This is a genomic window from Streptomyces sp. NPDC111628, assembly GCF_055635195.1.
Genome location: NZ_JBVKBZ010000003.1, coordinates 762,811 through 876,009 on the forward strand (window position 1 = coordinate 762,811; position 113,199 = coordinate 876,009).

Annotated in this window: 95 protein-coding genes, 3 pseudogenes and 1 riboswitch (2 of these 99 cut by a window edge); of the genes and pseudogenes, 43 read left to right on the top strand and 55 right to left on the bottom strand. The window is 72.2% G+C overall.

All coding sequences use genetic code 11. The features are described 5' to 3' along the window. Positions 1-433: the 5' portion of a DUF2470 domain-containing protein gene (locus tag ACZ7MF_RS18430; protein ID WP_471477827.1), read on the bottom strand. Its footprint begins 293 nt before the window's first position; only the first 433 of its 726 coding nucleotides appear in the window; the start codon lies at positions 431-433; its stop codon lies beyond the left edge, outside the window. Positions 434-540: 107 nt separating this feature from the next. Further along, complete coding sequence (locus tag ACZ7MF_RS18435; RefSeq protein WP_471477828.1) at positions 541-1,149, bottom strand: TetR/AcrR family transcriptional regulator; 609 nt, start codon at positions 1,147-1,149, stop codon at positions 541-543. Positions 1,150-1,272: 123 nt separating this feature from the next. On the opposite strand from ACZ7MF_RS18435, the gene ACZ7MF_RS18440 reads away from it, so the two are divergent. Then, entirely contained in the window at positions 1,273-2,880 is a 1,608-nt protein-coding gene (locus ACZ7MF_RS18440; RefSeq protein ID WP_471477829.1) for a cytochrome P450, read from the top strand. On the opposite strand, the gene ACZ7MF_RS18445 is transcribed toward ACZ7MF_RS18440, so the two are convergent. The 10 genes from ACZ7MF_RS18445 to ACZ7MF_RS18490 all read right to left on the bottom strand — a co-directional run bounded on the left by ACZ7MF_RS18445 (position 2,842) and on the right by ACZ7MF_RS18490 (position 13,095). Continuing rightward, the gene (locus ACZ7MF_RS18445; protein WP_471477830.1) at positions 2,842-3,690 is read right to left on the bottom strand and encodes a pentapeptide repeat-containing protein; all 849 of its coding nucleotides are present in this window, start codon (positions 3,688-3,690) and stop codon (positions 2,842-2,844) included. The two genes, ACZ7MF_RS18440 and ACZ7MF_RS18445, sit on opposite strands and share 39 nt — an antisense overlap. Positions 3,691-3,711: 21 nt before the next feature. Then, entirely contained in the window at positions 3,712-4,650 is a 939-nt protein-coding gene (locus tag ACZ7MF_RS18450; protein ID WP_471477831.1) for a sigma-70 family RNA polymerase sigma factor, read from the bottom strand. 22 nt (positions 4,651-4,672) lie between these two features. Then, positions 4,673-5,416 carry a PIG-L deacetylase family protein gene (locus ACZ7MF_RS18455; RefSeq protein ID WP_471477832.1) on the bottom strand — a complete coding sequence of 248 codons (744 nt, stop codon included), beginning with the start codon at positions 5,414-5,416 and terminating at the stop codon, positions 4,673-4,675. Positions 5,417-5,512: 96 nt separating this feature from the next. Continuing rightward, a complete protein-coding gene (locus ACZ7MF_RS18460) occupies positions 5,513-6,814 on the bottom strand; it encodes an alpha/beta fold hydrolase (RefSeq protein ID WP_471477833.1) in 1,302 nt (433 codons plus the stop codon). A 127-nt stretch (positions 6,815-6,941) separates the two neighbouring features. Beyond that, positions 6,942-7,967: a LacI family DNA-binding transcriptional regulator gene (locus ACZ7MF_RS18465; protein ID WP_471477834.1), complete on the bottom strand. Its 1,026-nt coding sequence runs from the start codon at positions 7,965-7,967 to the stop codon at positions 6,942-6,944. 86 nt (positions 7,968-8,053) lie between these two features. Further along, positions 8,054-8,374 (bottom strand): L-rhamnose mutarotase, encoded by a 321-nt coding sequence (locus ACZ7MF_RS18470; protein ID WP_356856219.1) that lies wholly within the window; start codon positions 8,372-8,374, stop codon positions 8,054-8,056. Between the two features lie 37 nt (positions 8,375-8,411). Further along, entirely contained in the window at positions 8,412-9,494 is a 1,083-nt protein-coding gene (gene rhaS / locus ACZ7MF_RS18475; RefSeq protein WP_471477835.1) for a rhamnose ABC transporter substrate-binding protein, read from the bottom strand. 40 nt (positions 9,495-9,534) lie between these two features. Beyond that, positions 9,535-10,548: an ABC transporter permease gene (locus ACZ7MF_RS18480; RefSeq protein WP_471477836.1), complete on the bottom strand. Its 1,014-nt coding sequence runs from the start codon at positions 10,546-10,548 to the stop codon at positions 9,535-9,537. After that, complete coding sequence (locus ACZ7MF_RS18485; RefSeq protein ID WP_471477837.1) at positions 10,541-11,581, bottom strand: ABC transporter permease; 1,041 nt, start codon at positions 11,579-11,581, stop codon at positions 10,541-10,543. Before ACZ7MF_RS18485 ends, ACZ7MF_RS18480 begins: the two co-directional genes overlap by 8 nt. Next, positions 11,578-13,095, bottom strand: coding sequence for a sugar ABC transporter ATP-binding protein (locus ACZ7MF_RS18490; protein ID WP_471477838.1), 1,518 nt, complete (start codon positions 13,093-13,095; stop codon positions 11,578-11,580). Before ACZ7MF_RS18490 ends, ACZ7MF_RS18485 begins: the two co-directional genes overlap by 4 nt. Positions 13,096-13,372: 277 nt before the next feature. Here ACZ7MF_RS18490 and rhaI point away from each other — a divergent pair, with 277 nt between their 5' ends. The 8 genes from rhaI (at position 13,373) to ACZ7MF_RS18530 (ending at position 23,335) form a co-directional block, all read left to right on the top strand. Further along, entirely contained in the window at positions 13,373-14,533 is a 1,161-nt protein-coding gene (rhaI, locus tag ACZ7MF_RS18495) for an L-rhamnose isomerase (protein ID WP_471477839.1), read from the top strand. Positions 14,534-14,653: 120 nt separating this feature from the next. Further along, positions 14,654-16,693: a bifunctional aldolase/short-chain dehydrogenase gene (locus ACZ7MF_RS18500; protein WP_471477840.1), complete on the top strand. Its 2,040-nt coding sequence runs from the start codon at positions 14,654-14,656 to the stop codon at positions 16,691-16,693. Continuing rightward, a complete protein-coding gene (locus tag ACZ7MF_RS18505) occupies positions 16,690-18,144 on the top strand; it encodes a rhamnulokinase (protein WP_471477841.1) in 1,455 nt (484 codons plus the stop codon). The genes ACZ7MF_RS18500 and ACZ7MF_RS18505 overlap by 4 nt, the downstream gene beginning before the upstream one ends. Positions 18,145-18,222: 78 nt before the next feature. Further along, complete coding sequence (locus tag ACZ7MF_RS18510) at positions 18,223-18,975, top strand: (Fe-S)-binding protein (RefSeq protein ID WP_471477842.1); 753 nt, start codon at positions 18,223-18,225, stop codon at positions 18,973-18,975. Beyond that, complete coding sequence (locus ACZ7MF_RS18515; protein WP_471477843.1) at positions 18,972-20,465, top strand: lactate utilization protein B; 1,494 nt, start codon at positions 18,972-18,974, stop codon at positions 20,463-20,465. The genes ACZ7MF_RS18510 and ACZ7MF_RS18515 overlap by 4 nt, the downstream gene beginning before the upstream one ends. Continuing rightward, positions 20,462-21,109 carry a LutC/YkgG family protein gene (locus tag ACZ7MF_RS18520; RefSeq protein WP_471477844.1) on the top strand — a complete coding sequence of 216 codons (648 nt, stop codon included), beginning with the start codon at positions 20,462-20,464 and terminating at the stop codon, positions 21,107-21,109. The genes ACZ7MF_RS18515 and ACZ7MF_RS18520 overlap by 4 nt, the downstream gene beginning before the upstream one ends. A 124-nt stretch (positions 21,110-21,233) precedes the next feature. Beyond that, the gene (locus tag ACZ7MF_RS18525) at positions 21,234-22,019 is read left to right on the top strand and encodes an ABC transporter ATP-binding protein (RefSeq protein ID WP_356856241.1); all 786 of its coding nucleotides are present in this window, start codon (positions 21,234-21,236) and stop codon (positions 22,017-22,019) included. 5 nt (positions 22,020-22,024) lie between these two features. After that, positions 22,025-23,335 (top strand): FtsX-like permease family protein, encoded by a 1,311-nt coding sequence (locus ACZ7MF_RS18530; RefSeq protein WP_471478878.1) that lies wholly within the window; start codon positions 22,025-22,027, stop codon positions 23,333-23,335. Positions 23,336-23,409: 74 nt separating this feature from the next. Here ACZ7MF_RS18530 and ACZ7MF_RS18535 read toward each other — a convergent pair whose 3' ends face one another. The 3 genes from ACZ7MF_RS18535 to ACZ7MF_RS18545 all read right to left on the bottom strand — a co-directional run bounded on the left by ACZ7MF_RS18535 (position 23,410) and on the right by ACZ7MF_RS18545 (position 25,516). Further along, positions 23,410-23,769: a cupin domain-containing protein gene (locus ACZ7MF_RS18535; RefSeq protein ID WP_007389344.1), complete on the bottom strand. Its 360-nt coding sequence runs from the start codon at positions 23,767-23,769 to the stop codon at positions 23,410-23,412. Positions 23,770-23,849: 80 nt separating this feature from the next. Then, positions 23,850-24,827, bottom strand: coding sequence for a threo-3-hydroxy-L-aspartate ammonia-lyase (locus tag ACZ7MF_RS18540; RefSeq protein WP_471477845.1), 978 nt, complete (start codon positions 24,825-24,827; stop codon positions 23,850-23,852). An 8-nt stretch (positions 24,828-24,835) separates the two neighbouring features. After that, positions 24,836-25,516, bottom strand: a complete 681-nt coding sequence (locus tag ACZ7MF_RS18545) for a helix-turn-helix transcriptional regulator (protein ID WP_356856247.1) — start codon at positions 25,514-25,516, stop codon at positions 24,836-24,838. Positions 25,517-25,622: 106 nt separating this feature from the next. Between ACZ7MF_RS18545 and ACZ7MF_RS18550 the strand changes: the two genes are divergently transcribed. From ACZ7MF_RS18550 to ACZ7MF_RS18565, 4 genes are all read left to right on the top strand, one after another. Further along, the gene (locus ACZ7MF_RS18550; protein ID WP_471477846.1) at positions 25,623-26,042 is read left to right on the top strand and encodes a GntR family transcriptional regulator; all 420 of its coding nucleotides are present in this window, start codon (positions 25,623-25,625) and stop codon (positions 26,040-26,042) included. Beyond that, positions 26,029-26,919, top strand: a complete 891-nt coding sequence (locus ACZ7MF_RS18555) for an ATP-binding cassette domain-containing protein (RefSeq protein WP_471477848.1) — start codon at positions 26,029-26,031, stop codon at positions 26,917-26,919. The genes ACZ7MF_RS18550 and ACZ7MF_RS18555 overlap by 14 nt, the downstream gene beginning before the upstream one ends. Then, on the top strand, positions 26,916-27,872 hold the full coding sequence (locus ACZ7MF_RS18560) for an ABC transporter permease (protein ID WP_471477849.1): 957 nt from the start codon (positions 26,916-26,918) through the stop codon (positions 27,870-27,872). The genes ACZ7MF_RS18555 and ACZ7MF_RS18560 overlap by 4 nt, the downstream gene beginning before the upstream one ends. Before the next feature lie 83 nt (positions 27,873-27,955). After that, entirely contained in the window at positions 27,956-28,756 is an 801-nt protein-coding gene (locus ACZ7MF_RS18565) for a class I SAM-dependent methyltransferase (protein ID WP_471477850.1), read from the top strand. Positions 28,757-28,800: 44 nt separating this feature from the next. Here ACZ7MF_RS18565 and ACZ7MF_RS18570 read toward each other — a convergent pair whose 3' ends face one another. Then, on the bottom strand, positions 28,801-29,049 hold the full coding sequence (locus ACZ7MF_RS18570) for a hypothetical protein (protein ID WP_471478880.1): 249 nt from the start codon (positions 29,047-29,049) through the stop codon (positions 28,801-28,803). A 41-nt stretch (positions 29,050-29,090) separates the two neighbouring features. Here ACZ7MF_RS18570 and ACZ7MF_RS18575 point away from each other — a divergent pair, with 41 nt between their 5' ends. Together ACZ7MF_RS18575 and ACZ7MF_RS18580 are read left to right on the top strand one after the other, a co-directional pair. Beyond that, positions 29,091-30,752: an alkaline phosphatase D family protein gene (locus ACZ7MF_RS18575; protein WP_471477852.1), complete on the top strand. Its 1,662-nt coding sequence runs from the start codon at positions 29,091-29,093 to the stop codon at positions 30,750-30,752. Between the two features lie 201 nt (positions 30,753-30,953). Then, entirely contained in the window at positions 30,954-32,330 is a 1,377-nt protein-coding gene (locus ACZ7MF_RS18580) for an alpha-lytic protease prodomain-containing protein (RefSeq protein WP_471477854.1), read from the top strand. A 66-nt stretch (positions 32,331-32,396) separates the two neighbouring features. Here the strand turns inward: ACZ7MF_RS18580 and ACZ7MF_RS18585 are convergent, their stop codons facing one another. The 7 genes from ACZ7MF_RS18585 to ACZ7MF_RS18615 form a co-directional block, all read right to left on the bottom strand. Next, entirely contained in the window at positions 32,397-33,476 is a 1,080-nt protein-coding gene (locus ACZ7MF_RS18585) for a serine hydrolase domain-containing protein (RefSeq protein ID WP_471477856.1), read from the bottom strand. Then, on the bottom strand, positions 33,473-34,393 hold the full coding sequence (locus ACZ7MF_RS18590; RefSeq protein ID WP_471477857.1) for a DUF6895 family protein: 921 nt from the start codon (positions 34,391-34,393) through the stop codon (positions 33,473-33,475). The genes ACZ7MF_RS18585 and ACZ7MF_RS18590 overlap by 4 nt, the downstream gene beginning before the upstream one ends. Next, complete coding sequence (locus tag ACZ7MF_RS18595; protein ID WP_471477858.1) at positions 34,390-35,322, bottom strand: DUF6895 family protein; 933 nt, start codon at positions 35,320-35,322, stop codon at positions 34,390-34,392. Before ACZ7MF_RS18595 ends, ACZ7MF_RS18590 begins: the two co-directional genes overlap by 4 nt. Continuing rightward, entirely contained in the window at positions 35,319-36,008 is a 690-nt protein-coding gene (locus ACZ7MF_RS18600) for a hypothetical protein (RefSeq protein WP_471477860.1), read from the bottom strand. The genes ACZ7MF_RS18595 and ACZ7MF_RS18600 overlap by 4 nt, the downstream gene beginning before the upstream one ends. A gap of 20 nt (positions 36,009-36,028) precedes the next feature. Then, entirely contained in the window at positions 36,029-36,217 is a 189-nt protein-coding gene (locus tag ACZ7MF_RS18605) for a hypothetical protein (protein ID WP_115740535.1), read from the bottom strand. Between the two features lie 125 nt (positions 36,218-36,342). After that, entirely contained in the window at positions 36,343-36,981 is a 639-nt protein-coding gene (locus ACZ7MF_RS18610; protein WP_471477861.1) for a class I SAM-dependent methyltransferase, read from the bottom strand. Between the two features lie 139 nt (positions 36,982-37,120). After that, a complete protein-coding gene (locus ACZ7MF_RS18615) occupies positions 37,121-38,140 on the bottom strand; it encodes a mechanosensitive ion channel family protein (RefSeq protein WP_471477862.1) in 1,020 nt (339 codons plus the stop codon). 142 nt (positions 38,141-38,282) lie between these two features. On the opposite strand from ACZ7MF_RS18615, the gene ACZ7MF_RS18620 reads away from it, so the two are divergent. Next, complete coding sequence (locus ACZ7MF_RS18620) at positions 38,283-38,501, top strand: hypothetical protein (protein WP_471477864.1); 219 nt, start codon at positions 38,283-38,285, stop codon at positions 38,499-38,501. 88 nt (positions 38,502-38,589) lie between these two features. After that, entirely contained in the window at positions 38,590-39,015 is a 426-nt protein-coding gene (locus ACZ7MF_RS18625; protein WP_356856277.1) for a PPOX class F420-dependent oxidoreductase, read from the top strand. Between the two features lie 32 nt (positions 39,016-39,047). Here ACZ7MF_RS18625 and ACZ7MF_RS18630 read toward each other — a convergent pair whose 3' ends face one another. Together ACZ7MF_RS18630 and ACZ7MF_RS18635 are read right to left on the bottom strand one after the other, a co-directional pair. Then, the gene (locus ACZ7MF_RS18630) at positions 39,048-41,165 is read right to left on the bottom strand and encodes an MMPL family transporter (RefSeq protein ID WP_471477865.1); all 2,118 of its coding nucleotides are present in this window, start codon (positions 41,163-41,165) and stop codon (positions 39,048-39,050) included. A 143-nt stretch (positions 41,166-41,308) separates the two neighbouring features. Beyond that, the gene (locus ACZ7MF_RS18635; RefSeq protein WP_393219624.1) at positions 41,309-41,815 is read right to left on the bottom strand and encodes a MarR family winged helix-turn-helix transcriptional regulator; all 507 of its coding nucleotides are present in this window, start codon (positions 41,813-41,815) and stop codon (positions 41,309-41,311) included. A gap of 104 nt (positions 41,816-41,919) precedes the next feature. Between ACZ7MF_RS18635 and ACZ7MF_RS18640 the strand changes: the two genes are divergently transcribed. Together ACZ7MF_RS18640 and ACZ7MF_RS18645 are read left to right on the top strand one after the other, a co-directional pair. After that, entirely contained in the window at positions 41,920-43,482 is a 1,563-nt protein-coding gene (locus tag ACZ7MF_RS18640) for an SDR family oxidoreductase (protein WP_471477867.1), read from the top strand. A gap of 354 nt (positions 43,483-43,836) precedes the next feature. Next, positions 43,837-45,213 (top strand): cryptochrome/photolyase family protein, encoded by a 1,377-nt coding sequence (locus tag ACZ7MF_RS18645; RefSeq protein WP_471477868.1) that lies wholly within the window; start codon positions 43,837-43,839, stop codon positions 45,211-45,213. A 19-nt stretch (positions 45,214-45,232) separates the two neighbouring features. On the opposite strand, the gene ACZ7MF_RS18650 is transcribed toward ACZ7MF_RS18645, so the two are convergent. From ACZ7MF_RS18650 to ACZ7MF_RS18660, 3 genes are read right to left on the bottom strand one after another with little or no spacing between them, the layout of a single operon-like run. Next, entirely contained in the window at positions 45,233-45,670 is a 438-nt protein-coding gene (locus ACZ7MF_RS18650) for a hypothetical protein (RefSeq protein WP_471477869.1), read from the bottom strand. Next, on the bottom strand, positions 45,663-46,004 hold the full coding sequence (locus ACZ7MF_RS18655; RefSeq protein WP_471477871.1) for a DUF3140 domain-containing protein: 342 nt from the start codon (positions 46,002-46,004) through the stop codon (positions 45,663-45,665). Before ACZ7MF_RS18655 ends, ACZ7MF_RS18650 begins: the two co-directional genes overlap by 8 nt. A 6-nt stretch (positions 46,005-46,010) precedes the next feature. Beyond that, the gene (locus ACZ7MF_RS18660) at positions 46,011-46,238 is read right to left on the bottom strand and encodes a hypervirulence associated TUDOR domain-containing protein (RefSeq protein ID WP_471477872.1); all 228 of its coding nucleotides are present in this window, start codon (positions 46,236-46,238) and stop codon (positions 46,011-46,013) included. Between the two features lie 145 nt (positions 46,239-46,383). On the opposite strand from ACZ7MF_RS18660, the gene ACZ7MF_RS18665 reads away from it, so the two are divergent. Then, positions 46,384-47,184, top strand: coding sequence for a thioesterase family protein (locus ACZ7MF_RS18665; protein WP_471477874.1), 801 nt, complete (start codon positions 46,384-46,386; stop codon positions 47,182-47,184). Between the two features lie 28 nt (positions 47,185-47,212). On the opposite strand, the gene ACZ7MF_RS18670 is transcribed toward ACZ7MF_RS18665, so the two are convergent. From ACZ7MF_RS18670 to ACZ7MF_RS18695, 6 genes and pseudogenes are all read right to left on the bottom strand, one after another. Continuing rightward, the gene (locus ACZ7MF_RS18670) at positions 47,213-47,665 is read right to left on the bottom strand and encodes a VOC family protein (RefSeq protein ID WP_016325268.1); all 453 of its coding nucleotides are present in this window, start codon (positions 47,663-47,665) and stop codon (positions 47,213-47,215) included. A gap of 86 nt (positions 47,666-47,751) precedes the next feature. Continuing rightward, positions 47,752-48,753, bottom strand: a complete 1,002-nt coding sequence (locus ACZ7MF_RS18675) for a zinc-binding dehydrogenase (RefSeq protein WP_471477875.1) — start codon at positions 48,751-48,753, stop codon at positions 47,752-47,754. Between the two features lie 53 nt (positions 48,754-48,806). Next, positions 48,807-50,495 (bottom strand): hypothetical protein, encoded by a 1,689-nt coding sequence (locus ACZ7MF_RS18680; protein WP_471477876.1) that lies wholly within the window; start codon positions 50,493-50,495, stop codon positions 48,807-48,809. Between the two features lie 34 nt (positions 50,496-50,529). Next, a pseudogene (locus ACZ7MF_RS18685) lies at positions 50,530-51,658 on the bottom strand (DUF4185 domain-containing protein). A gap of 73 nt (positions 51,659-51,731) precedes the next feature. Further along, entirely contained in the window at positions 51,732-53,366 is a 1,635-nt protein-coding gene (locus ACZ7MF_RS18690; RefSeq protein ID WP_471477877.1) for a fucose isomerase, read from the bottom strand. 62 nt (positions 53,367-53,428) lie between these two features. Further along, positions 53,429-54,907: an FGGY-family carbohydrate kinase gene (locus tag ACZ7MF_RS18695; RefSeq protein WP_471477878.1), complete on the bottom strand. Its 1,479-nt coding sequence runs from the start codon at positions 54,905-54,907 to the stop codon at positions 53,429-53,431. A gap of 282 nt (positions 54,908-55,189) precedes the next feature. Here ACZ7MF_RS18695 and ACZ7MF_RS18700 point away from each other — a divergent pair, with 282 nt between their 5' ends. From ACZ7MF_RS18700 to ACZ7MF_RS18715, 4 genes are read left to right on the top strand one after another with little or no spacing between them, the layout of a single operon-like run. Then, positions 55,190-56,281 carry a glycoside hydrolase family 172 protein gene (locus ACZ7MF_RS18700; RefSeq protein ID WP_471477879.1) on the top strand — a complete coding sequence of 364 codons (1,092 nt, stop codon included), beginning with the start codon at positions 55,190-55,192 and terminating at the stop codon, positions 56,279-56,281. 50 nt (positions 56,282-56,331) lie between these two features. Continuing rightward, entirely contained in the window at positions 56,332-57,711 is a 1,380-nt protein-coding gene (locus ACZ7MF_RS18705) for an ABC transporter substrate-binding protein (RefSeq protein ID WP_471477880.1), read from the top strand. After that, positions 57,708-58,670 (top strand): carbohydrate ABC transporter permease, encoded by a 963-nt coding sequence (locus tag ACZ7MF_RS18710; protein WP_471477881.1) that lies wholly within the window; start codon positions 57,708-57,710, stop codon positions 58,668-58,670. Before ACZ7MF_RS18705 ends, ACZ7MF_RS18710 begins: the two co-directional genes overlap by 4 nt. Then, the gene (locus ACZ7MF_RS18715; RefSeq protein WP_471477882.1) at positions 58,660-59,556 is read left to right on the top strand and encodes a carbohydrate ABC transporter permease; all 897 of its coding nucleotides are present in this window, start codon (positions 58,660-58,662) and stop codon (positions 59,554-59,556) included. The genes ACZ7MF_RS18710 and ACZ7MF_RS18715 overlap by 11 nt, the downstream gene beginning before the upstream one ends. Before the next feature lie 85 nt (positions 59,557-59,641). Here the strand turns inward: ACZ7MF_RS18715 and ACZ7MF_RS18720 are convergent, their stop codons facing one another. Further along, entirely contained in the window at positions 59,642-60,685 is a 1,044-nt protein-coding gene (locus tag ACZ7MF_RS18720; protein WP_471477883.1) for a LacI family DNA-binding transcriptional regulator, read from the bottom strand. 31 nt (positions 60,686-60,716) lie between these two features. After that, the gene (locus ACZ7MF_RS18725; RefSeq protein ID WP_471477884.1) at positions 60,717-61,253 is read right to left on the bottom strand and encodes a DUF2269 family protein; all 537 of its coding nucleotides are present in this window, start codon (positions 61,251-61,253) and stop codon (positions 60,717-60,719) included. A gap of 194 nt (positions 61,254-61,447) precedes the next feature. Between ACZ7MF_RS18725 and ACZ7MF_RS18730 the strand changes: the two genes are divergently transcribed. Continuing rightward, positions 61,448-61,873, top strand: a complete 426-nt coding sequence (locus tag ACZ7MF_RS18730) for a hypothetical protein (RefSeq protein WP_471477886.1) — start codon at positions 61,448-61,450, stop codon at positions 61,871-61,873. Positions 61,874-61,909: 36 nt separating this feature from the next. On the opposite strand, the gene ACZ7MF_RS18735 is transcribed toward ACZ7MF_RS18730, so the two are convergent. Then, entirely contained in the window at positions 61,910-62,977 is a 1,068-nt protein-coding gene (locus tag ACZ7MF_RS18735) for a sugar kinase (RefSeq protein ID WP_471477887.1), read from the bottom strand. After that, a complete protein-coding gene (locus ACZ7MF_RS18740) occupies positions 62,974-63,606 on the bottom strand; it encodes a bifunctional 4-hydroxy-2-oxoglutarate aldolase/2-dehydro-3-deoxy-phosphogluconate aldolase (RefSeq protein WP_471477888.1) in 633 nt (210 codons plus the stop codon). The genes ACZ7MF_RS18735 and ACZ7MF_RS18740 overlap by 4 nt, the downstream gene beginning before the upstream one ends. A 207-nt stretch (positions 63,607-63,813) precedes the next feature. On the opposite strand from ACZ7MF_RS18740, the gene ACZ7MF_RS18745 reads away from it, so the two are divergent. Continuing rightward, a complete protein-coding gene (locus ACZ7MF_RS18745; protein WP_471477890.1) occupies positions 63,814-64,212 on the top strand; it encodes a hypothetical protein in 399 nt (132 codons plus the stop codon). Positions 64,213-64,455: 243 nt separating this feature from the next. Then, complete coding sequence (locus ACZ7MF_RS18750; RefSeq protein WP_471477892.1) at positions 64,456-67,047, top strand: MXAN_6230/SCO0854 family RING domain-containing protein; 2,592 nt, start codon at positions 64,456-64,458, stop codon at positions 67,045-67,047. A 118-nt stretch (positions 67,048-67,165) separates the two neighbouring features. Here ACZ7MF_RS18750 and ACZ7MF_RS18755 read toward each other — a convergent pair whose 3' ends face one another. The 3 genes from ACZ7MF_RS18755 to ACZ7MF_RS18765 all read right to left on the bottom strand — a co-directional run bounded on the left by ACZ7MF_RS18755 (position 67,166) and on the right by ACZ7MF_RS18765 (position 69,111). Further along, the gene (locus ACZ7MF_RS18755) at positions 67,166-67,654 is read right to left on the bottom strand and encodes a GNAT family N-acetyltransferase (RefSeq protein ID WP_471477893.1); all 489 of its coding nucleotides are present in this window, start codon (positions 67,652-67,654) and stop codon (positions 67,166-67,168) included. 61 nt (positions 67,655-67,715) lie between these two features. Next, a complete protein-coding gene (locus ACZ7MF_RS18760) occupies positions 67,716-68,357 on the bottom strand; it encodes an FMN-dependent NADH-azoreductase (RefSeq protein ID WP_471477895.1) in 642 nt (213 codons plus the stop codon). A 40-nt stretch (positions 68,358-68,397) separates the two neighbouring features. Further along, positions 68,398-69,111, bottom strand: coding sequence for a DsbA family oxidoreductase (locus ACZ7MF_RS18765; protein WP_471477896.1), 714 nt, complete (start codon positions 69,109-69,111; stop codon positions 68,398-68,400). A gap of 97 nt (positions 69,112-69,208) precedes the next feature. Here ACZ7MF_RS18765 and ACZ7MF_RS18770 point away from each other — a divergent pair, with 97 nt between their 5' ends. Beyond that, positions 69,209-69,622 (top strand): winged helix-turn-helix transcriptional regulator, encoded by a 414-nt coding sequence (locus ACZ7MF_RS18770; RefSeq protein ID WP_471477897.1) that lies wholly within the window; start codon positions 69,209-69,211, stop codon positions 69,620-69,622. A 64-nt stretch (positions 69,623-69,686) separates the two neighbouring features. Here the strand turns inward: ACZ7MF_RS18770 and ACZ7MF_RS18775 are convergent, their stop codons facing one another. The 7 genes from ACZ7MF_RS18775 to ACZ7MF_RS18805 form a co-directional block, all read right to left on the bottom strand. After that, entirely contained in the window at positions 69,687-70,196 is a 510-nt protein-coding gene (locus ACZ7MF_RS18775) for a copper chaperone PCu(A)C (RefSeq protein ID WP_471477898.1), read from the bottom strand. Continuing rightward, the gene (locus ACZ7MF_RS18780; RefSeq protein ID WP_471477899.1) at positions 70,193-72,481 is read right to left on the bottom strand and encodes a heavy metal translocating P-type ATPase; all 2,289 of its coding nucleotides are present in this window, start codon (positions 72,479-72,481) and stop codon (positions 70,193-70,195) included. The genes ACZ7MF_RS18775 and ACZ7MF_RS18780 overlap by 4 nt, the downstream gene beginning before the upstream one ends. Then, positions 72,481-72,735 (bottom strand): hypothetical protein, encoded by a 255-nt coding sequence (locus tag ACZ7MF_RS18785; protein ID WP_471477900.1) that lies wholly within the window; start codon positions 72,733-72,735, stop codon positions 72,481-72,483. Before ACZ7MF_RS18785 ends, ACZ7MF_RS18780 begins: the two co-directional genes overlap by 1 nt. 165 nt (positions 72,736-72,900) lie before the next feature. Further along, positions 72,901-73,560 (bottom strand): DUF5134 domain-containing protein, encoded by a 660-nt coding sequence (locus ACZ7MF_RS18790; protein ID WP_471477901.1) that lies wholly within the window; start codon positions 73,558-73,560, stop codon positions 72,901-72,903. Next, positions 73,557-75,014, bottom strand: coding sequence for a PepSY-associated TM helix domain-containing protein (locus tag ACZ7MF_RS18795; RefSeq protein WP_471477902.1), 1,458 nt, complete (start codon positions 75,012-75,014; stop codon positions 73,557-73,559). The genes ACZ7MF_RS18790 and ACZ7MF_RS18795 overlap by 4 nt, the downstream gene beginning before the upstream one ends. Before the next feature lie 192 nt (positions 75,015-75,206). Continuing rightward, positions 75,207-75,803, bottom strand: coding sequence for a sigma-70 family RNA polymerase sigma factor (locus ACZ7MF_RS18800; RefSeq protein ID WP_471477903.1), 597 nt, complete (start codon positions 75,801-75,803; stop codon positions 75,207-75,209). 152 nt (positions 75,804-75,955) lie between these two features. Beyond that, the gene (locus ACZ7MF_RS18805; RefSeq protein WP_471477904.1) at positions 75,956-76,636 is read right to left on the bottom strand and encodes a hypothetical protein; all 681 of its coding nucleotides are present in this window, start codon (positions 76,634-76,636) and stop codon (positions 75,956-75,958) included. Between the two features lie 338 nt (positions 76,637-76,974). Here ACZ7MF_RS18805 and tsaD point away from each other — a divergent pair, with 338 nt between their 5' ends. The 3 genes from tsaD (at position 76,975) to metE (ending at position 81,368) form a co-directional block, all read left to right on the top strand. Further along, a complete protein-coding gene (gene tsaD, locus ACZ7MF_RS18810; protein WP_471477906.1) occupies positions 76,975-78,027 on the top strand; it encodes a tRNA (adenosine(37)-N6)-threonylcarbamoyltransferase complex transferase subunit TsaD in 1,053 nt (350 codons plus the stop codon). Beyond that, the gene (locus ACZ7MF_RS18815) at positions 78,027-78,608 is read left to right on the top strand and encodes a GNAT family N-acetyltransferase (protein ID WP_471477907.1); all 582 of its coding nucleotides are present in this window, start codon (positions 78,027-78,029) and stop codon (positions 78,606-78,608) included. The genes tsaD and ACZ7MF_RS18815 overlap by 1 nt, the downstream gene beginning before the upstream one ends. 69 nt (positions 78,609-78,677) lie before the next feature. Next, positions 78,678-78,874: riboswitch (cobalamin riboswitch) on the top strand. A 178-nt stretch (positions 78,875-79,052) separates the two neighbouring features. Beyond that, the gene (metE, locus tag ACZ7MF_RS18820) at positions 79,053-81,368 is read left to right on the top strand and encodes a 5-methyltetrahydropteroyltriglutamate--homocysteine S-methyltransferase (RefSeq protein WP_471477909.1); all 2,316 of its coding nucleotides are present in this window, start codon (positions 79,053-79,055) and stop codon (positions 81,366-81,368) included. A gap of 37 nt (positions 81,369-81,405) precedes the next feature. Here metE and ACZ7MF_RS18825 read toward each other — a convergent pair whose 3' ends face one another. The 3 genes and pseudogenes from ACZ7MF_RS18825 to ACZ7MF_RS18835 all read right to left on the bottom strand — a co-directional run bounded on the left by ACZ7MF_RS18825 (position 81,406) and on the right by ACZ7MF_RS18835 (position 83,162). Beyond that, positions 81,406-81,825, bottom strand: a complete 420-nt coding sequence (locus tag ACZ7MF_RS18825) for a (2Fe-2S) ferredoxin domain-containing protein (RefSeq protein WP_471477910.1) — start codon at positions 81,823-81,825, stop codon at positions 81,406-81,408. A 148-nt stretch (positions 81,826-81,973) separates the two neighbouring features. Then, positions 81,974-82,117, bottom strand: a pseudogene (locus ACZ7MF_RS18830) (IS5/IS1182 family transposase); the annotation flags it as partial. 346 nt (positions 82,118-82,463) lie between these two features. Beyond that, positions 82,464-83,162, bottom strand: coding sequence for a hypothetical protein (locus ACZ7MF_RS18835; protein ID WP_471477911.1), 699 nt, complete (start codon positions 83,160-83,162; stop codon positions 82,464-82,466). A gap of 234 nt (positions 83,163-83,396) precedes the next feature. Between ACZ7MF_RS18835 and ACZ7MF_RS18840 the strand changes: the two genes are divergently transcribed. Then, a complete protein-coding gene (locus ACZ7MF_RS18840) occupies positions 83,397-83,690 on the top strand; it encodes a WXG100 family type VII secretion target (RefSeq protein ID WP_471477912.1) in 294 nt (97 codons plus the stop codon). 98 nt (positions 83,691-83,788) lie between these two features. On the opposite strand, the gene ACZ7MF_RS18845 is transcribed toward ACZ7MF_RS18840, so the two are convergent. Both ACZ7MF_RS18845 and ACZ7MF_RS18850 read right to left on the bottom strand, forming a co-directional pair. Then, positions 83,789-84,418, bottom strand: coding sequence for a hypothetical protein (locus ACZ7MF_RS18845; protein ID WP_471477913.1), 630 nt, complete (start codon positions 84,416-84,418; stop codon positions 83,789-83,791). Then, a complete protein-coding gene (locus ACZ7MF_RS18850) occupies positions 84,415-84,750 on the bottom strand; it encodes a hypothetical protein (RefSeq protein WP_471477914.1) in 336 nt (111 codons plus the stop codon). Before ACZ7MF_RS18850 ends, ACZ7MF_RS18845 begins: the two co-directional genes overlap by 4 nt. A 200-nt stretch (positions 84,751-84,950) precedes the next feature. On the opposite strand from ACZ7MF_RS18850, the gene ACZ7MF_RS18855 reads away from it, so the two are divergent. Together ACZ7MF_RS18855 and ACZ7MF_RS18860 are read left to right on the top strand one after the other, a co-directional pair. Beyond that, positions 84,951-86,816, top strand: coding sequence for an RNase A-like domain-containing protein (locus ACZ7MF_RS18855; protein WP_471477915.1), 1,866 nt, complete (start codon positions 84,951-84,953; stop codon positions 86,814-86,816). Between the two features lie 2 nt (positions 86,817-86,818). After that, positions 86,819-87,115 carry a contact-dependent growth inhibition system immunity protein gene (locus ACZ7MF_RS18860; RefSeq protein ID WP_471477917.1) on the top strand — a complete coding sequence of 99 codons (297 nt, stop codon included), beginning with the start codon at positions 86,819-86,821 and terminating at the stop codon, positions 87,113-87,115. Between the two features lie 122 nt (positions 87,116-87,237). Here ACZ7MF_RS18860 and ACZ7MF_RS18865 read toward each other — a convergent pair whose 3' ends face one another. Continuing rightward, positions 87,238-91,650 (bottom strand): FtsK/SpoIIIE domain-containing protein, encoded by a 4,413-nt coding sequence (locus tag ACZ7MF_RS18865; protein WP_471477919.1) that lies wholly within the window; start codon positions 91,648-91,650, stop codon positions 87,238-87,240. A 203-nt stretch (positions 91,651-91,853) separates the two neighbouring features. Here ACZ7MF_RS18865 and ACZ7MF_RS18870 point away from each other — a divergent pair, with 203 nt between their 5' ends. From ACZ7MF_RS18870 to ACZ7MF_RS18880, 3 genes and pseudogenes are all read left to right on the top strand, one after another. Continuing rightward, positions 91,854-93,254, top strand: a complete 1,401-nt coding sequence (locus ACZ7MF_RS18870) for a hypothetical protein (RefSeq protein ID WP_471477920.1) — start codon at positions 91,854-91,856, stop codon at positions 93,252-93,254. Positions 93,255-93,410: 156 nt separating this feature from the next. Then, positions 93,411-95,086 (top strand): annotated as a pseudogene (locus ACZ7MF_RS18875) (MFS transporter). A gap of 143 nt (positions 95,087-95,229) precedes the next feature. Then, complete coding sequence (locus ACZ7MF_RS18880; RefSeq protein ID WP_471477921.1) at positions 95,230-95,511, top strand: hypothetical protein; 282 nt, start codon at positions 95,230-95,232, stop codon at positions 95,509-95,511. 112 nt (positions 95,512-95,623) lie between these two features. Here the strand turns inward: ACZ7MF_RS18880 and ACZ7MF_RS18885 are convergent, their stop codons facing one another. Further along, complete coding sequence (locus ACZ7MF_RS18885; protein ID WP_471477923.1) at positions 95,624-96,673, bottom strand: YhgE/Pip domain-containing protein; 1,050 nt, start codon at positions 96,671-96,673, stop codon at positions 95,624-95,626. Positions 96,674-97,161: 488 nt separating this feature from the next. Here ACZ7MF_RS18885 and ACZ7MF_RS18890 point away from each other — a divergent pair, with 488 nt between their 5' ends. The 6 genes from ACZ7MF_RS18890 to ACZ7MF_RS18915 all read left to right on the top strand — a co-directional run. Next, entirely contained in the window at positions 97,162-97,383 is a 222-nt protein-coding gene (locus ACZ7MF_RS18890; RefSeq protein ID WP_471477925.1) for a DUF5133 domain-containing protein, read from the top strand. 1,054 nt (positions 97,384-98,437) lie between these two features. Continuing rightward, positions 98,438-104,344 (top strand): hypothetical protein, encoded by a 5,907-nt coding sequence (locus ACZ7MF_RS18895; protein WP_471477927.1) that lies wholly within the window; start codon positions 98,438-98,440, stop codon positions 104,342-104,344. A 593-nt stretch (positions 104,345-104,937) separates the two neighbouring features. Continuing rightward, positions 104,938-105,948: an alcohol dehydrogenase catalytic domain-containing protein gene (locus ACZ7MF_RS18900; protein WP_471477929.1), complete on the top strand. Its 1,011-nt coding sequence runs from the start codon at positions 104,938-104,940 to the stop codon at positions 105,946-105,948. A 55-nt stretch (positions 105,949-106,003) separates the two neighbouring features. Further along, entirely contained in the window at positions 106,004-107,122 is a 1,119-nt protein-coding gene (tal, locus tag ACZ7MF_RS18905; RefSeq protein WP_471477930.1) for a transaldolase, read from the top strand. A 259-nt stretch (positions 107,123-107,381) separates the two neighbouring features. Next, on the top strand, positions 107,382-110,147 hold the full coding sequence (locus ACZ7MF_RS18910) for an ATP-binding protein (RefSeq protein ID WP_471477931.1): 2,766 nt from the start codon (positions 107,382-107,384) through the stop codon (positions 110,145-110,147). 518 nt (positions 110,148-110,665) lie between these two features. After that, positions 110,666-113,199, top strand: the 5' portion of a protein-coding gene (locus tag ACZ7MF_RS18915) for an ATP-binding protein (RefSeq protein WP_471477932.1). It continues 268 nt past the right edge of the window; only the first 2,534 of its 2,802 coding nucleotides appear in the window; the start codon lies at positions 110,666-110,668; its stop codon lies off the right edge, out of view.

The following is a 113,199-nucleotide window of genomic DNA, read 5'->3' on the forward strand; positions in this document are numbered from 1 at the left end:
GCCGCGCCTCGGCCAGGGCCAGCGGATCGGGCTTCGCGGCGGTGAACTCGTCGACGTCGACCACCACGGCGCCGGACGGCCGCCGCAGCACCACCCGGGTGGGCCGGAAGGCCAGGTGCCCGTCCGCCACGGCGAACCAGCCGGCGAGCCAGAGCCTGGCCCTGATCCGGCCGCGCACCGGGACGGGCGCCACGTCGGCGAACTCCAGCACGGCGGACGGCTCTCCGCGGGGCGCGCACACCGCCGCGGCGAGCAGCGCGCTGTCCTCGGGCACGTGCAGGAGCACCCGGCCGTCCTCGGCCACGGTGTGCGCGCCGACGAACTCCTCGCGGCCGCCCTCCGCGGTCACCGCGCAGGACCAGGCGGCGGCGAGCACGGAACGGGCCTGTTCCGCCGCGCCGGGTGCGGCCGTCCAGGTGTGGCTGTCACCCATCCCAACCTCCGTTCACAGTTCATTAGGTAAGGCTCACCTAACCTAGCGGAGATCGGAGAGTGCGCCAACCACGACACCTCCTCGAACCAGCATCCGGACAGGCACCCTCAGGGCGCGATGGCCCCCAACAGCGCCCGTGCGCACAGGTCCCGCACCTGCTCGCGGGCGGGCTCCGGATCCCGCAGCCACTCCAGGCACACCGCGGTGGTGAAGGCCAGCCAGCCGCGCACCGCGAGCCGTACGTCGCCGCGCCCCTCGAAGGCCGGGCCGAACTCCGGGTCGACGGCCAGGGCGGCGAGGATCTGCCGCTCCTGCGCGGCGAGCGCCCTCTGGTAGACGCGGCGCACCGCCTGGTCGCCGGCCGCGTCGGCGCGATGGAAGGCGCGGTAGCCGTGCGCGTGGGCCCGGACGTACTCCAGGTACGCGTCGAGGCCCGCGGTGAGCTGCTCGCGGACCGGGACGCCGGGCACGGCCGCCGTCATCCGCAGCATGCGCTCGCTCTCGCGCTCGACGACCGCCGCGAAGAAGTCCCGCTTGTTCGGGAAGTAGTGGTACAGCAGCCCGCGGGAGACCCCGGCGATCTCGGCGACCTGCTCGATCCAGACCTCGTCGTAGGGGCTCTCCGAGAACAGCCGCGCCCCCACCGAGAGCAACTGCTCCCGGCGCTCGCCCGTGCTGAGCCGGCGGCGGATGCGCTCGCCCTGGTTCGCGGCCATGCCCCGCACCTTACTTGACGCGGGTTCAACAACGGGTCGAGACTGGGGCCCGCTATTGAATCCATGTACAACACGCTCGCCTCGGCTCGTGCAACACGCCGCTGCGTCAAGGGAGATCGCGTCATGGCCCAGACAGCGAGGGAACCGGCCCGGGACGGACTGCCGAAGGGCTTCCGCAGCGCCGAGCTGGGCTGGCCCGAACTGCACCGCATCCCGCACCCCCCGTACCGGCTGCCCCTGCTCGGTGACGTCGTCGGGGCGAGCAGGCGCACCCCGATGCAGGACTCGCTGCGGTACGCGCGGCGGCTGGGGCCGATATTCCGGCGGCGGGCCTTCGGCAAGGAGTTCGTGTTCGTGTGGGGCGGGGCCCTCGCCGCCGACCTGGCGGACGAGACGCGGTTCGCCAAGCATGTGGGCCTGGGGGTGGCCAACCTTCGCCCGGTGGCCGGGGACGGGCTGTTCACGGCGTACAACCACGAGCCCAACTGGCAGCTCGCGCACGACGTGCTGGCGCCGGGTTTCAGCCGCGAGGCCATGGCCGGGTACCACGTGATGATGCTGGACGTGGCCGCCCGGCTCACCGGCCACTGGGACCTGGCCGAGGCGTCGGGCCGGGCGGTGGACGTGCCCGGCGACATGACCAAGCTGACGCTGGAGACCATCGCACGCACCGGTTTCGGCCACGACTTCGGCTCCTTCGAACGCTCCCGCCTCCATCCCTTCGTCACCGCCATGGTGGGCACGCTCGGCTACGCGCAGCGCCTCAACACGGTGCCCGCGCCGCTCGCCCCCTGGCTGCTGCGCGACGCGAGCCGCCGCAACGCCGCCGACATCGCCTACCTCAACCGCACGGTCGACGAGCTCGTCCGCGAACGCCGGGCGAGCGGCGGCGGCGGTAGCGGTGGCGGTGGCGGTGGCGGCGGCGACCTGCTCGACCGGATGCTGGAGACGGCCCATCCGGAGACCGGTGAGCGGCTGTCGCCCGAGAACGTCCGCCGGCAGGTCATCACCTTCCTGGTCGCCGGTCACGAGACCACCTCGGGCGCGCTCTCCTTCGCCCTGCACTACCTCGCCCAGCACCCCGAGGTCGCGGCCCGGGCCCGCGCCGAGGTGGACCGCGTGTGGGGCGACACCGAGGCACCGGGCTACGAGCAGGTGGCGAGGCTGCGTCATGTACGCCGGGTCCTCGACGAGTCGCTGCGGCTGTGGCCGACCGCGCCGGGATTCGCGCGCGAGGCCCGGGAGGACACGGTGCTCGGCGGCGCGCACCCGATGCGGCGCGGGGCCTGGGCGCTGGTGCTCACGGGCATGCTGCACCGCGATCCCGAGGTGTGGGGTGCGGAGGCGGAGCGGTTCGACCCGGACCGCTTCGAGGCGAAGGCCGTACGGTCGCGCGCCCCGCACACGTTCAAGCCGTTCGGCACGGGGGCGCGGGCGTGCATCGGGCGGCAGTTCGCGCTGCACGAGGCCACGCTGGTCCTCGGGCTGCTGCTGCGCCGCTACGAGCTGCGGCCGGACCCCGGCTACCGGCTGCGGGTGACCGAGCGGCTGACGCTGATGCCGGAGGGGCTGCGCCTGCACCTGGTCCGGCGGACCGCGGCCGCGGCCGCGGCCGCGGCCGCGCCCGTGCCCGGTCGCCGCGCGGCCGACGCGGGCGGAGCAGGGGCGGCCGAGGATGCCGGGGACGCCGTCTCAGCGCCCGGCTGTCCAGTGCACCGGGCGGGTGACTGAGTCCGGCAGCCTGGTGCCGGGGCCGCCCCTGGCCGCGTTGACCTGCGGCTGGGTCAGGAAGAAGGCGCCCGTCAGGTCGGCGCCGGTGAGGTCCGCGTCGCGCAGGTCCGCGCCGATCAGGTCGGCGCCCCGCAGGTCGGCGCCGGTGAGGTCGGCGGCGATGAGGTAGGCCCCGCGCAGATCGGCGCCCGCGAGGTCGGCGCCCTTGAGACGGGCGCCCATCAGGTCGGCGTTGCGGCGGTTCTTCTTCCGGCCGCGGGTGCCGGCCCGCACCAGCTCGCTGGTGCGCAGCAGGAGCACGTTGACCCGCTGCCGGTGCGCGGCCACGTCGAGGGCGGCCAGCTCCTCGGGGGTCCCCCCGGCGAGGCGTTCGGTGTCGCCGAGGGCACCGCGCAGGTCGGCGTGGACCGGGCGGGCGGCGGGCAGGGTCAGCGCCTCGGTCAGGTACCAGAGCAGCTCGTGCAGTTGGCGGACGACCGGGAACACGTCGAACATGCGGCGGGCCTGCTCCGGCGGGCCCGCGCGCCAGTCCCGGCCGCCGAAGGTGAGCTGCGAGACCCGCTGCCCGGCGCCGAAGCAGTCGTAGACCGTGCAGCCGGTGAAGCCGCGCTCCCGCAGCGTCGCGTGGATGCCGCAGCGGTGGTCGGTGCGGAGGTTCGGGCAGGGCGTTCCGGCGTCCTTGTCGATCGCGAAGTCCGCGGAGCGGGCGAACGGCAGGGCCGCGCAGCACAGGCCGAAGCAGCTCGCGCAGTCGCCGCGCAGTTCCCCCCGGGCCGGGTCATCCGTCCGGTCCGCCGTGTTTTCTCGCATGCCGTCGAGGATACGGGCCGGTCAGGCCTCCAGCGCGGACAGGTCCAGCCGGGCCAGCCGCTCCGGGTCGGACAGGATGTACAGACCCGTGATGAGGCCGTCGGCGACGGTGACGTAGCTGACCGACACCGGCCGTCCCTCGGACACGGCGACGGTGCCCACCGCGTCGTTGACCAGGACGACGTGGGCGAGTCCGGCGAGGTGGCGGAAGTGGAACGCACCGGTGGCGACCGTCCGCGCTCCCCGCGCCACCTTGGACGCCGCGATGCCCCGGGCCAGCGCGCCCGCGTCGGCCCGCAGCACCACGTCCGGGTGGAGGACGGACACCAGTGCCTCGAAGTCACCGGCGCGGCTGGCGGCGAGGAACGCCTCCACCACCCGGCGCTGACGGCCGAGGTCCGGTTCGGCGGCGGGGGTGGCGTCGCGCACCCGGCGCCGGGCCCGGCTGGCGAGCTGCCTGGTGGCGGCCGGGGTGCGCTCGACGACCTGCGCGATGTCGTCGAAGGGCACGGCGAACATGTCGTGCAGGACGAACGCCAGCCGCTCGGCCGGTTCCAGCCTCTCCAGCACCACCAGCAGGGCGATGCCCACCGAGTCGGTGTGCAGCGCCTCCGCCTCCGGGTCGGCCTGGGGCAGGCTCCGCAGCACGGGGTCGGGCACGAAGGAGTCGAAGCCCTCGGTCATGGGCTCCTCGCGGCGCGCGGTGCGGGAGCGCAGCAGATCCAGGCAGATCCTGCCGGTCACGGTGGTCAGCCAGGCGCCGAGGTTGTCGATGCCGTCCCCGCCGGAGCGGTCGAGGCGCAGCCAGGCCTCCTGCACGGCGTCCTCCGCCTCGGCCAGGGAGCCGAGCATGCGGTAGGCCACCGCCCTGAGCTGCCCGCGGTGCTCCTCGAAGCGCTCCGCGAGACGCTGCTGTCCCCGCACGTCCCGTTCTCCGCCCATGTCCCCTGTTGCCCGCATGCCCTGCTCCCCCGTCATGCCGCTACCGCGCGAAGACTTCGAAGGTCACCGCCGGCTTTCCGCCGAACCGCTCGCCCGCAGCCTCGGCGAAGCCGGTGAGGAATCCGCGCACGTACGTCTCCGGGTCCTCCTCGGTCAGCACCTCGATGTACGTGCGGTGTTCGAGGAGCGAGCGCACCGCGCGCTCCAGGCCCGGGGTGGCGTCCACGGCGTGGGTGGGAGAGGAGGAACCGGCGACCGCGACCCAGCGCACGCCGTTCCAGGGTTCCAGGCCCTGGTCGATCAGCTCCGGGAAGATCCACCGGTTGCCGGCGTCGGCCGCCGCGTCGAGCGTGGCGCGGCCGACGGCGACGTGGTCCGGGGTGTTCCAGGCGACGCCGCCCCAGGTGTCCCGGTGGTTGAGCGTGATGACCAGCTCGGGCCGGTGCCGGCGGATCGCGGCGGCGATGTCGCGGCGCAGCGCGGTGCCGTACTCGACGACACCGTCCCGGTGGTCGAGGAACTCCACCTCGCTCACCCCGACGACGGCGGCGCTCGCCCGCTGCTCCCGCTCACGCAGCGGGGCGCACTCGGCGGGCGGCAGCGTGTCGATGCCCGCCTCGCCCCTGGTCGCGAGCACGTAGGCGACCTCGCGGCCCTCGTCGGTCCAGGCCGCGATCGCCGCCGAGCAGCCGTACTCCAGGTCGTCCGGGTGGGCCACGACGGCGAGGGCGCGGCGCCAGTCGCCGGGCATGGGCTCCAGTTGCGTGATCGTCGGCTCCGTCATGCCCGCACACTAACCCGCGCCACCGACATCGCACCCGGAGATCCCGCCCGGACATCCCACCCGGACATCCCGTCCGGACGTCGCGCCCGGCGTCGTTCAGGCCTCGTCGCGGGCGAGCGCGAGCAGCCGGTCCAGGACGCGGGGGCCGCCGGCCCGCACGCCGTCGTGCTCGAACTCGTCGGTGACCCAGGTGCGCAGGCCCCGGATCGCGCGGGCGGTGGTCAGGGCGTGGGCGGTGTCGACGTACATGTCGTCGTGGTAGACGGCCGCGGCGGCCGGCACCTCGTTGGCGGCGAGGCGGGCGGGGTCGTACAGCGGGGTCCAGTCGGTGCGGGCGGCGAGCAGTTCGGCCGTCTCGCGCAGCGGGCGCAGCGCCGGGTCGCTGTCGAACATCCAGGGGTGGATCGACTCGCCGGTGAACAGCAGCGGTTCGTCGCCCGCGAGGGCCTTCGCGGCGTCGAAGCGCGGGAACTCGGCGCGGACCCGCTCGGCGGACCAGTCGGTGGGCCGGGCGTCCTGACCGTAGATGACCTCGTGGATGAGGGCGTACAGCGGGTTGGCCGCGTAGGACAGCAGGCCCTGCGCCTGCTCCTGGAAGGCGTCGGAGAGTTCGTGCCCGTTCGGGGTGCGGACGAAGGCGTCCTCCAGCAGGAAGTGCAGCCGGTGGCTGCCCTCGCTGCCGCCCAGCATGATGCCGAGCGACTGGAAGGCCTCCACGGTGAGGCGGTAGCCGCCCGGGAGGACCACGTCGTGGGTGAGGAGGTGGTCGGCGATGCGGCGGGCGCGCTCGACGTCCTGCGGGTAGCGGGCGTAGTGCGCGGCGACCTTGCGCTCGATGCGGGGGTAGGCGGCCCGGTAGACGTCGTCCGCGTGGGCGTCCAGGGAGGGCAGGCCGCCGGTGATCAGGGCGGTGCTGAGGCCTTCGGGGGCCAGCGAGAGGTAGGCGACGGTGCAGAAGCCGCCGAAGCTCTGGCCGAGGACGGTCCAGGGCGCCCCGCCGGTGACCTGGGGGCGGATGGCCTCGCAGTCGCGGACGATGGCGTCGGCGCGGAAGTGGGCGAGGTAGTCGGCCTGCTCGGCGGGGCCGCCGCGCAGCGGGAGCGTCTGGCGGTTGGCCGGGGTGGAGGCGCCGGTGCCGCGCTGGTCCAGGAGCAGGACGCGGTACTCCTTCAGGGCGCGGCCGAACCAGGCGGGACGGCCGATGAAACGGTTCGCCCCGAAGCCGGGTCCGCCCTGGAGGTAGACCAGCCAGGGCAGGTCCTTGTCGGCCTTGTCGCTCGCGACGGCCTCGCGGGCGTACAGCTCGATCGTCTCCCCGGTGGGGTCGGCGTGGTCGAGGGGCACGGTGAAACGGCGGTCGGTGAGGACGACGCCTGGCTGGCGGTAGCTGACGCTCAAGGGGTCTCCCGGGGCGGACGGATCTGGCGGCCGATTCTTTCGGCCGTGTCCCAGTTCAGCACACCGTCCTGCGGCCGCCGACCCCCGGGATCATGAAATCGTACGGAGGGATCTACTGAACGGCCGGTCAGCGAGCGGCGAGGCTGGAGCGCCGCACCACCAACTCCGGCTGGAGGACGACCCGTCGGTGCGGGTGGGCCCGGTCCGTGCCCTCCAGCTCGGTCTCCTCCAGGAGCAGCTCGGCGGCCATGGCGCCCATGGTGACGGCGGGCTGGCGCACGGAGGTGAGCGGGACGGCCGCGGCGGCGGCGAACTCGATGTCGTCGTAGCCCACGATCGCGAGGTCGTCGGGGACGCCGACCCCGGCGGCGTACATGGCCTGCAGGACGCCGAGGGCGAGCAGGTCGTTGGCGCAGAAGACGGCGGTCGGCCGCTCGGCGAGGCCCAGCAGGCGGGCACCGGCGTCGCGGCCCGCGGCGACGTCGAGGCGCTCGGTGGGCAGTTCGCGCAGCGCGTCGGGACCGAGCCCGGCCTCGGCGAGCGCGGCGAGGGCGCCGGTGCGGCGGTCGCGCACCTGGTTGAGGCCGGGCGGGCCGCTGACGTAGGCGATGGAGCGGTGTCCGGCGTCCACGAGGTGGCGTACGGCCAGCGCGCCGCCCGCGACGTCGTCGACGGAGACCGAGCACTCGGTGGTGCCCTCGGCGACCCGGTCGACCAGGACGAAGGGGATGTTGTGGCGCCGGAAGCCCTCGATGTTGCGGCCGGTGGCGTCGGCGGGGGTGAGCAGGACGCCCCGGACCCGCTGCTCGGCGAAGAGCGAGAGGTACTCGGCCTCCTCGCCCGGGTTCTGCGCGCTGTTGCAGACCATCACGCCGAGCCCGGCCTCGCGGGCGGCCCGCTCGGCGCCGCGGGCGACGTCGACGAAGAACGGGTTGCCCATGTCCAGGACGAGCAGCCCCATGATGCGACTGCGGCCGGCGCGCAGCTGGCGCGCGGACTCGCTGCGGACGTAGCCCAGCCGGTCGATCGCGGACAGCACCCGCGCCCGGGTCTCGGTCGCGACGGTGTCGGGGCGGTTGATGACGTTGGAGACCGTGCCCACGGAAACTCCGGCGGCGCGGGCGACGTCCTTGATACCCACGGAATGGGCCATCGGGCAGGGACCTCCGAGGTCGGGGTGGGTGTGGGGGCGGCCGCGGGACCTTCACACAGTACCCGGGCCACCCCGATACGGGGCCGTCAGGCGAGGTGGAAGACCTCGGTGAGGGGCTTCATCGCCTCGTCGGGGCGGGCCCCGTCGAGGGACTCGAACAGCGGGCCCATCTCCGCCTGCCAGCGGGCGTTGACCTCGGTGGCCTCCATGCCGTCCCGGGCGGCGGCGAAGTCCTCGGTCTCCAGGTAGCCGACGAGCAGGCCGTCGTCGCGCAGGAAGAGCGAGTAGTTGTGCCAGCCGGTGGCGGAGAGCGCCTCGCACATCTCCGGCCACACGGCGGCGTGGCGTTCGCGGTACTCCGCGATGCGGTCCCGGCGGACCTTGAGCAGGAAACAGACGCGCTGCATGAAGTACCGCTCCCGTGACGAGTGCTGAGGGCCGCGACTAGAAGTCGAACTGGTCGACGTTGTCGGCGGTGAACACGGTCGGCTTGCCGAGGTTGATCACACCGTCCTTGCCGATGGTGTACTCGCCCATGGCGCCGGCCTTGAAGGTCTCGCCCTCCTTGCCGGTGATCTGCCCGGAGGACAGGGCGACGGCAGTGCGCGCGGCCAGCTCGCCGAGCTTGGCCGGGTCCCAGAGCTCGAACGCCTCGACGGTGCCGTTCTTGACGTACTTGCGCATGTCGTTGGGGGTGCCGAGGCCGGTCAGCTTGACCTTGCCCTTGTACTTGGAGCCGGACAGGTACTGCGCGGCTGCCTTGATGCCCACGGTGGTCGGGGAGATGATCCCCTTCAGGTTCGGGTGCTCCTGGAGCAGGCCCTGGGTCTGCTGGAAGGACTTCTGGGCGTCGTCGTCGCCGTAGGCGACCTTGACCAGCTTGATGTCCTTGTACTTCGGGTCCTTCAGCTCGTCCTTCATGATCTCGATCCAGGCGTTCTGGTTCGTCGCGGTCTGCGCGGCGGACAGGATCGCGATCTCGCCCTTGTTGCCGATCTGCTCGGCCATCTGCTGCACCTGGGTGCGGCCGATGTCGTCGGCGGACGCCTGGGAGATGAAGGCGTTGCGGCACTCGGGGTTGGTGTCCGAGTCGTAGGTGACGACCTTGATGTCGTTCTTCATGGCCTGCTTGAGCGCGGTGCACAGGGCGCCCGGGTCCTGCGCGGAGACGGCGATGGCGTCGACCTGCTGCTGGGTGAGCGTGTTGACGTAGGAGACCTGGCCGGCGGTGTCGGTGCCGCTGGAGGTGCCGACCTCCTTGTAGCTGGAGCCCAGCTCCTTGAGGGCCTTCTCGCCGCCCTTGTCGGCGACGGTGAAGTAGGGGTTGTTGACCTGCTTGGGCAGGAAGCCGACGGTCAGTCCCTTCTTCGTCGCGGCGTTCGGGTCGGCCTTGCCCGCCGTGGCGGCCTTGCCGCCCTCGTCCTTGACGTCCTCCTTCGTGGTGCCGCCGCAGGCCGTGGCGGCCAGGGCGAGCGAGGTGACGGCGGCGAGGGCCGCGCAGGTACGGCGAATGGACGACTTGCGCATGGTGGGTTCCTTACGAGGGTGGACGGAGCCGGGGACGGGGTTACGGCGTGGGGGCGGGCGCCTTGGGCGGGGGCGTCGGTGCCGCCCTGCGTCCGGCCCTCGCGAGGGAGAGCTGCCGTGCGACCCGGGGGCCGAGCACGGAGAGGACGAGCAGGACGCCGGTGACGACGATCTGCGACTGGGCGGAGACGTCCTGGAGGCTCATGACGTTCTGCAGCGCGCCGAGCAGGAAGACACCGGCGATGGCGCCGCCGAGCGTGCCCTTGCCGCCGTCGAAGTCGATGCCGCCCAGGAGCACGGCGGCGACGACGGACAGTTCGAGGCCGGTGGCGTTGTCGTAGCGGGCGCTGGCGTAGTGCAGGGCCCAGAAGACGCCGGTGAGGGAGGACATCAGGCCGGTCAGGGTGAACAGGATCAGCTTCTGCCGCTTGACCCGGATGCCGGCGAACCGCGCGGCCTCCTCACTGGCGCCGACGGCGAACAGCGACCGGCCGAACGGCATGGCGTGCAGGGCGACCACGGCGATGGCCAGCAGCACCAGGAACGGCAGGAAGGCGTACGGAAGGAAGGTGCCGTCGATGCGTCCGGCCGCGAAGTCCAGGTACTGCGAGGGGAAGTCGGTCACCGCGTCGGAGCCGAGCACGATCTGCGCGATGCCCCGGTAGGCGGCCATGGTGCCGATGGTGACGGCGAGCGAGGGCAGTCCGAGGCGGGTGACCAGGAGGCCGTTGACCAGGCCGCAGACCACGCCGAGCAGCAGGCAGATCGGGATGATCGTCTCGATGGTCATGCCCTGGTTCCACAGGGCACCCATGACCGCGCCGGACAGGCCCGCGGTGGAGGCGACCGACAGGTCGATCTCGCCGGAGACGACCAGCAGCGTCATCGGCAGGGCGATGAGCGCGATCGGCAGCGTGTTGCCGATCAGGAAGGACAGGTTGAGGGCGTTGCCGAAGCCGTCGACGAAGCCGAAGGAGAGCAGCAGGACGACCACGAGCAGGGCGCCCACCACGGTGTCCCATCGGACGGCGCGCGTCAGGGAGCTGTCAGCCATGGCGGGCGTTCCTCTTCTTCAGGGCGTTGGCCACGCGCAGCGCGACGATCCGGTCGACGGCGATGGCGAGGATGAGCAGGATGCCGTTGATGGCCAGCACCCACACCGAGCTGACGCCGAGGGCGGGCAGCACGCTGTTGATCGAGGTCAGCAGCAGCGCGCCGAGGGCCGCGCCGTAGACGCTGCCGGAGCCGCCGGTGAAGACGACGCCGCCGACCACCACGGCGCTGACGACGGTCAGTTCGTAGCCGTTGCCGGTGCCGGAGTCGACGTTGCCGAAGCGGGCCAGGTAGAGGGCGCCGGCGAGTCCGGCGAGGGCGCCGCAGAAGGTGTAGGCGGCCAGGATCCGCTTGCGGACCGGGATGCCGGCCAGCCGGGCGGCCTCGGGGTTGGAGCCGAGGGCGTACAGCTCGCGTCCGCTGCCGAAGTGCTTGAGGTAGTAGGCCGTGGCGACGAGCACCGCCAGGGCGATCATGGCCAGCCAGGGCACGGCGGAGATGCCGCCGGAGCCGAAGTCGACGAAGCCGCCGGGCAGGTCGGCCGCGGTGATCTGCCGGGAGCCGACCCAGATGGAGTCGATGCCGCGGATGATGTACAGGGTGCCGAGGGTGACGACCAGGGCGGGCACCTGGCCGAGGCTGACCAGCGCGCCGTTGAGCAGGCCGAAGCCGACGCCCGTCAGCACGGCGAGCAGCACGGCCACGACGGGGTTGCCGCCGCCCTGGAGGTAGGTGCCGGCGGCGAAGGCGCTGATGCCGAGGGTGGAGCCGACGGACAGGTCGACGTTGCGGGTGATGACGACCAGGGACTGTCCGGTGGCGACCAGGACCAGGATGGTCGCGTTGAGCAGCAGGTCCTTGATGCCCTGCTCGGACAGGAACTCGCTGTTGCCGGCCTGGGTGATGGCGATCATCACCAGGAAGACCAGCAGGATGGCCAGTTCGCGCATCTTGAAGACGCGGTCCACCAGCCGGGTGGCGCCCGCCTTCGGCACATCGGCCGCGGGGGCCTTCTCGGGTGTGGTGACCGTCATGCGGCGGCCCTCCCCGTGGCTGCGGCCATCACGGTCTCCTCGGTGGCGTCGGTGCGGGAAATCTCGGCGGTCAGCCGGCCCTCGTGCATCACCAGGACGCGGTCGGCCATGCCGAGCACCTCGGGCAGGTCGGAGGAGATCATCAGGACGGCCACGCCGTCGGCGGCGAGCTGCGAAAGGAGCCGGTGCACCTCCGCCTTGGTGCCGACGTCGATGCCGCGGGTGGGTTCGTCGACGATCAGCACCTTGGGGCCGGTGGCCAGCCACTTGGCGAGGACGACCTTCTGCTGGTTGCCGCCGGACAGGGTGGCGACGGTGTCGGCGATGCGGGCGTACTTGACCTGGAGCTTGACCGCCCAGTCCAGGGAGCGGCTGCGCTCGGCGCCGCGGTCCACGAGTCCGGCCCTCACGGTCGTGCGCAGGCCGGTGAGGCCGATGTTCCGCTCGATGGACATGTCCATCACCAGTCCCTGGGCGCGGCGGTCCTCCGGGACCAGCGCGAGACCGGCTGCCATCGCGGTGGACGGGGCGCCGTTGACGAGCGGCTTGCCGTCGACCTCGACCGCCCCCGCGTCCCAGCGGTCGACGCCGAAGACGGCGCGGGCGACCTCGGTGCGTCCGGCGCCGACCAGTCCGGCCAGCGCCACGATCTCACCGCGGCGCACCTCGAAGGAGACGTCGGTGAAGACGCCCTCGCGGGTCAGCCTGCGCACACTGAGGGCCGTCTCGCCGGGGGTGACCTCCTGCTTGGGGTACAGCTCTTCGAGGTCGCGGCCGACCATGCGGCGCACCAGGTCGTCCTCGGTCATGTCCTCCAGGGGCTCGCTGGCGATCCAGGCGCCGTCGCGCAGGGTGGTGACCCGCTTGCAGATGCGGAAGATCTCCTCCAGGCGGTGGGAGATGAACAGCACCGCGGCGCCCTGGTCGCGCAGGGTGCGCACCACGCCGAAGAGCCGGGCCACCTCGCTGCCGGTGAGGGCGGCGGTCGGCTCGTCCATGATCAGCACGCGGGCGTCGAAGGAGAGCGCCTTGGCGATCTCCACGATCTGCTGGTCCGCGATGGACAGGCCCCGTGCGGGCCTGTCGGGGTCGAGTTCGACCCCGAGGCGCAGCATGAGTGCCGCGGTGGCGTCGTGGGTCGCCTTGTGGTCGATGCGGCCGAGGGCGCGGCGCGGCTGGCGGCCCATGAAGATGTTCTCGGCGATCGACAGGTCGGGAAAGAGGGTGGGCTCCTGGTAGATCACGGCGATGCCGGCGTCGCGGGCGTCGCCGGGACCGTGGAAGACGACCGGCGCGCCGTCGAGCAGCACCTGGCCGGCGTCCGGCCGGTGCACTCCGGCCAGCGTCTTGATGAGGGTCGACTTTCCGGCGCCGTTCTCGCCGGCGAGGGCGTGCACCTCGCCGGGGAACAGCTCCAGGGAGACGTCCCGCAGCGCACGGACCGCGCCGAAGGACTTGGAGACGTCCCTGAGCGCCAGAACCGGGGCCGAACCCGTGTCGGACGGGTGGGTCATTGGGGGCTCCTCGACGACGCCGGGCGGGACGGCCCTCACGGCGTCGTGAAAGGTTTCAACTCGGTTGCCGGGGACGTTAGGCAGCGAGGGTATGTCACGTCAATGGTTCCGGGTCGAAAAAGTTTCGATACCCGAAGGTCACGACGGAGTCACGAACAGCCGGAGCGGCCGGAAGGGTTGACACCCCTTCGAGCGGCTCATAGCTTCGCGTTCTGAATCGTTTCACACATGGTCGTACTCACAGCAGGCCACGACCCGATGCCACAGGAGCGCCGAAGTGACCGAGCTCGCCGCGGTGAAAGCCGCGCTCAAGACCCAGGCCGTCGAGACGCCGTCGTGGGCGTACGGCAACTCGGGCACCCGCTTCAAGGTGTTCGCCCAGGCCGGTGTCCCGCGCGACCCCTTCGAGAAGCTGGACGACGCGGCGAAGGTGCACGAGTTCACCGGCGCGGCCCCGACCGTCGCCCTGCACATCCCGTGGGACAGGGTCGAGGACTACGCCGCACTGGCGGCGCACGCCGAGAAGCGGGGCGTACGGATCGGCGCGATCAACTCCAACACCTTCCAGGACGACGACTACAAGCTGGGCAGCATCTGCCACCCCGAGGCGGCGGTGCGCAGGAAGGCCGTCGACCACCTGCTGGAATGCGTCGACATCATGGACGCCACCGGGTCGCGCGACCTGAAGCTGTGGTTCGCCGACGGCACGAACTACCCGGGACAGGACGACATCCGGTCCCGGCAGGACCGGCTGGCCGAGGGCCTGGCCGAGGTGTACGAACGGCTCGGCGAGGGGCAGCGGATGCTCCTTGAGTACAAGCTCTTCGAGCCGGCGTTCTACACGACGGACGTGCCGGACTGGGGCACGGCGTACGCGCACTGCCTCAAGCTGGGCGAGAGGGCTCAGGTCGTGGTCGACACGGGGCACCACGCGCCGGGCACGAACATCGAGTTCATCGTGGCGACGCTGCTGCGGGAGGGGAAGCTCGGCGGATTCGACTTCAACTCGCGGTTCTACGCCGACGACGACCTGATGGTGGGTGCCGCCGACCCGTTCCAGCTGTTCCGGATCATGTACGAGGTGGTGCGCGGGGGCGGGTTCACCTCCGACGTCGCCTTCATGCTCGACCAGTGCCACAACATCGAGGCGAAGATCCCGGCCATCATCCGGTCGGTGATGAACGTGCAGGAGGCCACGGCGAAGGCGCTGCTGGTCGACGGTGCGGCGCTGGCCGCCGCGCAGGGCTCGGGGGATGTGCTGGAGGCCAACGCGGTGTTGATGGACGCGTATGACACGGACGTGCGTCCGATTCTTCGGGAGGTGCGGGAGGAGTCGGGGCTGGACCCCGAGCCCATGAAGGCGTATCGCTCCTGCGGGTGGGCGGAGAAGGTCGTCGCCGAGCGGGTTGGTGGCGAGCAGGCGGGGTGGGGGGCCTAGTCCGTAAGCGTCTGCCGGGTTTGTGTTGTTCGCGGGCTGCGGGCCGTATGTGGCTGGTCGCGCAGTTCCCCGCGCCCCTTGCGGGGCGCATCTCCGCCCCTCGATCGAAAAGGCACCGTCATGACATCTCACCCTGAAGCCGCCGCCCTCCTCGCCCGTTCCCATCGGCTCGGTGCCGATCCGCGCAACACCAACTACGCCGGTGGCAACGCGTCCGCCAAGGGCACCGGGACCGATCCCGTCACCGGGGGTGACGTGGAGCTGATGTGGGTCAAGGGGTCCGGCGGGGACCTCGGGACGCTCACCGGGGCCGGGCTCGCCGTGCTGCGGCTGGACCGGATGCGGGCGCTCAAGGGCGTCTACCCGGGCGTCGAGCGCGAGGACGAGATGGTCGCCGCCTTCGACTACTGCCTGCACGGCAAGGGCGGCGCCGCGCCCTCGATCGACACGGCGATGCACGGGCTCGTCGAGGCCGCACACGTCGACCACCTCCACCCCGACTCCGGGATCGCGCTGGCCTGCGCGGCGGACGGGGAGAAGCTGACCGCCGAGTGCTTCGGCGACACCGTGGTGTGGGTGCCGTGGCGGCGGCCCGGGTTCCAGCTGGGGCTGGACATCGCGGCCGTCAAGGAGGCCAACCCGCAGGCCGTCGGCTGTGTGCTCGGCGGGCACGGCATCACCGCCTGGGGCGACACCTCCGAGGAGTGCGAGCGCAACTCGCTGCACATCATCCGCACCGCCGAGGCCTTCCTGGCCGAGCGCGGCAAGGCCGAGCCGTTCGGCGCGGTGGTCGAGGGGTACGAGGCGCTGCCCGAGGCCGAGCGGCGGGAGCGGGCGGCGGCGCTGGCGCCGTACGTCCGGGGGCTGGCCTCGCAGGACCGGGCGCAGGTCGGGCACTTCACCGACACGGACGTGGTCCTGGACTTCCTCGCGCGCGCCGAGCACCCGCGGCTCGCCGCGCTCGGCACCTCCTGTCCGGACCACTTCCTGCGGACGAAGGTACGGCCGCTGCTCCTGGACGTGGCGCCGACCGCGCCGCTGGAGGAGGCGGTGGCCCGGCTCAAGGAGCTGCACGCGGCCTACCGGGAGGAGTACGCCGCCTACTACGAGCGGCACGCGGAGCCGGACTCCCCCGCCATGCGCGGCGCGGACCCGGCGATCGTGCTGGTGCCGGGTGTCGGCATGTTCAGCTTCGGCAAGGACAAGCAGACCGCCCGGGTGGCCGGCGAGTTCTACGTCAACGCGGTCAACGTGATGCGCGGCGCCGAGGCGGTGTCGTCGTACGCGCCGATCGAGGAGTCGGAGAAGTTCCGCATCGAGTACTGGGCGCTGGAGGAGGCCAAGCTCCGGCGGATGCCGCAGCCCAAGCCGCTGGCCACCCGTGTCGCGCTCGTGACCGGTGCGGGCAGCGGGATCGGGAAGGCGATCGCGCGGCGGCTGGCCGACGAGGGCGCCTGTGTGGTCGTCGCCGACCTGAACGCCGGGAACGCGGCGGCGGTCGCGGAGGAGCTGGGCGGGGACGACAAGGCCGTCGCCGTGACCGTCGACGTCACCTCCGAGGAGCAGATCGCCGAGGCGTTCAAGGCGGCCGTGCTCGCCTTCGGCGGGGTCGACCTGGTGGTCAACAACGCGGGGATCTCCATCTCCAAGCCGCTCCTCGAGACCACGGCCAAGGACTGGGACCTCCAGCACGACATCATGGCCCGCGGCTCCTTCCTCGTCTCGCGCGAGGCGGCCCGGGTGATGACCGCGCAGGAGCTGGGCGGCGACATCGTCTACATCGCGTCGAAGAACGCCGTGTTCGCCGGCCCCAACAACATCGCCTACTCCGCCACCAAGGCCGACCAGGCCCACCAGGTGCGCCTGCTCGCCGCCGAGCTGGGCGAGCACGGCATCCGGGTCAACGGCGTCAATCCCGACGGTGTGGTGCGCGGTTCCGGGATCTTCGCGGGCGGCTGGGGCGCCAAGCGCGCGGCCGTGTACGGCGTGCCGGAGGAGAAGCTGGGCGAGTTCTACGCCCAGCGCACGCTGCTCAAGCGCGAGGTGCTGCCCGAGCACGTCGCGAACGCCGTGTTCGCGCTGACCGGCGGCGAGCTGACCCACACGACCGGCCTGCACGTCCCGGTCGACGCCGGTGTCGCCGCCGCGTTCCTGCGATGAGCACCGCCGACGACGCCAAGGCGTGCGCCGCGGTCGACCTCGGCGCGTCCAGCGGGCGCGTCATGGTCGGCCGCGTCGGCGCCGACCGGCTGGAGCTGACCGAGGCGCACCGCTTCCCCAACCGGCCGGTCCGTACGCCCGACGGGCTGCGCTGGGACGTCCTCGCGCTGTACGCCGGGGTGCTGGACGGCCTGCGGGCGGCGGGTCCGGTGGACTCGGTCGGCGTGGACAGCTGGGCCGTCGACCACGGCCTGCTGGACGCGGACGGCGCGCTGCTCGGCAACCCCGTGCACTACCGGGACGCCCGCACGGAGGGTGTCGCGGAGCAGGTGTGGGCCTCGCTGCCCGCCGGGGAGCTGTACGCGGCGACGGGCTTGCAGTACGCGCCCTTCAACACCCTTTACCAGCTCGTCGCGGCGCGGGGCACCGCCCAGTTCGCGGCGGCGCGGCGGCTGCTGCTCGTCCCCGACCTGCTGACCTACTGGCTGACCGGCGAGCAGGGCACCGAGCTGACCAACGCCTCCACCACCCAGTTGATCGACCCCCGCACCCGGGACTGGTCGCGGGAGGTCGCGGACCGGCTGGGGATCGACCTCGGCCTGTTCGCGCCGCTGCGCCGGCCCGGGGACGCGGCGGGGCTGCTGCGACCGCAGGTGCTGGAGGAGACGGGGCTGACGGGGCCCGTGCCGGTGACGGCGGTCGGTTCGCACGACACCGCCTCCGCGGTCGCCGCCGTCCCGGCCACGGGCGAACGGTTCGCCTACATCTGCACCGGCACCTGGTCACTGGCCGGTCTCGAACTGACCGCGCCCGTGCTGACGGAGGAGAGCCGGGCCGCCAACTTCACCAACGAGTTGGGGTTGGACGGCACGGTCCGCTACCTGCGCAACATCATGGGGCTGTGGCTGCTCCAGGAGTGCGTGCGGGCCTGGGGCGACCCCGATCTGGGCGGGCTGCTGCTGGAGGCGGCGCGGGTGCCGGAGCTGCGCTCGGTGGTCGACGCCGGTGACGCGGCGTTCCTGGCGCCGGGGCGGATGCCGGAGCGGATCGCCGAGGCCTGCCGCGCCTCGGGACAGCCGGTGCCCGAGACGCCCGCCGAGGTGACCCGGTGCATCCTCGACTCGCTGGCGCTGGCCCACCGCGCGGCCGTCGAGGAGGCGCAGCGGCTCGCCGGGCATCCGGTCGACGTCGTGCACGTGGTCGGCGGCGGCACCCGCAACGCGCTGCTGTGCCGGCTGACCGCCGACGCCTGCGGGCTGCCGGTGGTGGCGGGGCCGACGGAGGCCGCCGCACTCGGCAACGTCCTGGTGCAGGCCCGCGCCCACGGACTGGTCGGCGACCTCGCCGGGATGCGCCGGCTGGTGGCGCGCACCCAGCCGCTGACCCGGTACGAACCGCGCGGCGACCCGGCGCGCTGGCGGGCGGCCGCGGCCCGACTCGCCGACCGGTGAGCCGAGGGTCCCCAGCACCGGCTCGGCCGACTAGTCTGCACTCATCATTCATCCGATGATCGAACACGAGGAGCCGCGATGCGTGTCGCTCTGTTCCTGACCTGCGTCAACGACACGCTCTATCCGGACACCGGCCGTGCCGTGGTGGCGCTGCTGACCAGACTCGGTGTCGAGGTCGACTTCCCGATGGCCCAGACGTGTTGCGGTCAGGCGCACTACAACACCGGCTACCGGCACGAGGCCGAGCCGCTGGCCCGGCACTTCGCCGACGTGTTCGCGGACTACGACGCGATCGTGACGCCCTCGGGCTCCTGCGGCGCGATGGTGCGGGAGCTGTATCCGCGGCTGGGCGAGCGGGCGCGGGCGGAGGGGCGCGGGGACACGCTCGCCACCGTGCTGGCGCCGGTGGTGCCGAAGACGTACGAGCTGACGGAGTTCCTGGTGGACGTGCTCGGGGTGACCGACGTGGGGGCGTACTACCCGCACACGGTGACGTACCACCCGACCTGTCACGGCCTGCGGAGCCTCGGTCTGGGCGACCGGCCGCGGCGGCTGCTGGAGGCGGTGAAGGGGCTGGAGCTGGTGGAGTTGCCGGGCGCCGAGGAGTGCTGCGGGTTCGGCGGCACCTTCGCCGTGAAGAACTCCGACGTGTCGGCGGCGATGGGCGCGGACAAGGTGCGCAACGCCGAGTCCACCGGCGCGGACGTGCTGTGCGCGGCCGACAACTCCTGTCTCATGCACATCGGCGGCACCATGACGCGGCTGCGCACCGGCATGCGGCCCGTGCACATCGCGGAGATCCTGGCGAGCACTGGGGAGGCTGCCGTATGAGCGGGACGTTCGTGGGGATGCCGGCCTTTCCCGTCGCGGCCCGGGAGGCCGTGGGCAACAAGACACTGCGCGGCAATCTGCGCCACGCCACCCACACCATCCGGGACAAGCGGGCCCGCGCGGTGGCGGAGCTGGACGACTGGGCGGCACTGCGCGAGGCCGGGAAGCAGATCAAGGACCACACGCTGCGCCACCTCGACCGGTACCTGGTGCAGGTGGAGGAGGCGGTCACGGCCGCCGGCGGCACGGTGCACTGGGCCGCCGACGCGGACGAGGCCAACGAGACCGTCGCCCGCCTCGTGAAGGAGACCGGCGAGTCGGAGGTCGTCAAGGTCAAGTCGATGGCGACGCAGGAGATCGCCCTCAACGAGGCGCTGGAGGCACAGGGCATCCACGCCTACGAGACCGATCTCGCCGAGCTGATCGTGCAGTTGGGCAAGGACCGGCCCTCGCACATCCTGGTGCCCGCCATCCACCGCAACCGCGGCGAGATCCGGGACATCTTCCGTTCCGAGATGAGCGAGTGGGGCCGCCCCGCGCCCGAGAACCTGACGGACACGCCCGCCGAACTCGCCGAGGCGGCCCGGCTGCACCTGCGGGAGAAGTTCCTGCGGGCCAAGGTCGGCATCTCCGGCGCCAACTTCGTGGTGGCCGAGACCGGGACGCTGGTGGTCGTGGAGTCGGAGGGCAACGGGCGGATGTGCCTGACCCTGCCCGAGACGCTGATCTCGGTCGTCGGCATCGAGAAGATCGTGCCGAGGTGGCAGGACCTGGAGGTCTTCCTGCAGACCCTCCCCCGCTCCTCGACGGCCGAGCGCATGAACCCGTACACGTCCATGTGGACCGGCACCAGCGACGGCCGGGCCGGGGAAGGGGACGGCCCGCGCACCTTCCACCTGGTCCTGCTGGACAACGGCCGCACCGACACCCTCGCCGACGAGGTCGGCCGCCAGGCGCTGCGCTGCATCCGCTGCTCGGCCTGCCTCAACGTGTGCCCGGTGTACGAGCGGGCCGGCGGGCACGCCTACGGCTCGGTGTACCCGGGCCCCATCGGCGCGATCCTCAGCCCGCAACTGCGGGGCACCGGCAGCGAGATCGACGCCTCCCTGCCGTACGCGTCCTCTCTGTGCGGTGCCTGCTACGAGGTGTGCCCGGTCGCCATCGACATCCCCGAGGTGCTGGTGCACCTGCGGGAACGGGTGGTGCAGGGCGGACCGGCCGTCCGGCAGGGCAACCGGGTGGTGCTGAAGCCCGCCAAGGGCCATGCCGCCGAGCGCGCGGCGATGCGGGCGGCGCAGTGGGCCCTCACGCGTCCGGGCGCGCTGCGGACCGGACAGCGGCTGGCCTCGCGCACCCGCCGTCTGCATCCGCGCACGCTGCCCGGTCCCGGCCGGGCGTGGAGCGGCAGCCGGGACCTGCCTGCGGTGCCCGCGGAGCCGTTCCGGGACTGGTGGCAGCGCACGCACGGCGGGAAGGACGGAGCGAAGTGAACAGCAGGGAACGCATTCTGGGCCGGGTACGGCGCGCCCTGGCGGACGTGCCGGACGACGCGAGGCCCTACGAGGAGGCCGTGGCCCGGGACTATCTGCGCGAGCACGGGCGCCGGTCGGTGCCGGAGACGGTGGACCTCCTCGCCGAGCACCTGGCGGACTACCGGGCGATCGTCCACCGGTGCGCGGACGGGGAGTTGCCCGAGCTGCTGAGGCGGCTCCTGGCGGCGCACGGCTCGCGCAGCGTCGTGGTCCCGCCGGAACTGCCCCCGGGATGGCTGGAGACGGTCGACGCGACCCGTGTCCAGGACCGGGCGGCAAGCACCCCGCACGAACTCGACCGGATCGACAGCGTGGTCACCGGTTGCGCCGTGGCCGTCGCCGAGACCGGCACGATCGTCCTGGACGGCTCCCCCGACCAGGGGCGGCGGCGCATCACCCTCGTCCCCGACCACCACATCTGCGTCGTACGGGTACCCGACCAGGTCGTGTCCTCGGTGCCCGAGGCGCTCGGACGCCTCGACCCGAAACGGCCGTTGACGTGGATCTCCGGGCCCTCCGCGACCAGTGACATCGAGTTGGACCGCGTCGAGGGGGTGCACGGCCCGCGCACCCTGGAAGTAGTGCTGGTGGGCGGCTCCTAGCGCGGGGGGTGTCGCTGAGTACACCCCCCGATACGGGTTCTGCACCCAGTGTGGCCCGGCCCCACTCTCCGTAGCGTCTTCCACGAGGCACCGCACAGGGCGTGCCACACGGAAGGTGATCACGATGTTTCGCTCCGGCGCACGAGGCAACCAGGACCCCGGCCCCGCCCCCGAGGCACTCCGGCTGGTCAAGGTGACCCGGACGTACGGCTCGGCGGAGAACGCCGTGACCGCTCTGGACGGTGTGACGCTGAGCCTGGGACGCGGCACCTTCACCGCGGTGATGGGGCCGTCCGGCTCGGGCAAGTCCACGCTGCTCCAGTGCGCGGCCGGCCTCGACCGGCCGGACAGCGGCATCGTGTGCGTGGACGGCAAGGAGCTGACGGGTGGCGGCGAGGCGGAGCTGACCAGGTTCCGACGTGGCCGGGTCGGGTTCGTCTTCCAGCAGTACAACCTGCTGGAGACGCTGACCGTCGCGCAGAACACGGTGCTGCCGCTCAAGCTGGCCGGCCGGCGCGTCGACCGCGGGCGCGCCCGCGAGGTGCTGACCTCGGTCGGCCTCGGCGACCGGCTCGGTCACCGTCCCGACCAGCTCTCCGGCGGTCAGCGGCAGCGGGTGGCGATCGCCCGGGCCCTGGTCACCGAACCGCGGGTGATCTTCGCGGACGAGCCGACGGGCGCGCTGGACACCCGCAGCGCCCGGCAGGTGCTGCTGCTCCTCCAGGAGGCGGTGCGGGTGCACGGGCGGACCGTGGTGATGGTGACGCACGACCCGCTGGCCGCCTCGTACGCCGACTCGGTGGTCTTCCTCGCCGACGGCCGGCTGGCGGGGCGGATGGACGCGCCCACCCCGGACGCGGTCGCGGAGCGGCTGGCGCACCTGGGCGACGACGTGCCGGCGGGGGTGTGAGCATGATGTTCGTACTGGCTCTTCGGTCGATCCGGCAACGCCCCGGGCGGTTCCTCGCGACGCTGCTGTCCGCCTTTCTCGGGGCGGTGATCATCATGACGTTCAACTCGATGCAGGACACGTCCGGGCAGGCCGGCATCGACACGGTCAGCGCGGAGACCCTGGGCAAGTCGGCGGGGGTCGTCGGTGGTTACGGGACCCTGCTGGTGTTCTTCGCGGTGGCCTCGACGCTGACGGTCAACGTGCGCCAGCGCACCGCCGAGCTGGAGCTGCTGCGCTGCTCGGGGGCGACCCCGGCGCAGATCAAGCGGATGGTCGTGGGTGAGGCGGTGGCCGTGGCGCTGGTGGGCGCGGCCCTCGCGATCGGCCCCGCGATGCTCGGTGGACGGGCGCTGCTGGGCATGTTCCACGACAGCGGTCAGGTGGCGCGGTCCGTGGACTACTCCTTCGGGACCTTCGCGCTGTCGAGCGGTGTGTCCATCACCCTGCTGGCGTCCGCGGGCGCCGCCTTCCTGGCGGTACGGCGCCTGACGCGCCGTGGCCGGGAGCGGACCGGCGCGAAGCGGTTCCTGGCCGGTGCGGCGCTGGTCACCGGCGCCTCGGCGGCCGGTGCCACATTCCTGTTCTCCGCGACGGACGAGATGCTGATGGCGGCTCCGGCCTACGGGGCGATCCTGCTGTCGGTCGGTTTCGCCCTGCTGTCGCCGCGACTGCTGAAGGGCGTGCTCGACCGGCTGCCGCTGACCGGGGCGAGCGGCTGGCTGGCCGTGCGCAACCTGCGTGAGCGGGCGAGTCACATGGCCGGGATCCTGGTCTCGCTGATCCTGTTCACCGCGGTGTCGACGGCGACGATCACGATGCAGTCGGTGGAGAGCGACGCGGTGAAGGCCTCGGGTCTGGTCAAGTCGGTCGACGCCAAGAACCTGGAGACGCTGAACCTCACGGTGGTCGGCATCATCGCGGTGTTCGTGTGCGTGATGCTGATCAACTCGCTGTACGCGGCGACGACGTACCGCTCGCGCGAGTTCGGTCAGCAGCGGCTGGCGGGGGCGACACCCGGGCAGGTGCTGGGAGTGGTCGGCGCCGAGGGCGTGATCCTCACGGTCACGGGGGTGTTCTTCGGCACGGTGGCCGCGCTGGCCGGTGTGGTGCCGTTCACGGTGGTCCGCACCGACGCGGTGCTGCCGGACCAGTTCCTCGGTGTGTGGCTCGCGATGGTGGCGCTGGCGGCGACGGTGACGCTGGGGACGAGCCTGGGCACGGCCCGGCGGGTGCTGCGGACACCGGCGGTGGGGGCGGTGACGCTGGCCGCGTGAGCGATAGGGCAAAGAGGGAGGGGGCGACCGCTGTGGCGGTCGCCCCCCCTCTCGTGTGCCGGCCGGTCGGCGCGTCAGTCGGCCTTGGCGTACTCCTTCGCCATGCTGCCCGCGAAGTCGTACACGACGCACTGTCCGTCGCCCACGACCCAGGCGTCGTGGCCCGGCGAGCAGACGAAGACGTCGCCGGGACCCACCTCGCTCTCGGTGCCGTCGTCCATGCGGACGTGCATGCGTCCCTCGACCACGTAGCAGTTGTGGTGGATCATGCAGCTGTCGGTGCCCGCGATCGGCGCCACGGACTCCGACCAGCGCCAGCCCGGTTCGAAGGTGGCGACGGCGAAGTCGAGCCCTTCCATGTGCACGGCCTCGATGTGCCCGCGGGGGAAATCGCGCCGCTCGTCCGGCTTGTCGAGCGTCTTTGCCTCCAGCATGACGCTCCTCCTTTCCCTGTCCCCACCACTCCATCGTCCGCCTGTCAACTCGGCGGCGCCATCCGGGGGACGCACGCGGCTCAGCGGGGTGTGCCGCAGAGTTCGGCGAACCGGGCGGCGTCCACGTTGCCGCCGGAGAGGATCACGCCGACGCGACGTGGCAGGGCGTCGATCCGGCCGTTCAGGAGGGCGGCCAGCGGGGTGGCGCCGCTGGGTTCGAGGACGGTCTTCAGCCGTTCGAAGGCGAACCGCATCGCGTCCCGGATCTCGTCGTCGGACACCAGCGCGATCCCGTCGAGCAGACGCCGGTTGAGGGAGAACGTCAGCTCGCCGGGGGTGGGCAGGGCCTGGCCGTCGGCGATGGTGCGCGGGACCGGCACGGTGACCCGCCGGCCCGCGGCCAGGGAGCGTCTGGTGTCGTCCCCGGCCTCCGGCTCGACACCGATCACCCGGGTGCCGGGGTGCAGGGCCTTGACCGCGGTGGCGCTCCCGGCGATCAGTCCGCCGCCGCCCACCGGGGCGACCAGCGCGTCCAGCTCCCCCGTCTCCTCGACCAGTTCGAGGGCGGCGGTGCCCTGGCCCGCGATGACGTGCGGGTGTTCGTAGGGCGGGATCAGGGTCAGTCCGCGGTCGGCGGCCAGCGCTTCGGCGACGGCCACGCGGTCGCCGGTGTAGCGGTCGTAGGTGACGATCTCGGCGCCGTAGCCCGCGGTGGCGTCCCGCTTGGAGGGCGGCGCGTCCTCGGGCATGACGATCACCGCGGTCGTGCCCAGTTCACGGGCGGCCAGGGCGACCGCCTGGGCGTGGTTGCCCGAGGAGTAGGCGGCGACACCTCTGGAGAGCTGCTCCGGGGTGAGGCGGGAGGCCGCGTTGTAGGCGCCGCGGAACTTGAAGGCGCCGACCCGCTGGAGGTTCTCGCACTTGAGGAAGACCTCGGCGCCGACGAGGGCGTCGAGGGTGCGCGAGCGCAGCACCGGGGTGCGGTGCGCGACGCCCTTGATGCGGGCCGCGGCGGAGCGGACGTCGTCGAGGGTGACCGGCGGTGTGGTGGTCGTCACGGATGTCCTCAGGGGGTGTCGGCGGCCGGGCCGGTGTCGGCGCGGGCCTGGGAGAGGTAGTGGTAGGCGGAGGCGCGGGAGATGCCGAGCCGGGTGGCGACGTGCTCGACCGAGCGGCGTACGGCGAACACTCCGCGCCCGTCGAGGTCGCGGAACAGCTGGAGCCGCCGCTCCCGGTCCAGCGCCGCCCAACTGGTGTCGCGGCGCAGCGGGTGGGCGTCCACGATGGCGTCGACCACGGCGTCGATGTCGTCGCCGAAGGTGGTCGCCGGTACCTGTGCGGGGGTGCGGGCGGTCCCGGCGAGGGCGCCGAGGAGGGCGTGGGCCCGGTCGACGGCGGTGACGTCCAGGTTGACGCACAGGGCTCCGAAGACGGCGCCCGTGGAGTCGCGCAGCACCATGGTGGAGGACTTGAGCAGGGTGCCGTCGGCCGTGCGGGTGACGTAGTTCAGCTCGTCGTGCGCCTCGTCGCCGCGGGCCAGTACGCGCATGCCGATCTCGCTCATCGCCCCGCCCACGGTCCGCCCGGTCACCGCCCCCGCGACGGCCACGACCGAGCGCTCGGGGCGCCGGTAGTCGTGCAGCACCGCCTCGCAGACCGGTCCGAACGTCGCGGCGATCCCGTCGACGACGGGGCGCAGCGCGGCGAGGACGGCGTCGCGTTCGGCGTCCAGTGCGGGTTCGTTCATCCAACTCAGACTACACGTCCAGGTGCTGGACCAGAAGTCCAGGGAGGGCGCCGTTTGACATCGAGGCGCGACCTGATCATGCTTCTACTAATGAATTAATGAAACCATGGAAGGTGACGTGGTCGAGTACCGGATCGATCGACAGAGCGGCATCCCGGCCTATGTGCAGATCGTGCGGCAGACCGAGCAGGCACTCCGGATGGGTGTGCTGCAGGTCGGGGACAGACTCCCGACGGCCAAGGAGGTCGTCGCCGCCACCGCCATCAACCCCAACACCGTGTTCCGGGCGTACCGCGACATGGAGCAGGCGGGCCTGGTCCGCTCGCGGCGCGGGCTCGGCACCTTCGTGACGCGGTCGCTGGCGCGGCCGGGCGCGGAGGACGACTCGCCGCTGCGGGCGGACGTCGCCGAATGGGTCGCACGGGCCCTGGCGGCCGGACTGGAGCGGGACGACGTACTCGCCCTGGTCACGGCGGCCCTCGAAGAGCACGACGAGCAACACAGGAGGACGCATGACCGGGCCTGACGAGCCCGCCGCGCTGCACGCCACGGACCTCGGGTTCCGCTACCGGGCCCGCGGCGAGTGGGCGTTGCGGGACTGCGGGTTCACGGTGCCGCGCGGCCGCATCACCGCCCTGGTCGGCCGCAACGGCGCCGGCAAGAGCACGCTGCTGCACCTGGCCGGCGGGCTGCTGAGCCCCACCCACGGGCGGATACGGGTGCTGGGCGCCGAGCCGGACGCGGTCGCGGCACGCACCCGGGTGGCCCTGCTGACCCAGGACAGGCCGCTCTACCCGCGCTTCACCGTGGCCGACACCCTCCGCATGGGCGGCAAGCTGAACCCCTCGTGGGACCGGTCGGTCGCCGAGCGGGTCGTGCGCGAGGGCGACATCGCCCCGACGGCCAGGGTGGGCGAGCTGTCGCCGGGCCGGCGCACCCGCGTGGCGCTCGCCCTGGCCCTCGGCAAGCGGCCCGAACTGCTCCTGCTGGACGAGCCGCTCGCCGACCTCGACCCGGTGGTGCGCGCCGAGATCATGGCGACGCTGATGGCCGAGGCGGCGGAGCGCGAGGTGAGCATCGTGATGTCCTCGCACGTCCTGCCCGATCTGGAGCAGACCTGCGACTGGGTGCTGCTGCTGCGGGCCGGCCGGGTGGAGCTGAACGAGGACGCCGACGCACTCCGCGAGGGCCACACCCTGCTCACCGGGCACGTCGACGAGGAGCCGGCGCTGCGGGAGCACACCGTGGTGCGGCGTCGTACGCACGGGCGGCAGCTGACCGCCCTGGTGCGCCCGCACGGCCCGGTCGGCGGCGACTGGCACGTCGAGCGGCCCGGCCTGGAGGAGATCCTGCTCGGGCACCTCCAGGAAGGTGCCGCGGCCGCGAACGGGGAGGCGGCGTGAAGGGCACGCTGTGGCTGGCCTGGCGCCAGCAACGGGCACTGATCGTCTGCGGCGCCGCGCTCCTGCTGGCCGCCGCCGCGCTCGCCGCGTACTCCCGCGCGGGCATGGTCGACGACCTGCGCAGCGGGCTGTTCGACGGCTGCGACCCCGGGCCGCTGTACTGCACGCGGGCGCCGGACGGACTGCCCCGGTTCCTGGACGTCGAGCCGCTCAGGCTGCTCGGCGCGCTCAACATCGCGCTGCCCGTCCTGATCGGCATGTTCTGGGGCGCGCCGCTGCTGGGCCGCGACCGGGAGCTGGGCACCCACCGGATGGTCCTGACCCAGGGCGTCGGCCGGGCCCAGTGGTTCGCGTCCCGGTTCGCCCTGGCCGCGCTCGGCACCGTGGCGCTGTCCGGCGCGCTGGCCCTGCTGTTCCGCTGGTGGTGGGAGCCCGCGGTCAACCGCAGCTACGGCCTGTTCTGGTACGAGGCCACCGCGCTGACCGGCTCCGGGCCCTCCCTGGTCGCCGCCGCGCTGTTCGGGCTGGCGGTGGGCACCCTCGCCGGTCTGCTGACGCGCCGGGTGCTGTCCGCGATGGCCTGGACGCTGCTGGTCACCGGCGTGGTGACGGTCGCGGTGCAGTGGACGCACCGGGCCCGCCTGCTGGTTCCGCCGCACCGGTACGTCAGCGACGGCTGGCGGCCCAAGGAACCGATGGGCGACAAGTGGTCCACCGGGCACTACGGACTGATCACCGGTTCCGGCCGCCGGGACTCCGTGCTGGAGTGCGCCTTCCCCTCCGGGCGTGAACTGCGGGAGTGCATGACCCGGCACGGGTATGTCTCCCGCTACTACGAGGCCAATCCGGCCGGCGACTACTGGAGCTTCCAGTGGACCGACACGGCGCTGCTCGGCGGCCTCGCCCTCCTCCTCGTCCTCGTCACGGTCCTTCTGCTGCGCCGCCGGGTCTGACACCCCGACCGGCACCCCTCACTGCCCGAGTCCCACTGCCCGAGTCCCACTGTCCGAGACCCTCGTACGGAGGTCGTTCCCCCATGCCCAAGGACGCCAAGTCCCCGAAGAAGCTGCGCAGCAACCGTGCCGCGCTCACGCACAAGGTCGGGTACGCGCTGCGCCACCCCGAGCGCGTCGGCCCCTACGTCCGCCGGGCCGGCCGGGACGCGTGGCTGCGGGTCAAGCACCCCGACCACGTCGGCTACTACCGGGCGGTGATGGCCTCCGACACCCGGCGCAACCCGGAGGCCGCGGTGGGCAGCCAGACCCACGACCGCTGGCTCGCGCTCGGGCAGATGCAGTTCGACTACCTGGTCGAGCACGGGCTGCGCCCCGAGCACCGCATGCTCGACATCGGCTGCGGCAACCTGCGCGGCGGCTGGCGGTTCATCGACCACCTGGACACCGGCCACTACTACGGCGTCGACATCTCGCCGGACATCCTCATCGCCGCCAAGAAGACCCTGACCGAGCGCGGACTCCAGGCCAAGCTGCCCCACCTGACCATCACCGGGGACCTCCGGCTGGAGTTCCTGCCCGACGACCACTTCGACGTCATTCACGCCCACAGCGTCTTCTCGCACTCGCCGCTGAACGTCATCGACGAGTGCCTGGCGCACGTCGGACGCGTCCTGACGGACACCGGGTTCTTCGACTTCACCTTCGACCGGACGGAGGGCACCGAGCACCAGGTGCTCCGCGAGGACTTCTACTACCGCACGGACACGCTGCTCACCCTGGCCGCCCAGCACCACCTGCACGCGCGGTTCATGGAGGACTGGGAGAAGCGGCCGCACGGCCAGTCCAAGATCCGCGTGAGCCGCTCACCGCTGCCGTCGTAGGCGGCCGATCGCGTGACCCAGGGGCCGGACGGTTCGTCCGGCCCCTACGGGCGCGGGTTGACGCGCCGCCAGGCGGGCCGGCAGTCCGCACCCCGGCGGACGGCGTCGGCGGCGCCCCCGGACTCGGGCAGCACGTCGGTCCAGGCGACGGCGGAGAACCGGGAGAGCCGCGAGCGGTGGAGGGACAGGCCGCACACGGTCTCGTTGCGGGGCCGCGCCCACACGCGCGTACCTCCTCCTGTGTGATCACTCCGCAAGCCCTGCCCGTTTAAGGCGTTTTGTCTGCTTAACATGCGGGGTCCGCGCATCGCCCCGTTGTACGAGAGGACACCAGATGGCGCCCACGGGCCGACCCAGCGCACTGGCCGAGCACGCCTTCTCCCCCCACGACGCCGTGCTGGGCGCCGCCGCCCGGCACCTCGGCCGAAGGCGCTTCCTCACCGTGACCGCGGCCGCCGCCGCGCTCGCCTTCTCCACCAACCTGCCGGCCCGCGGCGCGGTCGCCGCGCCCGAACGCACCGCCCGGATCAGCAAGGACCCCTTCACCCTCGGCGTCGCCTCCGGCGACCCGCTGCCGGACTCGGTGCTGCTGTGGACCAGGCTGGCCCCCGAGCCGTTCCTGGAGGACGGCGGGATGGGCACGGAGCGCGTCACCGTCGAGTGGGAGGTGGCACTGGACGAGTACTTCGCGGCCGTCCTGTCCCGGGGCACCGCCGACGCCCACGCCGAGTACAACCACAGCGTCCACGTCGACGTGAAGGGCCTGACACCGGGGACCGTCTACTACTACCGCTTCCGTGCCGGGGCGTGGCTCAGCCCCGCGGGCCGCACCCGCACCGCCCCCGCGGCGGGCAGCGCCACCCCGTCGCTGAAGCTCGCCGCGGTCGCCTGCCAGGCCTACCAGGACGGCTACTACACCGTGCTGCGCCACGTCTCCGAGGACGACGTCGACCTGGTGTTCCACCTCGGCGACTACCTGTACGAGTACGCGGTGAACTCCGAGGGCGGGGAGCGCCGCTACACCGGCATCACGCTGCCCGACGTGTTCAACCGCGAGACGATGACCCTCGCGGACTACCGGCTGCGCTACTCGCTCTACAAGAGCGACGAGGACCTGCGGGCCGCACACGCGGCGCACCCGTTCGTGGTCGCCTGGGACGACCACGAGACCGAGAACAACTACGCGGGCGGCATCCCCGAGAACGACATCCCGCCGTCCGAGTTCCTGCTGCGCCGGGCCGCGGCGTACCGCGCGTACTGGGAGAACCAGCCGCTGCGCGCCGCCCAGCTGCCGCAGGGTCCCGACGCCCGGCTGTACCGCCGGCTGCACTGGGGCACGCTCGCCCAGTTCGACATCCTGGACACCCGCCAGTACCGCTCCGACCAGGCCTACGACGACCGCCCGCACGCCCCCGGCGCCGAGTCGGACGATCCGGCGCGCACCATCACCGGCGCCGCGCAGGAGCAGTGGCTGCTCGACGGATGGAAGGGCTCGACCGCGCTGTGGAACGTGATGCCCCAGCAGGTGTGCTTCTCCCAGCGCAAGTTCGACGTGACCACCGACGCCGCGCTCTCCATGGACGCCTGGGACGGCTACCGGGCCTCGCGCAGCCGGGTGGTCGCCGGGGCGAAGGCCGCCGGGGTCGAGAACTGGCTGATCCTCACCGGCGACGTGCACGTGGGTTACGCCCTCGACGTCAAGGAGGACTTCGACGACCCGGCCTCCGCCACCGTCGGCACCGAGGTCACCTGCACCTCGGTGGCCAGCGGCCGGGACGGCGTGGAGCAGCCCGCCAACTGGGACCTGTATCTCAAGGCCAACCCGCACATGAAGTTCTACAACGGCAAGCGCGGCTACGTCCGGGCCGAACTCGGCCGTCGGGCCACCCACCTCGACTTCAAGACGGTCTCCGCCATCAGCACGCCCGGCGCCGCCGTGACCACGGCCGCGTCCTTCGTCACCGAGGCGGGCGAACCGGGGCTGAAGCCCGCCTGACCCGGGTCCGCCCGGCGGGAGGGCGTCCGCGTACTGCACATGGCACCCACGGCGTCCCCCATAGCGCGAAACAGTCCGGGGTCGGGCATCGCCCGGGAACTTTGCGGCAAGGCCTGTGACTTCGCCGCGGGCGCGCCGTGACCCACGGTCGCCCGCCAAAAACACCGCTGTCTCGCACAGCGCCCGAAGGAGGCACATCGCATGGTCGGCAGACATGCCGCGCGCAGCCGCCGCGCAGCCCTCACCGCGCTCGGCGCCCTGGTTCTGACCGCACTGCCCTCGGCCGCGTCGGCGGCGCCGCCGCCCGTTCCCGGACCGCGGCCCGCCGTGGCCCGCACGCCCGACACCGCCACCGCGCCGGCCCGCATGCTGAGCGCGATGGAGCGCGACCTGAAGCTGGCGCCCGGACAGGCGTCGGCCCGGCTGGTCAACGAGGCGGAGGCGGGCACCCGCGCGGGCATGCTGCGCAACACGCTGGGCGACCGCTTCGCCGGTGCCTGGGTGAGCGGGGCGACCTCCGCCGAGCTGACCGTCGCCACCACCGACGCGGCGGACACCGCGGCCATCGAGGCACAGGGCGCCAAGGCGGCCGTCGTGGGCCGGAACCTCTCCGAGCTGCGCGCGGTCAAGGAGAAGCTGGACGCCGCCGCCGTCCGCACCCGGACGCGGCAGACGCCGGTCTGGTACGTAGACGTGAAGACCAACCGGGTCACGGTCCAGGCGACCGCCGAGTCGGCCGCGGCCGCCTTCGTCGAGGCCGCCGGTGTGCCGGCCGCGGACGTGGGCGTCCGCGTCTCGCCGGACCAGCCGCGGGTGCTGGAGGACCTGGTGGGCGGCGACGCCTATTACATCAACGACCAGGCCCGCTGCTCCATCGGCTTCTCGGTCACCAAGGACGACCAGGAGGGCTTCGCCACCGCCGGGCACTGCGGCGACCCGGGCGCCACCACCACCGGGTACAACGAGGCCGACCAGGGCACCTTCCAGGCCTCCACCTTCCCCGGCAAGGACATGGCCTGGGTGGGCGTCAACTCCGACTGGACCGCCACGCCGGACGTGAAGGCCGAGGGCGGCGAGAAGATCCAGCTCGCCGGGTCGGTGGAGGCGCTCGTGGGTGCCTCGGTGTGCCGTTCCGGTTCGACCACGGGGTGGCACTGCGGCACGATCCAGCAGCACGACACGAGTGTCACCTACCCGGAGGGCACCGTCGACGGGCTGACCGAGACCACGGTGTGCGCCGAACCCGGCGACTCCGGCGGCCCCTTCGTGTCGGGCGTCCAGGCGCAGGGCACCACGTCCGGCGGCTCCGGCGACTGCACCAACGGCGGGACCACCTTCTACCAGCCGATCAATCCCCTGCTCAGCGACTTCGGCCTCACCCTGAAGACCACCTCGGCCGCCACCGGGACACCCGCGCCGCAGGACAACGCGGCGGCGGACGCGTGGACCGCGGGCCGGGTCTACGAGGCCGGCACCACCGTCTCCTACGACGGCGTGCGCTACCGGTGCCTGCAGAGCCACCAGGCGCAGGGCGCCGGGTCACCGGCGAGTGCCCCTGCCCTGTGGCAGCGGGTCTGACGGACAGCCGTCCGGCGCGGGGCCGCCCGAAGGGGCCCCGCGCCGGCCCGCGTCCCCGGCGACGGCCTACCCCTCCGCGAGGAGCGCGTAGGCGGTGGCGATGAACGGGTCCCGGGCGCGGAACCTCCGGCTGCACACCGCTGCCAGGGCCGTGTCCGTGTCGGGCCGGAAGCCCAGGAACGCCTGCTGGCCCAGGGTGGCGCCGCTGTGGAAGTACATCGGCCCGCCGTCCGTGGGGTGCCGGAACCACCCCACCGTGTGCACGTGCCGGTGTCCCGGTCCGCGCCGGAGCACCGGCACCCGCACCGCCCGCAGCGCACCGGCGGCCGGTGAGCGGTCCGGGTCCAGGTGCGCCTCGAGGAAGGTGAGCAGGTCGTTGGGGGTGGACCGGACGGCTCCGGCGGCCTGGAAGCCGCCCGCGTCGAACGGCGGGACGGGGGTGCGGCCGTCCTTGCGGTGGCCCACGGCATCGGTCTCGGGGCCCTCTCCCCGCAGGGCGGTGCCGCTGAGACCGAGGGCGCGCAGCACCTGTCCGGTGATCAGGTCCTCCCACGCGGTGCCGGTGGCCGCGGCGAGGGCGTGGCCGAGGACGGAGACGCCGTAGTTGGAGTAGTGCCAGCGGGTTCCGGGACGGTGCTTCGGCTCGTGGCGCAGGAAGGTGTCGGTCAGCCGCTCGGCCGGGTAGCGGGCGTAGGGGTTGGTGTGCCAGGCGGGCAGGCCCCGGCGCACGAAGCCGGCCGGCAGGCCGGGCAGTCCCGAGGTGTGGGTGATCAGGTGCGCGAGCGTCACGGGGTGCGGGCCGGGCGTCCTGCCGGGGTCCAGACAGCCGGCGGCCGGCTCTCCGCCGGTGAGCACGCCGCGCCGGATCAGGCGCGTCAGCAGCAGCGCGGCGAACGTCTTGGACGCCGAGCCGATCTCGTAGCGCAGGTCCTCGCGGGGGACGGCGGGCGGCGGGGCGGTGCCGCCGGCGCACAGGGTGCGGCGGCCGCGCCGGGAGACGGCGAAGACGACGTCGGGGGCGTCGCAGGCGTGCACGGCCTCCGTCAGCCGCTCGCGCAGCTCCGTGTCGTCGTTCGGTGCCCGCTCCGGCGGTGCGGACTCCTCCGTGGCGGGGACGCCCGGCCAGGGCGTTTGAGGGCCCGTCACGACGCGGAGTGCGCCAGCTCGGTGAGGGCGCGGGAGGTGGCCAGCTGGGATGCGAAGGCGGCGACGAGCGTCGGGTGGTAGACGATGTCGAACACCTCGTCGGGGTCGCCCTCGGGCATGTCGCGGATCGCGGGCATGGCGCCGTCGGGCTGCTGGGCGGCGGCGAACGCCTCCCAGGCCCGTTCGTCGAGGGCGGGTTCGGGCAGACAGGCGTCGACGACGAGGAGTTCGCCGAGCAGGTCCCAGCGTTCCAGGTCCGTCCAGTCGTCGATCCAGCTCGGCAGCCAGGCCGTGAGGTAGTCGGCGACGTGCGGCGGCAGGCCGGTGGGGTTCTCGCCCCAGTCGGTCAGGTGGAAGACGGCGTGGGTGATGTCGTAGGCGATGTGCCCCTCGACCGTCCAGGGTTCGGGGGTGCGGGCCAGCCAGGTGTCGCTCAGGGCCTCGGCCTCGGACGGGTGGGGGCTCAGGCCGAAGCGGCGCTGGAACGCGGCCAGGCCCAGTCTTCGGGTGGGGGTCCGCTCGAAGGCCGCCCAGCTGTCCAGCCGGTGGTTGAGGACGGCGGCCCGTTCCAGCTCGGGCTGGCTGTGGCCCAGTTCCCTGAAGGGCAGGTACACCTCGAAGGGGATGGACGAGATCGGTTCCGTGCGCTGGCCGCGCACCAGCAGGCGGCCGCCGTCCAGGCTCTCGCGCCAGGCGTGGTCGAGGAGCCGTCGTGCCAGTTCGGTCTGCCGGGAGCCGGCCACGCCCTCGCGGAAGAGCACCTTGCAGATCAGGGCCAGTTCGCCGATCGGCTTGAAGCGCTGGAGGAAGCCCACCTCGGGGTCCGCGTCGGGCTCCAGCCGGAAGCCGTCCCGGTGGGCCCACAGCCATTCCAGGGCGCGGGCCCCGACGGTGTGCATCAGGCGCGTGGCGGTCATCCGAGCGCTCCTTGTCCGCCGAGGTGTACGTGGGTGAGGGTCGCCGCGAACGCGGCCATCAGGGTGGAGTGGTAGCAGTGGGTGAAGTCGTCGGCGGGGGCCGCGGCCACCTCGGGCAGGGCGCCCGACGGGTGCCGGGCCGCCGCGAGGCGCTGCCACCCCTCCTGGAGTGCGGACGGGTCGAGGGAGCCGGGCACGCTCGCCGCCACGGCGAGCAGTTCGCAGCTCAGGTCCCACAGACCGGCGTCCAGGCAGGTGTCGAGCCAGGGCGGCAGCCAGTGCGTCAGATACTCCGCGAGACGGGCCGGGACGCCGGCCGGACCGGCCCGGCCCCAGTCGGTGAGGTGGAAGACGACATGGGTGAGGGCGTACCCGGCGGACCGTTCGAAGGTCCACGGTTCGGGCAGGCCGCCCAGCCAGGTGCCGTCCCGTACGGCGCCGGGGTCTCCGGGCCGGTTGATGCCGCTGTGCCGTTCGGCCGCCAGGACGCCGAGCCGACGGGTCGGGTCCTGCTCGGTGAGCCGCCAGCCCCGGGTACGGGCCACCGTGGCGGCGGCCCGCTCGTAGTCGCGGTGGCGCAGCCCGGCCGCGGCGAAGGCGGCGTAGACCTCCAGCGGGTACGTGGCGAAGGGCTCCTGGTGTTGCAGGGCGGGCAGGAGCGCGCCCCGGCCGGTCTGCTCCCAGGCGTGGGCCAGCAGGTCGCGGGCGCGGGTGTGCAGGGGGTCGGCGGGGCCGGTGAGCGCGGCGACGGTGGCGCAGACCTGGGCGAGTTCGCCGAGCGGTTTCCAGGTGCGGTCGACCTCGGCGTGCGCGGCGAGGGCGTCGTCGCCCAGGGTGAACGCGTCGCGGTGCGCGTCCGCCCAGGCCAGTGCCGTCTCCGCCACGTCCCGTACGCTCCGGACCGCCTCCTGGACGGTCACGGCGCTCACACGAGTGCTCCGGCCCGCAGCTGCCGGGCCGCCCGTACCTGGAGGCCCACCTGCGGGTCGCCGTCGGCCATGAGTTCCACGAAGTCCAGACCGGACTCGAGGCCAAGGGTCTGCGGGACGCCGTCCAGCAGGGTCAGCCAGCGGCCGGCGCCGGCCGCCTGGAGCCAGTCCCGGCGGCGGACCGCGCGGACGAAGCCGCGGGCCAGGTCGAGGGGGCGCTGCCGGGCCACGCGGGCCACGGCGCATTCCTCGCCGGGCAGGGCGAGCGGGGCCAGGACGGCGAGTTGGTGGCTCAGGGTCCGCCAGTCCGCGACGTCGAGCCACCCGGCGGCCGGTTCGGGGCCGGTCGGTCCGGGTCCCGCCAGGCGGTGCAGGGTCCGGGTCATCGCCCAATGGCTCCACACCACGGTGGGCGCGGCGTCGGCACGCGGCGGGTAGCTCTCCACGGCCTGGCGGAACAGGGCGAGTTCGGCCTCGCCCGGGCGGGTGCCGAAGAGAAGGTGCGGCAGCAGGAAGTCGGCTCCCAGGACCCGGACGGCCGCCGGTGCGAAGCCGTCGGCGCCGGTGGCCGGCGACAGGTCCCCGGACACCGGGCCGTGGCCCCCGCTGCTGAGAGCGGAGGCCACGCCGGTTGCCAACTCCCGCACCGCGTCCTTCAGGAAGGACGAAGTGCTTGGCTGGTGCATTCACTGCTCCTGTCGGTCGGTCAGCCCTTCTTCGGGCGCGGGGTCGGCGGCGACAGCAGCAGGCCGTAGTCACCGCCCGCCAGGGCCAGTGCCGCGCACTCGCGGCTGTCGCGGAAGACGCCTTCCGCCTCGGCCGGGTCGAGCGCCGCGTCGATGTCGATGTTCGGGGTGCGGGTGATCTCTTCGGTCACCGTCTCCTTGGAAGGCATGTCACCATCTCCCTCTGGTCGGCCAATAGCCTTCACACCACAGGTGTCCCGGTACTCACAAAACCATGCCTATCTCTCAGAAAACTCATGAGATAACTTTTTCAACAAATCGGTCGAAACGGACATCACCGGCTTCGCCGCAACCGCCACACGTGGTCCTCGCGGTGGCCTTCGACACCGTCGGGCGAGGTGCTGGCGCGGCGGACGGTCTCGCGGGTCTCGACGGTCCATCCGCCGTCCGGCAGACCGAGGTCGGCCGGCACGCCGTCCAGGGTGGGGAACTCGGCGTCGAACGGGGGTTCGGTCTGCCAGGACGGCCAGCCGGCGTGCAGGACGAGCAGGAGAGTGCCGCCGGGTGCGACGGCGGCCGCCGCGCGGCGCAGGACCGCCCGCTGGTCGAGGGCGACCGGCGACTGCAGGTAGTGCGCGCTCACCAGGTCGAAGGTGCCCTCGGGGAACGATTCGCCCAACTCGTGCCGCTGCCAGGCGACGCGGTCCCCGACGCCTGCCTCGGCGGCGTGCACGGCGGCGCGTTCGAGGGCCGTGACGGCGATGTCCACGCCGGTGACCCGCCAGCCCCGGGCGGCCAGCCACACGGCGTCGCCGCCCTCGCCGCAGCCGAGGTCCAGGGCGGTGCCGGGCGTCAGGGCGGCCGCCTCGCGCACCAGCAGTTCGTTGGGGCGTCCGCTCCACACGCGGCCGGAGTCGCGGTAGCGGGCCTCCCAGAATTCCGCGGCGGGAGCCGGCGCGGGGATGTCGGTCATGGTGCCTCCTGGGGCCGGGGTCGACTGCTCGGTGGGAGGCGCGAGAGCCGCGCGCTCCGTGTGCAGGCTGCCCCGGCCGGCCCGGCGGCGCCAAAGATCCTTGCCGGTCCGGCAAATCCGGCGCCGACGGAGCGGTCCGTCAGCGCGTGAGCGCCTCCGCGTCGCCGCCGGTGCTGTCGGTGCTGTCGGTGCTGTCGGTGCGCACCCACACCGCCCGGCGCGGGAAGGGGATCTCGACGCCCGCGTCGTCCAGCGCCTCCTTGACCCGGCGGCGCAGCTCACGGGTGACGCCCCACTGCTGGAGCGGCACGGTCTTGACGGCGAGGCGCACCAGCATCCCGTCGGCGTCCAGGGACTGCACGCCCCACACCGCGGGGTCCTCCAGCAGGACGTCCGCGAAGTCCGGCTCCTCGCGCAGCGCGCGACCGGTGTCCTCCAGTACGCGGTAGACGGTGTCGAGGTTCGCGTCGTGGGACACGGCGACGTCCAGGACGGCGCGGGCCCACTCCTGGCTGTCGTTGCGGACCCGCAGGATCTCGCCGTTGCGGATGTGCCACAGGCCGCCGTTGAGGTCGCGGACGTGGGTGAGGCGCAGGCCGACGTGCTCCACCTCGCCGACGGCCTCGCCGAGGTCGACCGAGTCGCCGACGCCGTACTGGTCCTCGACCATGATGAGCAGCCCGGACAGGTAGTCCGCGACCAGGCTCTGGGCGCCGAAACCGATGGCCAGGCCGACCACCCCGGCGCTGGCCAGCAGCGGGCCGAGGGCGATGCCCACCTGGTCGAGCACCATGGCGACGCCGATCATGAACAGCACGATGGTGACGGCGCTGCTGAGCACCGAGCCGATGGTGCGGGCCCGCTGTTCCCGGCGCTGCCGTGCCCGGGACCGGTCGCGGTGCAGGACGGCGGCACCGCGGGACGGCCTGCGGGGGCGGCTGCTCTCGGCCTCGCCCGCCGACGGCTCCAGGACCCGCTGGACGACCCGGGTGATGGCCCGCTTGGCCACCGCGCGCAGCACGAGCAGGATCACCACGATGAGCGCGATGCGCAGCGGTATCCCGATCAGTGCCGTGGTGTGGTCGCCGATCCAGTCCGACCAGGAACCCGCCAGTTGCGGGTGGGGGGCCGGTTCGGCGGACGGGGAGGTGTGCGACATCGGCTCGGCTGCTCCGTTCCTCGGGGGCGACTTGTCCGTCGTCGGAGCCGCCTACCCACCCGCCGCGCGAACATGACGGCTTTCAACGGCGCCCGCCCGGGCACCCGCGTGGCGTCGTCCCTCGGCGGAAGGGGTCCCCGGCGTGGTCACCGTTGCCGTCCTGCTGCTGCCCGCACTGGGTCTGCTGTTGTTCACCATGACGTATCTGGAGGACCGGCTGTTCGGTGATCCGGCGCCGCCCCGGCACGCCCGGCGCCGTCACCTGCGTCTCCTCCCGGGCGGCGGGCGCGGCGCGGACCGGAGGACCGGCGCGGACCGGAGGACCGGCGCGGGCCGGGTGTCCGACCGCGACGCCGCCTGACGCCGCACGCACCCCGCCGAGCGGCCGGACGGCCCGCCGGGCGATGCTGGTGCACACGGGACACACGTGGCACGGCCGAGGAGAGTGGATGGACGCCGGGGAACAGCACGACGCGGACGGCGAGTTCGTCCGGTTCTGGCAGGAGCGCCGGGTGTGCTTCCTGTCGACGCCGCGGGCCGACGGGACGCCGCACCTGGTTCCGGTCGGGGTGACGTACGACCACGCCACCCGCACGGCGCGGGTGATCACGAGCCGGGACACCGCCAAGGCGCGCAACGTCCGGCGGGCCGCCGGGGCGGTCGTCGCCGTGGGCCAGGTGGACGGCCGGCGCTGGTCCACGCTGGAGGGCGTGGCCTCCGTGCGCGACGACGCCGGGGCGGTCCGCGACGCGGAGACCCGCTACGCGGCCCGCTACCGGCAGCCCCGGGCGAACCCGGAGCGGGTCGTCATCGAGATCGACGTACGGCGCTTCCTCGGCACCGTGCGCCCGCCGGAGCGGCGTCCGGAGGCGTGACGGCCGGGACGTGACGGCCGGGGAGGGGCGGCTCAGTCCCGTCCCGCCCGGGTCCGGTGTCCGAGCCGCCCGGGCCACCAGGCGACGGCGCCGATGTCGCGGGCGAGCGCGGGGACCAGCAGGGAGCGCACCACCAGCGTGTCCAGCAGGACGCCGAAGGCCACGATGAAGGCGATCTGCAGCAGGAAGGCCAGCGGAATGACCCCGAGTGCCGCGAAGGTGGCGGCGAGGACGACGCCGGCCGAGGTGATCACTCCGCCGGTGGCGGTCAGCCCGCGCAGGATGCCCTCGCGCACGCCGTGGCGCAGCGCCTCCTCCCGGACCCGGGACATGAGGAAGATGTTGTAGTCCACGCCCAGGGCGACCAGGAAGACGAAGCCGTACAGCGGGACGGAGGCGTCGGTGCCGCTGAAGCCGAACACATGGGTGAAGACGAGCGCCGAGACGCCCAGGGTGGCCAGGAAGTTCAGCGCCACCGTCGCCACCAGCAGGACGGGCATCAGCAGGGAGCGCAGCAGCAGGACCAGGATGACCAGGATGATGGCGAGGACCACCGGCACGATGAGCGTGCGGTCCTCGCCCGCGGTCTCCTGGGTGTCGTACTGCTGGGCGGTGTAGCCGCCGACGAGGGCGTCCGCCCCGGAGACCTGGTGGACGGCGGCCCGCAGCCGGACCACCGTGCTCTTGGCGGCGTCGCTGTCGGCGGGCGCCTGGAGCGTCGCGTCGATGCGTACGCGCCCGTCGACCACCAGGGGCGTACCGGCGCCCGGGCGGCCCGAGTCGGTCACCGGGGCGGCCGAGGCGATGCCGCGGGTGTCGCGGGCGGCGCGGAGGACCGGGTCGAGGCGGTCGGCCTCGGCGATGACGACGGCGGGGTTGCCGGAACCGCCGGGGAAGTGCTCGGCGAGGGTCTGCTGGGCGGCGACCGAGGGCGTGTCGTTCACGAAGATCTCGTCGAGCGGGACGCCCTTGGAGCTCAGGGTCGGCGCGAAGGCGGCGCAGGCGAGCAGCGCGGCCAGCGAGACGGCCCAGATGCGGCGCGGAGCGCGGTCCACGAGCGCGGCGACACGGTGCCACAGCCGGTGTCCGGCCTCCGGGTCGCCGGTCCGCACCGGCTTGGCCGGCCAGTAGGCGACCCGGCCGAGCAGCACCAGGACGGCGGGCAGGAAGGTGAGCGTGCTCAGCACCGAGCAGACGATGCCGATGGCACCGACGGGCCCGAGCGCGCGGTTGTTGGTCAGGTCGCTGAGCAGCAGCGCCAGCAGGCCTAGCGCGACGGTGGCCGCGCTGGCGACGACGGCGCCCCAGGAGTCGCGCAGTGCCGCACGCACGGCGCCGAAGCGGTCCGGGTGGCGGGCGAGCTCCTCTCGGAACCGGGCGGTGAGCAGCAGCGCGTAGTCGGTGGCGGCGCCGATGACCAGGATGGAGAGGATGCCCTGGACCTGTCCGTCGACGCGTACGACGTCGTGGTCGGCCAGCGCGTAGACGATGGCGCACGACAGGGCCAGTGCGAAGACCGCGCTCAGGATGATGACCAGGGGCAGCAGGACGCTTCGGTAGACGAGCAGCAGGATCACCAGGACCGTGATCAGCGCGACGGCGAGCAGCAGTCCGTCGATGCCCGCGAAGGCGTCGGAGAGGTCGGCCTGGGAGGCCGCGGGGCCGGCCAGCTGAGCCCGGGTGCCGGGGACCTGTCCGGCGGCTTCGCCGATGTCCGCCAGCACCTCCGGGAGCCGTTCGCCGAGGTCCGGCTCGACCTGGACGACGGCCTGGAGTGCCCGGCCGTCGTCCGAGGGCAGCGCGGGGCTCGCGGATCCGACGATCCCCGGGTCGCCTTCGAGGCCAGCGACCGAGCGGGTGGCGGCCTGCTGGTGTGCGGTGACCGCGGCGTCGCCGTCGCCGTCGGCGGTCCAGACGACGATCACGGGGAGCGTCTCGTCCTGCTGGAAGGCCTGCTGCGCTTCGACGACCTGCGTGGACTCCGCGCTTCGGGGCAGGAAGGAGGCCTGGTCGTTGGTGGCGACCTCGCCGAGCTTGCCGGCGTACGGGCCGAGCGCTCCGCCGACGACGAGCCAGACCAGGAGGAGCAGGACCGGGACGAGCCATCGGGCGCGTCGGGGACTTCGGGGCGGTCGGGTGGGGGTGGACATCGGTGTCGGGTCTCCAAATCTCGGGGGGCGCTGGCACCAAATGCAGCTCGATCATAAACAATCTCAATCATCGAGTTACTTTCGGGTGTCACCGGAAGGCCGGACTGCGCGACCCGCCGCCGTCCGTCGGGGCGGCGGCCGGCTCAGCGGTCGTCCGACGCCACGTGGCTCAGCTCCTCGTTCAACGCCGCCAGGAAGCGGGCCACGACGGCCAGTTCGCCGTCGTCGAAGTGTGCCCGGGCGGCCACGGCGGCGTCGGCCAGCGGACGGAAGTACCGGCGGGCGGCCTCACGGGCCTCGGGCACGTAGTGCAGGTGGACGACCCGGCGGTCGGCGCTCTCCCGGACCCGGCGCACGTGTCCGGCGCGCTCGAGCCGGTCCACGCAGGCCGTCACCGCGCCCGAGGTCAGCCCCAGGTGCCGGCGCAGCCGTCCCGGCGTCATGGGTTCGGGCGCGTCCAGGATCGCCGCGAGGGCCTGGATGTCGGTGGCGTGCAGCGTGTGGGCACCGGCGAAACCGTGCACGACGCGGTTGATCTCGCCGTTCATCCGCCTCAGCTGGACGGCGAGGACGTGCAGGTCGCTCGCCTCGGGGCCGGGTCCGGTCCCCCGCTCGTGCGCGTGCTGTCCGCGCTGGTTCGCTGTCGCCACGTGATCAGCGTATAGAAGGGTCGACCTGGGCCCGGACGCGTCAACCCCGTCCGGTTCGGGGGAAGGGGTCACGGTGACGACTGTCCCGCGAGCGACGGAGCCACATGAGCCAGCCGGCCGAAGGACCCGGAAGGACGAGCGGCGGGGGTGCCGGGGCGGGCCTCAGCTGCCTGGTCACCGGCGCGACGGGATACGTCGGGGGCCGTCTCGTGCCCGAACTGCTCGACGCCGGACACCGGGTGCGGTGCCTGGCCCGCTCCCCGCACAAGCTGCGCGACCATCCGTGGGCCGGCAAGGCCGAGGTGGTGCGGGGCGACGTGACCGACCCCGACTCGGTGGCGCGGGCGATGGAGGGCGTCGACGTGGCCTACTACCTGGTGCACGCACTCGGTACCGGCGACGACTTCGAGGCGACCGACCGGCGGGCGGCGCGCACCTTCGCCGAGCGGGCCGCGGCGGCGGGCGTGCGGCGCATCGTCTACCTGGGCGGTCTGACCCCGTCCGGCGTGCCGGAGGGCGAGCTGTCGCCGCACCTGCGCTCGCGGGCCGAGGTCGGCCGCATCCTGCTGGCCTCCGGTGTGCCCACGACGGTGCTGCGCGCGGCGGTCGTCATCGGCTCCGGGTCGGCGTCCTTCGAGATGCTGCGCTACCTCACCGAGCGGCTGCCGGTCATGGTCACGCCCAGCTGGGTCCACACCCGCATCCAGCCGGTCGCCGTGCGGGACGTGCTGCGCGCCCTGGTGGGCGGCGCGACCATGCCGGAGGAGGTCTCCCGGACCTTCGACATCGGCGGCCCGGACATCCTGACCTACCGGGAGATGATGGAGCGCTACGCCCGGGTGGCCGGGCTGCCCAGACGGCTGATCCTGCCGGTGCCGATGCTGTCCCCCGGGCTGTCCAGCCACTGGGTCGGGCTGGTCACGCCGGTCCCGGCGGCCATCGCGCGGCCGCTCACCGAGTCGCTGCGGCACGAGGTGGTGTGCGGCGAGAACGACATCGTGCGGTACGTCCCGCCGCCGCCGGGATACCCCCTCGGCTTCGACGACGCGCTGCGGCTGGCCCTGCAACGGGTGCGGGAGGCGCGGGTCACCACCCGCTGGTCGTCCGCGTCCGTGCCGGGGGCGCCCAGCGACCCGCTGCCCACCGACCCCGACTGGGCCGGCGGCAGCCTCTACACCGACGACCGCGCGCTGACCGTCGACGCGCCGCCGGACGCGCTGTGGCGGGTCGTCGAGGGCATCGGCGGCGACAACGGCTGGTACTCCTTCCCCCTGGCCTGGGCGGTACGGGGCTGGCTCGACCGGCTGGTGGGCGGGGTGGGCCTGCGCCGGGGGCGCCGGGACGCCGCGCGGCTGCGGGTCGGCGACTCGCTCGACTTCTGGCGGGTGGAGGAGATCGTCCCCGGCAAGTTGCTGCGGCTGCGCGCCGAGATGCGGCTGCCGGGGCTCGCCTGGCTGGAGATGTACGCCGAGACCGACGACGCCGGGCGGACGCGCTACCGCCAGCGGGCGCTGTTCCATCCGCACGGGCTGGCGGGACAGGCCTACTGGTGGAGCGTGTGGCCCTTCCACGCCGTGGTCTTCGGCGGCATGGCCCGCAACATCGCCCGCGCCGCCACCCGCGCCGCCGGACCGCCGGGTCCGGCCCGGGACGGCGCCGGATCCTGAGCCAGACGTGGTCGCCCCGACCCGCACCGGGGCCGGGGGCCGACACCCACGGCCCCCGAACCGCCCGGTGATCCATGCCTCTCCGGCCTCCGGCCTCGCACATCACATGCCCCGCCGCCGGTCCCAGGTGGCAGAACACCCCCAGGCCCGAGACCGGGCCGCCGCATCGCCCGGGCGTGCGCCCGAGCCCCCGCCCTGTCCGCCGGAGACCGGGGGGCCGGCGCCTCGGGCCCGGCTCCCCCGGGCGTGCGCACGAGCGCACCGACCGGGCGCGGCGGTGGTCAGCGCGTCCGCGCGCCGGGGGCCCGCCGGTCCGGTACCGTCGCCCGCCCGACACCCCCTGCGAGGAGCGCCATGGCCACGTCGGTCGTCCTGTTCACCCGCGATCTGCGGCTGCACGACCATCCGCCGCTGCGTGCGGCCCTGGACCGCTCCGAGGCCGTGGTGCCGTTGTTCGTCCGCGACCGGGCCGTGGACGCCGCCGGATTCGCCGCGCCCAACCGGCTCGCCCTCCTCGCCGACTGTCTGCGGGACCTGGACGCCGGGCTGCGGGACCGGGGCGGGCGGCTGGTCGTCCGCTCCGGCGACCTGGTCGCGGAGGTGTGCGCGGTGGCCGGGGAGGCGGAGGCCGACGAGGTGCACCTGGCGGCCGACGTCAGCGCGCACGCGCACCGGCGCGAGGAACTCCTGCGGTCCGCCCTCGCGGCGCGGGGCTGCCGGCTGCACGTGCACGACGCCGTGACCACCGTGCTGGCCCCGGGGGCCGTCACCCCGGCCTCCTCCGACCACTTCGCGGTCTTCACGCCGTACTTCCGGCGCTGGAGCGAGCGATCCGTCCGCGAGCCGCTGGCCGCCCCGCGCAGGGTCCGGGTCCCGGACGGCGTCGGCTCTCAGCCGCTGCCCGCCCGCGGGGACCTGACGGGGCTGTCCCCGGGGCTGCCGACCGGTGGGGAACGGGACGCCAGGAAGCGTCTGTCGGCGTGGCTGCGCGGCGGCATCGCCGGTTACGCGGACCACCACGACGATCTGGTCGGCGACGCCACCTCCCGGCTCTCCCCCGACCTGCACCTCGGCGCCCTCTCCCCCGTCGAGCTGGTCCACCGGGCCCGGCGTGCGGGCGGCCCCGGAGCCGAGGCGTTCGTGCGGCAGCTGGCGTGGCGGGACTTCCACCACCAGGTGCTGGCGGCCCGCCCGCACACCTCGGCCGCCGACTACCGCACCCGGCACGACCGCTGGCGCACCGGCGCGGCCGCCGAGGCGGACGTCGCCGCGTGGCGGGACGGGCGCACGGGCTACCCGGTCGTGGACGCCGCGATGCGCCAGCTGCGGCACGAGGGATGGATGCACAACCGGGGCCGCCTGCTGGTCGCCAGTTTCCTCACCAAGACGCTGTACGTGGACTGGCGGGTCGGCGCCCGGCACTTCCTGGAACTGCTCGCGGACGGCGACGTGGCCAACAACCAGCTGAACTGGCAGTGGGCCGCGGGCACCGGTACCGACACCCGGCCGCACCGGGTCCTCAACCCGACCACGCAGGCACGGCGGTTCGACCCCGACGGGGCGTACGTCCGGCGCTGGGTGCCCGAGCTGGCCGGGCTCGCGGGCCGCTCCGTGCACGAGCCGTGGCGGCTGCCGGAGGCGGAGCGTGCCGCGTACGACGCCTATCCCAGCCCGATCGTCGACCTCTCCGAGGGCCTGGACCGCTTCAGGCGGGCCCGCGGACGCGACTGAGCCCCGGGCGCAGGGACCGTCAGGTGCGGGGGCCGTCCGGGCGGGACGTGTGGTCCGGGTGGTTCCGGGTCCGGCGGACCTCCTTCAGCTCCGCCTCGTACAGGTGGCGGCGGCCCTCGGCGAGACGCGCCACCGCATCCCGCTCCAGGTCCCGGAACGGCTGGTAGTACGTCCGGTCGTAGGCGTCGACGATCTGGAAGGTCCAGTGGCCGGGGATGACGTTGCGGCCGAGGATCTCGGTGCGCACCCGCTGCGCCAGCTCCGGGTGCCCCGCGGCGCGCAGCAGCTCGACGGCGCGGTCGAGTTCGAAGTCCGCCGAGCCGGTGTGCTGGTGGAAGGCGAACAGGTGCCCGCGGGCGCACTCGGTCGTCTCCAGGGCCTTGGACAGGGACCCGAGGGCCTCGACGGTCTCGTCGCTGACGCCCGCGGGGCGCCGGTGCGGGTCGTCGTCATCCACGGCGGGCCAGGGGGTCGTGGCCCCAGTTCATGAGCGAGTACCGCCACCGGGTGTCCTCGACGTCGCCCGACGGGCGCTGGGCCAGGTGGCGCCGGACGTAGCCGACGACCTTGCGCATGTGCTCGTAGTCGTCGTCCGAGAGGTCGCCCTTGTTCTTGTGCAGGATCTCGACGATCCGGCGGCCGGACGCGTGCCCGACCGACTCGCCGCCGTCCTGGTGGTGCCCGGCGTCGCGCGACTCGTCGGTGTCGAGCCACCGGTCCAGTCCGGCCGGTGTCATGTTCACCAGTTCGTGGAAGTCGTCCCGGGTCCGGTCCTGCTCGTCGCCGTCCATGGCTCCTCACTTCTTCTTCAGCGCGGACGGCTTGTGCACCGCCGACCGGCCCGACTTGTCACTGCGGACCTGGTACTGCGGGTCGTCGGCGGAAGCGTCCACGGTGCGGCCGGCCGCCTCGGTGCGCTTGGTGATCTTCTTCTCCACCTCCCCCTCGGTGCGGGAGCCGTGGCTGCTCCAGGTGACCTTGTCGCCCTTCTTCAGGTGCTCGCGGTCGTCGCGGTTCTTCGCCATGGTGGTACTCCTTCGCCTGCGCGCCCCCGCCTTCGGCATTCAGGCCGTCTGGGTTCCCAGCCGGGGGCGTCCCAGTCGGTCGGGGCGGTGATTCGCCGCCGAACTATCCTGGTCGCGGCCCCGCCGTCGTTTCAGGAGCAGCCCGTTGAACACCAGCACAGCGACCCCGGACAGCTACTACGAGCGGATCGACGAGCACCGCTACAAGCCCACCCCGCACGCGGGCGGCGCGTGGAGCTCGGACGAGCAGCACTTCAGTCCGCTCGGTGGTCTGATCGTCCACGCCGTGGACCGCCATCTGGCGGGTCGTGCCGGTGCGGGCATGTCACTGAGCCGGATCAGCTTCGACATCCTGGGCCGCCCGGCGCTCGACGAGTGCGAGATACGGGTGGAGACCGTCCGGCCGGGACGCACCATCGAGCTGGTAGAGGCGACCGTGCTGATAGCGGACCGGTCGGTGGCACGGGCCAGGGCGTGGCTGCTGGCCGACGGGGACACGAGCGCCGTCGCCGGTGGCGGTGCCGACCGGCTCGCCTCGCCGGACACGCTGGCCCGCTGGCCGATGGACACCGAGTGGCCCGGCGGATACATCGCCTCCCTGGACGTGCGCCCGCTCGCCCCGCCCCGGCCGGGTCGCACCACCGCCTGGATCTCCACCGGCCTCGACCTGGTCGCCGGGGAGAGCGCGAGTCCGCTGGCCTCCTACGTCACGCTGGTCGACACGGCCAACGGCATCGCGGTGCGGCAGTCGCCGCGGGAGTGGATGTTCCCGAACGTCGATCTGACCCTGCACCTGCACCGCGCGCCGCGGGGGCGCTGGACCGGCCTGGACACCACCGTCGTCTTCGGGCCCACCGGCCAGGGCATCACCAGCACCGTGCTGCACGACCTGGACGGCCCCGTGGGTCACGCCCAGCAGATGCTGACCGTCCGTCCCCAGCCCTGAGGAGCCCTGCCGGACCCGCTGGACGCCGTCAGCCCCGGCCCGCGGGCGGATCGGCGAGGATGCCCTCCAGCAGCCCGGTGGCCTGGCCGACCTCGATCAGGTACCCGTCGGGGTCGCGCAGGTAGCACCGCAGCTCGGCCTTCCGGTCGATCGGCGGGGTGAGGAACTCGGCGCCGAGCGCGCTCCACTCACGGTGGCAGCGCTCGATGTCGGCCACCCGGATGTTGAGGAAGCTCGTGGCCGTCCCGGGGTCGTCCGGCGGGCGCAGGGTGACGTCGGGTTTGTCCGGCGTCGGTCCCCCGCCCGGGTTCATGATGATCCAGCTGTTCGCGAGCTTGACGATGCACGGGTTCTCCGCGAGCACGACCTCGCCGCCGAGCACCTCGGAGTAGAAGGCACGCGAGCGCGGCACGTCGGCCACGGTGAGGAAGTGGGTGAGCAGCAGCCCCGACTCCGGTGCCGGCAGGTCTTCACGGCGCATTCCTTGACCCCCACGCTCTTGTGACGGGTTTCGGGTTTCCTTCGACATGCCCATCATGGACCGCGCCCGCCCGGCCGGAAAGACGATCAAGAGGGATGGAGGACCAGACGCCCCCGCACCTCGCCGGCCTCCAGCCTGCGGTGGGCCTCGGCCGTCATCGACAGCGGCAGCCGGTCGGCGATGCGCGGGCGCCACGGGGTGTCCGCGAGGACGCCCACGACGCCCCGCGACGCCTCGGCGAGGTCGGCGGTCGTGGCGTTGCTGATGGCGAAGCCGACGATGCTCGCGTCCTTCGTGTAGAGCCCGCCCACCGACAGTGCGGCCGGCCCGGTGCCCAGTCCCACCATCGCCACCAGCCGCCCGCCCCGCGCCAGCGAGTCCACGGCGTCGGCGAGCACCCCGTGCCCGGACGTGTCCAGGTGCACGTCGTAGCCGTCGGGGGCGGCCCTGCGCACGCGCGCTTCGAGGTCGGGCGCGTGGTGGTCCAGGACCTCGGCGGCACCCAGCTCACGCACCGCCGCGGCGTCCTCCGCACGCGCCGTGGCGACCACGCGGGCCCCGGCCCGGGCGGCCAGGGCGACGGCGGCGCCGCCCACGTTCCCCGCGCCGCCTCCGACGTACACGGTCTCCCCCGCCCGCAGCCGGCCGTGCCGGAACAGCGCGAGCCAGGCGGAGGCCGCCGGGTGGGCGGCCGCCACGAGGTGCTCCGCCTCGATGCCGGACGGCGCCGGGTAGAGGCGTTCGGCGGCGACCGTCGCGTACTGGGCGAAGGAACCCTGCCGGCCCGCGTGCCCGAGGCTGTTGCCCCACACCCGCTGCCCGACGGTGAGGCCCGCGGCGCCGGGCCCGGCCGCGGCGACCTCGCCCACCAGGTCGCGGCCGACGACGAAGGGCAGCGGCAGCGGTGTGGCGTACGCACCGGACCGTACGAAGGTGTCCACGGGGTTGGCGGCTACGGCCGCCACCCGTACCAGTACGTCCGTGGGCCCGGTCGGCGGTACGGGGAGTTCTCCGTACCGGATGGCGCCGGCGGGTCCGACGGCGTCGATGTACGCCGCCCGCATCGTGTCCGGAACTGTGCCGTTCATGGACTCATGCTATGAACCACCGGCTGGTGGCGCAGCGGAGGGCCGACCGCCCGTCAGCGGTGGAACACCTCCAGTTCGGCGATCGAGGTGAACGTCTGCGTGCCTCCGCTGCCGCCGAGGACGCGCACGCCGTCGCCGCTCGTGGCGGCGAAGTCGAAGACGTAGGTCCGGTTGGTGCCGGCGGCCGACGACACCGGGTAGGCGGGGGTGACGCGCTGGGCCTCGACATCGCTCCACACGCCGCCGCGGCGGACCTGGATCCGGGGTGCGCTGCTGAACCAGCCGCCGTCGCCGAACATCCTGCCGGTCGTGTAGGCCACCTGGTTGAGGCGGTACTCGCGCGGCCAGGTGTAGCCCCACCAGCTCGTCGGTTTGCGCTCGTCGTTCCAGTCGTCCTCGTTCTGCGCCCTGTTGCCGTCGTTGTAGACCGCGGTGCCGAAGTGCGTGGCGCGTTCGACCGGCACGGTGCCGGGTTCGCGCGCGAGGTTGCGCGCGCCGTCCGGGGCGTTGCCGGGCGTGCTGGGCTCGGACGGGGTGAGGGACATCCGGCGCAGCGAGTACGTGTACGCCCAGAAGTCCCCGGCCGGGTAACCGCCGCCGCAGGGGCAGACGTTGGACTGAAGCCACATGGACCTGCCGTCCGCGCCGATGTACTTGGACGGGATGGTGGTCGCGTAGCCGCCGTGCTTCGTGTGCGTCCAGGGATAGCCGCCGAAGTCCTTCGGGGTGAAGCGCTTCCACGGGCCCCAGGGGGTGGCCGCCTCGTAGAACTCGAAGGTGTACTCGGTCCACGAGGTGTAGAGGTAGCGGTTCAGCGGCTTGTTGTAGACGACGCCGCCCTGGCTGATCACGCTGAGGTCCCGGACGCGGCCCGGGGTGCCCACGTTCTGGTAGACGCGCCGGTCGTCGTGCAGGACCGCCACCCGCTGGTCGATGTCGGTCGTCCACCGCGGGGTGCCGCCGCCGTCACCGGCGTAGAACTGCCACGTGGACCTGTCCTGGACGGAGCCGGCGGGCACCCGGGCCAGGTAGAGGTCGGTGGGGTCCGGGTCGGGGTCGAAGGTGTCGCGCCAGTTGTGGTCGAGGCCGTAGGCGTAGACGTATCCGTCGGGGCTGTTCGCGTTGTCCTTGCCGTAGTCGAGGAACATGACGGTGGTGAACTTCTCGTCGGAGAACATCGGCGTGGTCTTGTCCGACGTCCATGTCGCGCCCTTGTCGGTGGACTTGACGACGGTGGCGCTGGGAGCGTGGTCGAGCGTGCCGCGCTTGAGGTCCTGGACGGCGAGGTACAGGTCGCCGGCTACGCAGGCCATGCCGGTGGGTTTGCGGTAGTACTGCTGCGGGTCGCCCCAGATCCGGCCCACCCGGTCGCCCGAGGCGCGCTGGGTGCCGGTCAGGTTGCCCGGCATGCCGCTGATCCGGGCCACGCCGATGTCCTGCCAGGTGTCGCCGAATCCGACGCCGTCGCCGTACGCGGCGTAGACGTTGTCGTCGCCCGACCAGCACGACGGCCACAGGTCGCCGTGCTCCTTGTTGTCGCCGGCGGCGGGGGCGCCGACGGTGGCTCCCGGATCTATGCCGACCGTGGAGAAATAGGTGCTCTCCGGGGCGTTGGCGGGCGTGGCGGTGCGGGCAGCGGGGGCCGGTGGGCTCCCGGTGTCGGCCTGGACGGCGGGGGTCGTGGACGCCGTGACGGCGGCCAGAGCGGCCACCAGGGTGATGAGCAGTCTCGGGGTGCGCACGGGTACTCCTCGATGCGTCGGACGGGGAACGTGCTCAGACCGCGAGGCCGTTGATCCGGTACTGCATGACCCGGTAGTTCCGGTCGTCGTACCACTGGCTCACGGCGATGTCGAAGTCGCCGAAGGTCGATCCGGGGACGATGAAGCCGCCGTAGGGGCTGGCGACGGCGTTGCCCGACTCGTGGCCCGGCGTGGTCGGCACGACGACGGTCTGCTCGGGGGTGGCGAACAGGTTGCTCGTGGGGAGCGCGAAGATCTGGGCGCGCATCGCCAGGGGCTCCATGTTCAGCCAGGTCAGGGCGTACCGGCCGCCCATCGCGCGGAAGCAGATCTCGCCCCACCGGCGGCGGGCGCTGACGGTCGTCGGGTAATTGCCCCATGCCCAGGTGCCGTTCGCGTACCCCCAGGGCTCGTAGGCCGCCGGGTCGCCCACCCGGTCCTGGCGGACGCGGTGCAGCAGGAGGTCGGAGGGCACGTCCCGGTTGAACACCGTCGACAGGACGTAGCAGTAGCCGTCGTCGGCGACCGCGTAGGTCTTCTGCTGGAACTGGCCGCCGTACTGGTCGCCCGGCCACTGGCACAGGTACTGCCAGGTCTGGCCGTTGTCGGTGGAGCGCCAGAAGTCGCAGTGGTGGGTCCGGTACAGGACGCCCCGCATCAGGTGCATGTACATCGTGCCGCCGACGGTGAAGACGTCCGACGGTATGGCGGTGGTGTTGTTCTCGTGGCTCCGGGACCAGCCCCACGGCGTGCGCGCCGCCCACGCTGTCGTCGACGACGAGGTTGTCGAGGTCGGGGTGCCGGGCGCGCAGGCCCACCGGGGCCCGCCAGTCGCCGTCGCCCACGCCGGCGCCGTCGAAGGTGTCGCCGCAGACGAAGAGCATCGTGCCGTCGGGACAGCGGACCGGGATGCCGAGGTCGGTCCAGGCGGCGCCGAACGCGCCGGTCTCGGCGGGGCCCGTCAGATTGCGGATCTTCCGTCCGGTGACGGCGACGGCGCTCGCGGGGGCCGCGCCCGCCGGTGCCGCACTCGCCGTGGCCGTGGCGAGCCCGGCCGCCGTCAGGCCGAGGCCCGTGCGGAGCAGGAGGCGTCGGCTCGGTCCGCCGGTCGCGGGCGCCTCGCCGCCCTGCTCACTGTGTCGTGGACCTGTCATTCGAGACATGCGGAACTCCTCCGATTCGTGGGGGTGTTCCGCCCGTCACGGACGACGGGCGGAACGCCGGGAGCAGTCGGTACTACAGCGTCACGTCCCCGCACAGGTGCACCTCGACGCCCAGCTCGGCGAAGAGGGCCGCCTTGGCACGCAGCGCCCGGTCGGCGGCGGCCGCGTCGGGGGCGTAGGCGACGTTGAGGTGGTTGGCGCGGTGGCGGGCCATGAACTGGTCGCGGGTGACGCCGTGCAGGACCGCGTGCATGATCGGCCACTGCGGGTTGGTGGCGTCCAGCCGGCGCCGCGTCTCCTCCTCGGGCAGCTCGACGGCGCTCGCGCGGCCGAGGTCGACGTGCAGGCGGCCGTCCATCAGGAAGACGCGGGACCAGACGATCTCGCCGGGCTTGGAGACCCCGCTGAGGGTGCCGCCGCCGAGCGGGAAGAACATCGGCGGCTGCCGCATGCTGTACGACTTGTCGTAGCCGCCGTGGTGGGAGGCGGGGACGGAGCCGGAGATCTCGAAGACCCAGACGAAGCGGCCGTCGTACTCCTCGCCCCAGCGGATGTCGTGCAGCGTGGTGGCCGGGTCGAGGCCCATCGCCGTCCAGATGCGGTTGGTGACCAGGGAGTCGACGGCGACACCCTCGTCGACCTCGTTGAAGTGCGGCAGCGGCGCGCCGGCGTACAGCTCGCGGGCGCCGTCGCGGCTGTGCACCGGCGGGCGCTGGACGTTGTTGAGCAGGCCCTCGGCGAGGTCGCTGGCCGGCACGGTGTCCTTGAGGCCCTGCTGGTACTGGATGCCGACCGCGTCGAGTCCGAAGTCGTCGGAGATGCGCAGTGCGGCGATGTACATCTTGAACTGGCTGAGCAGCTGGGCGTCGGTGAGTTCGGTGGCCTCGTCGGTGCCGGTGTGGAAGGTCATGCCGGCCTCGTCGAGCCAGGTGCGGACGGCCTGGGCCTCCTCGTCGGAGACCTTGTGCATCTCGGCGACCAGGGCGCTCTGCGACAGACGCTCCTTGTAGATGCCGAGCGGATTGAGGAACTCGTCGTCGATGATGGCGTTGTACATGCCCATGCAGCCCTCGTCGAAGACGCCGATGATCGCCTTCTCCGTGCGCAGCTGCCGGGCGAGGGCCGTGCCGAGTTCGGTCTCGGCGTCCTTCGGCAGCGGGGGCAGGGGTCGGACGTGGCCGGTGTCGTGGGTCAGGGTGCCCGTGTCCAGCCAGGTGCGCAGGCACTCGCGCGCCCACTCGTCCGTGAAGTCGGGGCTCCACAGGACGGAGTAGTCGATGCCCGCCTTGGTGAGGCTGCCGGCCAGGCCCAGCAGGCCGACCAGGCCCGGGAATTCGCCGCTCCAGTTGGCCACGACCAGGATCGGGCCGCGGTGGTCGCGGAGCCCGGCGAGGACGTGGTGGCTGTACTGCCACACGGCCTCGACGACGATCAGTGGGGCTTCCCCGGGCAGGTTCTTGAAGACCTCGATGCCGGCGCGCTGGCTGTCGATGAATCCGTGGCCCTTGGCCTCGTCGACCGGGTGGCCGCGGCGCACGCTGCGGCCCAGGGAGGCGAGGGCGGCCGCGAGGTCCTTCTCCAGCTTCTCCTGGGTGGGCCAGCAGGTGGTGTTGGCGGCCGGGCGGAGATCGCCGCTGGTCACGGTGTATACGGTGGCCGGCTCGGCGGTCGGCGGCTCGTGGAGTACGGGCAGGGTGTACGCGGTCATGCGGTCTCCGTAGGTTGTGCGTCCGGCCGGTGGGGGCCGGCGGGGTCGAGCGCGTCGGTCGGTCAGCGGTCCTGGAACGTCGCCAGGGTGTGGACGACGTCCGAGGTGGCCGGGTACAGGCGGCGGTAGAGGGTGTAGAGGTCGTCGTAGCGCCCGGCATGCTCGGCGCGCGGTGTCACCGTCGCGCGCACCGGGTTCCAGTCGTCGACGCGGACGTCCTGGACGAGCCCGGCGGCCAGCAGCGCGCCGCCGTAGCTCGCGCCGATGGTGATGGTGCGCAGTTCCTGCGGGCGGCCGGTGATGTCGGAGACGATCTGCGTCCACAGCGCGCCTTGCGTGCCGCCGCCGACGGCGACCACGCGGCGGATGTCTCCCCCGGCCGCCTCGATCACCTCGATGTTGTGCCGCACGCCGAACCCGGTGGCCTCCAGGGCCGCCCGGTAGAGGTCGCCGCGGGTGTGGGAGAGCGTCAGGCCGGCGATCACACCGCGCGCGTCCGGGTCCATCACCGGGGTGCGTTCCCCGGAGAAGTACGGCAGCATCAGCAGGCCGTTGGCACCGGGTCCGGCCTCGGCCGCCTGCCGGGTCAGGGTGGCGTGGTCGCCGTCGGCGAACAGGTCCCGCAGCCAGTTGGTGACCGCTCCGGAGGTGGCCATCCCGCCGGCCAGATTGCGGGTGCCGGGCAGGGCGCCGACCGTGCCCCACAGGGACTCGCTGGTGAGGGGCTCGGGGACGGTGTGGACGAGGAACATGGTGGTGCCATACATCAGCATCAGGTCGCCGGTGTGCTGAGCGCCCACACTCAGGGCCTCCGCCCAGGCGTCGACGGTGCCGGTGGTGACCGGGATGCCGGCGGGCAGGCCGGTCTCCCGGGCGGCGTCCGGGGTGAGGGTGCCCGCGGCCTCGCCGGACCAGCGCAGCGGGGGCAGTTCGATGCCGGGGGCGACCTCGGCGGCCCAGGGGGCGTACCACTGGCGGGCGTGGGTGTCGTAGAGCGGCGTGCACTGGCTGGCCGAGTGGTGGTCCAGGACGTAGGCGCCGGTGAGCCTGCGGACCAGCCAGGAGCTGGGCATGTAGAGGCGGCGGGCGCGGGCGTAGCGCTCGGGCTCCTCGTCGGCGACCCAGGCGATCTTGGGCCCGGCCGCCTGGGTGGTGAGGGCGGAACCGCCCCGGCGGATGATCTCCTCGGCGCCGAGCCGCGCCTCGATCCGCTCGATCTGGCGGACCGAGCGGGTGTCCACCCCGTAGAGGATCGCGGGGCGCAGCGGTGTGTCGTGCTCGTCGGTCAGCAGGACGCACGGTCCCATGCCGCTGACGCCGACGGCGATCACGGTGACGTCGCCGGGGGCGGTCAGTTCCCGGGCGAGGCCGGTGAACTCGTCCCACCAGAGGGCGGCGTCCATCTCGAAGCGGCCGGGGCCGGGTCTGGCGGGGGTGTGCTCCCGTACGGCCGAGCGGATCAGGGTGCCGTCGAGACCGACGAGTACGCCTTTGCTGCTCGAGGTGCCGATGTCCACACCGATGACTGCGTTGCGAGGCATGGCGAGCACGTTCGCAGAAATCGATTTCAGCGTCAAGGGAGCGCGCGTAGGGCGCGAGTTGTCCGCAGAAGAGCGGGTCAGACGGGCGCCGCGAGGTGCGGAAACGCACAGCCGTCTCAGCTCTTGACACCCCTTGGAGGCGGCTCTACGTTTCGGTGAAATGGATTTCAGGGATGCAGTGACGCTGCGCCGCCCGGACGGCGACGTCCCGTCCTCCCCGCGCCCAGCACGCCCCCCGGGCCCACGGCGCGCTCCGCAACTCCACCTTGAGGGCACAACACGATGACGACCTTTGGACTCGACGGCATCTCCCGCAGGACGCGCGCCGTGAGCCGTTCCATCAGCGCCGAGAACTTCACCGGCGCCCGGGCCGACGGCGGCCGGGCCACGGAGGGCACGGGAGCTGTGGCGGCGAGCCGCCTCGGACCGGGCTGGAAGATCTCTCCCAGCATCGACATCCCCGCCGGCGAGACGGCGGTGCTCGCCGACATCGAGGGCCCCGGCACCATCCGTCACCTGTGGTGCACCACCGACCCGCACGGCGCCTGGCGCGGCACGCTGCTGCGGATGTACTGGGAGGGGGAGGAGACCCCGGCCGTCGAGGTCCCCCTCGGCGACTTCTTCTGCAACGGCTGGAACGTCTTCAGCCAGGTCTCCTCCGTGCCGGTCGCGGCCAACCCCAACGGCGGCTTCAACGCGTACTGGCCGATGCCGTTCCGCCGCGCGGCGCGCATCACCCTGGAGAACCTGACCGCCGAGAAGGTCACGCTCTACTACCAGGTGGACTACGAGCTGGACGAGGTCGGCGAGGACGCCTCCTACTTCCACGCCCAGTGGCGGCGCAGTCGCCCCGTGCCGTTCGGCGAGGTGCACACCCTGCTCGACGGCGTCACCGGCGCCGGCAGCTACGTGGGCACGTACCTGGCCTGGGGCGTCAACAGCCCCGGCTGGTGGGGCGAGGGCGAGCTGAAGTTCTACCTCGACGGCGACGAGGAGTACCCGACGATCTGCGGCACCGGCACCGAGGACTACTTCGGCGGGGCCTGGAACTTCGACGTCCCCGGGCAGGGCTACACCGCGTACACCACCCCGTACCTCGGTCTGAACCAGATCCTGCGCCCCGACGGCCTGTACCGCAGCCAGCAGCGGTTCGGAATGTACCGCTGGCACGTCCTGGACCCGATCCGTTTCGCCGAGGACCTCCGCGTCACCGTGCAGAGCCTCGGCATCGGCCCGGGGCAGGGCAACGGTCTGCCGCACCGCTACCGGCACACCGCCGACGACATCGCCAGCACCTCGCTCTTCTACCTGGACGCACCCGCCTGCGCGTCCCGTCCGGCCACCCCGGACCTGCTCGCCCTCGAGGTCGACTGACCCCGCACCGCCTCTCCCCAGTCCCGTCCCACTCCGACAGGAGCGCACGCATGCTCCAGCACGGCAACGAAGCCGGGCAGCCGGCCGCGTCCGCGGCCGGCACCTCACGCCGCCGCTTCCTCACCGCCACGGCAGGTATCGGCGCGGCCGTCGCGGCCCCGGCGCTGCTCACCGGTTGCGGCTCGGCCCAGGCGAAGGGGGGCAACCTCCAGTTCTGGAACTTCTACGGGCCCCAGCGCTCGCCCGACCCGGCGATCAACGCGCAGTCCAAGTGGTTCACCGACATGGTCGGGAAGTGGAACGCCACCCACAAGCAGCAGATCGACCTCGTCTACCTGCCGCAGCCCACCTACCTCAACGGATTCAAGCTGCCGTCCGCCTTCGCCACCGGTGAGGGCCCGGACATCTTCCTGCTGTCCCCGGGCGACTTCCTGCGGTACTACAACGGCGGCGTCCTGGCGGACCTCACGCCGCACATGGACAAGGCGGCCGTCGAGGACTTCGGCTCCGCCCTGGACAGCCGCAAGGTCGACGGCAAGGTCTACGCCCTCCCCATGGAGGTCGAGCCGCTGGCGATGTTCTACTCCCAGGGTCTGTGGGAGAAGGCCGGCCTGTCCGAGGCCGACATCCCCACCACCTGGGACCAGATGCTCGACATCGGCGACAGGCTGCGCGGCCGCACCACGGCGGGACTCGTCTTCGAGACCAACCCGGGCTACTACCAGAACTTCACCTGGTACCCGTGGATGTGGCAGGGCGGCGGCGACGTCCTGGACCGGCGCGGCGAGGTCGCCTTCGACTCCCGGGCGAGCCGCCAGGCCCTGGCGTTGTGGCAGGACGCCGTACGCCACGGCATCGCCCCGCGCACCGTGCCCGCCGCGGGCGACGTGATCGGCGGCTTCAAGGGCGGCAACGTCGGCATGTGGCAGCAGGGCATCTGGAACGTCTCCAGCTTCAAGGCCTTCGCCCCCGACTACCCGTACGGCGTCTTCAAGCTGCCCGCTCCCCCGGGCGGCGACTACGTCACCGCGCTGGGCGGCTGGTCCTTCTGCGCCAACGCGCAGGGCCGCAACCCCGAGGCGGCGGCCGAGTTCTGCGTCTGGGCACTGGGCTCCATGAAGGACGAGTCCATCGACCGGATGGTCGACTGGTGCGTGGGCGCCAAGTCCGACGTGGCACCCCGCGCCACCGCCCTGGAGCGCGGCGCCGCCAAGGGCGGTTACGACTCCGAGGTGATGCGCAGGTTCAAGGACGAGGTCTTCCCCGGCGGCCGCGCCGAACCGCGCTACCCGCCGGTGGTCTACAAGGCCATCTCCGACGCCATCCAGGGCACCATGCTCGCCGGCCGCGGCGTGGCGAGCGAGATCGAGCGGGCCACCCGGTCCATCGACGCCTACACCAAGAGCTACAAGGGGGCGAGCCTGATATGAGCAGTGTCGCCGCGAAGGAGCGCCGGGCCACCACGGCCCCGGCCGAGGCACCGGCCTCGGCCAAGGGCCGGGGGCTCAGCCGCCGGCACCGCGAGTGGCTGGCCGCCGCCCTCTTCCTCGCCCCGGACGTCCTGGGGCTGCTGGTCTTCGTCGCCGTCCCGATGGTGCTGTCCGTCGCGCTGAGCTTCTTCCAGGTCAGCGGCTTCGGCAGCTACGAGTGGATCGGGCTCGGCAACTACGAGCGGATGATGAACGACCCGCTCTTCTGGGACTCCATGAAGATCACCGGTCTGTACGTGGTGATCCTCGTGCCCGTGCTGTTCTGCGTGAGCCTCGGGCTCGGCCTGCTGGTGAAGCAGAAGCTGCCCGGCATGGGCGTGTACCGCACGGCGCTCTTCCTGCCGTACGTCATCAGCCTCGTGGTGGTCGGCGTGCTGTGGAAGTTCCTGCTGGACGAGCAGACCGGCGCGGTCAACCGGGCCATGCGGGCGGCCGGCCTGGACGGCGAGTCCTGGCTCGGCAGCCCCTCGCTCGCCCTCGGCTGCGTCATCGCGGTCATGGTGTGGGTGATGATGGGCTACTACATGATCATCTTCCTGTCGGGGCTCCAGGAGATCCCGAAGGAGTACTACGAGGCCGCGAAGCTGGACGGTGCCGGTCCGTGGCGGCAGTTCCGCTCCGTCACCTGGCCGCTGCTCCGCCCGACCAGCTTCTTCGTCCTGATGATGTCGACGGTCGCGGCCATCACCGGCGGTCTCGACCTGATCTTCGTCCTGACCAACGGGGGGCCCGCCAACGGCACCTCGCTGGCGATCTTCTACATCTACCAGCAGGCCTTCGGGTTCGGTGAGTACGGCTACGCGTCGGCCATGGGCTCGTTCCTGGTGCTGATCATGGTCGCCGTGTCCGCGGTGATCTTCAAGTTCACGAGGGGCGGGAGGTTCGACGATGGCGAGTGACACCCTGACGACCGAGGCGGGCCGGACCGGCGGTTCCGGCGGGCCGGGCGGGTCCGGAACCACGGCGGGCCGGCGTCGGCCGCTCTCCCCCCGCACCGGGCTGACCGCGCTGGCCGTCGTCCTGTCGGTGATCAGCGTCCTGCCCGTCCTGTGGATGCTCACGTCGTCCTTCAAGACCCGCGAGACCGTCACCGACGGCAAGCTGATCCCGACGGACTTCACCTTCGACAACTTCGTGTACGTGTTCACGGAGGTGCCGTTCGCGCGCTATCTGTGGAACAGCTTCTTCATCTCCGCGGTGATCACGATCGCGGCGCTGTTCTTCCACTCCATGGCCGCCTACGCGCTGGCCCGGCTGCGCTTCCCGGGCCGTGAGAAGCTCTTCGGCGCGATCTTCGCGACCTTGCTGGTCACCGCGCCCGTGGTGCTGATCCCGCTGTTCATGGTCGCCCGCGAGCTGGGCCTGCTGGACAGCTACGCGGGTCTCATCATCCCGGCGATCTTCAACGCCTTCGGCATCTTCCTGCTGCGCCAGTTCTACCTCGGCCTGCCGAAGGAGCTGGAGGAGGCGGCCGTGATCGACGGCTGCGGCCACTGGCGGGTCTACTGGAACATCGTGCTGCCGATGTCCCGGCCGATCCTCTCCGCGCTGGCGATCTTCTTCTTCCTCGCCAACTGGAACGCGTTCGTCTGGCCGCTGGTCGCCACCAGCGACCAGGACCTGACGGTGGTCCAGCTGGGCATCGCCTCGTTCCAGACGCAGTACACCTCGAACTGGAACTACATTCTGGCGGCGGCGACGGTGGCAGCGCTGCCCATGCTGATCCTCTTCTTCGTCTTCCAGCGGCAGATCGTCGAGTCGATCAAGACGTCCGGCATCAAGTAGGCGGACCCGCTTCACCGACGAGCGGCGCCGCACCGGTTCGAAGACCGGTGCGGCGCCGCTCGCGTGCGCCCGGGGACCTGCCGGCTCAGCGACCGGCCGGGCCGCCGGTGCTCTCCCGGACCTGGAGCGTCGTGCGCAGCACCACGGTCTGCAGGGGGGCCTCGCCGCCCTCGATGCGCTGGAGCAGCAGGTCGGCCGCGGTGCGGCCCAGCTCGTAGGAGGGCAGCTCCACGGCCGACAGGGACGGCCGCACCAGTGAAGCCCAGGGGACGTCGCCGAAGGAGAGGACGCCGATGCCGGGCGGGGTGTGCCCGGCCTCGCGCAGGGCGTCGAGCACGCCGATGGTCATGAGGTTGTTGGCGACGAACACGGCGTCGGGCGGCTCGGGCAGGGACAGCAGGTCGCGCATCGCGACGCGGCCGCCCTCGACCCGGAAGTCGGCGTGGCGTACGTAGGTGTCGTCCGCGGCCTCTCCCGGCCGCGCCGCCCGCAGCGCCTCCCGGTGACCGGCCAGGCGTTCCTCGGAGGTGGAGGCGCCCTGGGGTCCGGTGATGCAGGCGATCCTGCGGTACCCCGCCCGCAACAGGTGCCGGGTGGCGGCCTCGCCGCCGTGGCGGTCGTCGAGGCGGACCGCGTCCACCTCCGCGTCCCGCGGGCGGCGGTCGACGGCGACGACGGGGACGCCGCGGGCGATCAGCGGGCCGAGGTCCGTCTCGTCCTGGGAGGCCGCCGCCACGATCACGCCGGCCATCTGCTCGCCGAGGGCGACCTCCAGGTAGCGGCGCTCCTTCTCGGTGTCCTCGTCGGAGTTGCACAGCACCACCGAGAGGCTGGTGCGCTGCGCCGCGTCCTCGACGCCGCGCGCGAGCGACGTGAAGAACGGGTTCTCGATGTCCGGGATGAGCAGGGCGATCACGCTGGAGCGCTGTTTGCGCAGCGACCGTGCCAGCCGGTTGGGCGCGAACCCGAGTGCCGCGGCGGCCTGCTGCACGGACTGGGCCCGTGCCGGGGTGACATTGCCGCCGTTGAAGACGCGGGAGACGGTCGCCGGGGACACTCCGGCGGCTCGCGCCACGTCCTGGATCGTCACCACCTGCGCCCGCGCCCTCTCACTCCGCGTAAGGTCCACCTGCTCACCCTACCTGCGTCTGAAAAGGATTTCACCCTGTGCCCGAGCGGGTGAGCGGCGGACGGACGCCCGCGGGACGCTCGCGCAGTCGGCGGCCCCGCCGGGTGAGTCCCCAGGGCTTGAGGAGCGAGAGCACCGTCATGAACACGTAGGCGGACAGGGAGACCATCGGCCCGAAGAGCACGTCTCCCGCGTCGGGCAGCGACTCGCCGGCGGCCACGGCGGCGACCGCCGCGTTCACCCCGGGGCGCAGCGCGAAGACCGTGGCGACGGTCGTGCCCAGGGTCAGCCAGAACTTGGTGTACACCCACCGGTGCCGGGCGAGACCCCACGGCGTGCCCAGGGCCAGCACCAGACCGCTCACCAGGGTGAGCAGGGCGAGGGGGAGCAGCAGCCAGTCGGCGAACAGCTTCATGCAGCGGACGGCGGCCTCCACCGCCACCGGGGAGGCGCCGGTCGCCGCGGTGACACCGAGCGCCAGCAGCCCGAGGGTGAGCCCGAGCCAGGCGGCGGAGGCGAGGACATGGACGACGAGGGAGGCCCTGCGTGCGGGGCGGCCGAGTTTCACACCACCCACGCTGCCGGTCGGCGGCCGCCGAGGCGTCCCGCGGCGGGAGTATCCGCCCGTACTGGCCCGGGCGTAGGCGACGGGGGCGCGGCGCCGTGACCCGATCGGCGCAGGTCTCGGTCGCCCGCACTGCGCGGGGCACCCGGGCGTCCTAGCCTGGGCGTGTCTTCGAGGAAACGCCGCTAGGAGTTCCCATGCGTCTGCCCATCGAGCTCAGGCATGTCGCCCCACGACTCGCCACCGGGGCCTTCATTCTCAATTCCGGTCTGGCCAAGCGGGGGGCCGACGAGCAGACCGCCGCGATGATGCACGGGATGGCGAAGAACACCTATCCGTTCCTCGGCAGACTGCGGCCCGCTACCTTCCTCCGCCTGCTTTCCGCCGGTGAGATGACGCTCGGTGCGGCGCTGCTCCTGCCGGTCGTGCCGACCGCTGTGGCGGGCATCGGTCTGACCGCCTTCTCGGCCGGGCTGGTGGGTCTGTATCTGCGCACCCCGGGGATGCGCGAGGAGGGCAGCCTGCGCCCGACGCAGGACGGGACGGCCCTGGCGAAGGACACCTGGATGCTCGGCATCGGGATCGGATTCGTCGTCGACGGAGCCACCAGCAGGTCGTGCTGACGCCCTACGACGCCACGAGCAGGTCGTGCTGACGCCCTAGGATGCCGGCGCCTGACACCAGTCCTGCTCGGTGAGGGACAGCATGGCCCCGACGGTGTCCTCGTCGGGCAGGGGTCCGTGGTCCCCCACGACCTTCAGCGCGGAGGCCGCCGTGATGTGGCCCAGGCGCAGGGCCCGGGTGAGGTCCTTGCCGCGCCACAGTCCGGCGAGGAATCCGGCGGCGAACGCGTCGCCCGCCCCCACCGGCTCCACGACCTCGGTGCTCAGCGCGGGCACGGTGCACGCCCCCTGCCCGGTGAACGCGGTGGCACTGCGCCCGCCGTCCTTGACGACGAGGACGCGCGGGCCGCTCAGCAACCGGCGGACGTCCGTCGCGGTCAGGTCGGCGCCCCACAGGTCCTGGGCCTCGTCCAGGCCGACGAAGGCGATGTCGGCACGGTCGGCCAGATCCCGGAGGACCGCGGCGGCCGTGTCCGGCGGCCACAGTGCGGCGCGGTGGTTGACGTCGAAGCTGACGGCGTGGGTGCGCCGCGCCGGGGCAGTGCGCAGTGCCCGTTCCACCAGGGCCCGGCAGGACGGGGACAGCGCCGGGGTCACCCCGGTCAGGTGGAGGAGGGCGGCCCCGCCGAACCGTTCGTCGTCCAGCACGTCGGGGCCGAGCGCCGAAGCCGCCGAACCCCGGCGGTAGTAGTGCACGCGGGTCCCGGCGGCGCCCGGGTCCTTCAGGAGCAGCCCGGTCGGCCGTGCCGGGTCGGTGCGCACGCCGGATACGTCCACGCCCGCCCGCGCGACGGCCGCCCGCACCCGCCGGCCGAGCGCGTCGTCACCGACCGCCGAGAGCCAGGAGACGGGCAGGCCCAGGTCCGCGAGGTACATGGCCACGTTCGACTCGGCGCCCGCCACCGACAGGCGCAGGGACTCGGTGTCGTCCAGCGAGTCCGACGGGCCCGGGGCCAGGGCCGCCATGGTCTCCCCCAGACACACCACCGGTCCCCGCGGCGGCCGCCAGGGACCCGTGGCCGGACCGGTCGCGTCACTCCCCGGGCTGCGTACGAGGGTGTCGTCGTGCTCCTCGGGCTCGGGCTCGGGCCGTGCGCCGGTCACGGCCGGGCCTCCCCCACGGCGGCGCGGAAGGCGCGGGCACGGGTGCGGAGGTCGTCGAGGCTGCCTCCGTCCGCGGCGTCGCCGATCAGCGGGGAACCGACCCCGACCGCGGTGGCACCCGCCGCCAGATGGGCACGGGCCGCCGCCTCGTCGACACCGCCGACGGGCACGAGGGTCTCGTGCGGAAAGGGCCCGCGCAACGCCTTCACGTAGGCGGGTCCACCCGCCTGGGCCGCCGGGAAAATCTTCAGCGCGGTGGCGCCGAGGGTGCGCGCGGTGATGACGTCGGTGGGCGTCATGACCCCGGCCAGAACGGGCATGCCCCGTTCCCGGGCCGCCGTGACCCCCTCCCCCAGACCCGGCGTGACCGCGAAGTCGGCGCCTGCCCGGTGGGCGGCCACCGCGTCGTCCGCGGTGAGGACCGTCCCGGCGCCCAGGGGCCGGTCGGGGCCGAGGGCCGCTCTGGCGCGTGCTATGACCCGCAGGGCGTCCTTGCCGGTCAACGACACCTCGATGAGTTCCACGTCCTCCTCCGCCAGCGTCAGCACGGTGCGCAGCGCGGCGTCGGCGTCGTCTCCGCGCACGATGGCGACGAGGCGGTGTGCGGCCAGGGCAGCTCGCAGATCCACAGACTGGTCTCCTACTCCGGAGCATCGGGGGTCACGGGCCGGCCGGCCCGCAGCGGCACTCGACGGCCAGGGTAGAACGCCGCCGCATCCGGCCCGGAGGCCGGGCTGTACCGGTGAGCACGACGTTCTGCCCCTGTGTCGCGCGTTTTGCACCATTCCTCATGGTGACCCGGGTGGAGGACATCCACGTGCGACGAGGTGAGAAACATGCTGGTGCTGGGTCTCCTGCTCATGGCGGGCGCCGCCGCCTTCGCGGGCCTGCTGATCGCGTACAACCTGTCCGGCGGTCCGGACTACACCGTGACCCTGCTGGGGAGCGAGCCATTCACGATCAGTACGCTCGGGGCGTTCCTCGGTGGCATCGCCCTGACCCTGATCTTCGGCCTGGGCATGTGGATGCTCCTGGCCGGGACCGTCCTGGCACGCCACCGCGGCAAGAAGCGCCGCACGGAACGTGAGACCGCCAAGCAGGCCGCCGCCGAGCGCGACGCGATGGCCGGCCGGCTGGAAGGCCGGGGCAGCACGGACGACGCGGCCGAGCCGGCCGGACACCGGCGCCCCGCCGCCCACCGACCGCAGTGGCTGCGGCCGCACGGTCACCACTGACCGACCTGGACAGGGGCCGACCGGTCCGGCTCACCCGCCGGACCGGTCGGCCCCTCCATGGGCGGCCCACCGGCCGGTCGGAAAATACGTTGGCGGTGCCGCGAGCCTGTGATGGGATGACCGGCGACGGGGGCGGCTCCCCGGCGTGCATCCTTCTCACCTTCCTGAAAAGACCCGGCGCGCCCACTCTCCGCCCCCGTTCTTCCGTCTCTTCCGTGTTGAGCCGTCGTGGAGGGCTTCCTGTTGCTCGCTGCCGAGTCCGTACTGCTGCGCCGTGACCAGAGCGTGTACGTGGACCGGGGGTCCGTGTCGGGAAGCGGAACGGGACCGGCACTGCGCCGGCTCGAGGCCGAACTGCTCGGCCGCGGCCACGTCCTCTCCGCGCGACTGCACGAGGCCCTGGCCTCGTTGGATTCCGGGGAGCTGGCGGCCGCGCACATACGCCTGGTCGGACTCGTCGACGACCTGCTCGGCTCCGACCGTACCCACACCCCGCTGTTCCGCCGCTTCCCCCGCACCGTGCCGCGCAACACCGAAGCGCTGTACGTCGACCGGGTCTTCGCCTACCTGCTCCAGCAGCCGGAGCAGCCCTGCGTGCTGTGCGGGGAGGCGCGCACCGTCCGGCCCGTGTCCCCCTGTGCGCACCTGGTGTGCCGGCTGTGCTGGGACGGGTCCGACTACGCGGGCTGCCCGTTGTGCCACCGCCGTATCGACGCCGACGACCCCTTCCTGCGCCCCGTGCGCGCCGTCGGCGCCGCCAAGGCGGTCGTACCGGGACCCTTGCGGCTGCTGCGCCTGGGCACCGCCCTGGCCGCCGACGCGACCTCGGCGGTGGACGCCCTGCTGGCCCGCCGCACTCCGCTCTCGCCGCAGGACCGGTACGACCTGGTGACCCTGCTGCCGCTCACCCCGGCCGGGCGGGGCCTGCTGCCCGAGGACATCCCGGTGCGCGAGACCAAGGCACTGGTGCTGGGCGCGCTGGTGCGCGAGGCGCCGCCGGAACTGCCCCTGCGTGACCTGCTGACCGAGCGGCTCACCACCGCCACCGACGTGCTGCGCCTGCTCGCCGTGGTCTCCGGCGGTGACGCCGGGCTGGTGACGCCGTCGCGTTTCACGAACGTCCCGCGCTCCCTGCGCCGCGATCTGCTCTCCGTCCTCGACGGCCTGCCGACGCCGTACCTGGTGGAGGACGTGCTGCGGCATCCCACGCCGTGGAAGCGGGCCGCGGAGGTCCTGCACCCCTTCGAGCGGCACACCAGGCATCCGCGTGCCGCCCTCGCCTTCGCGGTGCTGCGCGACACCTCGGTGGATCAGGGCACCGCGTTCGGCGCCGCCCTGCTCGACACGGCCGCCGCGTACCCGGACGCCGTGCGCGTGGCCGGCCCGCGGATCCGCCCGGCCACCTGGTCGGGACGGCTGGAGCAGGCCGTGGCCGAGGGCGACGCCGGACGGGCGTCGGCCCTTGCCGGGGAACGCCCCGGTGAACTGGTACGTCGCCTGGACGTGTTGCTGCGCCTGCACACCGGCGACGTGCCGGTCCCCGAGCTGGCGACGGCTCTTCGGCGCGGGCTGGCGAAGGTGGGGCCGGGTCCGCTGCTGTCGGCGCTCGGGGCGCTGCGGGTGCGCACCGAGGACCGCGCCGGTGGCCGCCGGGTGTTCTTTCCGCGCGGGGACGTCACCCGGGCCCTGTCCGTACCCGAGCGGCGCCCCGCGCTGCCCACCTCGCTGGTGTCGGAAGTCGTCGCGCTGTTGGAGGGGGAACTGCTGCGCCGGTTCGCCGCCGGGGAGCCGTACGAGCTGTCGGTGCTGGACGCCGGTCTGACCGACCTCACCGTGCCGTTCACCGAGCGGACCGCGGCGAAGGCCCTGGTGACCGTGGGGCGCGGCAGCACCCAGGCGCTCCCCGAGGGTGGCGTACTCCGGCTCTTCCTGCACTGGACGGAACCGCAGGGCAATCGCACCGACCTGGACCTGTCCGTCGCGTTCTTCGACGCCGGGTGGACGTTCACCGGCCTGTGCGACTACACGAACCTGGTGCACGGCCGGGACGCGGCGGTCCACTCCGGCGACCTCACGTCGGCCCCGGCGCCGCGCGGTGCCACCGAGTACGTGGACCTGGATCTGGAGCGCCTCGCGCGGCGGGGGGACGTCTACGCCGTCCCGCTGGTCTTCAGCTTCAACAACATCCCGTTCGAAGAACTGCCGGACGCGTTCGCGGGTTTCATGGCCCTGCCCGCGGACGGCCCACGCGACGCGTCCTACGACCCGCGCACGGTCCGGCAGCGGTTCGACCTGGCGGGCGACTCGAAGGTGTGCCTGCCGATGATCGTCGACCTGGGCGGACGGCGGGCGCTGTGGACCGACACCCACCTGCCGCCCACGGGCGGCTTCCAGAGTGTCGGTTCGCACGGCGGCGACGGTCTGGCCACGGTGGCCGCGGACCTCTGGCAGCAGTTCACCTCGGGTGGCCGGGTCACCCTGTGGGACCTCGCGGTCCGGCGGGCGGCCGCGCTCTCTTCGCAGGTGGCGGTGGTGTCCCGAGAACCGCAGCCGGCCCTGCTCCGCTACGGGCGGCGCCCCGGCGAGACCGCGGCCGCGTTCGCCGTGAGGGTGTCGTCGCTGAAGGACGCCGAGGAGCATCTCGAGCACGTCGACCCCGACGCGGCCGCGACCGGTCTCGCCGCCGGCAAGCGGGTCTTCCTCGCGACGGTCCACGGGGACGTCCACCCGCCGGGGGCGACGGGCACGTCCTACCGGCTCTTCCCGGGCACCGGGGAGGCGTCGCAGACCCTGACTCAGGTCACCGCCGGAGACCTGATCGCCGACCTGACGTGAGCCCGTACGGTGCCCTGTGCCCTGGAGGCAAGCGGCACCCGGGCTTTGCCCCCCCCGCCTCGGTCCCGACCCGCGTCACCGACCCTCCGAAGGCGGCGCGTCCGACGGGCGCGCCGCGTCATTCCGAGGAGACGCGGAACTCGAATTCGGGACGGTCCCACGGCACCGCGGGCGGGTTGGCGAGCACGGTCCCGATCCGCACCGCGCCGACGCGGTGGTAGAAGCCCTCGGCCGGGAGATGCGACACGACCCTGACACGGTCGAGCCCGGCGGCCCGGGCCTCCGACCGCATGTGCGCGACGAGCAGCCGTCCGATGCCCCGCCCTTGCGCTTCGTCGGCGACGAAGAGCAGGTCGAGCTCCGGTGGAGCGAGGACGAGCGAGTAGAACCCGAGGACCCGGCCTCCCCGGCCGTCGTCGGCGACGGCCACGAAGACCCGGTGGGCCTCGATGTAATCGGGCCCGACCCGGTAGCCCGCGACCGCGGCCGCGTACTGGCCCGCGTAGGCACCTGACCCACGCACCAGCCGCGTGAGCCGCTTGGCATCCCGCGCGACGGCCCTCCGCACGGTGATCGGCGGGCTGCCCGGGGAAGTACGAGGCCTCATCGGGAGAGTATTTCCCACCGGGGCGCGCCGTCGTGCGGCGGGTCGGCTGCTCGGGTGATCGTCAGGCGGCCCGGGTGGCGAAGGTCGTGGCGAGGGTGCGGGCCTGGTCGTGGGCGGCCGTCATGGACGCCTCGTGCAGGGGCAGGAGCGCGGTGAGGGCCGGGGCGTGCGGGGCCATGGTCAGCTCGGGGGTCACGGTGGTGACGTCCAGGCCGAGGAGGTCCTCGTGGCCCAGGACGGTTTCCAGCGTGGGCACCAGGTAGTCCAGGCCCTCCCTCGGAGCGCCGGGGGCATAGCTGCCGCCCCGGGCGGAGATCAGCAGGGCGGGGCGGCCCGCGGCCGGGGAGGCGCCGGTGTGGGTGAAGGTACGGTCCGTGACGAGGATCTGGTCCAGCCACGCCTTGAACGCCGACGGCATGGACAGGTTGTACAACGGCACCGTGAACAGGTACGCGCCGGCGCCGAGGAACTCCTCGATCAGCTCGTCCTGCAGTGCCTGGGCCTTGGCCTGCTCGGGGGTGTGCCGGGCCGGGTCGGTGCTGCGGGCGGTGACGCCCGCCGCCGTCAGGTGCGGCACCGGAGAGGCAGCGAGGTCGCGGTGGACGACCGGCCCCTGCCACTGGTCGCGGAAGGACTGGGCGACCTGGCGGGAGACGGAGGCCTCGCCGAGCGAGGAGGAGTCGATGTGCAGCAGGTACGACATGGTGGTTGCGCCTTTCGAGGAGACGGGGCGGAGTGACGGGTCAGGGGCGGGCGGGGACGGCGCATCCGGCGGGGCCGCAGCCCGGGGCGTCGCCCGCGGGGGCGAGGGTGACGGGGTGGGCCTCGTCCCAGGCGGAACGGAGCAGGGCGAGCAGGGCGTCGCCGCTCTGGGCGCCGGGGACGCCGTAACGGCCGTCGACGACGGTGAACGGGGCACCGGTGGCGCCCAGACGCTGAGCGCGGCGGGCGTCTTCCCGGACCTGGGTGCGGTACCGGCGCTCGGTGAGTGCCCGGCGTGTCAGGTCGTGGTCCAGGCCCAGCTCGTCGGAGAGCCGAAGCAGGTCGTCGAGGGTGAAGACGGGGTCTGCCTTGCCGAAGTAGGCGTGGAAGACCGTGTCCCAGGCTTCGCGGTTCTTGCCCTGCGCGGTGGCGTGGGCCAGGAACTCGTGTGCCAGGTCGGTGTTGCCGACGACGTTGTCCAGCACCCGGTAGGGGCTCAGTCCCTCGGCGGCGGCCAGCGTCTCGATCTGCCCGGTCGCCGCCTCCGCCCGCGCGCCGCTCATGCCGTACTTGCGCAGCAGGATCTCGCGGACGCCGATCGTGCGGTCCGTGGGAAGGCCGCCGCCCAGCGGGAAGGAGTGGTGGACCGTCTGGACCTCGTCGCTGTGCTCGAACCGCTCCACGGCCCGGTCCACCCGGTGGCTGCCGAGCCCGCACCAGGGGCAGGTGATCTCGGCCCAGATTTCTACCTTCATGGCCTGACCTCCAATTCCTACGTTTTGTTCGTAGCGCCATGATGCGCCAGTATGGAAGTCGTTACAAAAGGCACACGCGTGTGCGCGACGGAGAGGAATGGGTGCCATGCCGGACAGCACCGATACGGAGATGGCGGCCGCGACCGGGCCGTGTGCGAGCATCCCCGCCGAGCACATGCCCTTCATCCGGCAGGTGCTGGACCGGGTCGGCGACAAGTGGAGCATGCTGATCGTCGTCGTCCTGGACGACGGCCCGCTGCGCTACACCGACCTGCAGCGCCGGATCCCCGGCATCTCCCAGCGCATGCTCACCCACACGCTGCGCCAGCTCGTCGAGGACGGTCTGATCACGCGCACCGCCTACGCCGAGGTTCCGCCGCGTGTGGAGTACGCCCTCGCCCCGCTCGGCCGCGGCCTGCACGAGATCGCCATGCGGCTGATCGCCTGGGCCGCGGACCACCACACGGAGATCCGCGCCCACCGCTCCCGGGCCGACGCCGTCACCGCCTAGAAGCTGTCAGCTCTCCCGCTGGCTGCCCTGATCTCCCTGCGCCCGCCCTCACGCAGCGGCGTCGTCAGGATCCGGGCCGGACGACCACCGCCAGGACGTCCATGCGTCCGCTGTGCTCGAAGTGAAGGGTGAAGGGCACCAGGTCGCCCGCCTTCCAGCGGGCCGCGGCCGGGACGGTCACATCGCTGCTGTGCGGCGACATGTCGAGGGTGCCGCCGACGGGGACCGGGAGTGACTCCGTGGGGCTGCGGTAGGCGGCTCCGCCGGCGGTCATCCGGTGGCTGCTGAGGGAGATGCCCTCGGTGACGTCGGACGAGGTCACCCCCACCAGCCGGTCCTGGGCGCCCCCGGTGTTGGTGATCTTGAAGAAGGCTGCCGTCTCCGGAACTCCCTGGGACGGGAGGAAGAGCCGTGCGTCGGTGACGCCGATGCGTGCGGGGGTGCCCGCGTTGCCCGTGGCGGTCCAGACCGCGAGAGCGCCCAGGGCCAGCACGCAGGCGCAGATCGGTGCCAGGGCGGCCAGGGCGGTATCCGCCAGTCGGCGCGGGGTGGGTGTCCAGGCGGAAGCCGTCATCGAAGGCTCCTCCCACGGGCGGGTGAGGCGGACGGACGGCTGCGGGCCGGTGAGGGCTGCCAGGCTCGGAGCCGCAGGCTGTTGCCGACCACGAGCAGGGAGCTGACGGACATCGCGGCGGCGGCCGGCATCGGGTTGAGCAGGCCGACCATGGCCAGAGGCACGGTCACGGCGTTGTAGCCGAAGGCCCACAGGAGGTTGACGCGGATGGTGGCCAGCGTGCTGCGGGAGAGGCGGACGGCGTCCGCGAGGGCGTCGATGTCGCCGCGGACCAGGGTGACGTCGGCGGCTCCGATCGCCACGTCGGTGCCGGTGCCCATCGCGATGCCGAGGTCGGCTCCGGCCAGGGCCGCGGCATCGTTGACGCCGTCGCCGACGACGGCCACCCGGCAGCCCTCGTCCCGTAGTCGACGGACAAGACCGGCCTTGTCCTCGAGGGTGCAACGGGCGTGTACGTCCTCGATGCGCAGGGCGGCGGCGACGGCGCGGGCGGGTGCCTCGCGGTCTCCGGTGGCCAGCACCGGCCGTACGCCCAGGCGGCGCAGCCGGTCCACGGCCCGGTAGCTGCCCGGCCGCAGTACGTCTCCGACCTCGACGAGCGCCTCGCTCACCCCGTCGACGCGGACCACGACAGCCGTGTGGGCGGCCGCCTCGGCCCCGGTCAGTGCCTCGGCCAGCGGTGCGGGCAGCTCGTCGTCCGGGGCCAGGACCTCCACGAGCCGTCCCTCGGCCTTGCCGCGTACGCCGCGCCCCGACAGCGCGGCGAAGCCGGTCACCTCCGGCAGCGTCCCCGTCGGCACGGCGCGTCGGGCGTAGGCCGTGACGGCTCGGCCCAGCGGGTGCTCGGAGCCCTGTTCGACCGCACCGGCCAGCCTGATCGCCTGCTCCTCGCCGATGCCTCGCGGTGCCGCCGTGACCCTGGCGACACTCATGTGCCCCGAGGTCAGGGTGCCGGTCTTGTCGAGCACCACGATGTCGATGTGCTGCAGCCCCTCCAGTGCTTGCGGACCGCTGACCAGGACACCCAGTTGAGCGCCACGTCCCGTGGCTGCCATGAGGGCGGTCGGGGTGGCGAGCCCCAGGGCGCAGGGACAGGCGACGACCAGGACGGCCACGGCAGCGGTGATCGCGGCCTGGGGGTCGGCGCCCGCGCCCAGCCAGAAGCCGAGGACGGTGGCGGCCAGGGTGAGCACGACCGGCACGAAGACGCCGGCGACCTGGTCGGCGAGGCGTTGTGCGCGCGCCTTGCCCGCCTGGGCCTCGGTCACCATGCGGGTGATGCGGGCCAGTCGGGTGTCGGCGCCGACCGCGGTGGCCCGCACGGCCAGCAGGCCGCCGACGTTCACGGAGCCGCCGATCACGGCCGTGCCCGGGCCGACCTCGGCCGGCTCGCTCTCCCCGGTGACCAGGGAGAGGTCGACGGCCGAACTGCCTTCGGCGACCGTGCCGTCGGTGGCCACGCGTTCTCCGGGCCGCACGACGAAGATCTGCCCGGTCCCGAGGTCCTCGATCGGGATGCGACGCTCCCCCGCGTCGTCACGTACGGCGACCTCCTTGACGGCCAGCTCCGCCAGGGAGCGCAGGGCCGCGCCGGTGCCACGACGGGCTCGCGCCTCCACATACCGGCCCGCCAGGACGAACAGGGGGACGCCGACGGCGGCCTCCAGGTAGATGTGGGCGAGACCGTCCGACGCCGTCGGCACCAGGCTGAAGGGCATCCGCATGTCCGGGTCGCCGGCGCCGCCGATGAACAGGGCGTAGGAGGACCAGGCGAAGGAGGCCACGACACCCAGCGACACCAGGGTGTCCATGGTCGACGCCGAGTGCCGCAGGCCCCGCGCCGCCCGCCGGTGGAAGGGCCAGGCACCCCAGACGACGACGGGGGCGGCGAGCACGAAGCACAGCCATTGCCAGTTGCGGAACTGCCAGGCGGGGACCATCGACAGGACCAGCACGGGTACGGCGAGCAGGACGGTGACCGCCAGCCGGTTGCGTTCCCGCTGTGCTTCCGTCCCCGTATCGTCGTCGCTCTCGCGGCGTCGCTCTTCGACCGGTTGGGGCAGCGCGGCCGTGTATCCGGCCTGCTCGACGGCGGCGACGAGCTGCTGCGGGAGCACCTCGGGCGGGTGGTGCACTCGGGCCCGTCCGGTGGCGAGGTTCACGCTCGCGCTGACCCCGTCCAGCTTGGCCAGCTTCTTCTCCACCCGCTTCACGCAGGCCGCGCAGGTCATGCCACCGACCGCGAGGTCGGTCACCTCCTGCACGGACGCCGCATCGCCGGCCATCAGTGCCCGCCCCCGTGGTTCATGCCGCCCATGTCGTCGTCCTCCGGGTCCGTGCCGCCGTCCTCGTGGCCGTCCCGGGTGATCCCGGGACCGTGCGTGCCGGGTGCGACGGGGCCGACCCCCTGGCCGACGGCGTAGGAGGCGGCGAACGCCAGTACCAGCAGGACGAGGAACCCGCACAGGGCGGGAGGCGGCAGGATCCGCTGCACCGGCCCGGCCGGCGCACGGGAAGCGGATTGCCGTGTCTGCGCCATCTGTCGACTCTCCCGATCGCCTCGCGCGTCGTACGGCTTCCACTGGACCGAGCCGCACCGGTACAGGAGTCGGGGGTGCCGACGCTTGAGTTCCCCGGCCCGGGTGTGACGCCTGTCACCGAAGGGAACAGAGGGGCCTCGGAGCGGACGCCGCCCGGTCACTCCCTACGCGAACAGGGCGAACATCACCGCCATGCCCAGTGCCATCACCGCGTGGCAGGCCGGATCGAGTGCGGCGGTGGTGTCCGCACCTGCGGGTGCCGGACCGCCCGCGGGCAGCGGCACCCGCACCCGGGCTAGATCGAAGGACCGGGCGAGCCAGACCAGGCCGATCGCCGTCAGTGCCACGGCGAGCAGGGCGGACGCCACGCTCGGTCCCGTGCCGGTGAGGCTCATGGAGGCGAGCGACGCGCCGGCCGCCGCGTGCCCCTCGTGCCCGGCGTGGCCCGTGCCGCCACCGTGACCCGCCATCGCACCCGAACCCCCCATGGCCGCCACCATCCAGGCCATGGCTCCCATCATGAGGACGTGCGGCCAGGCGGCCTTCACCGCTCCGGTCCTGGAGCGCGCACCGGGCCGGATCAAGGAGGCCGCCACGAACCACAGCGCACCCGCCGTGAACAGGACGACCTGCGGTGCCACCGCCAGGTCCATCCCCCACGGCCAGGTCATCGCGATCATGAGGACTCCCATCGCGGCGTGCAGCGCGTGGCCCACCCGCCCGGTGAGGCCCGTCGTGGGCAGGACCAGCCGCCACAGCCCGTACAGAACGGGTGCGGCGAACATCAGCGTCAGGATCCAGCGCAGTCCGTTCGCGGCGATCATGCGAGGCCTCCCGCCCTGCGTCGCCGCACCGCGCCCACTGTCGCGTCCGCGACGAGGAACACCAGCAACGGCAGCCCGAACAAGGGCAGGTAGTAGCCGACGACTGCGGCGAGCACCACGGCGGGGGCCAGGACGCGTCCCGGAATGCGCCGCCAGGCGCCGCGCGCGGGCGCACGGCCGAGCGCGAGACCTTCGCTCCGGGTCGGGCGGCGCAGCCACCACATGCGGTACCCCCACAGGATCATCGCGATCAGCCCGATCGCGAGCAGCGCCAGGACGATCTGGTTGACCAGGCCGAAGAGCAGACCCATGTGAGCGTTGATGCCCCAGCTCGTCAGCTTGGCCAGTACCGGGAAGTCGTCGAAACGCAGGGTCTGGATGACCTCGCCGGTGGCCGGGGCGACCGCCACCGAGTCCTGCCGTACGGGCCAGGAGCGGGTGTTCTCCTTCACGACGTACGCGGTTCCGGCCTCGGCGGGCGGGGTGACGACCAGTACGCCGCGCAGGCCGGCGTCGCGCGCGGAGGCCACCGCGGCGTCGATGCCGAGGTCGTACGACGTTCCCTCGCCGCCCCCCTTTCCGCCGGCGGCGGGGAGCGCGGTGGAGACCGCGGGGGTGGAGCCGCCCAGGGCGTCCTGGACCTCTCCGATACTCGCTCCCGCGTGACCGGACCAGGTCAGGCCGGTCGCCGACAGGCCGAGCAGACCGATCGAGGCCCACAACCCCACCGCACCGTGCCACGACATCGTGCGCCGCCGCCCCTTGGCGCCGCCGCCCGGCACCACCAGACGCCGCAACCGCTGCCGGTTGCGCGGAGTGCCGGCCCACAGGGCGAGTCCGCCGAGCACCTCCACCCACAGCCAGCTGGCGGCGAGTTCGCTGTAGTTGCGGCCGAACTCGCCCAGGTGCAGGTTCCGGTGGAGGTCGTCGAGCCAGGCCCGCGCCGGTAGCCACTGGCCGAACGTCTCCAGCGTGCCCAGTACCTGGTGGTCGTACGGGTCGACGAACGCGGTCAGCGTGTAGCCCTCGGCCAGCCCGTCCTTGCTGAAGGTGACGCGGGTGGAGTCGGTGGGCCCGGCTCCCTTGGTCACCGACAGCAACGTGCCGTCCGGGACGGCGCGTTCGGCCGCGGCCACCTGCGCGGAGAGCGGTTCCGCCGAGCCCCGCGGCGTCACCTTCAACTCGTGCTCGTAGAGCATCGACTCGATCTGCGGCGTGGCCGTGTAGGCGAGTCCCGTCACCGCGGCGACGAGGAGGAACGGACCGATGACCACACCGGCGTAGAAGTGCAGGCGCAGCAGCAGGGGACGCAGGTTTCCCCAGGCCGTTCCGCTGCCGCCACCGGTCGCCGTCACGGGCTTGACGACGCCGTCCGACCGGGGTGGCGGGACGTCGGCCGCCGGGCTCGCCGGTGGCGTCACCGGCGTGTCCGGCAGCGGTGGGCTCTCGGACATGTGTGCCTCTCTTCTCCACCGGTGTCGATCGACCGAAGTGGTGCTCGCAGGAGGAGTCGGGGGGAGGTCACCGCGAGTTCCCCGAGGCGAATGTGAGGCACGTCACGTAACTGCCGGGTTCCGGCCGGGAGTTCCGGCCGATGCCCGTCGCTTCGAGGGCGGCGGGCATCGACCGGTAGCTCTGGCGGACCGTCAGGCCGCGGTCCGCTCCACGGGCTGACGGGCTACGGACTCGTCCGCAGCCCACCCGACCAGGGCGGTCCGGGCGCGGGACACCCGGGAGCGCACCGTGCCGACCGGACACCGGCTCATCTCGGCGGCCTCGGCGTACGGCAGCCCCAGGAGCTGGGTCAGGACGAATGCCTCACGACGCTCACCGGGCAGGGCATCGACCAGCTCCCACAGCGCGATGCCCTCGTCGAAGCCGGGAAGCCCCGTCGGCTGGGCGTGTTCGGCGGCGGCCTGCCAGTCGTCGCTGCCTGCCGTCCGGGGCCGGCACGCGGCGCGGCGCAGACTGTCGACGACGGCCCGGCGGGCGATCGACAGCAGCCACACGCGCGCCGACGAACGCCCCTCGAACCGGGGCAGTGCCGTGAGGGCGCGCAGGAACGTGTCCTGGGTCAGATCGTCCGCCGCCTGCACGTCGTCGGCGAGGTACGCCACGTAGCGGCGCACGTCGCGTTGCAGCGCCCGGACGAAGCGGTCGACCGCCTCGCTGTCGCCAGCGGCGGCGGCGAGCGCCCAGGCGGTGACCGTCTCGTCGGTCACGGTGGGCAGGGCAGGGGTCATGGTCCTGTGGGTCCTTCCTGAGTCCCGCGCACACCGACCGGGCACGGCACGGTGACCGTCGGCGGGGGCACGGGTGAGGGGGAGATCCCGTCGCGCGGGGGCGCGGACGGGCGACCGCCGCCGCGCGGAGGGCGGTGGCGGTGTTCCGGCTGTCAGACGACAGCGGTCTCCCCGGGAGGACCCCGGGTGGTGAGGACGTGGACGAGCAGGAGCTGCCGCAGCCGCCGCCTCGGCCGCGGAGCCGGCCGGAGGGAGGGCGGAGCAGAGGGCGGGCAGAGCACCGCCAAAACCAGCCGCAACGGCACGAAGGCGCGGTCCGCGCAGGCGCGGACCGTCTTGAAGAGCGCGCTCTCGCCCTGGGCCAGCCAGAGTCCGCACAGCACGGCGGCCAGCAGGTGGACGGCCGGCATGCCCCAGGAGGACATGCCGGCCATGTGCGTCATGTCATGCATGCCGCCCATACCCATACCGGTCATGGAATCCATGCCGTGGCCCAGCGACGCCATGCTGTCGGCACCGTGGGAGCCCAGGTGCTCCGGGTGGTGCAACCCCGCGGCGGCCGCGATGTCATGGGCCCGGGCAGCCTGCGCGAGCGTGAAGGCGAGGTGCAGGCAGGTCTGCACGGCGACCGTCAGGCCTGCCACCGTACGGCGGCGCCGTTCGTGGGCCCCGAAGGCCCAGCCGACGGCCCCGACCGCCAGGGTGCCGGAGAGGAGCACCCACCAGGGCAGCCCCTCCCCCGACATCAGCACGTGTCCGAGGGCGGCGAGCAGCACGCAGACGGCCGCGAAGACCGCGGCTCTTGTCGTGCGGAGACACCACCCAGCACTCATGGCGGCTCATCCTTGCAGTCTCGACGCCCCGTCAGGGGGAGTACGAGAAGTTCCCGGACCCGCGACTCAACCCGCTCGCGGTGATTCATGTCACGTCAACCCATGGGAACTTCGGACGAGTTGCGGCCGACCGCCTCCCCGAGGAGGGGCGTCGTTGGCGACGGGACAGACAGGGCGAACCGGGCAGGACGGGTGGAGTGTGCGGGCCGCCGCGACCTTGGCCAGTCCCACCTCCACGTGCACGTCGAGGCGCGTCGATTCCCGTGGCGGCGCACATCGACAGCGATCTTATTGCACAATGTTCGCAACAACTTTCAAGGTGCAAGAAAGGTCGGTCGATGGGGTCTGCGGTGGTGCTGGGCATCGAGTCGTCCTGCGACGAGACGGGCGCCGGTCTGGTCCGGAACGGGCGGCTGCTGGGGAACGCGGTGGCGTCGAGCATGGACGAGCACGCCCGCTTCGGCGGTGTGGTGCCCGAGATCGCCTCCCGCGCCCACCTTCACGCGCTGCGTCCGGTCGTCCGGCGGGCACTGGACGAGGCCGGGCTGCGGCTGTCCGACATCGGGGCGGTCGCCGTGACCACCGGCCCCGGGCTGTCGGGTGCCCTGCAGGTGGGTCTCGCCGGTGCGAAGGGCATCGCCTACTCGCTCGGGGTGCCGTTGTACGGGGTGCACCACCTGGCCGGGCACGTCGCCGCCGACACGCTGGAGCACGGCCCGCTGCCCAACCCGTGCATGGTCCTCATCGTCTCCGGCGGCCATACCTCTCTGCTCCTCGTCCGCGACCTTGCCCGGGACCGGATCACGCACCTCGGAGACACGCTCGACGACGCGGCCGGGGAGTGCTTCGACAAAGTGGCGCGGGTCTTCGGACTGCCGTACCCCGGCGGTCCGGCCATCGACCGGACAGCGCGAGTGGGGGATCCTCGCGCTGTCCCCTTTCCGCGCCCGCTGCCGGGGTCGTACGACTTCTCCTTCTCGGGGCTGAAGACGGCAGCCGCCCGCTGGGCGGAGGGACATGCCGGACGTGAGCTGCCGGTGGCCGACGGCGCGGCCTCGCTCCAGGAGGCCGTCGCCGACGTCCTGACCCGCAAGGCCGTCGCCGCCTGCGCCGAGCACGGGGTGGGCACCCTCGTCGTGGTCGGCGGCGTCGCCGCGAACTCGCGGGTGCGGTCACTGGCCGAAGAGCGCTGCCGCGCGGCCGGGGTCGAGCTGCGGGTGCCGCCACTGCGGCTGTGCACCGACAACGGCGCGATGATCGCGGCCGTCGGCGACCTCCTCGTACAGGCCGGAGCCGAACCGGCCCCGCTCAACGTGTCCATCGACCCGTCGGCGCCCCTGGAGTACGCCGCCCTGCACCCGGCCGCCACCGGACGGGCGGTGGCCGCCTGATGAGGGCCGACATCCACGTCCACCGGGGCGCCGAACTGCTCGTGCACACCGACGCACTGCGGTCGGTGTACGTCGACGCCTTCTGCGCCCCGCCCTGGAACGAGGACGAAGCAAGGGCGACGGAATTCGTCTGCCGGCTGCCGACGAACGTGGGCCGTCCCGGCTTCACGGCCGCGACCGCCGTGCGTGACGGGGACCTACTGGGCTTCGCAACCGCTTGGACGACCCCGGCGCCCTTCCCCACCGACCGCTGCTACCCGCAGGCCGCCGCCGGCCTCGGTCCCACGGACACCGCGGACTGGCTGTGCGGGGCCCTGGAGATCGACGAACTGGCCGTCCGTCCCGCCGCACGCGGCACCGGACTCGCCGGGGACCTCCTAGAAGCGGTGACGGCGGGCGCGCCCGACGGGCGTGCCTGGCTGCTGACCTCCGTCCAGAACACGCGGGCCGTGGCCTTCTACCGCCGCCAGGGGTGGACGCAGGCCACCCACCCGTCCCCCGCCGGCAAGGGCATCGTCGTCTTCCTCGGTCCGCGCCACCCCGCCGGCGCGCGGGGCAGGAGCGCGGTTCCGGAGGCGTGACACGGGTCACCGCCCGGATGCCGGGCGCCTGCACTCCTGACGGGCCGGCTGCCCGTAGGCTGCCCGCAGCAGCTGGTTCGCCCCGTTCTCCAGACGGGGTGTCGTAAGAGGGAACCCGGTGGGAATCCGGGACTGCCCCGCAGCGGTGAGCGGGAACGACCGCCGTCATACGCACTGGGTCCGAGGTACCGGGCCCGGGAAGCGACGGCCAGTAGGTGTCCTCGAACGGAGAGGACGTGCCCGCGAGTCCGAAGACCTGCCAACTGCCCGCGCGCGAACCGTTCGTGCGTGGACATCCCGGTGACCTCGAGGGCGGGTCGGCGTACATACCAGGCGGATGTGTCTGCCCTGCTGCGCAGCGTAGGTCACGCCCGGTGTGTCACTCCTTCGCGTACTCGTCCCGTCTCCGGGATCTCAGGGATTCATCTCGCGAAGGAGATCTCCGTGACCACGAAGTCCGCAGCCGCGGCGGCACGGGCCACCGTGTACGGCTACCCCCGCCAGGGGCGGAACCGGGAACTGAAGAAGGCCGTCGAGGGTTACTGGAAGGGCCACGTCACCGCCGACTCCCTGCGCGCCACGGCCGCGGAGCTGCGCCGGACGAACTGGCAGCAGTTGGCCGACGCCGGCATCGACGACGTACCCACCGGTGACTTCTCGTACTACGACCATGTGCTCGACACCACCGTGATGGTCGGCGCGATTCCCGAGCGTCACCGTTCCGCCGTGGCAGACGACGCGCTCGGCGGCTACTTCGCCATGGCGCGCGGCACCCAGGAGGTGGCGCCACTGGAAATGACCAAGTGGTTCGACACCAACTACCACTACCTCGTCCCGGAACTGGGCCCGGACACCGCGTTCACCGCCGACTCCACCAAGCAGGTCGACGAACTGAAGGAGGCCCTCGCCCTCGGCCTCACTGCCCGGCCCGTTCTCGTCGGTCCCGTCACCTACCTTCTGCTGGCCAAACCCGCCCCGGGCGTGCCCGCGGGCTTCGACCCGCTCACCCTGCTGGACCGGCTCCTGCCCGTCTATGCCGAGGTCCTGGCCGATCTGCGGGCCGCGGGCGCGGAGTGGGTGCAGCTGGACGAACCCGTTCTCGTGCAGGACCGCACCCCGGCCCAACTCAACGCCGCCGAACGCGCCTACCGCGACCTCGGCGCCCTTGCCGACCGGCCGAAGCTGCTGGTCGCCTCCTACTTCGACCGGCTCGGCGATGCGCTGCCGATGCTCGCCAAGGCCCCGGTCGAAGGGCTTGCCCTGGACTTCACCGGGAGCGCCGCCAACCTCGACGCGCTGGCCGCCGTCGGCGGGTTGCCCGGAAAACGCCTGGTCGCCGGTGTCGTGAACGGCCGCAACATCTGGGTCAACGATCTCGCCCGCTCCCTGTCGACCCTCGGCACCCTGCTGGGCCTGGCCGACCGCGTCGACGTGTCCGCCTCCTGTTCCCTGTTGCACGTCCCCCTGGACACCGCCGCCGAGCGGGACATCGAGCCGCAGATCCTGCGCTGGCTCGCCTTCGCGAAGGAGAAGACCGTCGAGGTCGTCACCCTCGCCAGGGGCCTCGCCCAGGGCACCGACGCCATCGCCGCCGACCTGGCGGCCAACCGCGCCGACCTCGCCTCCCGCGCCAACTCCCCCATCACCCGCGATCCCGACGTCCGCGCCCGTGCCGCCGCGGTCTCCGGGGCCGACACGCGACGTTCCCAGTCCTACGCGGAGCGCGCCGCGGCACAGCGCTCGCACCTGCGCCTGCCGTTGCTGCCGACGACCACGATCGGTTCCTTCCCGCAGACCGGCGAACTGCGCACCGCTCGCGCCGACCTGCGTGCCGGGCGGATCGACACGGCCGGCTACGAGGAGCGGATCAAGACGGAGATCCAGGAGGTGATCTCCTTCCAGGAGCAGACCGGCCTCGACGTCCTGGTGCACGGCGAACCCGAACGCAACGACATGGTCCAGTACTTCGCCGAACAGCTGACCGGCTACCTCGCCACCCGGCACGGCTGGGTCCAGTCCTACGGCACCCGTTACGTCCGCCCGCCGATCCTGGCCGGCGACATCTCCCGTCCGGACCCGATGACCGTGCGCTGGACCACGTACGCCCAGTCCCTCACCGGCCGCCCGGTCAAGGGCATGCTCACCGGTCCCGTCACCATGCTCGCCTGGTCCTTCGTCCGTGACGACCAGCCCCTCGCCGACACCGCCCGCCAGGTCGCGCTCGCCCTGCGCGACGAGGTGCACGACCTGGAGGCCGCGGGTACGTCCGTCATCCAGGTGGACGAACCCGCCCTGCGCGAGACGCTGCCCCTGCGCACCGCCGACCGGGCCGGATACCTGTCCTGGGCCACCGAAGCCTTCCGGCTCACCACCTCCGGCGTCCGCCCGGAGACGCAGATCCACACCCACATGTGCTATGCCGAGTTCGGCGACATCGTGCGGGCCATCGACGACCTCGACGCCGACGTCATCAGCCTGGAGGCGGCCCGTTCCCAGATGCAGGTGGCTCGCGAACTCGCCGTCCACGGCTACCCGCGCGAGGCCGGACCAGGCGTCTGGGACATCCACTCCCCCCGCGTGCCCAGCGCCGAGGAGATGGCCGACCTCCTGTGTGACGGCCTGAAGGCCATCCCCGCCGAACGGCTCTGGGTCAATCCCGACTGTGGCCTGAAGACCCGCGCCTGGCCCGAGACCCGGGCCTCGCTCGAACACCTGGTGGCCGCCGCCCGCGCACTCCGCAACGAGCTGTCCCGCTCCTGACCCACACGGAAGCGCCTTCCGGTGTCCGGCGGCGCGGTCAGGAGGCCGTACGCCGTCGTGGCGGCGTGATGGCGTACAGGTCGAGGATGTCCGGTCGGGGCGCCACGCCCGGTCCACCCGCGCGTGCCCAGGCCGCGATGTCCTCGGTGGCGCCCGCGTCGTTGACCAGCCCCGGCCAGACGGCCCGGGCGCCCGCGGCACGGCCCTCGGCAGAGGGCTGGACGACGATGACGTTGGCGTGGTCGCAGGCGTCGAGGCAGTCGGAGACGCGTACCGGTACCACGGCACGCAGGCGTTCGGTCTGGGCGGCGTGGTCGACGCCGGTCACTTTGGGGCTGCCGCAGCAGCAGTTGCGGCACACGACGACGCGGCACGGCCCGGGGGCGGCCACCGCCCCGGTCCTCGCGTCGTCGGTCCTCGCGTCGTCGGTCGTTCGTCCGGTCGGCGTTGCGGGCATGCGATGCCAGCGGTCGCCAGGGCCGAGGCCGGTACCGGACCGGCTGTGTCTGCAGGACATCTTGTACGTCCTGCACCAGGACACTGCCTGACAACTTCTGCCCCTGGAGCTGGGGGTTCGGCTACGGACAGACCTGCTGGCGGCGCCTGCCGCGGCGGGCGATCGCGGGCACGACGCCGCGGGCACGGATCTGGTCTCGGTAGATGTCGTGGTCGTAGCCTCGGTCGGCGACCAGCGAGTCCGGCTTCCGGTGAGGATGACCAACCCGGCCGCGGACCGACGAGGAAACGTCGTCCGCACGGCAGCGACAGGGCCCTCTCACCCGCCCTCCCCGGGCGGTTCCTGGTCTCCATACCCGGTGCGTGGTCGACGCCCACACCGGGCTGGGTAGCAACGCCGGCCGAGGGTAGTCCCGTCAACTACATCAGCGGGATTATCAGTCGCTCCCGAATGGACGGCCGCGGCAGTCGGCCCAGCGGGTTCCCCGATCTACATGCCGACCGCGGACTGCCCTTCTTCGCCGCGTACCGGCCGCCGCGGAGCGGCGTCCTCCCACGCAAGGCTGCCGGGTGCGCCCCCGGACTTCCCTGTGCCGACACGTCGCGATCGTAGCGGGAGCGCTTGAAGGGGGCGGATGCCTACTGGACTTTGGCGCCGTCAGGCCCCACCGCGAACCACGTGCCTCCCACACCCTGGCCGTTGAGGTCACCCGGCTTGCTGTCGCCGGAGAAGCGGTAGACGGGCCAGCCGCCCACAGTGATCTGGACCTGGCCGTCGGCTCGGCGGATGGCTCCGATCCGCTCGGGATCCACGCCCGCCAGATACACGTTGCCTCCCTCCTCTATGGTGACCGCGGGCCATTTGGCGGCGCAGGCGTCGTTGCACCGGGACTTCGCCGAGTTCGGCGTGTCCTGGTCGAAGCGGTAGAGCGCCGCCTGATTGATGTTGATCAGGTGTGGCGAGGACAGCGGCTGTGACGTCACGGCCGACAACTGCACCCACTTCGGCGGTGCTTCCTGAACTGCGGCGCCCGTCACGGTGCCACCGTCCCCGTCGAGGCCCGCCTCTTCCGCCGTGGAATCGACGACCTGAAGCGCGGAGTTGCCGGCGCCCTGGGCGGGCGCGGAGGCCACCGGAGACTGCGCGGCTCCGGACGAGGCGGGAGCCGAGGATGCGGAGGCCGGCGACGTCGCGTCGTCGCCGATCTGAAGCGTCTTTCCACAGCCCGACAGGCCCGCCGCACCGCACAGGACGACGGTGAGGGCCGCGAGGGCACGTCGTCCGTCACGACGCGGGGTGACGGTGCGGGACGAGGAGCCGATGAATTGCGAGGTCATGCATGCGACACGGGTCTGGAGCGGGGGAAGGTTCACCATTCCCGTGCGGGACTCGCGCTGGTGCGGGCACGCCCCGGGTCACCCACGCGGGCTCGAGCACCCGTCACGACTCTCGGAGAACTCGGGTGAACCCAATCCGGCCGACGGCCCGTGTACCTGGTGCGTGTCAGCGGACAAGTCAGCCGAGTCACGCACTTCACCCCATCACGACTTATCAGCGAAATGAGCTTCGGCATGCCCGACTACAAGGTCAATTCGGACGAGACCTCCTCCACCTCACAGGCGCTGCTCAGCGACTTCTCTCAGTTGCAGGACAAGCTGAGCGAGGTCAAGGGCAAGATTTCCGCCCTCCTCGCGAACGGTTACAGCACTCCAGCGGCGCAGCAGAAGTTCTCCCCGTTCTTCGACGAGTTCGCCAAGGGATTCGACCAGGTCAACCAGGGCCTGCAGGGCATCGGCCAGTACGTGAAGTCCGTCGGCGACGCCTTCACCCAGACCGACGAGCAGCTGGGCTCCAACCTGGGCTGAATCCGTAGGGCCCGGTGGCTGCCCGCGCGTCACACGTTGGCAGCCACCGGGCTGGAAACTTCTGGCTCTCGCGGGACCCGAGGTGATTGGCTCGGCGCTCAGGCCCTCGACGGCGACAGTTGGGTACCGTCCTCGGCGAGGAAGCGGAACGTTCCAGTGATGGCGTCGAACAGGTCGTGGACCTCGTTCTTCAGGGGCAGGTTCGGACTGGCGAGCGTGACGACGAGGTAGTCCCGGGTGCTGCCGGGCACGGGCATCATTGTGTGCATCGTCAGCAGTTCGACGTCGATGTCCCCGGTCAGTCTGGTGACCTCGGTACCGGTGACCCGCGCGGCCGTGCCGACGTGGGGCACCTTCGCCGAGGAGATCACCCGGTCCTTGGGAGCCGTCCCGTGCGCGGAGGCCACCCCGAGCTGGCGGGAGAGCACGGGAAGGGTCAGCCCCGATTCATCGGGCGTGCTGACTGCGAACACCATGCCGTAGGCCATGAACAGGCCGTCGTCGTAGACGGACGCCGTGCCCGCGGCAAGGAGTGCACCCTGGCGCCGCGCAGCCCGGAAGACCTGCCGGCCCTGCCGGAACATGTCGTTGATCCGGGCTTTGTCACGGGGGTTGCCGGTCGCGGCCAGGGCTCGGGCGCGAGTTCTGGCCAGTTCCTCTCCACTCAGGTCGAACGTGCCCCACAGGTCGGGGAGGTCCAGCAGAAAACGTTGGGCTGTGCCGTTCACCGGCCACCCCCTTGGATGAGCTGAGCGATGTTGACGATGTCCTTCTGAACCGTGGCGTCGAGGTGCGAGACAGCGTCCTGGTCGGTTTTCTCGAAGGAGTCGAGGATGTTCACAATGGCGTCCTGGACTTCCTTCACCTGCTTCTTCAACTGCTTTCTTCCGTCGTCCCACTTCTTTTCGAAGTTCCGAGCCGCGCCTCTGGAGAGCTCCCGGCCGAAAGCCGCGTCGAAGTCGAACGTGTTGCGGCCGATATCGATGAAGTCGTGGACGAATCCCAGCATGTTCTGTGCTTCCCGGAGCTCATCTCCCGGAATGACGATGTCCTGGGCCATGCCGGCCTCCTCTTGATGTGCTGATGCTGGCTGCACGAAGGACACGGGTGGACGACGGCGGAAAGTTCAGGCGTGTTCCGGCGGCAGGCCCTCCGGAGGACAAGTCGGCTGAACCACCGGGACCGCGACTTCGTGTGCAGGACATGACCTCCGAGGCGGTCGGTACGCATCGGAGGCAACGACGTCGAAGGGCACCGCACATGGTACGGCGACATTCCAGCCGGCAGGATTTCGAGATCGTCGGTATGACTTCGGACCCGACGCCCGGCGACCCTGATCTGATACAGGACGTCATGACGCGTTACCGCGATGTCGGAGACGCGGCCGAGAAGGCGCTGAACGTGCTGAAGAAGGATGGAAGCATCTCCCGTGGGCGAGGCTCGACGATCGCGGCCCTCCAGGAGAAGATCGGGGACGACCTTCCGGAGAAATTGCGGAAGACAGCCGTCTCCTACCACGACGCGGCACAGGCCTACGCGGACTACGCGCCCAGGCTCCGCGAGGCCCAGGAGACGTTCGACCGGGCAGTGGACCAGGCGGCGGCCGCGGCCCCGCAGGCGAACCAACCGCCCCCCACTCCGGATGAGGACGCCACGGACGAGGAGAAGGCCGAGGCGAGCAGACAGCGGGATGCCATCGCCGCCGGACAGGGCGCGCTGAATGCGGCGAAGAGCCTGGCACAGCAAGCAGGGCAGATGCGGGAGAGCGCGCAGCGCACGTGCGCGGACGTGCTGGACCAGGCCGCGGGCGAGGCGATTCCGGAACGGAACATATTCCAGAAGATTGCGGACTTCTTCAAGGATTTCCCCTTCGTGAAAGTCCTGTTGGGACTGCTGATCGCGATCGTCGCCGTGTTCTTCCCGGTGGCGGGGGCACTGCTGGCGGGCACGTTGTTCGCCTTGGAAACGATCACAGCGATCGCCACCGGGAATTTCAGCCTGGGTGACTTCGCGCTGGGCTTGATCAGCGTGGTGCCGGGCGGCAGCCTGGTCAAGGCCGGTGGTGCCGCGGTCAAGGGGGTGACCGCCGGGGCGGGTACGGCTGTGAAAGGCGCGAGGACCGTGGGCGGGCCGATCGAGGCAGTGGCTGCTTCCGCGGGCCGTTCAAAACCTGTCGGCGGGTTCCTGAACGGCCCGCGCGGTGAGGTCGTGAAGGACGCCGGCGGCGAATTCGTGCTGGGCGCCGGCGGGGAAGCGGTGAAGCAGGCAGCCGAAGGCGAGGGCTTCGACGCCGGCGCCATCCTCGGCGCGGGCGTGGCGGGGGCTGCGGGGGCCGCAGTCGGAGCAGGGGCCGGCCGACTGCCTTTCCCTCGCAAAGGCCCGGACCGAGGGACGGACGTCCCGGGCCCGGGTACGCGTACACGCTCGACGCCGGAGTCGACGACGAAAGCCGAGGCTCCTGCCGCCGACGCGTCCAAAGCCGATGCACCGCAAGCCGACCAGGTTGCCTCGGGAAGCACGGCCCCGGCGGCCGCAGCGGTCGCCGGCACCGCGGGCGCCGCGGCCGCGGTGAAGGGCAAGAAGGCGGCGAAGAGCCCCGCCAAGGCCACGCAGCCCCCGGTGTTCCGGCCCGGCGGCAACAACGTCTTCAAGCCCAAGAACCTCTCCCCCGATGCCAAGAAGAAGATCGAGAATCTCGAGGGAAACCTGTCCCGGGACAAGAGCCGCCTGGATCTGTTCCAGTTCGAGAAGAAGGCCGGTTCCCACGGGCTCGCGAAACACGAGGGGAAGACGGATCAGGAGCTGATCAACCGCCTCAACGATCCAAAGAACGCACATAAGCCCGCAGCATCGACCTTCACGGACAGGAAGGCCGCGGAACAAGCCGCAGCAGAGAACATCAAACGGAATCAGCAGCAGGTCTTCGACCTGTTGAAGCAGCCCAAGGGCAAAAGAATTGCGATCACTGCTCCGGTGGCCTCGGACAGCGGCACCATCATCAAACGAAACCCCCAGGGCGCGCCCCTGAAACTGCAGCCCACCCGGGTCACGACCGTCCTGGAGCGGGACACCAGCTCCGGAAATCAGTTCGGATTCAAGATTATTACCCATTACCCGGAGGCGTGATCATGACCTCGTACCCGGAACTGCATGCACTCGGGCGCTCGTACTTCCACCAGGACTTCGACCTGGAGGCCGACACCCCCATCTCCGCCGTGGCGCGCTTCGGCCGCGTCGCAAGCCCGGATGCGGCCGAAGCGCTGCGTGCCGAGATCGCCTCGATCCTCGACGCCGGTCTCGACGAGGACACCGTCGCGAGGATGTGGCTGGAAGAGTCGGAGGCCTACTACGACCCCCGCGCCGACGGCGTCACGCCGCATGACTGGCTTCGGCGGATGGCGGCGGCTTTGCCTGTCGGAGAGTGACCCTGTGGCAGGGCGGCCCGGCCTCACGGCCCGGCCGCCCTGCGCAGTGCCGCGGGACCGGACCCGTCGGCCCCACGGCGGGATGGGGTGCCCCCGTCGAGGGAATCGAGGACACCCCGGTCTCAGAGGTCCGTCTCGCTGTACGGCACCTGCACCGACCTCAACACTCCGTCGCCCAGGTGCAGCAGTCCCCGGCCCGGCTGCGGCGCACGGCCCACGACACCTCGGGTGAGTTTCACTCCGATGACCTCACCGTCACCCAGGTTCTGTGGAGAGAGCAGCATGCCGGTCCGGTTGCGCTTCACCTGCCCCATCCAGCCCGCCAGGCTCAGTGAGAGGGTCTCGGCGTTGCCGGCCGCCAGGACGCCCCAGCCCGCGCCGGCGCCACCCCGGGCGAGCAGCGCGAGGTCGGAGTCGATCTCGGCTCCCATGAAGAGCTCGGCGTCGTCCACCACGATCACAGCGTGTTCCTGTGCGATGTTGCCGAGCACCGCCCGAAAGTCCTCCACGGACACCTCGGGGTCGTCGATGACGGTGGCTACGCCGGGGCGACCCGCCAGGGCGCGCAAGGGTGAGCGGCGCGGCGCGAGGACCACCAGTCCGGCCCCGGAGGAGAGCAGTGAGTGCGCCGCCGTGAGCAGAGCCGTACTGCGGCCGGTGCGCGGCGGTCCGGCAACGACAAACGTCGGCACCTCCGCAAGGTCGGGGCCGAGTGAGCCGAGGATGTCGCCGCCGACGGCCACGAGCGGCCGCATCGGTCCGTCATCGGTGTGCAGGGCGACGGCGTCGATGTACGTGATGCGGTCGGGGAGGACGTCCAGGCCGAAGGCCCTGCGCTCGGCGGGCACCTCCGACTCGCGTTCCGCGAGTCGGGCACCGAGCTGTTTCAGGGACTCGGCCTGCGCCGTACCGGCCAGGTCCTCGTCGAGCACGGCGATCTGCACCTCGCTCAGGTCCTGGGTGCGGATGCCTCTGCCTGCAGGCGGTTCGGACGGCGCGGACTTGGCGGGGACGCCGACGCTCGAGTAGTCCTGACGGTCGTTGAGCCGCAGTACGATCTTGTCCTCGGTCGTGCCGGAGAACCTCCCCCCGCCGAGCACCCGGTCACCGGCCAGGACCACGTGGATCCCCACGCTCGCACCGTCCCGCAGCAGGCGGAGCATGCGCTCCATGTAGCTGCCGTTGTCGTACGCCGTGAACTCGCGGTCGAAGACCTCGAACCGGTCCACCAGGAGCACGATGTGCGCAAGACGTGCGCCGGGCGCCTGGGTTCTGCGCAGCTCGGCGAGGTCGGCCGTGCCACGGACACCGAGAACGGCCTGCCGGGCGGTGAGTTCACTGTTCAGCCGGTCGAGCAGCCTGCCGAGACGTTCGGTCTGGTTGCGGTCCACGACCGCACCGACGTGGGGCAGGCCGGTCAGCACGTTGAGGGCACCGTTACCGCAGTCGATGCCGTACAGGTGTACGTCGTCCGCGCCGTGGGCCTGGCCGAGGGCCGCGGCCAGGGTGCGCAGGGTCTGCGAACGTCCGCTGCGAGGCGATCCGACGATGTGCAGATGACCGGAGCGGTCCAGGTCGAACCGCAGGGATGCGCGACTCTGCTGGGACGGCAGGTCGATCAGACCGAACTCGGCGCCCGGCAGGGCGGCTTCGCGTTCGGCCATGGGCTTGGGCTCGGGTGAGGCCGTCCAGACGAGCAGACTGGGCAGCGGCGGCAGCCACGGGCTCGGCTGGCGCGACACTCCGGCGAGGCGCGCCGCCTCGGCGATCGCCGCGGTAAGGACCGCGAGGTCGGTGACGGCTTCGCTCCCCACCGCACCGGACGCCTTCCGGTCGGGGCGTGCGGGCAGCGGACCACCCAGCTCGGGCCAGCCGACCGTCTCGGCCCGGACCGTGGCCGCCGGGCCTTCGGCGACCTGTCCACCGGGCCGCCGGCCGCCGACCCGCCCGGCCTGGAACGGCAGCAGGGCCGAGGGTCCGAGCCGCGCGAAGGCCCGGCCGGGAGTGGCCGGCGAGATCTCGCCGGAGTCGGGGGCGTCGATGATGTCGCGGCTCTCTGTGGTGTCGGTGGTGCGCAGCGCGATCCGCAGGTTGGTGTTGGCCCGGATGTCGGGCGTGACGGCGCCACCGGGCCGCTGGGTTGCCAGCACCATGTGGATGCCCAGCGAGCGGCCGCGCTGGGCAATGTTGACCAGGCCGGAGATGAAGTCCGGCAGTTCGCGCACCATGGAGGCGAACTCGTCGACGATCAGCACCAGTCGGGGCAACGCCGGCAGGGCGTGACCGCCGCGGGTCCGCTTGTCGAGGTAGTCCTCGATGTCCTTGGCAGTGGCCTGCGCGAGCAGTGTCTCGCGGCGGCGCAGTTCAGCGCCCAGGGAGACCAGGGCCCGTTCCACGAGCCGCGTGTCCAGGTCGGTGACCAGGCCCACGGTGTGCGGCAGGTCGCCGCACTCGGCGAAGGCGCTCCCGCCCTTGTAGTCGACGAGCACGAACGTCATCTCGTCGGGCCGGTTGACCACCGCCAGCGTGGCCACGAGCGTTTGCAGCAGTTCGGACTTGCCCGAGCCGGTGGTGCCGGCGATGAGCGCGTGCGGGCCGTCCCTCACCAGGTCGACGGCGAAGTCCCCGTCGTAGCCCGTGCCGAGCACGGCTCTGGTGCTGCGCCCGCCCAGCGCCCATCCGGCCGCCACGGCCTCGGAGGTCGGCGGCTCGACGTGCAGCACGTCGAGCAGGCGTACGGAGCCGGGCAGCGCGGACTCGTCGCTGTCGCCGACGCCGCGCAGGGGTGCCAGTGCGCGGGCGAAGTTCTCGTACCAGACGGGCTCGGGAAAGTCGGTCCGTACCTCCTCGAGTGCCACCCCGCCGCCCGTGCGCACCATGGACGTCGTGGCGGGCGGGGTACCGGTGACGACGACGGCACCGCACTCCTCGGGCAACAGCCGCTCCTCGCGGTCGATGCAGATGGTGTGCACGCCGACGGCCGGGCCGTCCCGCAGGAGTGCTATGACGCCGGGCAACGACCGCGCCCGGCGAGCCTGGGCGAGCACGACCAGGATGTCGGGGTAGCCGTTCACCCCGCCGCGGGTCGGTTCCGGTCCGGCCGCGACGCGGGAGGAGACGATCTGTCCGAGCTCGCCCACGCGCCGGGCCAGCGAATCCACGGTGCTGCCCACCAGGGTGTAGGCGTCCTCACCCTGCGCCTGGGTGTGCGGCAGCCAGCGTGTCCAGGCCCAGTCCCGCTCGCCGTCGGGCCCCGCCAGTACGACGATGCGCAGGTCGGCGGGGCTGTGCAGGGCGGCGGCCTGGGCCGTCGCCCAGCCGGCCAGCCGGGCCGCTCCGGGACCCGCGACGCCGAGGACGCCCGCCTCCCGCAGGGCCACGGCGACCGGCACCTGGTTCAGCCGGGGCACCGTGGTGCGGCGGTGTTCGTCCTGGGTGGGGTCGTCGACGCTCAGCGAGGAGGGCAGGTCGGTGGCGCCGACCCGGACGGACAGGAAGTCGGCGTCGTCGAAGCGGCGTTCCCACAACCGCTCCGAGGGCTGGGCCGCCATCTGCGACAGCGCGGCGGGGTCCGGCAGGGACAGCCGCAGATTGCGCTGTTCCTCCAGTACGGCGGCGTCGATGTCGGCACGGACCCGTGCCTGTGTCTCCTCGTACTCCTTCTTCTTCTCCACGTACTTGAGCATGCTCTGCTTGCGCCCGCCGAACTGGGTGACGAGCGCGGCGATGGGCGAGAGCAGGGCGATGAAGACGAAGACCCAGTTGCGGGTGACGAAGATGGCGACGGCCGCACTGCCCGCGGGCAGCAGCAGGATCGGCAGCAACGGGATGGGGCGCTTGTCAGGTTTGACGGGCGGCGCAGGCAGCCGGAACCGCGTCCGCGCCCGCTTCGGCAGAAACCTGGGCGGCCGGTTGAACTCCAGTCCCAGTCCGTCCGCGGCGGGCGTCAGCGGCGCCCGGGCGGTGCGCTCGGACGTCAATTCCAGCAGCGTTCCCGCCACGGCCAACTGGCTGCCCGGCCGCCACGGGGACGGGGGCGTCGTCTCTGCACCGTCCAGCAGGGCCTTGTCGAGCACCAGGAGCTGCGCGCCACCGTCGAGCCGGACCCGGACCCGTGCGGCGAGCGGCGGCGCGCTCTCCGCGAGCCGGATGCGGCAGGTCGGGTCGCTGCCTATGTCGTAGTCGCCTGGTACCAGTCGGAAGACCGTGCCCGCACCCGGCCCCGAGACGACCCGGATCTCGGTACGGCCCTCCGACTCGCCCACGCTCGGCAGGGGCGCGCCGAGCGCGAGGTCCATGCCGTCGCGCACACCGGCCGCCTGCACCGTCAGTTCCGGGGCGACGGGCTCGGACCCGATGTACAGGACGGGTCCCTCACCGGTCTCCGCGCGTCCCGTCCCGGTGTGTCCGGCGCCGACCGCCCGCGCCAGCTCTGCCGCCAACCGGCCTACAGGAGCCGTGGGTTCGATGTCGACGACGACGGTGATGGACGCCTCGTCGATCTGCGGATCACGAACACTGACGGTCAGTCGCACGGTGCATCGTCCTTCTCTGGGCGGGCGAGGGGGAGCCGGGCCTGCACTGCGTGTCCGGAAGGCCGCCGCGGTCCTGTGCCCCAACGCCGTCTACACGGGGCGGGTGCGGCCGAGGGTTCAAAGCATGTCGAACGCTTTCACCGGGCGCTCACGTGTAGGTCGAGAGCGCGTCGGGTGTCGGCGCCGGGACATGGGTGGACGAGATGAGCAATAAGGTCGGGGCCGGGCCCGTACGCGGGCCGCGGCACCTCACCGCCGACGGCGTCGGGCGCCTCCTGCCGCGCGCCCTCGTGGTCCTGTTGATGGCCTGCGTCGCGGTGTTCGGCGCGACGGCCGTCGCGACGGCCGCGGATGGGGATGGCCTGGTCAAGGTGTTCGTGGTACAGGACCGCGCGCAGACGGGCGGCGGGCCCGACACCCTGCCGTCCGTCGCCGCCCGGACGCTGGGGGACACGTCCCGGTTCTCGGAAATCTTCGAACTCAACCGCGGTTTGGCGCAGCCGGACGGAACCGCGCTGACCAGTCCGGACGAGCGACTGCGCCCCGGCTGGATCCTGCGCCTGCCGCAGGACGCCGCGGGCGTGGAAGTACAACTGGCTCGTGACAACAGCGATCGTGAGCCCTCCGTCGACGGTGACAGGGACACTGTCGGGACGACCACCGTCTTCGCCGTCCCGCTGGGCACGGTGGCCGCGGTACTCGGCACGATCGTCCTGGCCCTGGTCACTGCGGGCATCGTCGCTCGGCACAGGCTGCGTGCCGCGGGCACCGCTCTGGGGCGCGCGGTCGCCGGGCTGGGGGAACCGTTCAGGCGCCGCCGCCGCCTCCGGGCACGCCGAGCGGTCGGCCACCGCTTCAGCACCGACACCGACTCCCTGCATCGCGCTCACGGAGCCCTGGGACGACTGGCCGCCACCGGAAGGACACCTCGGGCACAGGCGCACGCGGTGCGCGTGGACGCCCTCGGAGCGACCGTGTGGGTGCCGGCCTCCGATGTCGTTCCCGAACCCTGGGAGCACCTCGACGGCACGCGTCGACGGCTGACCGGGCCCGTCAGTCCTCCGGTGGGCGCTGATGCCCGGGCCACGGACCCGGTGGCCTGCCTGGTGCGGGTCGGCACCGATGACGAGAACGAGGCCGTGTGCGTCGACCTGAGCCGGCTCGACGGCGTCCTGAGCATCACCGGTGACCAGGCCGTCGCACGGGACGTCGCGCTGAACATCATGTGGGAGGTCTCCCGCAGCAGGCCCGGTACACCGGTCATCGTTCTGGGCGACCGGGGCGGCAGGCGCACACTCGCCGTACCGCCCGGTCTTCGCGAGGTCCCGCCGACGAGCGCTCCCCTGCCGGTGACACCGGCGCTCGTGCCGGGCACGACGCGGTCCGCCGCCACGCGCCGTCCGGTCATGGGCCTGGTGGTCCTGGCGCAGGCCCCGACGGACGAGGAGGCCGCGCGGTTGACGACACTGTGTGCCCCCGGCGGCGCGGGCTGGACCGGACTGGTGTGCGGCGAGGCCGGTGGCGCGCACTGGCGGTGGTACGCAGACGCCGAGGGCCGAGTGGACATTCCGGTGCTGGACCTCGCGCTCACCGTTCCGGCATGAGTCGTACCGGCGGTGAGCGCCTCCAGATGACGTCTCCTAAGTCGGTCCCAACGCACGCGGCCAGTCGGTTGACAGATGTGCCCCGCCACCGGAAGGCGACACGCTACGGGCATACGCAGCTCCTGAGCGGCGGTGAAGACCGGCCGGTTCGAGGCGATGCCCTTCCGTCACGCCTTCTTGCCCAACTCATGGCAGCAGACCGCACGACGGAGTCCAGGAGGGGCCGTGTTCAACCGTGTCTCGACCCACGAGCGAGCGAGCGACGAGCCGTCGGCGTGGGCGCCGCTGAGGGGGTCGGCCTTCCGGTCCCTGTGGCTGGCACAGCTGGGCTCCAGCATGGGTACTTGGATGCTGATGGTGGGCGCTCAGTGGATGCTCGTGCACCAGCCCGATGCCGCTTCACTGACCTCCATGGTCCAGGCGGCATCCCTGCTGCCCGTGCTGTTTCTGTCCCTTCCGGCAGGCGTACTGGGGGACGCGCTGGACCGGCGGCGCCTGCTGATCGGGACAACGTCGGCGATGGCCTGCATCAGTGCCGTGCTGAGTGGTCTGACAGCAGCCGGACTCGCGACCCCCACCGTACTGATCACCCTGATGTTCCTGCTGGGGTGCGGCAGCGCGCTCACCGGACCGGCCTGGCAGGCCATCCAGCCGGAACTCGTGACACGGGAGCAGATCCCCGCCGCGGCGTCCCTGGGCAGCCTCAACGTCAACCTCGCTCGCGCCGTGGGCCCGCCGTGGGCGGCGCCGTCGTGGCGCTGAGCGGCCCGGAGGTCGCCTTCGGGCTCAACGCGGTCTCCTTCGCCGGAGTCCTCGTCGCGCTGTCGCGGTGGCGGCAGAGCACCGTGGGCAACAGCGCCCCCGAACGCCTGCGCTCGGCCCTCGCCTCGGGGGCCCGGTACGTGCGCAACGCCCCCGGGGTCCGACGCGTCTTCCTGCGCACCACGCTCTTCGCCGTGCCCGCCTCTGGGCTGTGGGGTCTTCTGCCCGTCGTGTCCTCCGCCCGTCTCGGCCTCGGTGCCGGTGGCTACGGAGTGCTCCTGGGCGCGTTGGGAGTCGGCGCGGTCCTTGGCGCCGTCACCATGAAGCAGGTGAGCGCGGTCCTCGGCCGCAACGCCGTGATCGCGGTCAGCACCGTAGCCTTCGCATGCGGAAGTGCCGCCGCCGCGCTCGTCACCCAGCCCCTCCTCGTCGCTGCCGTCTTCCTCGTCAGCGGTGCGGGCTGGATCTACGCGCTCACCACGTTCAACACCATCATGCAGCTTGCCCTTCCTTCATGGGTACGAGCCCGGGGACTTGCCGTCTACCTGACGGTCTTCATCGGCGGACAGGGCCTCGGCACCCTCCTGTGGGGCCTGCTGGCGGACGCCACCAGCACCACGACGGTGCTCCTGGAGACGGCCGCGCTGCTCGTCCTGGGCGCGGTGTCCCTGCTCCGCTGGCCCATCCGGTCTTTGACCGGGACCCTCAGCCAGGACATCGTCACGCCCTGGCCCGAGCCGCTGCACGCCCTCAGCCCCGCGCCGAACCAGGGTCCCGTACTCGTGGAGGTCACGTACGAGGTGGACGAGAACCACGTCGAGCCGTTCCGTGAGGCCATGGAGGCCCTCGCGCTCTCGCGAAGGCGCACCGGCGCCATGCACTGGTCGCTCTACCGGGAGCTGTCGAAGCCCTCGGTCTGGGTCGAGGCGTTCGCTGTGCCCTCGTGGCAGGAACACATGAGTCAGCATGCGGGACGGCTCACCGAGTACGACGTCGAACTGCTCACGCATGCCCAGCGGTACGCACGTCACGCGCCGGTCGTCCGCCATCTCGTCCCCCCGGAGGACTGACGAACTGCTCTCGCCGCGAGTCCGGATCCACAGCGCACGGAAAGTGGCGTGGATCACGCGATCGATCCCCTGCCGACCGACGACAATATAATTACAGTCTCCATCTGTAACTCTTTAACGCAGTTTCCAGGGAAGGAAGCACCATGCCCCGCTTCAGGCGTTTGGCTGCGACGGCGACCCTCGCCGCCGCATCGGTGACCGGGATCGGAGCGCTGGCGGCGACACCCGCGTCGGCCGCCCCGGCGTACAACTACGCGAACTACTTCGTCCAGACGTACAGCACCTCTGCGGCTTGTGAGGACGCGGAGACACAGAAGAACGTGCAGCACTTCGGAGATCCGCAAGGCTCATGGAGGGGCGAGTACTTCTACTGCTCCCCCCGGAGCGCCGGCGGGTACAACTTGTGGGAGCGGAGGATCGTCTGACACCTCGTCACGTCTGCCGTCGTCCTGCTCGGTGAGCGCCGTGTCCGGCGCACCACCGGCAGGACGACGGCAGGATGTGGTCTCCGCGGGCGGCACGCCCACGGAGACCCAGTCAACGGGCCGCGGCCCTGCGCCGCGGGGCGTGCACATCGCGCCAGAAGATCGTCGCGGCGGCGACCAGGATCCACGCGCCCAGGACCACCGCCCCGACGGCGAGGCCGTCGTTGCGGAAGTGGGACACGCCCTGTAGCGCGCGCACCCCCACTCCGACCGGCAGGACTTCGGAGAGGGGATGCAGCCATCGCGGCAGGAAGGAGCTGGGCAGGGTCCCGCCGCTGGTGGCGTTGCCGAACGTCAGCAGCGCTACGGAAGCCACGGACATGCCGGCCTTTCCGAACAGGCGGATGCAGACCATGGTCGCACCACCGATCGCGGCGGCCATGAGCGCGATGATCGTGGCGTGTCCGAGGAACGGTCCCGGCAGCGCCGCGAACCCCAGGTCGCCGGTGATCACCGACACGACGACGCCGCCGAGAACGCTGAAGACGGCGAGACTGGCCATCCGGCGGCGGTACGGCAGGCTGGGCGCCACCTGATACGTCATCAGTCCGAACAGGAAGCCGGCCAGAACGACGCCGAAGGCCGCGTAGAACACCGACATGCTCCGACTGTCACCACTCGGGGCCGGAACCATGTCGTGCCGGCCGAGAGGGTCGCCCTGGGCCCGGGCCACCGCGGAGAACGCGCCGGTGACGGTGGACATCACGGCCGGGCCGTTGGCCCCGGCGTAATACAGCTCCGGCGACGTCCCCTGCGGGACGTAGGCGGCGTAGACGGTCCGGTCCTGCACCGCTCGCCGTGCCGCACTCGCCTCGGTGTAGCGCCTCACCTCGAACCCGCCCGGCAGTCCGCGGTCCAGGCCGGCGCTCACCTGCTCGACCTCATGGGCGGTACCCACCACAGCGACCGGCAGATCGTGCGGCTCGGGGGTGTGGAAGGCGGCCAGGAAGACACTGACGAAGAGGGAACCGATGACCAGCACGACCGCGACCGGGAGCAGGACGCCCTTCAGGCCTGCCGCGCCCGGCTGCGCCGGTGCGGCATCCACCACAGGGAAATGATGCGCCCGGGGCGCCTCGTCGGGGGTGGTGATGCTGGACATGGGAATGACCTGCCCTTTCGCTGACGGTCACGGAGGCGTTGTGGCGTTCTTGTCGAAGACCGTGCCGGTAAGGCTCGCAAGTCGGCAGCGACCGCACATCCGGTCAATGACTTAGCGGCGTGGACTAGGTAGACGCACGGCCCCTCGGCTCCCCTCGGGGCTGTATCGCCGTCCCGGGCCTCTCCCGCGGGCCCGGCCAGTGTCGTGCCCCGTGAGGCCATGCGCCCTGAACCCGTGGAATCCTCGTCATACGACTGATGGTGCGGGCGGCGAGGTACGACACCATGGTGGAGCCGCCGAGTCGTTCGGACCCGCATCGCGGCATCGAACACCTCGCCACCGCCGAAGTCCCTCAGCCGGGGACACCACGGCCACCGGTGTCGCCCACCGCCGCCTCTGCCACCACAGCCCCGGGTCCACGTGCGCCGGGTCGCGAGCCGACAGCCTTCCGCAGCGCGAACATCCGCCACGAACCATGGAGCGAGCCTGTGTTGACTCCCCACCCCGACTTCCTGCGCGACCTCGTCGACGACTATCTGACGGCCCAGGCCGACGAAGGTGGCTCCCCGGACGACGGCGACGGCGACGGCGCGCGAACGCGGGACCTCGCCTACACGCTCTGTGTGTCGACCGGGACCCGTGACGTGCGATCGGCACTGGAGCGGGCCCGCGGCATCCTGACAGCGGCACCGGGCCGCACCGCGTCGTGAGGCCGGGCTCGTATCGAGGCTCCTGTGTGCGGCCGTCCCAGCCCCGACGGTCCGGCCCGAAGGCGGGCCGACAAGCCTTCGGCACGGTGCCGGACGCCGGGGCCCGGTCCCGCTCGCTCAGGCCTCCCCAGACGCCGTGCCTCTCGCCGAGGCGCCGTTTGGCCCCACCTCGCTCTCCCGCGGGCGAGTAGAAGACGGAACTGAGCGAGGCATGACGTTGTGGCAGGTCCAACGCGTTGTGGGCCACCACTGAGCCAGGCCCACCCGAACGCACAGCAAAGCTGCCCCGAAAAGGCCGGGGAGCGGAAGCTGGAGGATCTGGACACGCTGGACGCCATGTGTGTCACGGCTCACTTGTTCGAGGACCTCCACGACGGCCGCGCGAATCTCCGGCGGTAGTCGTGCGACCGGGTCCGGTTTCGGCGGACCTCTCACTGCCTCTTCCTGAGAGGGCTCAAAAGCCCGGCTGTTCGGGGGAGGCCCGGACGACGTCCGGGCCTCCTCGCTCAGCGACTCGGTCCGATCAGGCGGCAGAGCACGGGGACGGAGGCCCCAGCTCCGGTCAGTCCCGCGAACACGGCGCCGGCCACGGGAACTCCGCTGAAGAGCGTCAGACTCCCCATCACCAGACCGATCACGAACGCGACAAGCAGAACGACGGTGGTGTGCAGGGGCAGGAAGGGAACGTCGGGCGATGTACCGGAAGTGCGGTTGGTGGGCGCGCGACGGGCGGATCCTGGCATCGGGTTCTCTCCTCTCTTGGTGCGCCCTCGGCCCGAACAGCTCCGGTGCGCCTGGTCATTGCCCCGCGTTCGGGGACTTTCCGGCGAGTGGTCGCCGGCGGGGGAGGCGCGCTTGCGCACGATGTGGTTGCCGTCCGGGTTTTTCGGGAACTTTCCGGTCCGGACGAAGGGTCCGCACAAAGGGGGCTGCCGTGAGAGGTGCTGCTACCGAAGAGTTTCATCGGGAACTGGCGGATCTCCATCGGGCTGCCGGCAGCCCCACATATGAATCGCTGGTCAGAGTCGCCCGCGACCAGCGCCCGCCGCTGAGAGTGTCCACCACGAGCATTAGCTCCTGGCTGACGGGCGCGACGGTGCCGGCGCCTGCCTCCCGGAAGGTCTATCTGCTGCTCGTCTCGCACCTTCAGCAGCTGGCCGCCGGCGCGTCGCGCACCTACCGGCCCAGGGCGGACCACTACTGGATCACGCTGCTCGACAACTCGCGGCGCGAGAAGGACAGTCGGCGCGGAGGACGGCCGCGATCCGAGCCGGCCGCAGAGGCCCTGCTGGACCCTCGTCGCGACGCGGCGCTGGACAGTTATCTGGCCTGGGTGATCGACGTGACCCGCCGGATACCCGTACGTGGCCTTCATGCTGCCTCGGGCCTGGTCGAGCTGGAACTGGAGCGGGTGTACGTGGCCCTGAAGGTCGACACCAGCAGCCCGCGCGAGAGAGCCGCCGCGGTGGATGCACTACGGCAGGAACTCGACAGCCACCTGGGCAATCTGGACCTGCCGCCCGAGGAAGTGGAGCGCCGCCGATGGTACTTGTACAGCGATCTTCCGGCGGCCGACTACCTGGGGACCGCTGACCGGCTTTCGGAGCTTCTGGTCGAGCCGGCGACGATCCTGACGGTTGACGAGCTCTACCGCCGCGAGGCCGCGGCAGTGATCCTCGGTGACCCGGGCAGTGGCAAGACGACCGTCATGCGCTGGCTGGCCCTGGTGCACGCGACGGCTCTGCGCGAGCGCGAGCCGCAGGTGCGTGTGGCATCCAGGCGGGTCGACACCACCAGCTCGGCCGAGGAGGAGGTCGTGTTGGGCCGCCCGTTGGTGCCGGTCCTGGTGCGGGTCGGAGAGTACGCGGCGGACCGACAGCACCGGGCAGCCCAGGGACTGCCGCCGCGCGGGCTCACCGAGTTCCTCGGCCACCACACCTGGGACGGGCGGCGCCCTGTCTGGGTCGCCGACAGCGGGGAGTACCGGGCCAATGAGCAGCTGCCGCAGGAGGCGGTGGCGGACCTGCTGACCACGGCCCTGCGCCGTGGTCAGGCTCTGGTGGTGCTCGACGGGCTGGACGAGGTCGCCGCAGAGGTGCGAGAGGAGACTGCGGCCGCCGTCAGTGAGTTCGTCCGTGCCTGGACGGGCGGCGGCCCGGCGCCTGAACAGGAAGGCAACCGAGTCTTCGTGACCAGCCGTATCGCCGGCTACCACCTGGCCCCTCTGCCCCTGCATTTGACGCAGGTCACCGTCGAGCGAATGACCGACCAGGCCCTGCAGGTCTTCGTACGAAGCTGGATGGCCGAGATCGCCGGTGCCGTCCGCGAACCGCTGTCGCCGCTGACCGATCCCGTCGCGGCGGCGGATGGTCTGCTGACGCTTCTGGCAGCTCCCGCCAACCGTCATGCTCGCGACCTGGCCAGCAACCCTCTGCTGGCCAGCGTGATCGTCAGCGTCTTCCTCAACGGCGGGGGCAGCCTGCCGCCGCAGCGCGTCGAGTTGTTCGACGAGGCGGCGGGTGCGCTGATGCAAGCCTGGAAACGCCGCCCGGGAGGGAGTTTCTCCAGTACGGCGTACCAGTCGATGCTCGCCGCCCTGCCCGCCGTCGCCGCCCACATCCACGCCACGAAACCGAACGGCGTGATCGCCTGGACAGAGTTCCGCGTCGAGGTTCTGCGCGAGATGGCCCGGATCGACCGCACCGACCCGGAACGCCCCCACCCGCTGCTGCAGGTCCGCGTCGACACGTTGCTGGAGACGATGCGCATCGAGGTCGGTCTCCTCGTGGAGAGCGGACCCAACGCCTTCCGTTTCTCGCATCAGACATTCCAGGAGTTCTTCGCCGCGCGCCACCTGGTGGCCGAACCTGCTTGTCGGCTGCAGCGGCTCACCGCCCGGCTGGCCGATCCGCGCTGGCGCGAGCCGATTCTGATGGGGCTCGCGCTGGTCAATTGGGAGTCCGCCGACCTGGTCATGGTGGTGCGGGGGCTGCTGGCCGTGGACGGCCGGCTGACCGAGTTCTTTCCCGACACGGGGCTGCTTCTGGCGGCTGCCGTGCTGCAGATGACCGAGGTGCCGGCGGATGCGGTGCGGGCGATCGTCACCACCTTGGTCGCCGGTTATGCGTCGGCGACCAGCCGTCAACGCCTGTCGAGGACTCGCGAACTGATCGACGCCAGCATCGCCGCGCTGCGTGAGGACGGCCACGCGGCGGCGGTCGACGAAGCGCTCGTGGAGGCGTTGGCAGAGCCGGCCGAGTCCCGCCTTCCGGGCGCGGCGGCCGGGATCGTCGCCGGCGTCGAGGCGGTTACGCCACGCCTCGCGGAGGCGCTCGCCGCCGCCGCCGACCGGGACGACCCCGACCTCGGCCATCCGGTTACAGCGGCACTCGGCGGCATGGTGCCGACCGGGACGAGCCGTCAGCCCGGCCGGTTGCCGGCGGACTGGCGCTCCGGTCGGCTCAAGATGCGAGACCTCCTCCGTCGCTCGCCCGAAGACGTGCGGCGGGTGGCGGCAGACCCACTCTGGCAGTCGCTGGTGCTGTGTCTGTACGGTGGCCAGCCCGACCTGGGTGCCGCCAGTGCGCTCGACGAGTACTACCGGATTTCCAACTTCCTGCAGGAGGGAGAATTCCGGCGCTCGGGATTCGCGGACTACTTCGGCGAGACGTGGCGCTCCGACGACCCGATCTACACGATGGCTGTACACCTGGACACCCACGGCCACAGGAAGCGCTGGTCGCAGCAGCCGCGGTTCGTCGTCGAGGCGATCTGGCGCGACACGCGGCTGACCCGGTGGATTCATTCGGCCCTGCAACGCGACGACCTGCCCGGGCTCACCGACTTCCTGGCCGGCCGCCAGGACTCCCCCGACCCGCGTGAAGCCGCCGATGCCACGCTGGCGCTGTGGGCGCTGGGCCACGAACAGGACGAGTTCCTCTCGAACGACACACCTGCGGCCTCGATGGCCTCGGTCCGCATCTCTGCGCTGGCCGCCCAGCTGCGCGATGCCACTGTGCGGGCCGCCCCGGCAGCGGTGCAGGCGCTGGTCAAGGCTGCCGACCGGTTGCCGACTGTGGAGTGGGACGAACTGCGTCAAGTGCTGACGTCGACGCTGATCGAGGCCGGCGCTCCGCCGATCGAGTTCCCGGATCCCGCACTCCTGCCCGACCACGCTCAGACCTCGGTCCTGGCTGACGAGATCACTCAGCATGTTCTCGGATACGGCGATGACTTTCTCTACAACGCGGCGCAGTTCGCCGACCGGACAGGTTGGCGCCGTCTCCCGGCAGCCCGGCTGGTCGCCGCGCTGCACGGGCGTGGTGCCAACCGCGTCGACGGCTATCCGCTCTACCACTACTGGTGGCCGGCAGACCCGCTCTGCTTCACGCACGACGACGACCCGGTGCCGTCCGCGGTCCTCGACCAGATCCTTCGCCTGCCCGCGCCGCTCTCCTTCTCTCCCCACTGGCTCTTCCGGGATGTACTTGCTCCGCTGATCACCGATCATCCCGTGCTGCCGGAGGCCCTCGCGGTGGCGTGGAGCAGCACCCGGCGGCGCGGTGGGAACGCCGCAGAGACGCTGTCCCCGTTCGATACGGAGCTGGCGGTGACCGCGGACCCGTACGGGCGTCTGCGCCGACTGGCCGACGAGGTTGCGGACCCGTGGTACCAGGCACGGGCGAGGCTGCGCCTGGCCGAACTCTTTCCCGCCCACCGGGCGGAGTTGTTGGCTCTGGTGAGGAACGCGGTCGACGAGGTCGCCGAAGGAAACCGGGGCACGGTCCGGGCCTTCCAGCTGGCCGAGCGGATCGCCCTGCTGACGATCACGCCGGAACGGGCGAGCGCGCTCGACGAGTGCCTGCGCCGCGCCGACGAGATAGCCGAGGACCAACACGCGGCGACGGCCCTGCTGAGGCTCGCCCGGTTCCTGCCCTCACCAGAGTGCGATCCGGTGGTTCTGAAGGCGATCGACCGGGCGGTCCGGTCCCCCGACCAGATCGGCCGGACGCTCCTTAAGCGGGCGCTGGCCGAGTTCGTGGACCGCCCCGCGGTCCGCACCGCCGCCGAACGGGCGGCCGGTGGGACTGCGGCCGCGCCGGTGGGCCCAGGCACCACCCTGGGGCGCCGTCTTCCGGTCCTGGTCGGTGACGACCCGCATGCCGCTCAGATCTGGGCACCGGTAGCGCTGTACGGCCGATCCCGGGAAGTGGGCCGACGCAAAAGGACGACAGAGGCAGAGGCCGCCTGGGCCCGGCTGGCGGCAGCCCCGGACACGGAGGCGGTCGCCGCGGTGCTCGCCGTCCACGACTACGGCCTGATCGACTGCCGGGCTTCTGTGGTCCGGGCCGTCACCGCCGCAGCCGAGGCCCGGGGTGTGGACCTCGATCCCATCCTCTCCCGGCTGGTCCGGCTCGACTGCGCGGCCGAGCCTCTGGTGACCGGCTGGCTGGCGCACGGTCAGCCTCGGCTGCGCCAACTGGCTGCCCTCCTGCTGGCCGAATACCGCCGTCTGGACGCCACCACAGTCGGGCCGGTCAGCGAACTGCTCACTGACGATGACGACCTGCTGCGCGGCAGGGCCCTTGATGTGCTGGACATCGAGGGCGAACGCAAGACCACCCACGACTCGGTCACCCGCCTGGGGCCCGCCGCGCTGGAGCATCTGGCCGCGTTCGCCATCTCTCAGCGTGGTTACGAACCTTCGGTCACTTCTGTCATCACCTGGCACGTGTCCGCTGTGCTGCAGGACGACCCGGCGGCGTTCCGGCGGTGGTGCGCCGTCGTGGATGCCGGCGGCCCTGACTCCGATGTGGCCACGTACCTGCTGGAGAACCTTCTGCCCACCGATGACCAGGTGTTCGACGAGCTGTTGACACACCTGTCCACGGCTGGTCCGCCGCTGCTGGCCGTGCTGGTCAACAGCTGCGTCCAGTCGGTTTTCGCCGACGCGCGCACCGGGGACGAGGCCACCCTGCAGCCCGGCTCTCGGCGCTGGTCGCGGCTGCACACAACCCTGTCAGCGCTGGACATCGACCGGCTGCGCCCGCAGCGCTTCCTGGTCGCGTTCCCGAGCGACGTGGTGGCTGCGGTCCATTCCGCCTTGAAGGAGACCGGCGGCATCCTCGACGAGCAGTCGGTCGATCGCGCCTCCGCCGCGCTGTGGCAATCCTGCGGGACCGATCTGGGCACCGCACTCACCGACGCGGTTGACACAGCGACCGCCCACGCCCGGCTGGCCCGCATCGGAGCGCAGTTCTTCGCCACTGAGAAGGAGAACCGGGAGGCATTGGCCGCCTATCGCGAGCTGAACACCTCGGATTCCGCTGAGCACTGGCCCTGGCCCGACCTGCTGGTGCGCTGGGTCTGTCGGCTGCTCGACGAGTCGATGGCGGACAAACCCGGCCGCTGGGAACGCAGCCACGCCCTTGTCGCCCTCCAGGCGATGGCCGTAACGGACGCCGACATCCTGCGCCAACTGCCGGAAGCCGAAGCACTCGGCCAGTACTTGGCTGATGCACTGATGTACCACAACTCCTTTCCTGGTCGGGCCGCCGCCGCCGAACTGCTGGGTGTGTTGCGGACCGGATCCGGTCCGGTACTGCGGGCGTTGGAACGCGGGCTGCGGGACGTGGCTGCCGTGCGTTCGGCTGCCCTGCGCGCGTTCGGGGCGCTGCGCCTGGTCGACAAGGACCTGGTCGACGACTTGGCCGAAGCTCTGACCGGGCCGAGCTCCGTCAACGCATGGGCGGCGGCCCGGCTGCTGTCGGTCATCGGTGAACGCGTTTCCACTCCCGCGAAGGTGCGTGACCACATCATCGATCTGCTGGCCGACGCCGCCCGCGACCCCCGTTCCCGACGCACCGTCTACTTCTCGTACATTGCGACCCCGATCCCTCTACTGCCGGAACTCGACGACGCCGTGGTCGAGGCGCTGCGGCGCGTGTACCGCATCGGGTGATCCGGATGAGGCCGACGACTCCTACCGCGCCCCTCCCGCCGCACGCGAGCCCGGCAGCGGTGTTCCCCACCGCCCACCGGGGCTCACCTCTCCGGTGTTGACCGACCCGCATCCTCGCCGGAACCCGACCGTGGATCGTGGGGTGCAGACGACTCGCGTACGGGTTCACACCGCTGGGCGTCCAGGATTCCTGGAACCTGCGCACCTTCAGGTGCAGCGCGTAGAAGGTGGCGCCCCGCACCAGCGGTCTGCGCTGCGGCAACACCGCCGAGCGTCTTGTCGAGGCTCGTGGAGCCGACGGAGTCACGCATTCGGTCAACGACCTGGTGCGGCCCTTTAGGTAGGCGGCCACAGAACTGGACGGCCGCCTACCGTTCAGGTGCGATGCGAGCCGCGCTTGGTGTGCCCGCCCTCACCGCCGACGGCAGCGGCCTCCCTGCAATCCCGGTCATCTGACGGATGTCCTGCGCACGCGGGACGCGGCACCCTACGGAAGCCGCCTCGTCCCTCCCGGCCACGGCGTCGGCCCGGCCGGTGGACGAACGGTTCGTCCTCTCTCTCCTTCTTCCTCCTCACTTGTTCCAGGAGCCAGCATGCGTACTGCGGTAGCCACGGGGACACACGCCCCGCTCTCCCTTACCGACCGGGACGTGCCCGAGCCCGGCCCCGGAGAGGTACTCGTGAAGGTCGCCGCGTGCGGCGTCTGCTACTCGGACCTGAACCTTCTCCAGGGTCACTATCCGTTCGCCCGTTTCCCCGTCGTCCCCGGCCATGAGATCACCGGCGTCGTCACCGCCCTCGGCGCCGGCGCCACCTGGCCCGAGGTCGGCACGACGGTCGGTTCCCAGTTCCTGTACGACTCCTGCGGGCACTGCGACAACTGCGTCCGCGGCGACCAGATCCTGTGTCCTGGCAAGCGCATCACCGGTGTGGGGGTCGACGGCGGCTACGCCGAGTACACCGTCCTCAAGGCCGGTTACGTCACCCCCCTGCCCGCCGGCCTCGACCCCGTCGCCGCCGCGCCATTGATGTGCGCGGGTTTGACCGCCTACAACGGCCTTCGCCAGGGCGGCGCCCGGGCCGACTCCCGCGTGGCCGTCATCGGCACCGGCGGCATCGGCGCCCTCGCCATTCGGTACGCCGCCGCCATGGGCGCGCGCGTCGCCGTCATCGGCCACTCCCCGCACGGCGAGGAGCAGGCCAGAGAACTCGGCGCGGAACTGTACATCGATTCCTCCGAAACCGATCCCGCCGGCCCCCTCAAAGCCTGGGACGGGGGTGCGAACCTCGTCCTCAATGCCGCTCCCTCCACGGAGGCGGCAGCCTCCACGGTCGGAGGGCTCGCTCCTGACGGCACCCTGCTGCTGTGCGGGTACGGGGCCGAACCCCTCGTACTCCCCACCCAGCCCATGGTCCTCAACCGCCTCCACGTCGCGGCCAACCCCTCCGGCTCACCCCATGACCTGCGCGACACCCTCGCCTTCTCCACCGCCCACGGCATTCTTCCCGCGGTCACGCCCATCTCCCTCGACGAAGGGCCCGCCACGCTCGACGCCATGGCCTCCGGCACCGCCCACGGCCGGCGTGTCATCACCTTCGCCTGATCAACCGCCCGCACCGAGGCGCGTCACGCCCGCGCGCACCAAGGAGAAGCAACCCATGAGTGACTACGACGGACTCGCCAGGCTCAGCCGGGCGGGAGTGTCCGTTTGGCTCGACGACCTGTCCCGGGACCGGCTCCTCTCGGGCAGCCTCGCCCGACTCGTCCGCGGCCGGCAGGTCAACGGCGTCACGACGAACCCGACGATCTTCGCCGCCGCGCTCTCGAACGGCGAGGCCTACGCCGCGCAGATCGCCCGGCTGGCAGCGAGCGGCACCGGCCCGGCCGAAGCGGTGCGCGCACTGACTACCGCCGACGTGCGCGAGGCGGCCGACCTGCTTCGTGATGTCTACGCCGCTTCCGGCCTGCGGGACGGCCGGGTTTCGATCGAGGTCGATCCTCGACTGGCCGACGACACCGAGGCGACGGTGGCCGAGGCACGGGAACTGTGGGCGGGAGTCGACCGGCCCAACATCTTCGTCAAGATCCCGGCCACTGTCGCAGGGCTGCCGGCCATCACCAGGGCACTGGCCGAGGGCATCAGCGTGAACGTCACACTGATCTTCTCGCCCGAACGCTGCCGCGAAGTGGTCGACGCCTTCCTCGCAGGGCTGGAACAGGCCGCGGCCAACGGGCACGACCTGCACGGTATCGAATCCGTCGCGTCGTTCTTCGTCTCCAGGGTGGATACCGAGGTCGACAGGCGTCTGAGCGCGATCGGTACGGACGAGGCCATGTCCCTGCGGGGGCAGGCGGCAGTCGCCAACGCACGCATCGCCCACTCCGTCTTCGAGGAGATGGCGGCCACCGACCGATGGCAGGCGCTGGCCGCGGCAGGGGCCGCACCGCAGCGGCCCCTGTGGGCGTCCACCAGTGTGAAGAGCCCGGACTACGCCGACACGCACTATGTCGACGAGCTGGTCGTCGCCGGCGCGGTCAGCACCATGCCGGAACCGACTCTGCGCGCCGTCGCGGACCACGGCCACATCGCCGGCGACACGGTGCGTGGTCGGGCCCCCCAGGCACGGCGTGTGTTCGATCGTCTGGCGCGGGTTGGCGTCGACATGGACGACGTGTTCCGTGTCCTGGAGGACGACGGGGTGGCGAAGTTCACGAAGTCGTGGCTGGAGCTGCTCCGGACGGTGGACTCCTTGCTCCGCGAGGCAGGGCGCCGATAGCGGCACACAACGAGAGGTGATGCCGCTGATCTACAGCCGGGCCACCGACGTCGACGACGCGATCGCCCCGGCGGCGGCGAACACTGCCATCGGGCTCGCTCGGGCTGCGCCGCCCTGCGGGAGAAAGACAGCCAGAACACGGTCGTCGGGACGAGCGACCACGGCGTCGCCACCCGTCCCTCCGACGTCGCCGTGGCACTCGTGGCGTTCGACGCCGTGCTCCGGACGGCGGGACCGGACGGCGATGTAGCCTCGCCGTGTGGGGACAGGGGCGGCGGACAGACATGCGGTCGAGCTGGTGGGCCGCCGTGCCGAGCGCGCCTTTCTCGAGGATGTGGTCGAGGACGTCCGTGCGGGCAGGAGCCGCGTACTGGTGGTGCACGGTGAGGCAGGCGTCGGCAAGTCGGCGCTGCTGGAACACCTCGCGGGACACGCGACCGGCTGCCGAGTCGTGCGGGTGACCGGTGTCCAGTCCGAGATGGAACTGACGTACGCGGGGCTGCACCAGTTGTGCGCCCCGATGATGGACCGTGTCGACGGTCTCGGCGCCCGGCAACGCGATGCTCTTAGGGGCGCCTTCGGCATGAGTGAGGGGCAGCCACCCGACCAGTTCCTCATCGGTCTCGCGGTCCTGAGCCTGCTCTCGGACGCCGCCGAGGAGCGGCCGCTGCTGTGCCTGGTCGACGACCAGCAGTGGCTTGACGCCGCTTCCGCACAGGTACTCGCGTTCGTCGCCCGCCGTCTGGAGGCGGAGTCGGTGGGCCTGGTTTTCGGAGTCCGCGTGGCCGGCGCCGACTTGGCCGGGCTGCCGGAGCTGAGGATCCGCGGCTTGCGGACGGAGGATGCCCGGACACTGCTGACCGCGGTGCTGACCGGGCCGTTGGACGAACGGGTCCGCGACCAGATCGTCGCGGAGACACGCGGCAACCCACTGGCCCTGCTGGAACTGCCCCGCAGTCTGACAGCGGTGGAGCTGGCGGGCGGGTTCGGGCTGCCGGGCACGGTGTCGCTCGCGGGTGGCGTGGAGGAGATCTTCCGGCGTCGGACGGACTCCCTCCCGCCGGAGACCCGCCGACTGCTCCTGCTGGCGGCGGCCGACCCGACGGGCGACGCGGCGCTGGTGTGGCGGGCGGCTGAACGGCTGGGTATCGAAACCCGGGCCGCGAATCCGGCCACCGAGTCGGACCTGGCCGGGTTCGGTGCCCGGGTCAGGTTCCGGCATCCCCTGGTGCGCTCGGCCGCCTACTGGTCGGCGACTGCCACCGAGCGGCAAGAGGTGCACCGCGCGTTGGCGTCGGTCACCGACCCCACCATCGATCCCGACCGCCGCGCATGGCACCTCGCGCAAGCCTCGCCGGGGCCGGACGAGGGCGTCGCCGAAGAGCTGGAACGTTCCGCGGACCGGGCTCGTGCGCGGGGCGGACTCGCCGCGACGGCCACGTTCCTCGAGCGCTCGGCGACGCTGACGCTCGACCCCGCGCGCCGTGCGGCGCGGACACTGGACGCGGCGCTCGCCAAGTTTCACGCCGGTGCCTTCGACGCGATCCAGGACTTGGTGACCGTAGCCGAAGCCGGACCGCTCACCGAGATCCAGCGTGCTCGCATCGATCTCCTGCACGCTCGGCTCGCCTTCGTCACGAACCGGGGCGGCGATGCCCCGCTCCTGCTGGTGCGGGCCGCCCAGCGCCTCGCACCGATCGACGGGGGCCTCGCGCGGGCCACCTGCCTGGACGCGTTGTCGGCCGCGATGTTCGCGGGCCGCCTGGCCAGTCCCGGCGGCGGTGTACGGGAGGTGGCGCAGGCCGCCCGTACCGCGCCGAGGCCGCTGCCCGCCCCACGTGCGACCGATCTCCTCCTGTCCGGTCTGGCGGCAAACTTCACCGAGGGTTACGCGGCAGGAGTGCCGCTCCTACGGCAGGCGCTGACTGCCTTCGGTGACGGCATGTCCACGGACGAGGAACTGCATTGGCTGTGGATGGCGAACGAGGCGGCCCTGCACATGTGGGACGACGAACGCTGGGAGGCACTCTCCGCCCGGTACGTGTGGCTGGCACGGACGTCCGGCGCGCTGAGCGAGCTGCCGCTGGCTCTCAGTACTCGCTCGCAATGGCTCATGTTCGCCGGCGACCTGGACACCGCGACATCGCTCAACGACGAGGGACGGACGGTGACCGGGGCCACGGGCAGCAACCTCGCGCCGTACAGCTCGATGGCCCTCGCGGCCTGGCGCGGCAGGCGGGCCGAGGCGTCCGACCTCATCGAAGCCACCACCAGGGAGGTGCCCCGCCGCGGTGAGGGCATCGGGACGGCCGTCGCCGCGTGGACGAACGCGCTGCTCCACAACGGACTCGGCAACTATCCCGAGGCGATGGCCGCGGCCCGTCTCTCCCTGCACCACCAGGAATACCCGGACCTGCGCTACCCCGGGGTGGCGAACTGGGCCGCTGCCGAGCTGGTCGAAGCGGCAGCGCGAAGCGGGATGCACGAGACGGCTGCCGAGGCCTGCCGCTGGCTCGCCGAAATGACCACCGCCAGCGGTACCGACTGGGCCCTCGGAGTCGAGGCACGTGCTCGTGCGCTGCTGGCCGAGGATGCGACGGCCGAGAGTCTCTACCGGGAAGCCATCGCACGGCTCGGCCAGACCAGGGTCGAGGCGGAACTGGCCCGCGCCCACCTGTTGTACGGCGAGTGGCTGCGCAGGCGTCGCCGTCGCTCGGACGCGCGCGAGCATCTGCGCACGGCTCAGAAGATGCTGGAGATGGCGGGCATGGAAGGGTTCGCGGAGCGTGCCCGCCGGGAGCTGGGGGCCACGGGTGAGACGTCGCGCAGGCGCACGGTCCCCCCTTCCAGCGAACTGACCGCACAGGAGTCACAGATCGCCCGGCTGGCACGGGAGGGGCTGTCGAATCCCGAGATCGCGTCACGGCTGTTCATCAGTGCCCGGACCGTCCAGTATCACCTGAGCAAGGTCTTCGCCAAGCTCGGCATTTCCTCTCGCACCCAGCTCGACCGCGTCCTCTCCTAGCGGGCGGAACGACGCGTCCAGGCTGCCCCGCCGGTTCAGGCCGTGGACACGCTGGCCACTGGCGGATTCGAATCCGGACGTCGAGAGGCGACCATCGACCGGAGTGCGCGCGAGCGTCGGCCGTCGTGGCCGGCCCGCCGTGTGGCCTGACAACGAAGTGGACGGACCGTGACGCCTGCCGAATGCCGACCGACGCCTCCGCGCCTGTGTGGGCGCGCCCCGGAGCCGTCCGTTCTGCGGCAGCGCCCGACGGATCTGCCGGACGGCGACGGTGTGCCGGTCCTACGTGGCACAGCGAGCATCGGCACGACATCTCCGCCGGTCGCGGCGGAGGCAGCGGCACCGGGGAAACGCCCGCCCTCGGCAGACGCGGTCGCACTGGTTCTGGCCACGCCGGACGGCCCCGAGACCGAGCCACGGCCGGCCGGTACTCCGGTTGCCGGGCTCCCGGTCCGGTCCGGCAACGGAATGGCCCGGTCGTCGGGCATCTCTTCCTCGTTCGAACGGAGCCGTGTCCGATGACCCTCTTCGACCCACTGGGCTCCGGTGGCACCGACCGTCTGGTGGGGCGCGACGCGGACCTCAGCCGCGTCGCCGCCCTCGTCACGGGCGCGGGCACGGGCAGCGCCCTGCTGCTCTCCGGAGAGCCCGGCGTGGGCAAGACCGTATTCCTGGACGCCGTGGCACAGGGCTCCGCCCAAGCGGGTACCCGCGTCCTGCGCGCCGCCGGTGCCGAGTTCGAGGCGGATGTCAGCTATTCGGCGCTCAACCAGGCGCTCCTGCCCCTGACGAACCTCTTCGACAGCCTCGCCGACACACACCGGGACGCCGTCCAGGTCGCTCTGGGGCTCGGCACCGGCGTCCCCCCGGGGCGGCTGCTGCTGTTCAACGCGGCACTGGCCGTCCTGCAGGCGGCGGCCGCCGAAGAGCCCGTGCTGCTCATCGTCGACGACCTCCAGTGGGTGGACCGGGCGAGCGCCGCGGTCTTCGGCTTCGTCGCCCGGCGCCTCGTCGGAAGCCGTGTCAGCTTTCTCGGGGCCTCTCGGACGCAGACGGGCAGCTTCTTCGAACAGGGCGGGCTGCCGCAGTACGAACTGCCGTCCCTGGACGAGGAGGCCGCCACGTTCCTGGTCGACTCCCGTTTCCCCGGGCTCGCCCCCACGGTTCGTCGACGTCTGCTGGACGCCGCGCAGGGCAACCCGCTGGCACTGCTCGAACTTCCCCGTGCGCTGCGGTCCGAGCAGCGCAGTGCCCGTGAGAGCCTGCCCCGCGTCCTGCCCCTCGGTGAACGCCTGCAATCCCTGTTCGTCTCACGGGTCCGCGACCTGCCCGCCCTGACGCAGTACCTGCTTCTGATCGCCACCCTCGACGGCAGCGGTGATCTCGCCACCCTGTACGCGGCGGTGCGCGAGACGGAGGCCGAGGCGGACCTGGAAGCTCTCGCTCCGGCCGAACGCGATCAGCTCGTGCGCCTCGACCCCGGTACCCGTCGGCTGGTCTTCCGCCATCCCTTGATCAGTTCGGCGGTCGTGGAGTCCGTCACCAGCGGCCAACGCCGCACGGCCCACCGGTCTCTGGCCCGGGTGCTGTCCGAGCCGGAACGCAGGGCCTGGCACCTCGGTGAGGCCACCATCGAACCCGACGAGCAGGTGGCCGCACAGCTGGAACGGGCCGCCCGTCGCATCATCGGCCGAGGTGACGCCGTGGCCGCGATCGCGGCTCTGACACGGGCCGCGGACCTCAGCCCGCGAGACCAGGACCGTGCGCGCCGGCTGGCCGAGGCCGCCTACATCGGCGCCGACGCGACGGGATCGCTGACCAGTGCCTCGGGACTACTGGAAGATGCCCGGCGGGCGGATCCGCACCAGCACAGATCACTTCATTTCACCGCCGCCGCGGTGCAGTTGCTGCTGAACGGCGATGGCGACGTGACGACGGCGCACCGTCTGCTGGTCGGGGCGATCGAGGAGGGCAGGCACGGCTACGACGCCTCGAACGTGGCCCTCGTCGACGCCCTCCACCTGCTTCTCCTGCTGTGCTTCTACGGTGGCGAACCCCCTCTGTGGGAGCCCTTCCACGCCGCGCTCGCCCAGCTGCGCCCGCAACCGCCGGCTCTGCTGTCCGCGGCCGTGCAGACGTTCGGGGATCCGGCGCGCACCGGTCCGTCCGGTCTGGAGCAGCTCGACAGGATCCTCGACACCGCCGTGGACGAGACGGACGCCGCCCGTATCGTGCGCATGGGCACGGCGGCGATCTATCCCGACCGGCTGTCGGCGCTGCGCGAGCCGTCCTGGCGGGTGGTGCGCCAAGGGCGCGACGGAGGTCCGGCGCGCAGGCACCTGGGCGGCCTTATGCACCTGTGCCTGGACGGCTACCACTCGGGACGCTGGGACGAGACCGCTGAACTGGCCGAAGAGGGACTGCGGTTGTGTGACGAGTCCGGGTACTCGTTCTTCGCGTGGTACTTCCTCTTCAACAAGGGGATCGTAGAGGCGTCCCGCGGTCATACGGACGCCGCAGTGGTCCAGGCCGGACGGATCACGGACTGGGCGGCTCCCCGCGGTGTGCGCTCGGCCCTCCACTACGCGCGCCAGGTGCAGTCCGTGGCCGGCATCGCCGACGGGGACTTCGAGGCCGCCTACCACCACGCGAGCACGATCAGTCCGCCGGGCAACCTCGTGGAGTACGCGCCCCACGCCCTGTGGGTGTGCTTCGACTTGGTGGAGTCCGCCGTCCGTCTCGGCCTGAGGGAGGCGGCCGCGGACCACGCGCGGGCTCTGCGGAAGGCACGCGTCGAGTCCTTCACACCCCGCCTGGCGCTCTTGGCCGGCGGGTGCGCGGCGCTCACCGCCGACGACGACGAGACCGCGCTACAGCTCTTCGAGAAGACACTGAGCGCCCCGGGTCCAGCGCAGTGGCCCTTCGACCGGGCTCGGGTGCAGTTGGCGCACGGTGAGACTCTGCGCCGTGCACGCGAGACAACGGAGGCACGGGAAACCCTCACGGCCGCCCTGGACACGTTCGAACAGCTGGGCGCGCGCCCGTGGGCAGA

What these genes read in the sequence shown, in the direction of transcription:
- rhaS (WP_471477835.1), bottom strand. Translation starts at nt 9,494, where the DNA reads ATGCGCAAGTCGTCCATTCGCCGTACCTGCGCGGCCCTCGCCGCCGTC.
- ACZ7MF_RS18610 (WP_471477861.1), bottom strand. Translation starts at nt 36,981, where the DNA reads ATGACCGACATCCCCGCGCCGGCTCCCGCCGCGGAATTCTGGGAGGCC.
- ACZ7MF_RS18695 (WP_471477878.1), bottom strand. Translation starts at nt 54,907, where the DNA reads ATGCCTCGCAACGCAGTCATCGGTGTGGACATCGGCACCTCGAGCAGC.
- ACZ7MF_RS18770 (WP_471477897.1), top strand. Translation starts at nt 69,209, where the DNA reads ATGGGTGCCATGCCGGACAGCACCGATACGGAGATGGCGGCCGCGACC.
- ACZ7MF_RS18710 (WP_471477881.1), top strand. Translation starts at nt 57,708, where the DNA reads ATGAGCAGTGTCGCCGCGAAGGAGCGCCGGGCCACCACGGCCCCGGCC.
- ACZ7MF_RS18535 (WP_007389344.1), bottom strand. Translation starts at nt 23,769, where the DNA reads ATGCTGGAGGCAAAGACGCTCGACAAGCCGGACGAGCGGCGCGATTTC.
- ACZ7MF_RS18805 (WP_471477904.1), bottom strand. Translation starts at nt 76,636, where the DNA reads ATGAGTGCTGGGTGGTGTCTCCGCACGACAAGAGCCGCGGTCTTCGCG.
- tsaD (WP_471477906.1), top strand. Translation starts at nt 76,975, where the DNA reads ATGGGGTCTGCGGTGGTGCTGGGCATCGAGTCGTCCTGCGACGAGACG.
- ACZ7MF_RS18705 (WP_471477880.1), top strand. Translation starts at nt 56,332, where the DNA reads ATGCTCCAGCACGGCAACGAAGCCGGGCAGCCGGCCGCGTCCGCGGCC.
- ACZ7MF_RS18485 (WP_471477837.1), bottom strand. Translation starts at nt 11,581, where the DNA reads ATGACGGTCACCACACCCGAGAAGGCCCCCGCGGCCGATGTGCCGAAG.
- ACZ7MF_RS18480 (WP_471477836.1), bottom strand. Translation starts at nt 10,548, where the DNA reads ATGGCTGACAGCTCCCTGACGCGCGCCGTCCGATGGGACACCGTGGTG.
- ACZ7MF_RS18505 (WP_471477841.1), top strand. Translation starts at nt 16,690, where the DNA reads ATGAGCACCGCCGACGACGCCAAGGCGTGCGCCGCGGTCGACCTCGGC.
- ACZ7MF_RS18435 (WP_471477828.1), bottom strand. Translation starts at nt 1,149, where the DNA reads ATGGCCGCGAACCAGGGCGAGCGCATCCGCCGCCGGCTCAGCACGGGC.
- ACZ7MF_RS18670 (WP_016325268.1), bottom strand. Translation starts at nt 47,665, where the DNA reads ATGCGCCGTGAAGACCTGCCGGCACCGGAGTCGGGGCTGCTGCTCACC.
- ACZ7MF_RS18445 (WP_471477830.1), bottom strand. Translation starts at nt 3,690, where the DNA reads ATGCGAGAAAACACGGCGGACCGGACGGATGACCCGGCCCGGGGGGAA.
- ACZ7MF_RS18545 (WP_356856247.1), bottom strand. Translation starts at nt 25,516, where the DNA reads ATGAACGAACCCGCACTGGACGCCGAACGCGACGCCGTCCTCGCCGCG.
- ACZ7MF_RS18780 (WP_471477899.1), bottom strand. Translation starts at nt 72,481, where the DNA reads ATGGCCGGCGATGCGGCGTCCGTGCAGGAGGTGACCGACCTCGCGGTC.
- tal (WP_471477930.1), top strand. Translation starts at nt 106,004, where the DNA reads ATGAGTGACTACGACGGACTCGCCAGGCTCAGCCGGGCGGGAGTGTCC.
- ACZ7MF_RS18605 (WP_115740535.1), bottom strand. Translation starts at nt 36,217, where the DNA reads ATGCCTTCCAAGGAGACGGTGACCGAAGAGATCACCCGCACCCCGAAC.
- ACZ7MF_RS18565 (WP_471477850.1), top strand. Translation starts at nt 27,956, where the DNA reads ATGCCCAAGGACGCCAAGTCCCCGAAGAAGCTGCGCAGCAACCGTGCC.
- ACZ7MF_RS18640 (WP_471477867.1), top strand. Translation starts at nt 41,920, where the DNA reads ATGAGCCAGCCGGCCGAAGGACCCGGAAGGACGAGCGGCGGGGGTGCC.
- ACZ7MF_RS18885 (WP_471477923.1), bottom strand. Translation starts at nt 96,673, where the DNA reads ATGTCCAGCATCACCACCCCCGACGAGGCGCCCCGGGCGCATCATTTC.
- ACZ7MF_RS18450 (WP_471477831.1), bottom strand. Translation starts at nt 4,650, where the DNA reads ATGCGGGCAACAGGGGACATGGGCGGAGAACGGGACGTGCGGGGACAG.
- ACZ7MF_RS18490 (WP_471477838.1), bottom strand. Translation starts at nt 13,095, where the DNA reads ATGACCCACCCGTCCGACACGGGTTCGGCCCCGGTTCTGGCGCTCAGG.
- ACZ7MF_RS18860 (WP_471477917.1), top strand. Translation starts at nt 86,819, where the DNA reads ATGACCTCGTACCCGGAACTGCATGCACTCGGGCGCTCGTACTTCCAC.
- ACZ7MF_RS18555 (WP_471477848.1), top strand. Translation starts at nt 26,029, where the DNA reads ATGACCGGGCCTGACGAGCCCGCCGCGCTGCACGCCACGGACCTCGGG.
- ACZ7MF_RS18580 (WP_471477854.1), top strand. Translation starts at nt 30,954, where the DNA reads ATGGTCGGCAGACATGCCGCGCGCAGCCGCCGCGCAGCCCTCACCGCG.
- ACZ7MF_RS18525 (WP_356856241.1), top strand. Translation starts at nt 21,234, where the DNA reads ATGTTTCGCTCCGGCGCACGAGGCAACCAGGACCCCGGCCCCGCCCCC.
- ACZ7MF_RS18600 (WP_471477860.1), bottom strand. Translation starts at nt 36,008, where the DNA reads ATGCACCAGCCAAGCACTTCGTCCTTCCTGAAGGACGCGGTGCGGGAG.
- ACZ7MF_RS18825 (WP_471477910.1), bottom strand. Translation starts at nt 81,825, where the DNA reads ATGCCCGCAACGCCGACCGGACGAACGACCGACGACGCGAGGACCGAC.
- ACZ7MF_RS18880 (WP_471477921.1), top strand. Translation starts at nt 95,230, where the DNA reads ATGCCCCGCTTCAGGCGTTTGGCTGCGACGGCGACCCTCGCCGCCGCA.
- ACZ7MF_RS18465 (WP_471477834.1), bottom strand. Translation starts at nt 7,967, where the DNA reads ATGGCCCATTCCGTGGGTATCAAGGACGTCGCCCGCGCCGCCGGAGTT.
- ACZ7MF_RS18840 (WP_471477912.1), top strand. Translation starts at nt 83,397, where the DNA reads ATGCCCGACTACAAGGTCAATTCGGACGAGACCTCCTCCACCTCACAG.
- ACZ7MF_RS18510 (WP_471477842.1), top strand. Translation starts at nt 18,223, where the DNA reads ATGCGTGTCGCTCTGTTCCTGACCTGCGTCAACGACACGCTCTATCCG.
- ACZ7MF_RS18630 (WP_471477865.1), bottom strand. Translation starts at nt 41,165, where the DNA reads ATGTCCACCCCCACCCGACCGCCCCGAAGTCCCCGACGCGCCCGATGG.
- ACZ7MF_RS18815 (WP_471477907.1), top strand. Translation starts at nt 78,027, where the DNA reads ATGAGGGCCGACATCCACGTCCACCGGGGCGCCGAACTGCTCGTGCAC.
- ACZ7MF_RS18575 (WP_471477852.1), top strand. Translation starts at nt 29,091, where the DNA reads ATGGCGCCCACGGGCCGACCCAGCGCACTGGCCGAGCACGCCTTCTCC.
- ACZ7MF_RS18715 (WP_471477882.1), top strand. Translation starts at nt 58,660, where the DNA reads ATGGCGAGTGACACCCTGACGACCGAGGCGGGCCGGACCGGCGGTTCC.
- ACZ7MF_RS18470 (WP_356856219.1), bottom strand. Translation starts at nt 8,374, where the DNA reads ATGCAGCGCGTCTGTTTCCTGCTCAAGGTCCGCCGGGACCGCATCGCG.
- ACZ7MF_RS18700 (WP_471477879.1), top strand. Translation starts at nt 55,190, where the DNA reads ATGACGACCTTTGGACTCGACGGCATCTCCCGCAGGACGCGCGCCGTG.
- ACZ7MF_RS18675 (WP_471477875.1), bottom strand. Translation starts at nt 48,753, where the DNA reads ATGAACGGCACAGTTCCGGACACGATGCGGGCGGCGTACATCGACGCC.
- ACZ7MF_RS18755 (WP_471477893.1), bottom strand. Translation starts at nt 67,654, where the DNA reads ATGAGGCCTCGTACTTCCCCGGGCAGCCCGCCGATCACCGTGCGGAGG.
- ACZ7MF_RS18645 (WP_471477868.1), top strand. Translation starts at nt 43,837, where the DNA reads ATGGCCACGTCGGTCGTCCTGTTCACCCGCGATCTGCGGCTGCACGAC.
- ACZ7MF_RS18790 (WP_471477901.1), bottom strand. Translation starts at nt 73,560, where the DNA reads ATGATCGCCGCGAACGGACTGCGCTGGATCCTGACGCTGATGTTCGCC.
- ACZ7MF_RS18655 (WP_471477871.1), bottom strand. Translation starts at nt 46,004, where the DNA reads ATGGACGGCGACGAGCAGGACCGGACCCGGGACGACTTCCACGAACTG.
- ACZ7MF_RS18900 (WP_471477929.1), top strand. Translation starts at nt 104,938, where the DNA reads ATGCGTACTGCGGTAGCCACGGGGACACACGCCCCGCTCTCCCTTACC.
- ACZ7MF_RS18455 (WP_471477832.1), bottom strand. Translation starts at nt 5,416, where the DNA reads ATGACGGAGCCGACGATCACGCAACTGGAGCCCATGCCCGGCGACTGG.
- ACZ7MF_RS18760 (WP_471477895.1), bottom strand. Translation starts at nt 68,357, where the DNA reads ATGTCGTACCTGCTGCACATCGACTCCTCCTCGCTCGGCGAGGCCTCC.
- ACZ7MF_RS18690 (WP_471477877.1), bottom strand. Translation starts at nt 53,366, where the DNA reads ATGACCGCGTACACCCTGCCCGTACTCCACGAGCCGCCGACCGCCGAG.
- ACZ7MF_RS18440 (WP_471477829.1), top strand. Translation starts at nt 1,273, where the DNA reads ATGGCCCAGACAGCGAGGGAACCGGCCCGGGACGGACTGCCGAAGGGC.
- ACZ7MF_RS18850 (WP_471477914.1), bottom strand. Translation starts at nt 84,750, where the DNA reads ATGGCCCAGGACATCGTCATTCCGGGAGATGAGCTCCGGGAAGCACAG.
- ACZ7MF_RS18785 (WP_471477900.1), bottom strand. Translation starts at nt 72,735, where the DNA reads ATGGCGCAGACACGGCAATCCGCTTCCCGTGCGCCGGCCGGGCCGGTG.
- ACZ7MF_RS18550 (WP_471477846.1), top strand. Translation starts at nt 25,623, where the DNA reads ATGGAAGGTGACGTGGTCGAGTACCGGATCGATCGACAGAGCGGCATC.
- ACZ7MF_RS18660 (WP_471477872.1), bottom strand. Translation starts at nt 46,238, where the DNA reads ATGGCGAAGAACCGCGACGACCGCGAGCACCTGAAGAAGGGCGACAAG.
- ACZ7MF_RS18835 (WP_471477911.1), bottom strand. Translation starts at nt 83,162, where the DNA reads ATGACCTCGCAATTCATCGGCTCCTCGTCCCGCACCGTCACCCCGCGT.
- ACZ7MF_RS18745 (WP_471477890.1), top strand. Translation starts at nt 63,814, where the DNA reads ATGCTGGTGCTGGGTCTCCTGCTCATGGCGGGCGCCGCCGCCTTCGCG.
- ACZ7MF_RS18855 (WP_471477915.1), top strand. Translation starts at nt 84,951, where the DNA reads ATGGTACGGCGACATTCCAGCCGGCAGGATTTCGAGATCGTCGGTATG.
- ACZ7MF_RS18500 (WP_471477840.1), top strand. Translation starts at nt 14,654, where the DNA reads ATGACATCTCACCCTGAAGCCGCCGCCCTCCTCGCCCGTTCCCATCGG.
- ACZ7MF_RS18795 (WP_471477902.1), bottom strand. Translation starts at nt 75,014, where the DNA reads ATGTCCGAGAGCCCACCGCTGCCGGACACGCCGGTGACGCCACCGGCG.
- ACZ7MF_RS18870 (WP_471477920.1), top strand. Translation starts at nt 91,854, where the DNA reads ATGAGCAATAAGGTCGGGGCCGGGCCCGTACGCGGGCCGCGGCACCTC.
- ACZ7MF_RS18765 (WP_471477896.1), bottom strand. Translation starts at nt 69,111, where the DNA reads ATGAAGGTAGAAATCTGGGCCGAGATCACCTGCCCCTGGTGCGGGCTC.
- ACZ7MF_RS18615 (WP_471477862.1), bottom strand. Translation starts at nt 38,140, where the DNA reads ATGTCGCACACCTCCCCGTCCGCCGAACCGGCCCCCCACCCGCAACTG.
- ACZ7MF_RS18625 (WP_356856277.1), top strand. Translation starts at nt 38,590, where the DNA reads ATGGACGCCGGGGAACAGCACGACGCGGACGGCGAGTTCGTCCGGTTC.
- ACZ7MF_RS18590 (WP_471477857.1), bottom strand. Translation starts at nt 34,393, where the DNA reads ATGACCGCCACGCGCCTGATGCACACCGTCGGGGCCCGCGCCCTGGAA.
- ACZ7MF_RS18515 (WP_471477843.1), top strand. Translation starts at nt 18,972, where the DNA reads ATGAGCGGGACGTTCGTGGGGATGCCGGCCTTTCCCGTCGCGGCCCGG.
- ACZ7MF_RS18570 (WP_471478880.1), bottom strand. Translation starts at nt 29,049, where the DNA reads ATGTTAAGCAGACAAAACGCCTTAAACGGGCAGGGCTTGCGGAGTGAT.
- ACZ7MF_RS18730 (WP_471477886.1), top strand. Translation starts at nt 61,448, where the DNA reads ATGCGTCTGCCCATCGAGCTCAGGCATGTCGCCCCACGACTCGCCACC.
- ACZ7MF_RS18530 (WP_471478878.1), top strand. Translation starts at nt 22,025, where the DNA reads ATGTTCGTACTGGCTCTTCGGTCGATCCGGCAACGCCCCGGGCGGTTC.
- ACZ7MF_RS18775 (WP_471477898.1), bottom strand. Translation starts at nt 70,196, where the DNA reads ATGACGGCTTCCGCCTGGACACCCACCCCGCGCCGACTGGCGGATACC.
- ACZ7MF_RS18800 (WP_471477903.1), bottom strand. Translation starts at nt 75,803, where the DNA reads ATGACCCCTGCCCTGCCCACCGTGACCGACGAGACGGTCACCGCCTGG.